The sequence below is a fragment of the Pollutibacter soli genome (genome assembly GCA_029269725.1).
Taxonomy (GTDB): domain Bacteria; phylum Bacteroidota; class Bacteroidia; order Chitinophagales; family Chitinophagaceae; genus Pollutibacter; species Pollutibacter soli.
Map to the genome: position 1 here is coordinate 562,319 of JARJHS010000003.1, position 82,292 is coordinate 644,610.

Sequence of the window (82,292 nt, forward strand, 5' to 3'; positions counted from 1 at the left end):
ACCGAGACAGGTAAGGTAAACGCCGCTTTGTTTTTGTTTTGTGATCAGTGCTTCGAGATCTTTTTCGGAAAACTGGCCGACATTAAAATCGCCATCTGTTGCCAGTATCACGCGGTTGTTTCCTCCCTTAATGAATTTATTTCTGGCGAGCGCATATGCCTGCAATATCCCCGCTTCACCAGGAGTATTTCCTCCCGGCTCCAATTGTTCGATGGCATCATTGATCACTTTCTTGTTGTCGCCACCTGTTGGCTGAAGCATTACACCGGTAACACTTCCATATACAACGATAGAAATAGTATCTATCGCACGGAGATTATCAACCAGTTTACGAAATGCAGTTTTCAATAATGGCAACCGGTTGGGCATATCCATCGAACCAGAAACATCCACAAGAAAAACCAGATTGCTCGGAGGTATCGCGTCGAGGTTTATTTTTTTTGTATTGACAAAAAGATAAAAAAGCTGGTTGTTCGGATTCCAGGGACATGAAGTAAGATTTGAACTCACACGAAAAACGGAATCCTTTCCCGGAGCATTAAAATTCAGCGAGAAATAATTCAGCATCTCTTCTATGCGCACAGCATCAGGAGGTACTTCGCTGTTGAGATTTACAAAACGACGCACATTGCTGTACGATGCTCGATCGACATTCAATACCAGGCCTGTCTGCGGAAACTGCTGTGTGTTAATAAATTCATTTTCCACCAGCATATTATAAGTTTCACCGCCAACAAATCGCGGGAGTAACTCTGTTCTTAATTGCTTGTTGCGCGTAATGGACAAGCGTGTATGTTTATACAGGCTCGCTGTAAAAGGCAACATCTTCAATTCAATCTCCAGGTATTTTGATGCATCAACCGGAACAGTGAAAGGCTCATAGCCATCCAGTTGAAAAGTGAGCGTGTCTTTCTGCACAGAACTCAATATTCCAAAAGCACCGCCAACACCACTGTTATATGGAAGACGTGTGGAATGAACTATTATCCGTGCGTTCTGAAGAGGGTTCTTTTTATTATCCTTCACTTCTCCACGAATATAATATTGCGCATGCACCAGGGTACAGCATAGCAGTAATGCGCATATCATTCCAACAGATTTCAAGCCAGTCTTATATTGAAATGATTGTAAAAAATAAATTCATATGGTTTCGAAATTGATGCACAAGGTTCATTCTCTCACTTCGCTATCCTATCTAAACGTTTTGGCTGGCGAGTACAGACTAATAACGTTCTAATCTGCTTCTAACTGATATATCCCGTTGATATTTCTTCCATATCCATCATAATCAAGGCCGTAGCCTACAACAAACCGATCCGGAATCGTAAATCCAAGGTAATCAATCGGAATGGGGTATACAGTACATTCTTTTTTATGCAGTAGAGCACAGATTTTCAGTGATCGCGGTTGCTGGTGTTCCAACTGGGGCAAAAACTGGCTAAGGGTCCTGCCGGTATCAATTATATCCTCAATTATAACGACATCTCTGTCATACACTTCAGCATCCAGACCTATGGATGTAATTACTTCACCGGTTGACTTTGTGCCCTTGTATGAAACCAGTTTGATAAAGCAGATTTCAGCAGGAATACTCAGTGCCCTGAAAATATCGGCCGCAAAAATGAATGAACCGTTCAGTATGGCTAGAAACAACGGTTTTCTGCCAGCATAATCTTTACTCAATTCATCCGCAAGCTTCCTGACTTCTGCTGTTATCTGTTCAGCCGTTATATATGGTTTGAATTTCTTATCATGAACCTGTATGGTGTCCATTCATCGGCTTTTATATATCAATAATTCCTGCCCCACTCTTAAATCCACCGAATCTAATTTATTCCAATCCCTGATTTGTTCCTGACTTACCTGGTATTTTTTCGACAGGCTGTACAAAGTTTCCTTTGAACTGACCGTATGACGGTAGTAACTCTCTTCGACAGTAATCATTGGTTTGGTATTGTTCGCAGCTACTGATTCCTTTATGTTAGCCTGGCCAGCAGAGGCAAGTCTTGGTCTTGCAGGTGCTTCATATTTGAGATACAACTTTTCACCTGCCGCAGGTATCATCTGAGCTTCGAGGAAATTGTATGAAAGAAGACTCTCGAGCCTGATACCTTCGGACTGACTGATATCAGCCAATGTTTCACCAGCGCGGCAGATATGGAATTCGTTAAATCCATGCTTTCTTTTTCTTTGCAGATATACCAGCTGTGATTTATCAAGCACTTCGGTATTTTGATCGAGTTCGTTGAATTCATACAACCATTTCAATTTTACACGATAATTATCTGCAATTGCCAGTAACGAACTTCCGGCCGATGCAAAAATCACACGTGTATCATTGATCCTGAATTCACCTTCGGGATAATTCTGTGGCTGTAGTTCAGGAACTGTACTCGCAGCGCTGTTAACTGTTTCAATGGCATTACCAGCAGAATTAGTCACCACCTGTCCAGAACCTGTAGTTACCGGAACTATTTTTCTATCAGGATAAACTCCTGCGAGAAATTCTGTTGCGGGTTTCTTTTTTCCAATCGCGATGAGTGTGTAGTCATCCAGATGATAGAGTTCTATGTATTTGATCAGTATTTGCGGATACTTCGGGTTAGTTGCGTATCCTGCTTTTTTCAAACCCTTCGCCCAGCCACTATAATCTTCAGGATCCAGTTGAAAGAGAAAAGCGTAACGTGGTTGTGACTTCAGGTAATCAGAATGATCTTTCCATGACTGGTATGCTTCAGGATATTTTCTGAAACATTCGCCTGCTTCATCATCATCATGATACACTTTTTCGCCGGTCCACCAGCTTTTGCATTTGATACCAAAGTGATTATTTGATCTTCTTACCAGGTCACTCTGACCAGCCTCTGTTTCAAGTATTCCCTGCGCGAGTTTAATAGCAGCAGGTACTCCTGTTCGCTGCATTTCGGCTATGGCAAGATCAGCGTAAGTTTTTACGTATTCAACAACCACCGGATTCAGGTTGTCCTGCGCCTGTGATCTGAATACACCCGAAGAAAGTGCCAGCAAAAAGAGAAATGATTTCAGTTTCAACATCCTTAAAACTTATCTTTTTTATAGATCAGTGTTAACCCATCCCTAACGGTTATCATCACCTGTTCTACCCTGTTATCTGACGCTACATGACGGTTAAAATCGTGTATCGCCTTTGCATTCTTTCCTTTCAGATTTTCCTCAAGTACCGTCCCATGGAAAAGAACATTATCGGCTATAATCCATCCCCCGGGCCTGAGTTTTTGCATTACCAGTTCGTAATACAAGACGTAATTTATTTTATCAGCATCTATAAATGCAAGGTCCCAGGTTTCATTTAACGTTTCAATAATTTTTTCGGCCTCTCCCTCATGCACAATCATTTGATTTCCAAAGCACGAGCGATCAAAAAAAGAACGGGCCAACCGGGCGTCATCAGGTCTTTTTTCTATCGTATGGAGTATTCCACTATGCTTTAACCCTTTGGCCAGGCAAATGGCACTATATCCTGTAAAAGTGCCAATCTCGAGAATACGCTCCGGTTGTATCATCCGGCTTAGCTGAGTCAGTAACTGCCCCTGCAAATGACCGCTGAGCATATGAGGCTCAGCATGTTCTCTCAAAGTATACTCAGCAATTTCGGAAAGCAATGCATCATCTTTGGTGGTATAGTCTGCTGCATATGCTTCGACCCTGGCCGGAATTATTTCCAAGCGATCTAATTTCTGCAAAATTACTTTGAATTCCTGAAAAGATTCGCAGTAAACAACAGATATCCAGTCGTTTAATGAATGAATTTTAAAAGTTCGGCGCCAGCGACCTTGTTCTGTAATACTCAAGCATATGATGTACGACTTCGTCGGGCGTATCTGCTATCTGAAAAAGATCAAGATCTTCCTTTTTGATATTCTCTTCCGTCAGCATCGTATTTTTCATCCACTCCATCAAACCCTGCCAGTAGGATCGACCTACCATAACCATTGGCATCTGTTTAAATTTTTCCGTTTGAATGAGTGTGGCGACTTCGAACAATTCGTCCATGGTACCAAAACCACCGGGCATCATCACAAACCCTTGTGAGTATTTTGTAAACATGACTTTTCTTACGAAAAAGTATTGAAACGACAGAAGCTTATCGCGATCTATAAATTCGTTGTTTGACTGTTCAAAGGGAAGATTGATATTCAGCCCTACGCTTTTGCCTCCTGCGAGCATAGCTCCCTTGTTTGCTGCTTCCATAATACCGGGCCCTCCTCCAGTGATAATGCCAAACCCCTCCATCGCAAGCCTGCGGGATATTTCAACAGTGAGTTCGTAATAAAGAGAGCCGGGTTGTGTACGGGCAGATCCGAAAATTGAAATGCAGGGACCGATCTTGGCAAGGGCATCAAATCCATCTACAAATTCGGCCATAATTTTAAAGATCTGCCAGCTACTGTACGCCATACTTTCCTTCCAGTGGCGTTCCTTGAGGATGTTGATATTTCCATTCATACCGATAGGATTGAAAAATGATAATTCATATGGGCAGGAATACAAAGCCACTGCATCGGCAGTGGCCCTGGCTTCAACTATAAAACGATGGGAACAGGAGTTTTAGTTTGTGTTTTTTGCTGATGGTGAGGATATCAGCCAAAGACCGGCAAAGGTTAACAATCCATTGATGATCAGGAGCTCTATTCCTATGCGATAACCGCCGAACCAGTCGGCGGCATTGCGACTGAGGATATAACAAAGTACAGGTGCCACGAGGCAGATCAGCGTCACCCTGATGGAGTCGTTTAGTCTCCGTTTTGTAAGAATGCCAAAGGTAAAAAGACCCAGTAGCGGCCCGTAGGTATACCCTGCCAAATCAAGCACAATATTGATGATTGATTTGTTATTGATCCATTTAAAGATCAGGATGCAAAGCATGAATATAACGGTAAAGCTCAGGTGTACGATCATGCGTGTACGTTTCCTCTGCTGCTCTGTTATTTGCTGATTTCTTTTCAGGCCAAGTATATCAATACAGAACGACGATGTTAATGCAGTGAGTGCCCCATCAGCGCTGGGAAATAAGGCCGATATCAACCCGATGATAAAAATGATCCCGATCGCCTGCGGCATTTCAAACATTGCTGCAGATGGAAACAGATCGTCGCCGATAATATTTTTTCCATTAGCCAGAAATGTTGTTCCCTCATATTGCGCATTGCGCGATAGCATAAAAAGATACAGGAGTCCGCCAAGTACTAAGAAAAGCAGTGTGACAATAACCATCACCACAGTAAAACTTTTGATGTTTTTCTGTGAGTTCTTTAAAGTGTTTACGCTGATATTTTTCTGCATCATCTCCTGGTCAAGACCGGTCATTGCAATTGCAATAAAAGCGCCACCGATAATACTTTTCAGAAAAAATGTGCGGCTGTTCACATCGGTATCAAAAATGCGTGTGTAACCCTTATCGCTCATGAGCTGCATTGCTTCTCCAAAACCAAGGTTCAGGTTATTGAGGATATAAACGATACAAACAACCAGGCCCAATAACATGAATGTTGTCTGCAGGGTATCAGTATATACAATAGTTTTTACCCCGCCTTCAAAAGTATAAAGAAGGATCATCAGTAATATCACAAATGCAGTAACAGTAAACGGTACTCCCAGTCTGTCCAGGATAAAAATCTGCAGAACATTAATCACGAGGTACAATCTTGCTGTGGCGCCAACTGTTCTCGAGATCAGAAAAAACAATGCACCTGTTTTATAAGAGAAGGTGCCAAAGCGATGTTCAAGATAATTGTAGATAGAGGTCAGGTTCATTTTATAGTACAAAGGAATCAGTACATACGCAATGACTGCATAACCGAACAGATAACCGATTACTACCTGGAAATACGAGAATGCCTTGAATGTGCCACCCGTAAAATCGCCCACAGTTCCCGGCACGGAAACAAATGTTACACCGGATAACGAAGTACCGATCATACCAAAAGAAACCAGTACCCAGTTGGAACTTTTATTACCTATGAAAAAGGAATCATTGGTAGCATTTCGTGAAGTAAACCATGCTACACCAAGTAGCAACAGAAAGTAACCGATTACAAAACTAAAGAGCAGTGTTGCAGACATTGAGGTTATGGATTTGGCCGGAAGATAAGGAAAAACGAAATGCGAGTAAGTAGTGGGTAAGCAGGAGTTTATAGTTCATAGGAACAGCCGGCTGTTCTTTGCAGCCGACAAACTGAAAGTTAACCAGGTACGACTTTTTTTAAAAAAACGGATCCGTTGTCCATATCATGAAACGGACTAAAGATTGTTTATTTCGCTATTTATCAACAAAATCTGAATTTCAAAACTATGAACCATGAACTATAAACTGGCTGTTCCAAACTATGAACTATGAACTATGAACTATGAACTTTCTTTAACACTATATTTGATCAGCCACAACCCAAATGAACGGAACCAACATCGCCAACACCATTGCTGTTTTCTGCGGATCAAAACCAGGAGAAAATCCTGCTTTCGAAACGGATGCAATTGCATTAGGAACAGCGCTCGCTGAAAATGGTTACAGGATCATTTATGGTGGCGGCAACAAAGGATTGATGGGTGCTGTTGCCAATGCCGCACTTGGCAGCGGCGGATATATTACCGGTGTTATTCCTGAAGTGCTGGTAAAGTGGGAAAGACAACACGATACACTGTCAGAACTGATTGTAACGGAAAACATGCATCACAGGAAACAAACGATGTATGAAAGATGTGAAGCCGCTGTTGTTTTACCCGGAGGATTTGGAACACTGGATGAACTTTTTGAAATGCTTACCTGGAATCAGTTGCAGATTCATGATAAGAGAATTTTGTTATTAAATACAGCAGGTTTTTATTTCCACCTGATGGAGCATCTGCGAAATATGCAGGAAATGGGGTTTCTATATGAAGAAACGACCAAGAGTATCAGTCTTTGCAATACTGTCGGGGAAGTGCTGGATCGACTCCAACTCAAAAGGTAAATCCCATGGAGAAAAACGGGTTTCTTCCATACGGTGAAGCTGGATTCTCACTCTGTATCAAATCATATTGAAGCATTAACAGAATCGCACCACGCCCTGCGGGTATAGCAGCACCTACCCCTGCCAGTAACGTTGGCCTGAATTTAGGATCAAGTTTATATTCAAACGCAGGATTGTAAAATTTCTCTTTCCCCCAGATATAATTTATTTCCGGCTGTAGTTGTAAAAAAGCAAATTGGATGGGGTATACCCTTCCGAAAATGTTCAGACCAGTAGAACCATATTCATAGCGATAGTCTTTATTACCGTAAATATCGTAATAGAGAAAGTTGGAATAAATAAAGTTGACTCCGGCACCTGCTGCGAACCAATTATTGAATCTGTAACCCACCTGGGGTGAAACATTGACAAAAGTAGAGTTGCCGAAACTGATACCAAAATATCCACCGAAGAACAATTTCGATTTATCAAATCCCTTGGTTGTTTCACCTTCATCCTGGCCAAATGCCGTGAGATTGAATAGGCTGATCACCAATATTAAAAAAAAGTAAGTCCTGGTTTTCATGTTTTCGTTTGTTGGTTACAGTTTAAAGAAACAAGCTATAACCCGTTGAGCGATTTTTCTACCTTGCAAAAGTAGGACAAAGACTCTGACGAATATCACCATTATAATCGCTGTAGTTACCGCTGTACATCAGTGCAAACTCGGTTGCTCCACGAAGGTTGGTTGCATTTTTCAGGGAAGATGTGTTGGCATCGAAACTGAACATGAACCGTAGGTTCTTCCATTGATAACCGATCATGGGAATAAAGGCATCACCCGAACGATAGTAGACACCTCCAATAAGTTGCTGTTCTCCGTCGCCGGTGAGGTTATAGTTTGCATGCATACCAAGTGTAAGTTCAGAAGCTCTTGCCTGTGTTGTATAATAGGCTGCGGGGCTGATGATCCATTGTTCGTTTAATTTCAAAACAGCATCAGCAAAAAGAATATACCTCGGAGCTATGCGATTGTCAAAGCCTGGCGTTTCATTGAAAAATGTTTCTTTGGGCCTGTTGACATGATGCGCAGAAAATCCCCCATGAACGTAAATATCATCAGTAGGAAACCATGCGTAGTTTAAACCCACCTGCACATCGAGATAGTTAATTGCTGTATTGGCGAATATTTCCCCGCTCGGCGCGCTCACATCAAAGAATTTACCATTCCACTGATTATCGAAAGTAAATTTTGTAAGATCGATTCGTTTGTTTGCCCATCCGATATTAAAACCTGCAGATAACAATCCTGTGTTCTCAATCATCTGGTGATAAGCAGCGGAGCCATATACTTTTGTTGAAATAAGGTTGCCTGAGCCTGCTACATCACGAAGAATAACACCACCAAGTCCGATCCAACCGGTTTCGAAACGATCCCTGAAAACCTGCGCGTCTCCAAAAATGCTGAAAGTTTTAAATGGTACGGGTATACTTGTCCATTGTGTGCGGTATTGTGCTCCTACACGATAGTCAGCATCGGGGATAAACCCTGTATTGGCAGGGTTTGTAGTCAATGGAGAATTAAAAAATTGGGAGAAATGAAGATCCTGTGCTTTTAAACCGTTACCCAGGGTAAGTAAAACCAGTATCAATGCCAGTGGAAATGTAATTCTTCCGGCATTTACCAGTTGATTATATGTTTTGCAAATCGGGATCACTGTTGTCATTTTCATTTAATTTGATAGCAACATCTCAACAGTTGGTTTAAAGCAAGAATATCTAACAAAGATCAGAACTATCTGATCAACGTAATATCACCTTTTTTTGTAGCCCGCGTTCCGTCACTAAATTGAACATCCAGCTGGTAGGCATACGCATCCATCGGTTGCAAAGCTCCTTTGAATCTTCCATCCCATCCAGTAGCCTGGTCTGCAGTCTGGAAAACCAGCTGACCCCAGCGGTTATATATCCTGAACGTCAATTTCGCAATACCAAATCCACGCACAAACACTTTATCATTAACTCCATCTCCATTGGGTGTAAAGGCATTCGGCACATCGAGCAACGGAATTACTTTCGCGTCGACCGGGAGACATACCGTATCCGCACAACCGAAATCATTGATTGCAATCAGACAGGTATTAAACGTTCCGGAAACATTAAACTGATGCACAGGATTTACCAGTTCAGAAGTTCCGCCATCTCCAAAGTTCCAGAAGTATTTAACAGCGCCTGTTGACTGATTGTTGAAAGTCGTCGGTGTATTTTCTACAGGAGGATTTGGTACAAATGTAAAGGCGGCTACCGGGCCCGGTCGAACAGTAATTGTCTGAATGGTCGTATCGGTCAGATTACAGGTCGCCGGATCATTTGCGATCAGCCTTACCGTGTAAGTTCCAGGTGAACTGTACAATACCGGCGGAGGAGTCGCTCCTGTAAAGGTTACCCCATTTCCGAAATCCCAGATAAATTCCTGGCCTGCTTCAGATACATTGGTAAAGGTTGCGTTGTAAGGAACACATCCACCCGGAGGTGTTTCGAATGCGGCTTTTACATTTGCTGCGAGCCTGATCGTTCTTGTTATTGAATCCGGTGCATTACAATAATTAGTATCCACCAGGATCAGCTTCACATTATAAGTTCCCTGTGATGCATACGTATGATTTACATTTCCAGGGCCTGCAACAACACGCGGAGTGTTATCTCCAAAATCCCAAATAAATGAAGCCGACTGGAAGGGCTTACCCGCAGGAGAGGTTGACAAATTTGAAAATTGATAAGCCAGACTCGCACATGGTGGCAATTTCACAGCATTCAGATCAAGTGTGGCTTTATCATCGCGCACTTTGATATTGATGTAAGAAGTATCATGTGTGATACATTTTGTAAGATCGATTGCGATCAGCCTTACACGGTAATTACCTGAAGCAGTGAATATGTGATTAACATCAGGCGTCTGCGAAGTTACTTCCGGTGAGCCATCACCAAAGTTCCAGATATAAGATTTGCCAAGGCCTAAAGTATCCGTAAAATCAACAGAAAGTGGTAAACACCCGCTCGTATCATTCGGCACACCTCCGATGGAAGATCTCGCACCGGCACGAACACCATCATAATCAAACAGGAGCCTGAAAGCAGCAAGGTTACATTCACCACCGCTTCCTGTGTTCAATGCACCATTCACCGGGGCAACTACGCCTGGTGTGATAGGGAATGGAATGGTTATCGGTGATGAAGGACAGGCATTGTTGCCACCGCAGTTCGCGCAGATGGCAGAATAAATTGCGCCGCTGGCATCGAAACGACTGGTACCACCATCAACGTGATCACCTTCTCCACCACTCTGCCCGAAAAACGAACCATACAACTGGCTGGTTGCATTCTTCTCCATCACGAAAAAGTAGAAGTCACGGTTATCCGTAGTTGTTTTAATCGCGTCGGGGGTAACACGCATCCCCGCGGTACCCGAGGTTTTCGTATCGAAACAGCTGGTACCTGAGCATGGATTTAATCTCCCACCCCATCCGGAAACATACACGTTTTCGCACCTGTCCACGAGAAATGCCACCGGTGAAATATTTGGAATCGATCCGGCAGTACCATAAGTTGTTGAGTACACGTATGTGGAAAGATTTGGCTGAAGTTTTGAAATGAATTGTTTCGCGTTTGCATCAACATACGTAGCGTTCAGTACCTGCCAGCTGCCAAGTGTAATTCCCATTACATAAGGAAACCCGAGTCGGTCAAACTGAATTCCATAAATGAAATCCAATGAAGCTGTGCCAAGATATGTGGTCTGCACTATCGAAGAACCATTGTTATTAAATGCAACGATATAACCATCAATATCTCCGCTACCCCCATTGAAATTCGGTTGGATACTTCCTGCCTTGTTACCGGGTAAATTACTACTGGACGTCGCCCCGGCCATGTACACATTATTGTTAACCGGGTTCAGAGCAAGCACAAAGCCCGCATCATTCTCACTTCCTCCGAAATAAGTACTAAACAAAAGATTATTCAGCGTGGGCGATAATTTCAGAAGTACCGCATCCTGCTTTCCTCCGATAGCTGTCTGAGACGCATTTACCAAAGGGAAATTGGTGGACTGGGTACTGGCTGCCACATAAATATTTCCTGCATCATCCAATATTACTTCACTACGGGCATTGTCTCCGTAATTATATAAAAGAGAATTACAGGAAGGGCTGATTGCAGCATCAATATTAGCACCATCGACACCGCTTCCTCCGATTTTAACTGAACCGATCAACGCTGTACCTGTAGCATTGAATTTCGTAACTATGATATCTGTTCCGCCGAGCTGTCCGTAGTTTGAACCAACCGTTGGATAATTAACTGATGTAGTACGACCCAATACCACGAGATTGCCTTGCGCATCTGAGATGAGACTATGCGGAAAATCTTCTCCGTCACCACCAAGATATGTTGAGTACATCCTTGAATTTCCACTCGGAGCAAAGCGCGTGATACCAATATCTACTCCAGCATTTCCACTACCACCACCAAATGTCTGTTGAAAAGCACCGGGTGTTATCGGGTAGCCCTGACCGAATACAATACCACCTGAGAACAGACTTCCATCAGGCCCGGGAGTTGCCGTATATCCCCAATTCCCAACAGTACTGCCCGTAAAAGTAGAGAAGATAAGCGTCGGATCGATTATAAGTCTTGCACGCTTATCGTAACTTTTAATTTTAAATTTAACCTGGTCACCTGTTACCTCAAATTTGCAATCAACTGCAATTTTCTGACCGCCCACGATCTGGTAAGAATATGGCGACATTTCTTTCGCATCCCCGACAGATGTTTTAATAACCAGCTGATCATTTTTTATTGAAAGCTGATCTGCTCCCGTATATTTCATCACCACGCGACTTACATCAGCACCAGGTTCAACAATTAAGTCATATTTCAGCTTCCCGCTTTCGGAATAATACCTGACATCAATACCGGGATAAATATTTTTATAAACAACTGCTTTAAAACTTCTGACATTGTTTTTCCATCTTTTCGGATCGTTGCCGAGAAAATAATTATTGCCCGAGCTTAAAACAGTTTCGGGTTCTGGAGTCAATACCTCCTGCGCGCCCAAAAACTCCACCATATAATGATGAGAGCGCATCGTCAATGGCTCTTTGCCTGGTGGATGAATACTTTTTGTTTGTGAAGACTGATTTGAAGAGCCTGTTCCATCATGATCATGACCTCCATGAATTTTTTCCAGGATGCGTTTATACTCTGCAGGATTGTTCATTAAAACCGAAAACCCTTTTGATTTCAGAAAGAAAGCACCTGAACCAATATCTGTTTTGAACTGAAACTGATCCCCCCACTGCCCTTTGTTTTCTGTGAATTCTAACGCATAAAACGACTGTGCCGACAAACCCGAGTATGTAAGCAGGGTGAATATTATAAGAAGGATTTTCTGGTATCCGGACTTAGGACTCATCGTGTTGTAAATAAAAATACGGTGAAAAACCTATAAAAGTTGTTAATTAAAAGCTAGGCAATCCTGCTCCATGGCGTCTTATTCTTTCCTCTTTGCAGATGATCAAGGAGTTGTCTGAACTCATTATCCGGGTTCTTCACATCCATTGCAATAATTTTTTCTGCAATAGATTTTGCTTTTTCAAGAATAAGTTTATCGGTCATGATATCAGCCAGTTTAAACTGCAGCGCCCCACTCTGCCTTGTTCCTTCTATATCACCAGGACCCCGGATTTCCAGGTCCTTTTCGGCGATTTTAAATCCGTCATTAGTGGCACATAACACTGATAATCTTTCCCTTGCTTCTGCCGACACCTTATTTCCTGTTAATAAAATGCAGTAACTCTTGTCTGACCCCCTACCTACCCTGCCCCGCAACTGGTGCAACTGACTTAATCCGAATTTCTCCGCGCTTTCTATTACCATTACTGTCGCATTTGGAACATTCACTCCAACTTCAATTACAGTTGTCGATACCATAATTTGTGTATCTCCGGAAACAAAACGTTGCATATTGCTTTCCTTAAGATCTGCCGGCATACGTCCATGCACCATGCTGATATAAAATTTTGGCTCCGGAAACCAGGCTTTAATATTCTCATACCCTCTCATGAGATTTTCATAATACATTTTCTCACTTTCCTCGATCAAAGGAAATATCACATAAGCCTGCCGACCCTGTTCAATTTGATTCCTGATAAAATTCATCACCTGCGGCCGGCTATCTTCTAAACGATGCGTGGTAAGAATTGGCTGCCTGCCCGGTGGTAATTCATCAATAACACTGGTATCGAGATCACCAAAAGCAGTCATGGCTAATGTACGTGGAATCGGAGTAGCGGTCATCACCAGAATATGCGGGGCATTCTCACCTTTTTCTCTAAGTTTGGCTCTTTGCTCAACTCCAAAACGATGCTGTTCATCGATGATCGCAAGGCCGAGCTGCTTAAATTGAACAGCCGACTCAATCAAAGCATGTGTGCCAATCAGGATCTGCACCTCTCCTGATTCTACCTGGGCAAGTAATTTTTTTCTCGAAGCAGTTTTTGTTGATCCGGTCAGGATTGCTACTGACACCGGCAGATCTTTCAGCAACCCGCTGATTCCCTCATAGTGCTGCCGTGCAAGTATTTCTGTTGGCGCCATTAAACAACATTGATAGCCGTTATCAATCGCCAGCAACATGCTCATCAATGCTACCATTGTTTTTCCGCTTCCAACATCACCCTGCAAAAGCCTGTTCATCTGGTGCCCGGAACCGGCATCTTTTCTGATCTCTTTTAATACCCGCTTTTGAGCATTGGTCAGCTGGAAAGGAAGATGATCATTATAAAAACGATTGAACAAATCTCCGACTTTTCCGAAAATTATGCCTTTCGAGTAACGGTGCCTGTTAGATCGTAACATACCGAGCCTGATCTGGCTGATCAACAGCTCTTCAAATTTCAAGCGATAAACTGCTCTGTCGCGCAGTATAACTGAAGATGGAAAATGTATATTCCGATATGCGTCAAAACGTGTCAGCAAATTTTCCCTGTGCATCAATGAACCCGGAAGATTCTCAATAAGATCATTTTCAGAAATCATTGAAAAAAGGTTCGCAGTGATATTCCCAAGATTTCTTCCGGTAATTCCCCTGGCCTTTAACTTTTCCGTTACAGGATACACTGGCTCCAGGAAGTTCCTGGTATTTTTTTCTTCAGCCTGCCATCGCTCTATTTCAGGATGTGTGAGCTGAGGCAGGCCCAGGTAAAAACCGACTTTGCCAAAAACCAGATACTCGTTTCCGATAGTGAGATTTTTCTGTATCCAATTGATGCCCTGAAACCAGGTAAGCGTAAGTTCACCACTGGCATCTTTTATTATTCCGGTAATTCTCTTTGACCTCCCATCGCCTGCCAGCACGAGGTTCATTAATTTACCTTTAACCTGGATATAATCTGATTCGGAAGTGATTTCCCGAACCAGATTTATCCTTGTTTTATCTACATACCGGTAAGGAAAATGATTCAACAGATCATGAAAGGAGAAGATGTTGAGTTCCTTCTTCAACAGATCCGCTCGGAACGGGCCCACACCCTTCAGGTATTCAATCGGATTCGAAAGTATGTTTGGCAGAAATGAGATATCAGAAATTTCGTGCAAAAATACTTAAATCCGTTTCGCAGTATCGACCAAAATACTTTGCAAAAAACTGATTTTCCCTGCGATTTTTGACTACAGATTCAGGAAAAATCACTATTGCTTGACAATCTTCCGCACTACCGGCTCTGCCCTTTCCATTTTAATTACCACTGTGTACACCCCGGAAGAAAGCGCCTCTATATCAAAAGTCTGGCTGAGTACTCTTGTATTTTTCAGCAGAATGGCTGACAAAACGGGTTTTCCTTCCAACCCGTAGAATGTGACCTCCATTCGTCCGTCGATATCTGTATCGATGGTCACGGTAACTTTTTCTTCAACAGGATTCGGATACAATCCAACTTTGGGTATTACCCTCCTGGAAGTACTGTTGAGTACAACAACCACTACATTTTTCTGAGAAGTACCGCCACGGTTATCGGTGACCGTGAGTCTGAAATGGTAATTTCCGGGAATGAGATCCGTAACAATAGTTTTTAGTTTATCCGGGCTGAGAATCAGAGGATCTCTTGGTCCGCTGATGTACTGCCAGCTAGCAAGTTTAATGCTTCCGTCAGGATCCTTTGATGCTGATGCATCAAGTTCTGTATTCTGTACCGGTAGCCGGACAAAAAATGAATCTTTTATGGTGATCAACGGTGTTTGATTGGGGCCGCCGTTGTCAATAACAGTCACTGTTACCTGGTCAGTTGATGATGATCCTCGGTTATCTGTTACAGTGAGTTGAAAAACATATGTTCCCTGCTCTAATTTGGTAAGCGAAAGCTGATCACTATTTGCTCCTGCCATCAATCCATCTACCGGTCCGCTTATTTTCACCCAACTCCATACACTGATGGTTCCATCAGGATCTTTAGAATTTTTTCCATTCAGCACCACACTATTTACCGGAAGAATTATTGTTTTATCAGCACCAGCATCAGCAACCGGAGGTTGATTGGATGCGCTTAATGGCGGATCAACCTTTATCTGCACATCGTCTGTAGCAGCACCGCCACTATTATCAGTTGCTGTTAACCGGAAAATGTAAATTCCCTGTTGCAGTCCAGTAACATTCGTTACCGCATTTCCCGGTGTTTGAATCACAACTCCCGTAACCGGACCCGACACTCTTGTCCAATTATAGCCTGTAACAGTTCCGTCTGTGTCAGAAGCATAGCCTCTTAATGTTACTGTGTTCAGCGGCAGCCTGATTGTTTGATTCTGGCCTGCATTCACCACAGGCAATTTGTTTGCAGGCACCGGAGCTGCATCAGATACGGTAACAGAAACCTCGTCGTAGCCTGTATCACCATCATTATCGGTTACGGTCAACCGAAAAACATAAGTACCTTTTTGTAATGCAGTTATGCCAGTTTCTGCCAGGGCAGCATTTGTTATGATTCCACCTGCAGGACCGGATATTTTTGTCCATTTGTAGGAAACGATGTTTCCATCAGAATCAGCGCCGGTACCTTTTAATGTTGCCGTAGTTTGCGGAAGTTTGATCTGTATATTGTTTCCCGCATTTGCAGTTGGCGCAACATTTGTTTGCGCATTGCCGGCAGCATAAGCGATTCCTCCTTCGAGATGAGAAAGAAAAGTTACATCTGAAAATGATTCATCCGTATGACCCAACCCCGTATACCAGGCCCTTCCCCCATCAAAATCATGGTACCATGCAATCGGATGATTTGCGCCCATTGTTCCGCCAGAATAGGATGATTCGTCAACCGTCAGCAAAGGCGTAACCGGACTTTGAAAGCTGCCAAAGTTATACCACTCATCTGTTTTGATCCATGGAGAAGGAATTCCGCCGTTACCCGGCCTTCCTGTACCTGCAATATTTACTCTGGCTTGTTGTATATCAGGATGCCCATTAAACCATGCACCGACAAGCCGCCCATACCATGGCCAGTTATATTCAGTATCAGTTGCTGCATGTATACCAACAAATCCGCCTCCTGACTGTATAAATTTTTCGAATGCAGCCTGCTGCGCATCGTTAAGTATATCTCCCGTAGTACTCATAAAAATCACCAGGGAAAAAGCAGAAAGATTTGCTGTAGTAAAGTCTGCTGCATCTTCTGAGGTTTCTACAGAAAAACCACGACCTGCACCGATCTTTTTAATAGCATCAATTCCATAGTCAATGGAACTATGGCGATAGCCAGCTGTTTTCGAGAAAACGAGGATCTTTTTTTGTGCATAGCCGGTGAATGATCCGGCGAGCAGCAAACAAAACAGTATTGACTTAACAGTAGTTGGGTAGCGTTTTTTCATTCGGATAAGAAATTAATGTTCCATCGGTATTGATTCGTAATCATTTCCGGGAGCATTTTCCTATCCGGAATATGCGGTTAGTTGAATAGCGGATTACATTGATCTGTAAAATCAATGCCTTTTTGTTTCGCATCAGCTAATGCATAAGGGTCGGAGGTTGGTATAACGGAATGGCAAATGTCAAAATTGCGCGGCAGTAATTGGCAAAGCGGCTATTACAGAAAAAGTAATGGGCAGACTCATCATCTGCCCATACTTATCGTCAACTATATGAAATCCTGTATTACTGCTTAACTACTTTACGTACAACCTTTTCCGCCTGGTCAATGGAGATTTCAACTGCATATACCCCATCAGAAAGATTAGAGATATTTATTTTTCTCTGGTAGGTACGGCTGTTCTTGTTGAATGTGTCACGCAATACCGGGCGACCCAGCATATCATAAAATACTACATCACTTCTTCCATCAACTTCTGAATCGATTGACAGGGTAACCTGGGTCTCAGCCGGGTTTGGATAGAGGTTGATCACTGGGATCAGTCTTCTTGCCGAGCTGTTTTTCACAACCACAGTTACTGTACCTACCGTCTCTGCTCCGTCATTATCGGTGATTGTTATGTTGAACTGATATGTACCCAATACCAGGTCAGTGATAATTGTTTTTGAATTGTTCGGTGAAAGAAGTCTTGGTGATCCGGGACCGCTCAGTTTTGTCCAGTAGAATGACTGGATGGTACCATCACTGTCATAAGACTGACTTGCATCGATCTGCGCATTCTGAGCCGGCAGATAAACCGTGATCGTATCGGAAACTACGGCTACAGGTTTAATATTCTTTCCTACAACGGTCACCAGTACTCGATCTACTGACGATGCGCCGTCGTTATCAAACACTGTCAGCTCGAACTCATATACACCTTCCACCAGGTCACTCAGGTTTGCAATCTGCAGGTTACCATTCGCCATTGTACCTGTCACAGGGCCTTTCACCATTACCCAACGGTAGCTTGTAATTGTTCCGTCAGGATCACTTGATTTGGATCCGTTCAGCGCTGCACTGTTGGAAGGGAGATTGAGTATAATATCTGCACCAGCATCAGCAACAGGCATTTTGTTTGGAACAGGAGCAGGAGCTGCTGCTTTCACTGTTACTTTTATTTCGGCCGAGCCTTCTGCGCCTTTATCATCTTTTGCAGTAAAACGATAGACGTATTCACCTTCTTTCAGATCAACAACCGACGTTCCGATGCTTTCCGCACTCTGTATAGTTCCTGCTGCAGGACCGGATTTTTTCTTCCAACTATAGCTCACAACTGTTCCATCAGGATCAACAGCTGTACCCCGAAGATTTACAGTAGAAACCGGCAACTGAATTACCCTGTCACTGCCTGCAGAAGCACTCGGTGCCTGGTTGGCGGGAGCATTGTTCGCTTTTCTCACAGTGACTTTCACCTCATCTGTTGACTTTGCACCATCATCATCTACCACTGTCAGGCGGAAGTTATATACTCCTTCCACAAGACCAGTTACTCCTGTGGATTGAGCCGCAGCATTAACGATTGTTCCAGCCGCAGGGCCACTTACTTTGGTCCAGTTAAAAGAAGCTATAGTTCCATCAACATCCGTACCTACACCATTCAGTGTTACGGAATTTGTTGGTAAAACAATTCTGATATCAGCACCGGCATTTGCATTTGGAGCCTCGTTAGCCGGAGTAGCTGCCGCTGGTCTTACAATCACCTGAACATCATCTGACGTAGTTGCTCCATCATCATCAGTTACAGTCAGGCGCACTACATATGTACCTGCAACCAATGCGTTGAAGCTGGTAGACTGTGCTGCAGGTGAAAGGAATGTTCCACCTGATGGACCACTTACTTTTGTCCATTTGTATCCTGTAACTTTTCCATCGTCATCTGCTCCGCTGCCATTTAAAGTAACCGTATTTACCGGAAGCCTGATATTGATATCAGTACCAGCCGCAGCAGTTGGAGGTACGTTAGGAACAACTACTGGTTCAGGATTCACCAACACTATGATATCATCATTATCGGTAGCACCATCGTTATCTGAAACTGTCAATCTGAAAACATAAGTTCCGGCAGTAAGATTTGTTACACGCGTAGAGGCAGCATCGTTTGTCGCGATATTATTGCTGTTGGGACCGCTCACTTTTGTCCATGCATATTTTGTGATGTTTCCATCCGAATCAGTACCTGATCCATTCAGTGTTACTGAATTTGTTGGTAATGTGATCACCTGGTTTGCACCTGCCACTGCCTGTGGGGCAACATTTGCCGGTGGTGCAGCTGCACCATTCACAGTAATGGTTACATCATCAGAAGAAATGGCACCGTCATTATCGGTTACAGTTAACCGATAGACATAGGTTCCTTCATTTAATCCTGTAATATCGGTAGCAGCTGCATCAAGGGTTGCTATCGCACCACCTGAAGGACCGCTTACTTTCGTCCAGGAATAATCGGAAATAGTTCCATCAGTATCCTGTCCTGATCCTGTAAGATTTACAGTGTTTACAGGCAGAGTGATTGTTTTGTTTGCACCTGCATTAGCTGTTGGAGCTGCATTTGGTGGCGGTGTGGTAGCCTGATTGACTGTCACGGTAATATCATCAGCAGCGGTAGCTCCCTTATCGTCGGTAACAGTCAGGCGGAAGGTATAGGTACCTGCCACAAGACCTGAAACCCGCGTCGAAAGCGCATCATTCGTTGCAATCGTTTCACCACCTGGTCCATTAATTTTCGTCCACAGAACACTGGCGACTCTTCCATCATTATCTGAAGCAGTAGCCGCAAATGTTACCGCGCTTGCAGGAAGCGTAATCGTTATGTTATCACCGGCATACACTGTCGGCGGATTGTTTGGTGCCACAGCAGCGTTTACAGTTATGGTAACATCGTCAGATGCTGTTGCGCCGTCATCATCTGTTACAGTTAACCTGTACACATATGTTCCCTGAGTCAAACCAGTGATCAGTGTTGACGCACTGTTTGCATTCTGAATATTTCCACCAGATGGGCCGCTCACTTTGGACCAGGCATAACGCGCAATAGATCCATCACGATCGCTTCCTGTCCCCGTCAGATTTACTGAGTTGGTTGGGAGTGTGATCGTCTGGTTATCTCCAGCCTGGGCTGTTGGTGCGGCATTGGCTGGCGGAGAAGAGAAACCGCCAGGAGAAATGGTTTCAATAGTTGCACTTTCACCACCGATGCGCAATTCATCATAATAAATAGTAATTGGTCCGTTATATGTACCCTGACCTTCACCCTGTCCATTCTCCGTGATATACTGCCATTTGTAAGGCCCCCATAAAACATAACTCTCTTGCGCAGCCGAATTTGGACCGGTGATAGTTAATACTTTATTTTTATTGATGTATACTTCAATCAACCCGTCAGAACCAGTGGAACGCCTGAAATAAATTGCAAAATCCATCCACTGTCCCAACACTACTTTTCCAATGTCATAATATTTTTCCTGTGCGCCCTGTGGATACTGATGGGTAATATTCAACCTGTCATTAATTAATTTCAGATTGAGGTTAGCAGGCCCCTGCGCATCAGGAAACTTAAAATCGTAACCAAGACCGATAGGTCTTGTGTCAAAACCCCAATCAGTTGGTAAATACATACTTACTGCATACCATCTTGCGCCGGTATTTTCTCCATCGCCATTGCCCCAGTACAATTCTGAACGACAATATTGCGGAGCCAGATCAGGCCTGCGTTCTACGTGGAAACGATAACAACTATTTCCTGCTCTGGGTTTTGGAGCACCATACTGTCCTTCCTTTACGATGGTTCCATTGGTGGGAGAGTTCATGTCACCAAATACCTGTGAACCTCCGGTAAACATCATGTAACCTTTGGTTTTTGGAGTTGGCCATGAAATCGGTGGAACTGCTTCACCACCGTCGTATAAAATCTTTGCTGAATTTGGTCCGTCGCTTTGGATCTGAGCCTGGACCCCAGGAGAAAAGAGAAACAGAAAAATTAGTGCGCACGACAAAGAGCCGTATACGCCAAAGGGTAAACGATTTTTCATAAGAACGGATTTATAGGATATGGTCAGAAATACAAAACCTATGCCAAAGGAACTGTTAAAAAAGTATAGAATTTTTTCTACAACACACAATAAATAAAACAGTGTTGATACTCAAACGCGAGGAAGAATGTTTGCATTAAAAACAATAAGAAGGGCAATAATTGAATCAGCTGACTTGATTAATAACAGGCTTTACCCTGGCTTTTTTCCACCTCGGGTTATCACGTAGTTTAGTCATGGGCACTTCAAAATATTTGTAGAGAAGGATAGAAAGTGCAATGACCATTGCCCAGAATAAAATGTATTTAACTGTGACTATCAATGCAACCGAACTCATAAAACTGCCCCAGGGAATCCGGTCAATAATCCATACCTGGATCAACGAATAATTAAGCAAATACATTGAATATGAAATGAGGCTAATGTAGGTAATGCCTGTATAAAATGATCCGTTCACTGCATTGGGATTACTGAACTTAAAATCACTCAGGTAGGGTAAAAGACATAGCGTGCCGAGTGAAACTACAGAAAAGGAAAATACGCAATTGTATAAACCGTTGACTTCGGTGTATAATGGCAAGAGGTATTTTGCACCCAAAAACAAAATCAGTCCAACAAAAAGCATAGGTCGCTTATACTTTTTCCAGAAAGGATTGAAATAAAAGCTGATATATGCTCCGATTACCCCATACATTAAACTGTCAAGCCTTGTAAAAACCTGTTTGCGAAACATGATGTCCCACTCTTCATAATTTGCCACAGTGATTTCCTGAAATCTGAAATATCGAAAAAGAGTGATGGATACGAGAATAAATAATGCCGTGACAAGTACGGAGTACCTGGATTTAATTTTCAGAAAAATAATCAGCAGACAGATGATCACTGGGATCAGCAGGTAAAACCATTCTTCCACACATAAGCTCCATGCTTCCGGGAAAAACCAGGGATGCGGAGTGACCAGGTTTTGGGAAAAAATAAACCACTTATAGATTATCGCCACAGGTGAATCAAAGTGAGAAGTCCGGTGAAATAAAACCTGTAATACGATAAGGATAAAAAGCACAAGAAAATATGCAGGAATTGTTCTGAACCACCGCCTGATCCAGAAGTCAAGTAAAAATTTTGAATCTACAACCGGATTCTTCTGCAGAAGTTTGATAAGAATGCCGCCGATCAGAAATCCGCTCAGAACAAAAAAGATCGATACACCATCAAAATAAAGGAACTCATTGTAGTGCCTGTACTTTTCAGGAATAAAGTTTCCTCCATGTTCGATGACGACACATAAGATCGCGATGCACCTCAGAATATCTAACCCAAACTTCCGCGATCTATCCAACTCTATTTGAAAAATCTTCTTCATCCAACAGTTAAATTACTGTAAATCAATATTAAAAAACAATTCATTTTTATTACATCTATTTTTCATTCTGCATCTATGAAACGATTCGCCTGAACAATTATTATTGATTTTCATTGGCTAACAGTTTCCACAATTGGCATACCGGCTAAAACACATGAGTTTGAACATTAAGCGCCCCCTTATCTCAATCGTCATTCTCCTGTTTAAAATTTAAAGCCGCCTTATCAGTTAAGGCGGCTTTAAACGTATTATCGCAGTGCAAATATCTATTGTTTTACCACTTTCCTCACTACTTTTTCTGCCTGGTCTATGGATATTTCAACTGCATATACCCCATCAGACAAGTGAGAGATATTTATTTTTCTCTGATACGTGCGGCTATTCTTATTGAATGTATCACGCAGTACCGGGCGACCCATCAGATCATAGAATACTATATCACTTCTTCCATCAACTTCTGAATCGATCGTCAGTGTCACCTGTGTTTCAGCCGGGTTTGGATAAAGGTTGATCACAGGGATCAGTCTTCTTGCCGAACTGTTTTTCACAATCACCGTTACGGTACCCGTTGCTTCCGTACCATCGTTATCAGTAATTGTTACACTGAACTGATAGGTACCCATTACCAGGTCAGTAATGATTGTTTTGGCATTATTTGGTGACAGGAGCCTTGGCGTACCAGGACCACTCACTTTTTTCCAGAAGAATGATTGAATGGTACCATCACTGTCATATGACTTACTTGCATCCAATTGTGTGTTACGCGCTGGCAGATAAACGGTGATCGTATCTGAAAGTACGGGTACCGGATTCACATTCTTTCCTATAACGGTTACCAATACACGATCTGTGGCAGAAGCTCCGTCGTTGTCAAATACTGTCAGCTCAAACTCATACACACCTTCCACCAGGTCACTCAGGTTTGCAATCTGCAGATTATTATTTGTCATCGTGCCAGTTACGGGCCCCTTCACCATTATCCAGCGATAACTTGCAATTGTTCCGTCCGGATCGGTTGATTTGGTAGCATTCAAAGTTGTTGAATTCACCGGCAGATTAAGTGTTATATCTGCACCTGCATCAGCCACAGGCATTTTGTTTGGAACGGGAGCTGGTGCGGCCGCCTTTACAGTAACTTTTATTTCAGAAGAACCCTCTGCACCTTTATCATCCTTTGCAGTAAAGCGATAGATGTATTCACCTTCTTTCAGATCAACAACCGATGTACCGATGCTTTCTGCACTCTGAATAGTTCCTGCTTCAGGACCAGATTTTTTCTTCCAGTTGTAGCTTACAACCGTTCCATCCGGATCAACAGCTGTACCCCGAAGATTTACAGTGGAAACGGGTAACTGTATCACTCTGTCACTTCCTGCTGAAGTGGTCGGTGCCTGGTTCGCGGGAGCATTGTTTGCTTTTCGAACCGTTACTTTTACATCATCTGTTGCCTTAGCACCATCGTCATCGACAACCGTCAGACGGAAAATATACACACCTTCCACAAGACCTGTTACTCCTGTTGATTGTGCTGCTGCATTAACGATTGTACCAGCTGCAGGACCTGAACTTTTTGTCCAGTTGAATGATACAACTTTGCCGTCAACATCCGTACCGTTGCCATTCAGTGTTACAGAATTTGCTGGTAAGATAATCCTGATATCAGCACCAGCATTTGCATTGGGAGCCTGGTTAGCGGGAGTCGTTGCCACGGGTCTCACTATTACCTGGACATCGTCTGATGCAGTTGCACCATCATCATCGGTTACAGTCAGGCGAACAACATATGTACCCGCAACCAGTCCGTTGAAACTGGTAGACTGTGCTGATGGTGAAACGAATGTTCCACCAGATGGGCCACTTATTTTTGTCCAGTTGTAGCTGGTTACTCTACCATCATCATCTGCTCCGCTACCATTTAATGTAACCGTATTTACCGGGAGCCTTATGCTGATATCAGAACCGGCAGATGCAGTTGGTGGCACATTAGGAACAACCACTGGCGCTGGATTAACAAGAACAATAACATCGTCATTAGCAGTCGCACCGTCATTGTCTGTTACCGTAATCCTGAATACATAAGTACCTGCAGTCAGATTTGTGACACTTGTTGATGCAGCATTGCTCGTTGCAATATTACCGCTGTTAGGACCGCTCACCTTTGTCCATGCATACTTTGTGATACTTCCATCAGAATCGTTACCGGATCCATTCAGTGTTACAGAATTTTTGGGTAAAGTAATCACCTGGTTTGAACCTGCTACTGCTTGTGGAGCAACATTTGGCGGTGGTGCCGGAGCGCTATTCACAGTAATCGTTACATCGTCTGATGTAACAGCACCATCATTATCGGTTACAGTTAACCGGTAGACATAGACACCCTGAGTTAAACCACTGATTTCGGTTGAAGCGGCATCTGCTGATGCGATTGTTCCTCCTGTGGGACCACTGACTTTTGACCACGTGTAATCAACGATTGTACCGTCAGTATCCTGACCTGATCCAACCAGGTTGACTGAATTGGCAGGAAGAGTTATCGTTTTATCAGCGCCTGCATTTGCATTAGGCGCCGCATTTGGCGGTGGTGCAGCAGCAGGATTAACTGTTACTACAACATTATCAGTTGCAATAGCTCCTTTATCGTCGGTAACAGTCAATCGGAAAGTATAAGTACCTGCTACAAGACCTGACACTCTTGTTAAAAGTGCATCATTTGCTGCAATCGTTTCACCAGCAGGGCCGTTTACTTTAACCCACTCAATTGTCGCAACTCTTCCGTCATTATCAGTAGCAGTTCCCGTAAGAGTAACTGCATTTACAGGAAGTGTTATCGTGATATTATCACCTGCATATACTGTCGGTGTATTATTTGGTGGAGGTGCTGTTGCTGCATTCACGGTTACGGTAACGTCATCTGACGCGGTTGCCCCATCGTTATCGGTTACCGTTAACCGGTAGACACATGTACCCTGTGTTAATCCGGTAATATTTGTTGAAGCGGCATTCGCTGAAACGATTGTTCCACCTGCTGGTCCGCTTACTTTGGTCCATGCGTATTTCGTTATCGATCCATCACTATCCTGGCCACTGCCAGTGAGGTTGGTAGAATTCACAGGGAGTGTCAAAGTTTTATTTGAACCTGCTATTGCAGTTGGTGCCGCATTTGGCAACGGCGCCGCAGGATTTACTGTAATGGTTACATCATCCGTTGCAGTAGCACCATCATTATCAGTTACAGTCAACCGGAAAACATAAGTGCCTTCAGTCAAACCTGTAATCTGTGTTGAAGCACTTCCCGCAGACATGATAGTTCCACCTGATGGTCCGCTTACTTTGGTCCATGCATAAAGTGAAATAAAACCATCGGTATCGTTTCCAACACCAGCCAGATTTACTGTGCTGGCCGGGAGTGTGATAGTCAGGTTACTGCCAGCCTGTGCCGTCGGTGACACATTCGGCAGAGGAGCTGCAGCATTTACAGTAATAGTCACTTCATCAGAAGCTGTTGCACCGCCATCATCAGTTACCGTTAACCTGAAGACATATGTTCCCTGAATCAAACCGGTGATCTGAGTTGAAGCACTGCCAGCAGCCTGAATAACCCCACCGGTTGGTCCGCTAACTTTACTCCATGCATATCGTGAAATTGATCCGTCAGTATCGTTTCCTGCACCCGCAAGGTTTACAGTACTGGCAGGAAGTGTGATCGTCTGGTTATTGCCAGCCTGTGCCGTGGGTGCCACATTTGGCGGAGGCGCAGCTGCATTTACGGTAATGGTTACCTGGTCCTGCGCTGTAGCCCCGTTATTATCGGTTACGGTTAAACGATAAGTATATGTTCCCTGCAGGAGACCTGTGACCTGTGTCGTTGCCTGTGCCGCATTCTGAATGTCTCCACCAGAAGGTCCGGAAACCTTGGTCCATTGAAATTTAGAAATGCTTCCGTCAGGATCAGTACCTGACCCTCTTAACGTAACTGTATTTGTGGGAAGCGTGATCGTTATATTGTCACCTGCAAATACTGTCGGTACTGTATTCTGGGGAGCACCATTTACTGTTACGGTTACCTCATCATATCCGGTAGCTCCATCATCATCTTTAACGGTCAAACGAAATACATACGTGCCTTCAGCCAGGCCTGTAATCTGTGTCGAAGCACTTCCTGCAGCCTGTATATTTCCTCCGGATGGTCCTGATACTTTCGTCCAGGTATAACCGGAAATCGTTCCGTCAGTATCCGCACCAGAGCCTGTCAGGTTAACTGTATTTGTGGGTAGCGTTATCGTTTGATTATTGCCTGCCTGTGCTGTTGGTGCAGCGTTTGGATTTGGTGCAGGTGCAGCATCCAGTAAAAAATCAGAGAGTTTAGCTGAAGGAGATCCAAACCTGATTTCATCCAGGTAAATTTCCATTGGAGCATTAGCTGCAGCAACGGGAGATCCTTCACCCCAACCCTGTCCGTTAGAAGTTGCCCAAACCCATTTGTACAAACCATGCTGCATACGGGCAATAGGCGCATCTCCGCCACGGGTGAAATAGTTAGCACCATATTTTTCATAAACGAGCTTACCATTTCTGTAAAAACGAAGAAATCCATCAGAACCTCCAGACCAGTTTCTTTCCAGCAACCAGTCTTCCCATTGCCCTTTTACAACGGCTCCGAGATAAACCGGTCCGCCAATGAAATATCCATCAACGTAATACTGGCCATTCATTATCCCCAGCCAGAATGGTGTTTGCAAATCATCAGGACTTGCTTTGGTATCGAAACCAATTTGTGTTGGTCTGTTTTCAAACTGGAATGACTGGGGAATCAAAATAGACACCGACGCGAAGCGCCATTCATTTGCTCTTGTCTGTTGACTAGGTGCCAGCCACATCACTTCTGACCGAACCCAGTTACAGCAGGGAGGATAATCGGTACGTTTCTCCACGTGCATTTTGTATGATCTTGATCCTTTTCTTGCAAAGTCGGTGCTCACAACCATATAGGCCCGGGAATCATTGTTATTCATGTTCTGGTTCCCTCCGGTGATCATGGCATATCCCTTTGTTTGATCCATTCCCCAGCTGTATTGCGGAGCCTGCTCACAGTTATCATACATAATCACTCCATTACCTGGATTCTGAAACTGTGCAAACAAAGTGCTGGAAGAAAAAACTGAGTAGAGAATAAAAATCAGGAAGCTTTTGGGCATACGGGATATGCCCAGACTCTTGTGTAAGTTTGGTTTCATAAGGTGGATTTTCGTGGTACGCTTTCGGGACGACTAAAACCATGCCAGAATAAACCGGCCGATTTTTATGTAAAAAATTCTACATATTCCAAATCGCTGATTTTCTTTTTTTTATAAAATTTCCGGTGGACAACTTTTTAATTAAGCCTTTTACGGGCAAATGCCGGCCTCAAATTCTTAAACAGGTATGCGTACATCAAATAGGATTCAGCCCATCTGCAGCAAACAATATTTATAAATAGTTTTCGTTTCTAAATCTGTCGTAAACAGGAATTTATATGGAAAAAGCAGCTCAAATGTTTGCTTTTTTCAGAGCACCGGAGGCAAAGGGCGTAACAGATAAAATCCTCGTAACCAATAATTAGGATGTATAAGAGGAGAATTATAATTTTATAAATCAATAGTCATTATAACCCTCAAAATCAACAAGGAATATATTTCCTTCGCGTTTCCGATTTTATGAACACTTCCCTGAAGCCCAGTTTTCTGAAACCTCTTCTCCATGTTCTAATTGTTCTGATCGGAGTTATTGGATTGAATTCCTGTGGTAATACTAAAAAACTCATTTACTTCCAGCCACAAATCAAAGGCACAGGCCCTGTAGTTACCCCGGATAAGCAGTTGCCGATGGAATCGGTTATCCAGGTGGATGATATCATCAGTATTGTTGTTGCCAGTAAAAGCCCGGAAGAAGACCGGAGGTTCAACGCATCCAACGAATCGACATCAGCGACCAACTCCGGCGCCACAACCGGTAATACTTTGACCATCGGCTATCTTGTAAATCATGATGGCGATATCCAGTTTCCTGAATTGGGTAAAGTACACGCGGAGGGGATGACCAAAATGCAGCTTTCTCAGCATATTGTAAAAGAACTTGTTGATAAAAAGCTACTTATAGATCCGATTGTAACAGTACGTTTCTTAAATTTCAGGGTCACCGTAATCGGTGAAGTAGCGCGTCCCGGGGTGTATACCGTTCCTAATGAAAAATTAAGTATCATAGAAGCTGTTGCACTTGCCGGAGACTTGAGTATTTTTGGGAATCGGGAGAACGTTACCCTGATCAGGGAAAATGGGAAAGGTGAGAAAACCACTGAGAAGCTAAACTTCAGATCCGCTGATATCCTCTCATCTGAATACTACTATCTTAAATCCAATGATATAATTTATGTCGAGCCTATTCGTGATCGAGTAGCAATGGAGAGATCGCAAGTCTATCTACCGATCATTTTCAGTGTCTCATCCTTCCTGATTATTGTTTTAGACAGATTCTGGCGATAAAAAAGTATTATAATGAAGAAGGAACCACAAAACAATGACTCCAATCCCGGGCAGCTGCAGCAGGTGATTTATAAGTATGTGCCCTATTGGCCGGTATTCGTCATTTTATTTGTATTGACAGGCCTATACACTGCCTGGTATCTGTACTCTACAACTCCGGGCTATGCCGTAACAGCCAGCATCAAGATCAATGATGAAAAGAAAGGACAGGAGTACAGCAAGGCCGAGCAGATGCTCAACTCGTTTACTTCAAAATATGTTGTAGAAAACGAAATTGAAATTATCGGATCTATCCCGGTGCTTACGAGGGTGGTCAAAGAATTGAACCTCTGTGCTCCGGTTTTTCAACAGTCGGGCTGGCGTGGAGCGAAAGTTAGTTCCGGATATCAGAGCAGTCCTATCGAGGTCCAGGTAAAAAATACCAGAAGGGTGTCGGCGCCGAAAATCAACAAAATCTATTTTACCTACGATGAGAAAAATCAAACGGTCGATATCGCAGGTAAATCTTATCCCATTGACCAATGGGTAAAGACGCCCTATGATACTCTGAAGTTTGTAAAAAATCCCAGGTATTATCCAGCTCCGCAAACAAAAGAAAAAACAGAAGAACCCAAATATTTTTTCGCACTCTTCAATGAAGAAGCCATGGCGAAAATCCTGAAGGGAACTTTTTCTGCTTCTGCCATCAACAAACAGGCGACAATCATAACACTCCGCCTCGGTGATACCAATCCTGAAAGAGGTAAGGCGATCATGGATGCTATTGTAAGTGCATACCATAACCTTTCACAGGATAAATCAAATGAGATTGCTCACAATACACTCGCATGGCTGGATAAACGCATTGAGAATGTGAGCCGTGAACTTGATTCATTAGAAACAGGTATAAAAAATTTCAGATCTAAAACCGGAACCATCGATATCGGTGAACAAGGTCGCATGTATCTCTCGGGAGCTCAGCAAACGGATCAGCAGTATAATACTTATCAGCTGCAGCTCTTTGCACTGGAAGAAGTCGACAGCTACATAAAATCGAAAGATGCCAATGGGAATATCGGTGCTTCGATGATCAACAGTTCCGATCCTGTTCTTCGCGATTTGCTCGAAAAATTGTCGCTGGCTGAAACGCGCTACGAACAACTCAGGCCGACAACCGGTGAAAACAGTCCGGCGATGATTTCCATCCGGGAAGAAATTGCAAAATTAAAACCGAGGATAGCTGAAAATATTCAGAATCAGCGGAGGATCATCAACGGCCAGATGAGCCAGTTGAAACAGAAAAACAACGAATATGCATCAAGGCTGAGTACTATTCCTGCTAATGAAAGGGAGTTGATAGAAGTTAGCCGTGCTCAACAAACAAAAAATGATGTTTATTCATACCTGCTCGCCCGTAAAGAAGAAATTTCGTACCAGTTAAATACAGCCAATTATATCAATTTGTTTGTAGACTACCCGACCTCCAGCAATGGCCCGGTTAGCCCCAACATCAACCTGATGATGCTGATGTCCCTGGTACTTCCTATCGGATTGGGTATTGGTTTGATTTCATTGAAAGACCTTGCGAGCAGTAAGGTTCTCTATCGCGCAGATGTTGAGAAACTGACCAGTTATCCGTTTGCCGGTGAGATCATTTATGAAAAAATTGACTATACCCGTTCCAGAAGTTTTGCCCAGGAACAGTTCCGGCATCTTCGTAATTCGCTAAAGTATTACAGCGAACCTGAAGTACCGCTGAAAAGGGTTCTTGTAACATCCTCCATCATGGGTGAAGGAAAAAGCTTTGTATCTGTAAACCTGGCAAAAAGCTATGCGCGCAGCGGCAAAAAAGTGGCACTCCTGGAACTGGATCTTTATCGTCCGAAACTCAGGGAATTTTTCGGAATGGAAGAATTACCTGGTATTTCCGATTATCTCGCTGGCCAGGCAAATGAAAATGAAATTATTTTCCCTATTTCCGATAGTCCAGGATTGTTCCTGGTTCCTTCCGGCACTATCCAGGAAGACGCAAGCGAATACCTGGTAGGGCCAAATTTTGAGATTTTCCTCAATTACCTGGATACAAAGTTTGATGTGCTCATTATTGACTCAGCACCTGTAAAAGCCATCTCAGATGCATATGTCATCGCGCATTTCGTACAGCTTACTTTATTCGTGATCCGCCATAAACATACACCCAAGTCCATAATTGGCAATATGGACCATGAAATTGAATCTCACAACATGAAAAATGTTGCCCTGGTATTCAACGGCATTAAAGGCCGCGGCTTTGGCAAATTCAGTTTTGGTTATGGGCACGGCTATGGTTACGATTATAAAAACACGTACGAAGAATACAACAGAAAAAAGAAATCCAGATAAACGAATTGAATCAGCATTTTAAATCACGATTTGATTAACCTCAACATTTCGTTGTATATACAGCATACTTCGCAGCGATATCCGGAGAGCCTGCTTCATTTATCCGATAAAACCACATTTCCAATCCTTCTGTAATACAGTTCCGGAGCCGGATACAGGGTAATTACAATACGAAAAAATATAATTATTCAGCGTGTTTTTCGTTTGAACTACAATGTATTACCGGGTGAAAAGCCTTAAATAGAGACATATTCAGTCTTTGTTAGAGTTCCGGGGTCAGTTCTGTGACTGAGGTGGCGAAGCCATATCCCGGCACACCACAAGGTTGAAACAAAACTTAGTTTTGCAGCTTTAAATTTTGCTTACATGTTTTCAGTTCTGATACCGGCATTCAAGGAAAAATATCTGAGGAAAGCACTGGAAAGTGTTTTAGCACAATCCTATAAGGATTTTGAAGTGATCATCGTTAATGATAAGTCACCTGAAAATATTGCAAAGGTTGTTTACAACTACGATGATCCAAGAGTAAGGTATTTCGAGAATGAAGTGAATCTTGGAAAGGAAAATGTTGTTTTCTCCTGGAACAAATGTCTTAGTTATGCAACGCGAGAGTTTTGCATTCTTTTTTCTGATGATGATGTATTGCATCCCGAGTTCTTACAGGAGATAAGTAACCTGATAAAAAAATATCCGGAGCCGGATCTTTTTTACACGCGCACAGCGATCATCGGGAAAAACGATGAAATCATCCGGTATTCACCTTCTGCACCCGAACTGGAGACGGTACATGATTTTGTATGGCATCGCGTGTATGGCATGAGAGATTTGTTTGCACAGAACTTTGTGTTCAGGAGATCAGCACTTCTCGCGATGAAAGGTTTTGTTGAATTACCGCTGGCATGGGCAACAGACGATGCCACCTGGTTTTCGCTGGCAAGGAAAAATGGCGTCGTGGCCAGTTCCCGGGTTTTGTGTTTCTGGAGATGGAGTGAACTGAATATTTCGAATATCGGTAACTCAATGTTGAGATTTAAAGCCATAGAAACCTACTATAAATGGCTGCAGGAGTTTGTTCAGAACCTTGACGAATCGAACGATTTTAAGAAGGGATTGAAAAATGAAATTCTTCAAAATATTCCGGTCAAGAAAAAAGAAGCATTTGAATATATCATTGAAAGAAATCTTTCGAATAAAGGCGCCTTCCATACCATGAGTCTTTTTATCAAGGCTCGCAACATGTATGATATACCTGCAAAAACACTGGTGAAACTGAACGTGAAAAAAATGATGGGGCGTCAATGAAGAATAGTTTTCTGATATTATTATTTCTGACAGCACTGAATGTGGGCAGTTTCGAACTACCCTCGCCGCTTATATATGGTGCTGATCTCATGAATTGCTGGCTCGTCTACCTTTGTTTCCGCAGATGGAAGAAAACACCTTTGCCATTCAGGACAATACTCACGTCATGGATTTTGCTCGGAGTATATATCGGCTTCCTTGCAATGAATTCAGAATATGTGAAAGGCATAGGTACGTTTATGTACAGTCTCCGCGCTGTATATCCTTTTGGCCTGATGATTTTCATCTATTTCCTGGTGGATGAAAGCCAAATGAAATTTTACATCAATTATGTACATTTTTTATGTGTACTCGGTGCCGGACTCACCATCGCACAAAGCCTCCATGGAACGGAAGGGCTCTTTGCTGACGGGTATTTCTATAACCGCGGTCACTCCGGTGGTCAGAACTACGAAATCAACGCATTTCTCACACGTGTAACACTTCCCACATATTACATCACGGTGATCATGTTCATGTACCTGGTGTATGAATTTATCTACAAAGGCGCAGATCTTTTAAAGTCAGCATTGCTTGGTTTATACGTGATAGTCATATTGATTGGATTTTCGAGAAGCTCCTGGCTGGCGATCTCCATTTGTATTGTTTTTGCCCTGTTCATCACGATGCTCATACGAAGAGAAAAGTTTCAGAAAGCTGTTTCCTATATTTTACTGACGGTTCTTTGCATTTCCGTTGTCCTTACATTCCTGGATACTCCTGTCGTTAATACCATAAAACAGACATTAGGCGAGCGTATTGAAGAAATGTTTTACGACCTGGAGAAGAAAGACGGAAACCTTGCTTCCCGTCTTTCAACGATTGAATTCGGTATGCGGCTTTTTCAAACCAGTCCATGGATAGGAATAGATCTTAATCTTGTTGCTCTTTACGAAATGTACCAGGCTACTGATGTGGGTTATCTGTACGCACTACTGACAATGGGTGCAATCGGCCTGGTGTTGCTTTGCGTCTGGTACCTGATTACCATTGTGGTTTCTTACAACCAGATATTCCGTTCTGCAAGAAAAAAAGACACCGATGGGATCATATTATCTTTACTCTTACTAACGAATATTTTACTGTTCATAATGATACAACAGGTTAATCAGTTTACATTTTCCACTGCCTGCCTGTCCATCACCTGTGGACTTTTTTTGAAAAAATTCCGTACAACATCTTAACTTATCAATCCAGTTAACACTTGAACCCGTCAAAATATACCGAAACCGGTTTCTCCATGAGTAACACCGTGAGTTATTTCCAGAGTATGCTCAAGAAAGTGACGTCAAACCGGATTGTCAACAATTTCTCGACCATTACACTATCGAATATCCTGGTGCAGGGTATTACGATATTTTCCAGTATCAAGATTGCAAAAGGGCTCGCACCTGAAGATTTTGGAATCTTCAGCTACCTGTTGGTATTATCAAATATCTATCTCGTTTTGAGTGGCCTTGGCATGCGCCAGGTAATTATTCGTACAATAGCAGTAAATCCGAGTCAATCGAATATTCTTTTCAGGAAATCCTTCCTGCTCAGGACATTGATCTTTCTCCCGCTGGTCGTAAGTATCATCATCTACAATAACTATTTCTCAAAAATTCATTTTGACCAATTGTCGGTGATACTGCTCAGCGCAAATATTCTGTTCCTCAGCATCTGGGATACGCTGGAATCCGTGAATTATGGATACCAGAGTATGAAACAACCTTCGATTATCCAGTTGTTTTCGACAGCACTCTGGGTGGTGATCATTTTACTGTTGCCCTCTCAATATATCCAGGTGAATGTGGTGATGGGGATTACTGTCGGACTGCAGATTTTGCGGACTGCTGTACTCTATTTCCGATCTCAGAAAAATGGATTCATCAGTCTTTCTGCAAAGAATGCAACGCCACTAAAGATCAATCTTGTCCGTGAATCATCTTCGTTTTTCCTGCTTTCTGTTTTCACTTTGATTACAACACAAATTCCTGTTGTATACCTGGAACAGAATGCATCAGATACGGAGATCGCATTTTATAATATCGCCTTAAGGATTATCGGCCCGGTGCAGATGTTGCTGCTGACGTTCATGAATGTATTATACCCGGTAGTTTCGCGCATATTCGCGAATGATGGCGAGAAGTTTACGAACAGCATCAAGAATGTTTATATTTTCCTGATGCTGCTGGGTAATACCGGCGCATTCGTCCTGAGTCTTTTCAGCAAGGAAATTATTTTACTGATGTACGGGGAGGCTTATGTGTCTTCTGCAATAGTATTTAACGTACAAATCTGGTACACTATCCTGTATAGTATACTTTGTTATATAGGCATGATCCTGAGTGCCATCAACAAACAGGTGCTGCTTGCGAAGCTTTCGTTTGCATATGCGATCGTTGCCACTCCATGCTTATTTATTGGTTCAAAATACGGAGCAATAGGATTGTCCATGGGTTTCCTTGTCAGTTCAATGATCAATCTGTCGTATCACTATTACTTTCTGCAGAAATCACTGCCAACCGAAATTCCCTGGCGCGTCATATTTGTGACCACAGGAATTTTCTTCCTGTTGATGCTGGTAACTTACCTTACTCATCAAACTCATTTCCTGGTGAGGATCGCAGCCGGGCTGGCCACCATCGGTGTACTGCTGTTTGTACTCAGGAAACAAATCAGGCGATCTATAAAAGAATTAATGGACACCAGATGAGAATCTGCATCGTCTCCAGCTACCACCTCGAAGTAACCGCACCTTATATACACAGATTGCAGCATGTGCATGAGGTGGATTTTTATGTTCCCATGAACAATGGTGATCGTAATGTTTTTCTTTTTGATATCGATGCAAGAAAATATGGAAGAACTGGTTTTCTGAATGAAATTGAAACCAGAGAAGCGTTGGGCAGTCATGCTCAATATTTTTCACAGCTGAATAAGATCTGGTTCTTCCTCTATCCGAATACAGGTTTCGCAAGACCGTCGCTGCATAAAAGTTTCATTGACCTGGCGCTTACCATCAAAAAGCAACGCTATGATGTGATTCATGTGATCGGTCAGTTTCCACTGCTGCTGTATATACATATGCTTAACCCTGGCACTGCACGTGTACACACGTTGCACGAATCCGTGCCGCATACAGGAGTTTTTCAATGGCATGAAAAGGTGATGTTGAAAGCAATTGCAAAGCTCAATGTGCAGCTGATTTTTCCTTCGGAAATCACAAGAAAAAGATTTTTGGAATATACGCATGCCAATCCGGCAAAATGCCATAAAATATATTTTGGCATAGTTGAAAACCTGCAGTCCTTCATCAATCCTGCAATTAAAGAAAATGTAAACCAGGTATTGTTGTTCGGATTTATCAATTCGTATAAAGGCGCTGAATACCTTGTGGAAGCGACAAAAATCGCGCAACAGTCTTACCCTGGCATACAAACGGTGATAGCAGGAAAATGGAGCCTTCCTGAATTAAAAGAATCGATTAAAAACGACTCTGCATTCCGCATCATCGACAAGAGTCTGTCCAATGATGAAATGGCAACATTAATCCAGGAATCGGCCATAGTAGTATGCCCTTATACATCTGCTTCCAACAGCGGTGTAGTTATGACTGCTTTTGTTTTTGACAAGCCGCTCATTGCTTCTAACATTGATGGATTGTCTGAAGTAATTAGTGACCGGCAAACGGGGTTGCTGGTCCCATCGAGAAACCCGGTTGCACTTGCCGAAGCGATCCTGGAACTTCTGACAAATCCTGACCTGAGGGATCAAATGAAAAAAAATATCAGTAAAGGGAAAACAGAAGCTGTTTTCTCCTGGAATCGTATTACAGAACAGACCGTCGACGTTTATAAAAAGCGATTACAGTCAGGGAAAACAAGCCCGGGACTGAATTCTGACAAAAAGATCAATTTAGACTCAACACTCAAGACAAATGCGTAAAAACGCCCAGATATATTATTTCGGCACCTATGGATTCCCTGTTGGTTATGCCCAGATAGAAAGGCAAAAGCTTATTTCCAAAGGATTGATGGCACAGGGATGCGATGTAACTATCATTAGCCGTTACGGTATTCATGCTGATACTTCGGATGCAGAGATACTTTCCACCGGAAACTATGAAGGCATCAAATTCAAATATGCGACAGGTTCACCATACAGACCACAATCGTTCCTGAAAAGAAACTGGCAGAAAATTGTGGGAGGAATAAATGAATTCAGAATGATCCGCGCCAAGAAAAGAAATGGCGGCCTGGACTATATCATTTTGTCAACAAACTATTTTTACAACATTTTCATTTACCGCATATTTTCAAAACTGACAGGAGTTCCGCTTTTGCTGGATACCGTTGAGCATTGGACATCATTTTCGGACAGCAAAGATAAAAACTGGTTTATCCGCTGGGACAATAAAATGTACGATAATCAGTCGTTCAATTATGTTGACAAGGTTTTATGCATCAGTGATTTCCTGATGAGCCACACGGAAAAACTTGCGCCCGAAAAACCTAAGTTGAAAGTGCCGGCCATGGTGGATTTCTCAAAATTCAAAGCAATAAAGTCGATTGATGAAAAATACCTGTTGTATTGCGGACATGCTGCGTACTGGGAAGTATTGTTTTTCATCCTGGAAGCTTTCGAAAAAATAGATAATAAGGATTATTTCCTCTATCTCGTATCGCATGGCAATCCTGAAGACATGAAACGTGTGAAGGATAGAATTGCTGCAAGCCCTAAAAAAGATCGCATAAAAATCTTCAGCAAGCTTCCCTACAGTGACCTGGTTGATCTATACATGTCGTCAAAAGCATTACTGATTCCGCTGCGCAACTCAGCACAGGATATTGCACGCTTTCCTCATAAAACAGGAGAATACACGGCTTCATCAAAAGTGATCGTAAGTACAAATATTGGTGAGCTGAAGAATTATTTCTCCGATAAAGAAAATGCTTTGCTGGCAAAAGACTATGATGTTGATCAATATGCAGAATCACTTGCATATGTTGTAAACAATCCGGACAAAGCAGCAGAGATCGGGATCAGGGGGCATTTGGTTGGAAAAAAAGAATTTGATCACCTGAGTCTCGGAAAAAAAATATTTGATTTCATGAATGCCTGATAGCACGCTGTTTGCTTCCTCGGCCACAAACATCTATGAAAATTTTAAGAGAATCATTGGCGATATTTTTACTGGCCTTTAACCGGCTGTTTCCAAAAGAAGAAAAAGGGATCCTTTCCGTCTACTTTCATAAACCTGAAAAATGGTTGTTCCGGTCAGTAATCGAATCGATCCTGAAAAAAGGTTACACGATCATTACGCTCAAAGAGCTGGAACAAATTATAAGAACGAAGGCTGAAGTAAAGAAAAAAGCTGTTATTACTTTTGATGACGGCAGCGTTGAAACACTTGATCTGATCCGCAGCATCCGTGAATACAATATCCCTGTGGCTATGTTTATTCCAACGGAACCGGTTGAATCAGGTTCTTTCTGGTGGGATTTTGCAGAATTGAAAGGACAGAAAGAAGTAAGCGGATTGAATGCGCCCGCTGATTTTAAAACGTTGCCCGAAGATATTTTTGATCAGAAAATCAAACAGCTGAAAACCAAATTCAAAATTCAACGAACCTGCATAACGCTGGATGAACTGAAACGGCTTGGTGATGTTGACCTCATTACTTTAGGTGCGCATACAGTCACTCATCCGATACTTGAAAATTGTTCATTCGAGCGACAGGAAAAAGAGTTGAAAGAATCGAAGGAACAGTTGGGCAAATGGCTTCGCCGACCAATAGAGTATTTCGCTTATCCGAACGGGGACTATAATAAAAACACATTGGTATTGCTGAAAAAGCTGAATTATAAAATGGCCTTTACTACCAAACCCGGCAGAATTGATCCGGGCAGTGTCGATCCTTTGCAGATTCCCCGTTATTCCATCAATGATGAAGGCGGGAAATATGAGAATCTTGCCAAAGCGAGTGGCGCATGGCAGCGTTTTTTGCCTTCGTGAAATTGTAGCTGATGAAGAGTAGAAAAAAAATTGTAATTATTGGTCCAGTACCTCCACCAACAGGCGGCGTGAGTGTACATATCTGGCGCCTTTGGTATTTACTGAAGAAAGATTTTGATGTAGAACTTATTGATGAATTCCGTGATAAAAAACCGGACTACTTCAATATCCGTTCACTAAATGTATTCAGGTATTTCAAAATAATCGGAAGATCCGATGCGGTATTCATTCATTCAGGAACTAATATTCTCCGCATGGGCCATATCCTCGCTTCCTGGCTGCTGCGTAAAAAAATAGTTGTTACTGTACATGCTTACAACAAAAGAGAAAAAGACTGGAAGCGATTGCTTCATCAGTTCTTTTTCAATCTTGCAGACAAGATCATTGTTGTAAACCCGGTGATGCTGGAAAGGATTTCTCTTCCTGCCGAAAAGACAATTGTAAAACATGCATTCCTTCCACCGGTGTTTGAAGAAGAGAAAGCGCTGAACGGTAATGTCAATAGATGGTTGATCAAAGCCAGGGAAGAAGGAAGAATAATTATTTGTTCAAATGCCTGGCGCCTCGATGTATGGAAGGACCAGGATCTGTATGGGACGGATATGTGTATCGATGCTACCGCAAAACTCAAAAGGAACGGAATCCCCGTGTCTTTCGTTTTCAACATCGCAACCATGGATAATCTCCAGTCAAAATTTGACAACTACCAGGAGAAAATAAAGTCGATGAACCTTGAAAATGAATTTCTGCTTGCAAACGAGAAATTGTCATTTGTAAGGCTGATGGAAAAATCGGATGTGGTGGTAAGGCCGACGAATATTGATGGAGATTCACTGAGCATTCGCGAAGCCATTTTCCTGGGCAAACCGATTATTACCTCTGATGCAGTGGAAAGACCGGCGGGAGTTATACTTCATGAAAATAGAAATACTGACGATTTCGTTGAAAAGATCTCAGAAACAATTCAGAAGCTCAAAAAGTCACAAAATTCTGACCCTAACGATCAGGATTTGTCATATTATGCGTTTTATAAAGATATGTTTGAGGCCCTGTTAGATGGCAAAAAAACAATTCAAAAGAAAAATTAAACTACGATGTGCGGATTAGCAGGTTTTGTTGGATTTGAAGATAACCTTGCGCTGGCAAAAATGGCAAATGAATGTCAGCAGCATCGCGGACCAGACAACCAGTCTACATGGCAGGATGATTATCTCGCATTCGCACATCAGCGTTTGTCAATTATCGACCTGAGTGAAAGGTCGAACCAGCCTTTTATCAAAGGCAACCTCGTCACTGTTTTTAACGGAGAAATCTACAACTATAAAGAGCTCCAGGAAAAGCTGGAGAAAGAAAAAAATGTTCAGTTCAATACAACATCGGATACTGAAGTTGTAGTGGAAATGTATCGTCATTACGGAATAAAAGCACTCGATGAACTCATCGGGATGTTTGCTTTTGCGATCTATAACAAAGACACAAAGGAACTGTTTATCGCCAGGGATCATTTCGGTATCAAACCGATTTTTTATACCAGCACAGGCAAAACCTTTGCGTTCAGTTCAGAGTTAAAAACACTCACAAAAATTCCCGGGTTCGACAAAACGCTGAATCCAAAAGCGCTCGTGAGTTGCTTAAATTATATCTGGATTTCTGGTAATGAATCTATGTTCAGGAATTGTTTTAAACTTCCTGCGGCACACTACCTGATACTCAAGCCAGGAAAAAGTCCGGAGATTCATCGTTACTGGGATCTCAATGATAAAAAACGCTACGAAGGGAAAACGGAAGCCGAGCTGGTGGAACACCTGGATAACGTACTCGACGGAACCATCAAGCGACATATGGTTGCTGACGTGCCTGTAAGCAGCTTTCTCAGTGGCGGACTTGATTCATCTTTGATTGCAGTGTGTGCAAGTGAGCTGAATAAAAATCTCTCTACTTATACCATTGCTTCTTCATCAAGGGATAAAGCCATTGAGAAAATGCCGGAAGATGAAAAGTATGCAAGAAAACTTGCCGATGAATTCAAACTTGATCATCATGAGATTGAGATCAGTCCGGAGATTATCAGGATGCTTCCGCAGATGGTGAAAACGCTGGATGAACCCATCGGGGATCCTGCCGCCATCAATACTTACATCATCTGCCAGGCTGCGAGAGAAAAAGGAGTAAAAGTGTTGCTGTCGGGTATGGGCGCTGATGAATTATTTGGCGGCTATCGTCGTCAGAAGGCAACTTTACTCGCGTTGAAGTTCAATATGCTTCCGGGTTTCATCAGGAGTCTTGCAGTAGCGACGAGCAAAGTAATGCCGGTTAGGATAGGCAGTAAGGGATTCAAGTTTGGCCGGTGGGCAAAACGCTTTCTGAGTTTTGTTTCTATGCCTTTGGATGAAGCTTATATGCGCAGCTACTCTTATTACAGTAAGGATGGTTTAAAAAACCTGGTTACTCAACCGTTTAAAAATGCAGTTGACGATTTACACCAGGAACACAAAAATATCTTCAGTTCCAAATACAGTTACGATAAAGTAAACCAGATCTGCAACACGGATATCAACATGTTCATGTTGGGTCTGAATCTTACTTATTCTGATCGCGCATCGATGGCTGCATCTGTTGAGGTGAGGGTTCCCTTTATTGATAAACTTGTGATTGAAGAAGCTATGCAGATCCCGGGGGAGTATAAGATCCGCAACGGGGAAAGCAAGTACATTCTGAAAAAGGCGGCAGAGAAACACCTGCCTGAATATATTATCTACAGGCCTAAAGCCGCCTTTGGCGCACCTATACGTTCCTGGATTTCGAATGATCTGAAAGGAATGGTAGACGATCTTCTCTCTGAAGAAAATATCAAACGCAGGGGGTTCCTCAACTACCCGGTTGTCAAAAAGATTATTGACAACGACAGAAAAGGAATTGAGGACAATGCCTACCAGATCTACCAGTTCCTGACTCTTGAGCTTTGGTGCCGGGAGTTCCTGGATAAATAATGAAGTTGTAGAGAGATTACCTGGTCCTGAGCTTCATTCCGATTCGTCGCTAACCATAAAAACACCATAAAATGAGCGGAATCGCAGGATTTATCAGTATGCCTGATAAATCAACCTTAGCTAATTTATCCAATCAGATACAAAAACATCGAGGGCCCGATAAGCAAAGCATCTGGGAAGATAATTACATCAGCATTTCTCAACAATATCTTCATCTTTCATCCGGGCCAATTCCCCAGGACATCATTTACAGCAGATATGAATACGTTATAGTTTTCGATGGCGAACTCTATAATATTCCAGAATTAGTTAAACTCTTAGAAGGCCAACAAGTACATCTCAATTCTCAAAATTCCAGCGAAATTATTCTGGAAATGTACATTCTGTTTGGTGAGGATATGCACAAGTATCTGAATGGAATGTTTGCTGTTGGAATATATAATTCTACAACCAACGATTTGTTTCTGACAAGGGATCACGTAGGTATTAAGCCGCTGTTTTATACAAAGGTCCACAACGGTTTTGCGTTTAGCTCGGAATTGAAAACTCTTTTAAGCATTCCAGGATTTGACAAAACTATTGATCCGAAAGCCCTGGTTAGCTGTTTAAACTATATCTGGATTTCAGGTAATGAATCCATGTTCAGAAACGCAAAAAAGCTTCAGCCTGCTCATTCTCTGAATTATCGCAAGGATCAAAAAATCGAGATAAAAAGGTATTGGGACATTAATGATAAGGAGATGAACCAGATTTTCGATGAACCCAAACTGGCAAATCGCTTAGCTGCGGAATTTGAAGCATCCGTATTACGTCACCTTTATGACGATGTAAAAGTCTGCTGTTTCCTGAGTGGTGGCCTGGATTCGTCACTTGTATCATCCATTACCCATAAAAAGCAGAAACAGCTATCGACATATACAATTTCAATTTCTGAAGAGGATAAAAAGGTAGAGCAGATGCCTGATGACGAAAAGTATGCAGCATACCTTGCTAAACACATGGGTTTTGATCACAATGTTATTCAGATAAAACCTGACATCGTTAAGTCACTTCCTGAGATTGTAAAAATTCTTGATGAGCCTGTAGGCGACCCGGCAGCGATCAATACCTATTTGATTTGCAAAGCAGTTAAAGAAAAGGGCATCAATGTAATGCTCGCTGGAATGGGTTCTGATGAAATCTTTCTTGGTCATAGAGGAGGAAAAGCGACACTATGGACTCAGCAATATTTCAATAAATTGCCTGGATTCGCTCAAAAAACAATCATTTCGGTAGGAAATCAGATGCCGGTTATGATCGGGAGAAGAGGATTTCGCTTTGGTCGTTGGGTTAAGCGTTTTTTGAGTTTTGTTTCATTGCCAATTGACCAGGCATATATGCGTAGTTATTCGTACTATAGTCCAAATCAACTTAAAGACCTTGTCACCCTTGATTACAAGGGAGCTGTTGATACATTAGTAGCCGAGCACAAAAGTATTTTTGAGTCTAAATTCAGTGACGACCCAATAAATCAGATTTGCTATACCGATATCAATATGTTTCTCGTTGGTCTTAATCTGACATATACGGACAGAGCGTCAATGGGAGCTTCGGTAAGGGTAAGAATGCCTTTCGTTGATAAAATTTTTATTGAAGAGGTAATGCGCTTGCAGGGTAGATATAAACTACGCGGAAGAGTTGGGAAATATATTATGAAAAAAGCAGCCAGGAAATTTGTTCCTGAAAAAATAATAAACCGCCCTAAAGCCGCTTTTGGCGCACCTATACGTTCCTGGATTTCGAATGATCTGAAAGGAATGGTTGACGATCTTCTCTCTGAAGAAAATATCAAACGCAGGGGTTTCCTCAACTACCCGGTTGTCAAAAAAATTATTGACAACGACAGGAAAGGAATTGAGGACAATGCCTACCAGATCTACCAGTTCCTGACTCTTGAGATTTGGTGCCGGGAGTTCCTGGATAAATAATCCTGTTTGTGGTTGAAACTGCTGTATCCTCTCCGGGATGCAGGTGGGAGAATTTTGATGTAAATTATCACCAGGATTCCCACATCAATCCAGCTAAATCACTGACAGACAGGCATCTCCAGCCCCTACCTGGGGAGATTCCCACCCAACATCCTCACCTTAAAAAAATTTGGTCTGCCTTGCTGTCAGCCTGCAATGAAATTGCGGGTTTCCTTATCATCTATTTCGATATATTGAAAAATTCGTAAAAATATATTCTCAGGAAAATACGTTTATAAACCAAGGCATTCTGCTTCAAGGGCAGATTACAACTGATTTTCAGTTTTTGACAGAACCAACAGGGTAATGGAGCAGGTAACTGTGAGAAAAGAAATGATTAATAATCGTGGCCGGACTTGCAAAGAATAATCAGAATTATATCTTTGCAATCTCCAAAGTATTCTCTGAATCCCTTCTCGTCCGGTAATATGCAAAAACCGAAACCAGTAATCGTCTAACAGCGTATTTCAGATACTGGAATTTTTAAGAACAATAGTGCTTAATACCTCTAACCATGAAACAGGTTATTCAGAATTTTAAGACAGGGGAATTGTATGTAGATGAAGTACCCAAACCCACACTCTCCGAAGGAATGGTTCTGGTGGAAACAAAGTTTTCCCTCATCAGCGCTGGTACAGAAAGAAGTACCGTTAAAGTTGCTCAGTCAAATCTTTTAAACAAAGCCCGTCAGCGTCCGGATCTGGTTGCACAGGTTATTCAGAATATCAAGAAAGAAGGACTTTCTGCGACGATTAATAAAGTAAAAACAAAGCTGGATTCACTCAAAGCATTGGGATATAGCACCAGTGGTGTTGTGCTATCCAGTCTGGATACACGTGGTCAGTTTAAAGTGGGCGACAGGGTGGCCTGTGCAGGAGCAGATTATGCTTCTCATGCAGAGATCACCACCATACCCCAAAACCTGATTGCAAAAATTCCGGATAATGTGAGTTTCGAAGATGCATCCTATACAACACTGGGCGCAATTGCATTGCAGGGTGTAAGGCAGGCAGAACCTCGCCTGGGTGAGCGTGTTGCTGTAATCGGGCTCGGACTGATCGGCCAGATCACCTGCCAGCTTTTACAGGCCAATGGATGCTCTGTGTTTGGCATCGATCTCGATTCAAATTTTGTAAGAATCGCAAATGAATTATCAGCTGATACCGCAGTAAACCGGGGTGATTCCAACCTGATGACTGCCTGTGAAAATTTCACTGACGGAAAAGGGTTTGATGCAGTAATTATCACAGCTGGCACATTATCCAACGACCCGATTGAGCTTGCTGGTTCGATCGCGAGGAAAAAAGGTAAAGTGGTGGTGGTAGGTGTTGTGAAAACGGATATTCCAAGAGATCCTCATTATTATCGTAAAGAACTTGACATCCGCATGTCATGCTCTTATGGCCCCGGAAGATATGATGTAGAGTATGAAGATCGCGGTGTTGACTATCCTTACGCTTATGTAAGATGGACCGAGCAGAGAAATATGGAGGCTTTCCTTCACCTTCTCTCAAAAAAAGCAATCAATCTCCAGGCACTAACAACACATATTTTTGATATTTCCGAAGCTGAAAAAGCTTATGATATCATTCTCGGTAAAGTACAGCAACCGTATATCGGTATTTTGCTGAAGTATGCAGAAAATGAAAAGAAATTTTCATCTGCGATCAAACTTTCGAATAAGCCGCTGGCTGCGATAAATACCGGATTTATCGGTGCGGGAAGTTTTGCTCAAAGCTATCTTCTGCCTAATGTAAAAGCATTCGGCGCAACTTTAGATTTTGTTGTTACTTCCAGGGGAATCACGGCAAAAAATGTTGCTGCAAAATTCGGGTTCAATGCATGTTCATCAGAGGCAGATGATGTACTGAACAACAACCAGATCAATACCGTATTCATCGCAACTCCTCACTCTTCTCATGCTGATCTTGCCATCAGGGCGTTGACTGCAAAGAAGAATGTATACGTGGAAAAGCCACTCGCCATGAATGCCGAGGAACTGAGGGAAGTAATTGAAGCGAAGAAAAAATATTCTCAACCATTGATGGTTGGATTCAACAGAAGATTTGCCCCGATCAGTGAACAGATCAAAAAGGAATTCCTCTCTGCTGATGAGCCGATGGTTGTTAACATCAGGATCAATGCAGGTTTTATTCCGAAAGAACACTGGTTGCAGCAGAAGGAAATTGGTGGCGGAAGAATTGTAGGTGAAATGTGTCACTTCATCGACCTCATGCAGTATTTCACAAATGCTGAACCTGAAAAAGTGTATGCAGAATGCATCACGAGTTCGAATGATAAACTGACACCTGCTGATAACATAGCAATCATTGTGAAATTCAATGATGGTTCAGTGGGTAACCTCACTTATCTCGCCAATGGCGATAAAGGTTTGCCAAAAGAATCAATCGAAGTTTTCTGCGGAGGCAAAACAGCCATCATCAATGATTTCAGAGATGGAATTATTTACAAAGGTGGAAAAGTGGTGAAGCTGAAATCAAATGGCAAGGGGCATAAAGAAGAAGTGGAGCGTTTTATCCAGGCACTGAAAGATGGCCAGGACAGCCCGATCCCCTTCCGTTCTATCTGCCTTACCACAATCACAACATTTAAGATCCTCGATAGCCTTTATACCGGAAACGCACAAACGATAAGCCTGGATGAATAAGAAAATACACAATTCATTTATCAGTCTTAAGGAGTTCTGTGAAGCTGAAAAGTTTCAGGGCTATGACCCATATGATGGTTTGAACAGCCGTCTTTTCCAGTCATTGCCGGTGATTCCAAAGATGCGTTTTACAAGACTGGTATGGATCCAGTTTTTTAAACGCTCACCATTCAACTTCAGGAAATTGGTAGGCGTTAAAAAAGAAGTCAATCCCAAAGCCATGGGATTATTTCTTTCTTCCTATTGTCAGTTATATAAAGCAGATCCAAAACAGGAGTATCTCGATAAAGCAAAGTATTTTATCGAAAAGATTTATTCCACGGTTTCTCCGGGATATAGTGGTGCCTGCTGGGGTTATAATTTTGATTGGGAGGCCCGTGCATTTTTCCAGCCGAAAGGAACACCTACTGTTGTTGCATCTGTGTTTGTAGCGTCTGCTTTGCTTGATGCATATGATATCACAGGCGATAAAACTTTATTGGATACTGCAAGATCCACCTGTGATTTTATACTGAAAGATCTTAATCGCACTTACGATAAAGACGGCAATTTTTCATTTTCCTATTCGAAGATGGACACCAGCGTTGTGTTTAATGCTTCCCTTCTGGGAAGCCGTTTGCTGGCGCGAGTTTATTATCATACAAAAGAACCTTTGCTTCGTGAAGAAGCGAGGAAGTCGGTAGCGTTTTGTTGCGCACATCAGCAACCGAATGGTGCATGGGCCTATGGCACTTATGATTTTCATCAATGGATCGATAACTTTCATACCGGGTACAACCTTGAATGTATTCATGACTATTCCCGTTATACCGGTGATATCAGTTTCCAGCATTGTGTCGATATCGGTTTTGATTATTACATCAAAACTTTTTTCACCGAAGAAGGCGTACCCAGATATTACAGCAGTTCAACATATCCGATCGATGTGCATGCTCCTGCGCAGCTGGTGATTACCTTATGCAAGCTTAACAAAGTGAATCAGCACAAACAATTGCTGGATAAAGTGCTCTACTGGACTATTGATCACATGCAGAACAGCCAGGGTTACTTCTACTACCAGATCAATAAATATTTCTCATCGAAAATTCCATACATGCGCTGGTCGCAGTCCTGGATGTTTTACGCATTGTCCACCTACCTGAACTATAGTAAACATGAAAAGGGTTAAAATCTGCGACATACCAGTGGATGTCCTTACAATGGAGCAGACCGTAGACATTATTGATAATGCTATTACGGAACGCAGAACGATTCATCACGTCGTAATCAATGCAGCCAAGCTGGTTAATGCACAAAAGGACCAGGAGCTGAAAAGATCCATTACGGATTGTGACATCATCAATGCGGACGGGCAAGCCATTGTATGGGCCTCGCGCTTCCTGAATGTTCCGCTCCCGGAACGCGTTGCTGGAATTGATCTGATGGACGAGCTCGTGAAACTTTCTTCACGTAAAAAATACAAAGTATTTCTGCTCGGTGCTAAGGAAGATATCGTTCAGAAAGTATCCCGAATCTACAAAGAGCGCTACGGAGACGATATCATCGCCGGGTACAGGAATGGATATTTCAGGAAAGAAGAAGAACTGCAGGTAGCACAACAGATTGCAGATTCAAAAGCAGACATTCTTTTTGTTGCGATGAGTTCTCCCAAAAAAGAAATATTTCTGAATACTTATAAAAAAGAGATCAACATCCCGTTCATCATGGGTGTTGGTGGCAGTTTCGATGTGGTAGCAGGTTTTGTAAAACGTGCGCCTATGTGGATGCAGAAGACTGGAATGGAGTGGTTTTTCAGGGTTATTCAGGAGCCCAAAAGAATGTGGAAACGATACCTGGTAGGGAACTCCGAGTTCATCTACCTGATCCTGAAAGAAAAATTCAAACCCAAGATTAAAAGCGCCTAGCCATGCTCGTTACAATCGTTGCGGGAGCCCGCCCTAACTTTATGAAAATTTCTCCTATCATTCGTGCTATCAAGGCCGCAAAAGCCGCAGGAAAAGATGTGGAGTACAGGCTCGTTCATACCGGTCAGCATTATGACAAGAAAATGAGTCACGATTTTTTTGAACAACTGGGAATCCCCGAACCTGATGTCAACCTGGAAGCGGGTGGCGGTTCGCAGGCTGAGCAGACCGCCGGAATTATGGTGAAGTTTGAAAAAGAATTGCAGCAACACCGGCCAGACCTGATCCTGGTAGTAGGTGATGTAACTTCTACCATGGCTTGTACAATCACGGCAAAGAAACTATGTATCGATGCAGTACACGTGGAGGCAGGTATCCGTTCCGGCGACATGACGATGCCGGAAGAAATCAACCGCATAGTTACTGATTCAATAACAGATCATTTTTTTACCACCAGCGAGGTAGCCAATGAGAACCTGAGAAAAAATGGCGTTGCCGAATCCGCAATCCATTTTGTGGGCAATACAATGATCGATACACTTTATCAGCACCTGGATCACCTGAAACAGCCCGAATGCTGGGCTTCAGAAAACCTGGAAGTAAAGTCTTACTACCTGGTCACCCTGCACCGTCCGGCAAATGTGGATGATCCTGCGAATCTGAAAAGATTACTCGATTCGATAATATCGGGTACAGGTAACAGTAAGATCCTGTTCCCTGTTCACCCACGTACCAGGAAAATACTCGAAGGTCTGAACTACCAGCACGAAAGGCTGATCCAGATTGATCCCCAGGGATACCTTGAATTTATTTTCCTTGTAAAAAATGCAAAGGCAGTCATTACTGATTCAGGTGGAATCACAGAAGAAGCAACCGTATTGGGTATTCCCTGTATGACATTGAGAGATTCAACCGAAAGACCAGAAACCATCACCATTGGCACCAATGAATTGGTGGGTACGGATCCCCGTAAGCTGGCCCCTTACCTGGAAAAAGTGCGGACGAATCAATGGAAAAAAGGTGGTATTCCTGAACTGTGGGATGGCAAAACATCTGAAAGGATCGTAAATATATTAGTGAAACTTTATTCCAATACAGTTGAAAATACCAAACAGGCAAAAGTAATGGCGACAGTCAGCTAACGTACACGAATACGTGAACTCAGCGACTGCCGGCATGTAAGGCCCAGGCACTGATAATATGAATAAATTATCTTTTTACTTTTATCGTACCATTCTCTGGCTCTGGGATCTCCTTACGCTGAATATTGTACTATTCATCATCAGCTATTTTGTTCAGAGGGCCGACGTGTTTGAAAAGAAAGAATACCTTCTTTACTTTTTTGCTTACAATATTTTCTGGATGGCGTCGGTATTCATTACTGCGCTCTACCTCAGTAAAAACTGGCTGGATATCCAGAACTTTTCAAAACAGACTTTCAAATGTTTTGTATTCTCCGTGATGGGAGTTTTGTTTTTTATTTTCATCACTAAATATGATTATTCAAGGCTGTTTGTAACCCTGAGTTTTATTGGATTCGGACTGGGCCTTTTGGTCAACAGGATCGTATTCTGGGGACTGGTAGAATCGCTAAAAACCAACTTCCAGCTCAAAAAGAATGTCATCGTTATCGGGAATAACAATATTTCAAAAAGGCTGATACAGTATTTTGAAAACGAAACAAAACTGGTAAGCCTGCTGGGTTGTTTTGATGATGACGAACATGCCGCTGCAAACGCTGAATATCCGATCACCGGAAATATTCGTCAGAGTCTTGACTTTGCAAAAGCCAATAACATTACAGAAATCTATTCGACCATTGCTCCTGAGTCCAATCCATACCTTTACGACCTTGCTAAGGAAGCAGAAAACCTATTTATACATTTCAAGTTTGTCCCCGACTACCAGATTTTCGTAAACAGAAATATATTCGTCGACTTTGTAAGTGACATACCGGTTCTCTCCTTGAGAAAAGAACCGCTCGAGGATACCGGAAATAAGATCAAGAAACGCGTCCTCGATATTATGTTCAGCACATTGGTGATCATCTTCATTCTTTCATGGCTGGTTCCTTTGATGGCATTGCTGATCAAACTCAATTCCAAAGGACCTGTATTTTTTATCCAGCTTCGTTCCGGTAAAAACAATCAGCCTTTCCGCTGTCTCAAATTCAGAAGCCTGAAAGTAAACGATGAAGCCAACCTGAAACAGGTTACGAAGAATGACAGCAGGATGACACCGCTGGGCAGGTTTCTTCGTAAGAGTAATATCGATGAGCTGCCACAGTTCTTTAATGTATTTCTTGGCGATATGTCTATTGTAGGACCGAGGCCGCATATGCTGAAACATACCACCGATTTCACCAACATGTACAAACAATACATGATTCGTCATTTTATAAAACCGGGTCTTACGGGCTGGGCGCAGATTCACGGTTTCAGAGGGGAGATCCGGGATCCGGAACTGCTCCGGAAAAGAATTGAACATGATATCTGGTACCTGGAGAACTGGAGTCTCTGGCTTGATGTGAAGATCATTTTGCTGACGGTGTATGTGACGATACGCGGTGATAAAAATGCGTATTAAGAGGGAGGCAGGAGTAAGGAGGCCGGAGGGGAACAGCCGGTAATGTAAAACTGAGATGCTGTTGAAGGTTTTAAGTGCAAAGTTTTAAGTTCAAAATTGCGAGTGCCAAATTCATCTAAAATTGCGACCAGATGAAACGTTCATGCTCCGGAAGGAGCATCCTGTTTGTAGCCGTCCGCCGCGGCGGACGGAATGTAGAAAATGGGCGAAGGACGAAGAAGAAAATAAAAATTTAAAAAAAATAAATGATTGACAACACTGTGAGGTTTGTCAATTCGGAGATTGTAATTCGGCTTTCGTCGTTTTGCCGGCTCTAAAAAAAATAAATGAATCATCATGAAAGTAGGTTTTCTATCCCTGACAGATCCCGCGGATAAGACCGCACGTTCGGGGATTATCTATAAATCCTACGAGTCGCTGACTGCAATGGCCGAAGCGCATTGGGTCAGGATCGCAAAACCGCAAAACCTGCCGGTGAAAATATTCACGAAAGGAGTTTACGAACTCGGCAGGTTAAAAAAGAAAAATTATTCGCTGGAACTGACCAGCTTTATGTCGCACCAATATGCGAAGCATACGGACATGGATACCCTAAAAAAAATGGATATCCTTTTTGCGCCAATGGCTGCTCCGTTTGTTGCCAATCTGCCGACAGACAAAAAGATCGTGTACCTGTCCGATGCCACTTTCCATTCCCTGCATGGATATTATGATGTGTACTCCAATTTTATGGATTTTAATATCCGCCAGGCAAATGAGATAGAAAGAAAAACACTGGGCAAATCAGATCAGATCATCACTACCTCCGAGTGGGCGAAAAAATCCATGGTCAACGATTATGGCGTTCCTCCGGAGAAGATCAGCATCCTCGAATTTGGCGCCAATGTATACCAGAAGGATCTGCAGTTTGAACGTAAACCTTCCGATAAACTCCGTATTCTGTTCCTGGGTGTTGAATGGGATCGGAAAGGCGGCAATTTAGCGATCGACACGATCAATGCGCTGAATGAAAAACTGGGTATTCCCGCAGTTCTGCGAATCGTTGGGGTAGCCACGCCGGAAAGGTTTCATAATAATCCCTATATCGAAATGGTAGGTTTTCTCAATAAAAACAAACCTGAAGACTACCAGAAACTGATGTACAACCTGCAACAGTCAGATATCTTACTTTTGCCGACGCAGGCAGAAACAGCAGGAATTGCTTTTTCAGAGGCTTCTGCCTTTGGTCTTCCGATTTTCACGCACAATACGGGCGGTATCGGAAATTATGTGCTGGATGGAGTGAATGGATACAAACTCGAGCTGGGATCGACCGGAACAGATTTTGCAGAATCGATTGCCGCTCTACTGGCCAGCGGAAAAATCCCGCAGTTCCAGGAACAAGCCCGCGAATTGTACCGTACGCGATTGAACTGGGAAAGATGGTCTGAAGGTTTCAAAAAGATTTTTGCCGCTTATACGTTATAAATATGGTTAAGATAAGATCGTACCCCGAAAACGCTGTTTACCGACAACAAACCGAAAACATGAAGAAGAGATTTTGCATACTGATTGAAGATGACTGGGAAGTTCTGGGCAATGGATTAGGCAATGTGGCGCAGCTGCAATACCTGCCATCATTGTATTTTATGAAACTCGCACGCCGCCTCGGTATTAATCTCACTTTTATGGTGGAAGTGGCGCAACAGCTCGAATACATCAAGGTCCTTGATTCCGATTATAACCTTCGCGTACAGAAAAATCTCTGGGATGATAATATTCGCCTCATGGCGGAGTACGGTTTTGATGTTCAACTCCATCTTCATCCGCAATGGTTTAAAGCTGAAAATAAAGACGGCTATTTTTATCTGCGTGATAACTGGAATATTGGTCGTTATGATCAGTCTGTTCAACATGAGCTGATCACAAAATCAGTAAGCTATCTCGAACAGCTGGTAAAACCAATAAAACCAGATTATAAAGTCGTTGCATATAAAGGCGGATCCTGGGGATTACAGCCTTCGAATACATTACTGCAGGAGCTGGATAAAGCAGGTATCAAGATAGTAATGGGTGTAAGAAAAGGCATGGCACTTCCAGGAAACGGTGTTGACTATATGGAAGTAGAGGAAACCGTGATGCCTTATTCTCCGGATTACGAGGACCTTAGGAAAGTAGATACCAAGAAGAATAATATTTCTGTTATCCCGCTTCAGCCTTACTCTCCGGGCCCCGTGCCGTTGGGCAGTTTTGTTTACCGCTTAATGAAAAGCAAAGTGAATCCGCTGGATCCGATGAGGCATTTTTATGATCAGCCCGTTCCCGAAAAAGTAAAAGCCCTCTCCCCATTCAATAATGAGAGTAAATTGAAATTCGGGTTGAAGCCATATACAACACACCTGAAAATCGGCAATCAGCCTTTCACCTACCTGAAGTCGTCAATCGACAGCGTTCTTGGTAATCTGAAAAAGACGCCTTACGAACGCATTCCGGTGCTGATCGAATGTCATACCAAACAATATCCTCAATACTACAATGATATTGAGAAATTCCTTGGTTATATCCAGGATAAGTATGGTAACGAAGTTGAGTTTAAAACGCTGTCTGCTTTTGCGAAAGAGCTTGACGAGAATCCTTCACTTGTAAAAGTTAAAAAATAAACAGCACTGGTACAGGTGGATATCAACCGACGCAAAGACGAACTTCTGCGATTCAGTGTTCCTGATTCGCCGGCACTTTCATTTTCAGGAAAAGATATCCTGGATAAGGAACCCGATTGGAATGATATCAAGTACAACCTTCACACCAGGCCGGAAATATTTGAAAAAGCATTTTTTTCGATCCATATCAAGAAGAAATCTTCTTTTACTCCAGAGCAAAAACAAAGAGCAATTCAGTTTTTTGTATTGGCTTACCTGATCACTTCTGATGTCAGGTATTTTAATGAATACCTCTGGTTCTCTGACAATGGAAACACCTCTGCGAATGATCATGAATTGTGCCTGGCGCATTTCAATAAGAATTGTGGGAAGAATAAATGTCATTCGATTGGGCCGTCAGAACTTTCAATAACAAAAGATTTATTACAGGGCGATGTGATGAGAAATGGCACTCATCAACCGGACACCAAACTTCGGGTATGCCTGATCGGTAATCCTGTTTTTTTCGGATCGATTCACCGCGAACTGAAAAAAGCAGGCTTTCATGTAGAGCAATTTTTCATCCCCTATCATCCGAATAAATACATTCGTTTTATCGCCGGAAATCCACTGCTGATAAAAGCTGCATCAATTTTAAAAGGGAATCCTTACAAATTTCAGACATTGAATTTTGACCCGAAAGATGAAAGGATCAAAACTATCCTCGATGAAAGAAGGTTTGATATCGGATTTCATAAACTCAATTTTATCATCAGGAAGAATATCATCGATTCATTCCGCATTGCATTGATTAATGATCATTGGGGAATGCTTCCTTTCCTGAGAGGAAAATCGACCATCGCATGGTCGGTGCTTCTTGGTTTTCCCGTGATACCAAGTTTACACTTTACAGAAACAGGTATTGATAGCGGACCAATTATCGGTTATGATCAACCGGATGTTTCAGGAATTAATTCGCTTGAAGGACTTCGCTCTAAAATCCGCCAGACGTTGACTGGCAGGGTTGTACAGGCAATCAAATATCTCGCTTCGCCACAATTCAAAGCAGTTCCCAACCGCGCGGACCAGGGACATACGTACTATGAAATGCATCCATGGCTGGTAGAGTATACGGAAAAGGAAGTGCTTGGGAAGAGTTGAAAGTTCAAAGTTGAAATGGCCGGTGATTCAGAAAAAAATTGTTGATCCCATCAATAAAAAAAGAGATGGAATAAAAATTTTCCGAAAAGTTATCCCGACGTCTCGTAATATTTTCCCTCCAAGGCCAGTTAGTCGCAGCTTTTACTTTTTAATCTCAGAAGTCGCTCACTTTCTCAACACCATTTAATTTCAGATAAGTTGAACCATGGATTAACAAATGGCTGTTCCGACCTGCTTGCCATAAGTCTGAATTGAACTAAAAAAAGTCGCTGCTTTTCAGCAGCGACGTCAGAATTTTAAACGGTAAACTTTTAACGATGAACCTTAAACTTTCAACCCGGTTACATTTTGCTGAATTCGGGTTGCAGTTTAACCGGAGCGTTGAAATTGGTCAGTCCACTTTCAGGAACGGGTATTTCTTTCATAATCACACCAGGGGTATTCAGCATAATGGAAAAATCCATCAGGAAATTATTTTTTCTTGCATACTCAATGTCCATGCTGATCCTTTCTTCTACTGAAACGATGGCATTCTTGCGGTTCATAATCTGCCACAGACCGGTAATTCCGGCGGGAGCCATAAACCTTTCAGCCCACACATCAGTAGTAAGCGTTGAAGCTTCGTATAAAGGCAGTGGACGATTACCGACAACAGACATTTCACCGATCAGCACATTGTACAATTGAGGCAATTCGTCCAGGCCGGTTGACCTGAGGAATGAACCTACTTTAGTAATCCTGGGATCGTTTTGAATTTTAAAGAACACAGGACCCAGGGAAGTATTGTATTTATTCAGGTGAAGCATCGAATTGATCATCCGATCAGCACCTACTTTCATTGTTCTGAACTTGAAAAATTTGAAAACTTTATAACCTCTGCCTGCGCGATATGAGTTATAGAAAACCGGACCCCGGGATTCGATCTTAATCGCAAGGGCAATCAGGATGAAAACAGGCATCAGGATGATCAGCGCGAGGCCAGATAAAACGATATCAACCGCTCTTTTCACCACGTTTTTTCTTCCTGTAAGATCTGATTCCTGGGTTTCAATGCGGATCTGCTGATTTCGTGCATTAAACTCAGACTTCATTTTTTTCAAAAACTCAATCTTACCGGCGATAAGAGCGATTTCAGTTTTCAGATCAACCAGCTCATCCACCATTTTATTTGCAATCACTTTACGTTTATCCGCAGCTGAAAGTCTGCGGATGTTGTAAAAAATCTGTGTTTGTGAAAATGAAAGTTCAGCTCCTAAGAACTGCTTTAATACAACCAGATTTTCATTTGAAAAATCAAGATCTATAAATATAAACTGAGGAACTGCGCTTTTAAAGCTGAGCTGACGTAAAACCTGAAGTGCTTCCGGAATATCTGAACAGCTATGCCCTGTATTGAAATTATTGAAAAGTTCCTGGAAGATTTCTTTTTCACCGCCGATGTACAGGAAAGCATCAGCCTGGGAGCCCGTTTCTTCCTTCCGTATTTTAACGTACTTGTATGTCGAGTTACGTTGGGGTAAATGTTCAATCTGCATAGTGTGTTTCATTAAGGGGTTGTAACGGATTAATATATTTTCTCCGCGATCCTGTTGACCATAATGTTATCCACTGCTTCAAACAAACGAAGTGGATTGAACGGTTTAAGGAAGAAATCAGCAACTCCGTAGTTGACTGATTTTGCACGGGTATCTTCTTCATTTTCTCCTGATATAACCATCAGGGGAATTCCTGAAAACAGGTGGCTGCCTGTTAAATATTTTACAAGTTCCCAGTCATTAAAATCCGGAAGTTCAGGATCCATAATGATCAGATCTGGTTGCTGTGCATTTCTCAGATAATACATTGCACTCAGACCATCAGGAACAGAAATTACTTTGTAATGCTTTTTTAGAATAGTATGCAACATGAATCTCATTGCCTTACTATCATCAATTACCAAAATTTCCTTTCTCATTTTCTTAGGGAAGTAAAAAGTTATGAATCCGGTTGGATCAACCGTGGATCATATGAAATTGGAACTTTCAGTTGCTCGCTAAGAAATCAGAAATCCTGCTTCAATGGAATTGGAAGAAAACGAACAGATGTTTTATGAAGGATAAAGGGCTTGGTGCTTATTTAACACCGGTTTCTCGAAAAGAAAATGGAATAAAAACTGATTGGGTTGAATACGAGGTTAAAGATATAAACAAAATTCATTAAACCAAATACAGAAAGAGAATTTATACGCAAAATCAGGTATTTTTACGATCAATGTATGTAATTTTTCGATCAGCTCTTTCTGATTTTTCCCAAAGCACTGACTGTCTTCCTCTTAAATACCTGAATAACCCAGCCCAGATAGTAAAGTTCATGAATACGAAATAGTAAGGAATAAAGAATAAACTGAGTTTTCGCAGTTTATTTCGTGTCATCAGCCAGCCAAAAAATGCGAAAACATAAAAAGCGATCTGGGACCCTAGTAATACTTTATAAAGAAGAGGCTTATTATTTGTCAGTGATACGATTAATATATTAAGAAAAAATATCAGCGGTAACGCAGGCGGACAAAATGCCCATCGCAATACGCGACGCGAAATGTATTGAAACGAAAGTTTCCCCCATTTAAAAATATTTAGTAATGAGGACATTCTTTTCATTCCCTGGAATGCGCCTGCGCCTATCCTTTTTTTTCGTTTTTTTTCTTCTTCGATATTTTGAGAAGGTAATTCGCTTGCAACAGCACCAGGTTCATAACTGATGACATAACCCTGCCTGCAAACATCGAGCGAAAGGATAAAATCGTCGAGTATGGTATCCCGTTGGAGATCGCGGTATAATTTACTACGTACAGAAAACAACTCTCCTGCAGCACCAACAATCGAGTAAAATTCTGCATCCAGTTTTTTCAAAAATGATTCATATTTCCAATAGGCGCTCTCACCTTCTGCCTGACCGTCGACTGTCAATACTTTTTTTTCTCCGGATACACCTCCAACTTTTTTGTCACTGTAATGCTGAATAATCAACATCAATGCATCAGGATTGATCATGGTATTTGCATCAGTAAAAACAAGAATATCTGAATCATGACAAAAAGCTGCTGCGCGATTCATTGCTGATGCTTTTCCTTTTCGCTCATCCTGGTGCAGGAGAAATATGCTGGGAAATCTTTTCACAATCTCTGGCGTGCTATCATTTGAACCGTCACTGATCACAACAATTCTGAACAAACCGGGTGGATACTTCAGAGACAAACTGTTGTTGATCTTTTGTTCGATAACCTCACTTTCATTATAAGCAGGAATGATCATTGCAACGGACGGGTGAGGGAAAGCGGTGTTATCTTTGTTTTTATATTTCCCCAATATCTTTTGAACTTTCAGCCAAAGCCAAACGAAAATTCCATACCCGGCATAGGTGTAGAACACACCAAGGAGAAGTAACCAGAATATAATTTGAAGAATGTCCATGCGGGCAGTAAAATAATGAAACGAAGTCAGAATTATTGGATTATGAAAGGTGGATTTCCTTCCGGAGTATTGCGATGAGAATATTATTGAGGTTTTGATAAATTGAAGCAGGAATGAAAAACGAGAACAATACGGCACCACTTGCAGAACGCATGCGGCCTGAAAAGCTGGAAGATCTGACAGGCCAGGAGCATCTGACCGGACCGGGAAGTATTCTGCGAAATGCAATAGAGAGAGGTACAGTTCCATCGATGATTCTTTGGGGACCTCCCGGCACCGGAAAAACGACAATTGCGAATATTATCGCGCACGCAACTTCAAAAAAGTTTTATGTTTTAAGTGCGATTAGTGCTGGGGTAAAAGATATCCGCGAAGTAATTGAAGAAGCCAAAAATAATGAAGGATCAATTCTCTTCATCGATGAAATACACAGGTTCAACAAAGGGCAACAAGACGCATTGCTTGGGGCTGTGGAAAAAGGCACTGTTACTTTAATTGGAGCCACAACAGAAAACCCTTCATTTGAAGTGAACAGTGCGCTTCTTTCCCGCTGCCAGGTATTTGTACTTCGCCCGTTGAATACAGATAGTTTAAGAAAGCTGCTGGATAAGGCAATCGCGACAGATCCTGTTTTACAGGAAAAAAACATCACCATCGCGGAATACGAGGCATTGTTCAGGTTTTCGGGAGGTGACGGAAGGAAGTTGTTGAATCTCCTGGAGCTGACCGTAGCCTCTGCTCCGGATGAAAATCCCGTAATCACCGATGACATGGTGATGAATAATCTGCAGCAAAAAATGGCGCTCTATGATAAACAAGGTGAACAGCACTATGATATTATTTCTGCTTTTATCAAATCGATGAAGGGAAGCGACCCGAATGGAGCCGTTTACTGGCTGGCCAGGATGCTGGAGGGCGGCGAAGACATCAAATTTATTGCCCGGCGAATGGTTGTTCTGGCGAGCGAGGATATCGGGAACGCCAATCCAACCGCCCTGGTTTTGGCGAATGCCTGTTTTGAAGCGGTCAACAAGATCGGGAACCCTGAAGCCAGGATCATTCTCAGCCAATGCGCCATTTACCTGGCCACTTCACCAAAAAGCAATGCCAGCTATATGGCCATCGAAAATGCCCTCGCTTCAGTCAGGGCCACTGGCGACCTGGCAGTGCCCATGCATATCCGCAATGCCCCGACCGGACTTATGAAAAAGATTGGCTATGGCAACGATTACGAATACCCTCATAATCACGCCGGTAATTTTGTTTTGCAGGAATATCTTCCTGAAAAACTACGTAATAGCACTTTTTATAGTCCGCAAAAAAATGCAAGAGAAGAAGAAATAAGAAAATTTCTGCGCGAAAGATGGAAAGAGAAGTATGGATACTGATTACAAGTGCTAAAAAATTCGTTTTCTAACGTTTTAGAATAACCGAATTAAATAAAAGATTGATTTCAATTTTAGTATGAGTGAAATAAGATGGAATTGTAAAAGTTTTGATGAATTGACAACTAACGAGTTGTACAACATTTTGCGATTGAGAAGTGAAATTTTTGTTGTTGAACAGCAATGCATTTTTCTTGATATGGATGATAAAGATCAGCAATCATATCATGTTGCAGGATATGTTGATGATCAGTTGATTGCATATGCACGCATTCTTCCCGCGGGATTGTCATTCGCTGAAACCTCGATCGGGCGCGTGATTGCGGCGAAAGCCGCAAGAAATTCAGGTGCAGGAAGAATGCTGATGGAAAAATCAATTTCGCATGCAAAAGAAATATTTGGTAATCAACCGATAAGGATCGGAGCACAATTATATCTGAAAAAATTCTATTCTTCACTTGGCTTTAACACAGTGAGTGATGTATATATGGAAGACGGAATTGAACACATTGAAATGTTGCTTTACTAGTAGTTATACAATTCATCATTAGTTATTTTACGCTCATCTTCAAAGCGTTGAATTTTTATACCGGATAAAATATTTCGGTACTGCGAAGCGTTATTTCACAGTCCAAACTTTTGAAAATCCAAATCCGGTATCATGAAAAAAAGTGTACGTTCCTGGCTCTGGAAATCTGTACTTTTAACCCTAATCGTTTCTTCCTCAATCTTAGGCGTATCTGCACAAATGAAATTTGAAGCAGGTATCAGCATTGGTCCATCCAACTTTCTTGGAGATCTTGGAGGTCGTGTAGGTAAAGGACAGACTTTCATTAAGGATAATAATTTCGGCCTGACCAGGATCATGCCCGGCATATTTGCTTCTGTCGCACCGAATGAAATCATCAATTTCAGATTGATGTTCAACTTCGGAAAGCTGGAAGGTGCTGACAGTATAATCAAAGGAAAAGGTGGCTGGGAAGAAGCCCGCCGCGCCAGAAATCAACATTTTAAATCTTCACTTCTCGAATTATTTGTAGGAGCAGAATTTTACCCTACTGCAATTTTTGAAGAAGATCCTACTGACCTTTATCGCAAACTCCGTCCATACGGTATTATTGGAATTGGTCTTTTCCACTTCAATCCAAAAGCAGAATATATTACTCCTAACGGACGTCACGAATGGGTTGAATTGAAACCGCTTCGTACAGAAGGCCAGGGAATGTCAAATCATCCAGATAGAAAAGAATATAATCTTACCCAGGTGAATGTTCCTATGGGATTGGGTGTTAAATACTTCGTAAACGAAAAATTCAACGTCAGTTTTGAAATTCTGCATAGGGTTACTTTCACTGATTATATCGATGATGTAAGTACAAAATATATCGATTCACAGGATTTCTATGATTACTTCGGTGCAGGTTCTGCAACTGCAGATATCGCGCGTCAGATGGCTAACAAAGCAGCTTATGCAAATGGTGGTAACTACCGCACAAGCTATGAGCCCGGAAAGAAAAGAGGTAATCCTGGTCAGAACGATTCATATTACTCAACTACTTTGAAATTTGGATTCCGCATCGGTGATCCAAACAGAAGCTACCTCAGAGGTACACGCTGCCCTGTTGTCAGATTCTGATCAATCATACTAAAAAAGCATGCTGTTGTCAGCATGCTTTTTCAAAAGTCCTTTCAAATTTTTTCATTAATCCGTTCCTTACCGAAAGCTGAATTGTCTTTACAATCAGGCTATTGACCCACACGTACACACGAACCGAAAACTGGAAAAATATCAGGCTCATCCCGCAACGGATACCCGGTATTTTTCCATTTTTGTTTTTAAGGAGGTTCAGACTTCAACGTTAAACGTTAAACATTGCACAGCCGGTTCATAGAAAGATCTCTGCAGCTTCTTCCCAGTTGCTGATCCTTTTGTAGCCTGTTACATCAACATTATGTGGGGTATTGAAGAGATATTTCTGACCAGGGAAATGGATAAGATTACGCGCGTGGTCGTCGATCATGTGATCACCAACGATCATCCGCTTATCCCCGCAAAGAACGAGTTGACGCCAGTTAAGAAACGGGAAATGCTCCAGTAACCAATCCAGCTTTTCTTTTAATGAATTAGGAAATTCGGTTGCTGCCGATACGATAAATAGTTCGTACTTGTCGTTGATTCCCTCAATCACGGGAACACAACCTTCAATCAACGGAAGATTTCTGAAAAAACCGACACTGTGCAGTCTTTCACTCACAATAGCCTGATGCTCGGAAGGGAAACCTGCAAGCCATGATCCCACTTTCATTTTATCATAGTCTACATCCTTGCCATATTCTTTTCTATACCATTGTATCATATCGCCCATCGGATCTGCGATAACTTCGTCCATATCAATGATCATTCTTTCCATACTATGAAAGTTCGGCTTTTAGATATTTTGCTGTATGACTTTGTTTTATTTTAACCAATTGCTCGGGCGTTCCCTGGAACAGCACTTCTCCTCCGCCATCACCACCTTCCGGACCAAGATCGAGAATATAGTCTGCCACTTTTATCACATCCATATTATGCTCGATCACCAGTACCGTATTACCACGATCAACAAGTTTATTCAGTACTTCCAGCAGGTGACTGATGTCCTGGAAATGAAGACCGGTGGTGGGTTCGTCAAGTATATAAAAAGTTTTTCCGGTATCTCTTTTCGAAAGTTCAGTCGCCAGCTTCACACGCTGCGCCTCGCCCCCACTAAGCGTTACAGCGGATTGACCGATGGTAATATACCCAAGACCAACCTCCTGCAACACTTTAATTTTTCTATATAGATAAGGAACATTTACAAAAAATTCAACGGCTTCATCAACAGTCATATCCAGTACATCACTGATGGATTTTCCTTTGTACCGGATTTCCAGTGTTTCACGATTGTATCTTTTCCCGTTACATTTTTCGCAAGGAACGTAAACATCCGGTAAAAAATTCATTTCAATCACACGCATTCCACCACCTTCACAAATTTCACAACGGCCGGTTTTGACATTGAATGAAAAACGACCTGCGTTATAACCACGGATCTTTGCTTCAGGTACGGATGCATACAATGTTCTTATCTCTGTAAAGAAACCGCAGTAAGTAGCAGGATTGCTCCTCGGTGTACGTCCGATCGGTGACTGATCAATTTCAATTACTTTATCAATATTCTCCAGCCCCTTGATTTTCTTATACGGCATCGGCGTCACTCTTGATCCATAACTGTGATGACTCAGGATCGGATAAAGTGTTTCGTTAATCAGTGTTGATTTTCCGCTGCCGCTTACACCTGTTACAAGGATAAGTGTCCCGAGAGGCATGGATATGCTTACACCTTTCAGGTTATTTCCCGTTGCTCCGGATAACTCAAGTGTTTTGCCGTTTCCTTTTCTTCTTTCCGCAGGTACACTGATTTTTTTCTCCCCGTTCAGGTACATCGCTGTTTCAGAATGCGAACGCAATACATCATCAGGAGTTCCCTGTGAAACGATTTCGCCACCATGCAATCCTGCTCTCGGACCGATATCCACGAGGTGATCTGCAGCCATCATGATGTCTTTATCGTGTTCTACCACAATCACACTATTGCCAACATTACGGAGATTTTTTAGTGCGTCGATCAGGCGTTGATTATCGCGCTGATGCAATCCGATAGAAGGCTCATCAAGTATATAAGTGATGCCCTGTAATTGCGATCCTATCTGCGTTGCGAGGCGTATGCGTTGCGATTCCCCGCCGCTCAGCGTTCTGGTTGCACGGTTCAGTGTAAGGTAGTTAAGCCCTACATTCAGCAGAAACTGTACGCGCTCACGAATTTCTTTCAGAATATCTTTTGCAATGATTTTTTGTTTATCTGATATGTTTTTCTCGATACCGGTAAACCATTGCTGCATTTTATCGAGATTCATTTCTCCCAGCTCAGCAATATTCTTATCATGAAATTTAAACCAGAGACTTTCTTTTTTCAGACGTGTGCCATTACAAAGCGGGCAGGTTTTCAGTTCCATAAATTGTTCCGCCCACTCACGTATAGCGTCACTCGAAGTGCCGGAAAACCAGCGTATGATCATGTTCACAACTCCTTCATATTCTGAAGCGTAGTAAGTTGTTTCGCTAGTGCCTTCAAATGTGGGCGCTTCATTTACATTTCCTTCTTCCGATCCGTACAACAAAACGTTCTTAACCTTCGGCGCAAGTTGCTTGATCGGTGTCTTTAAACTGAATTTGTACTTTTTTGCCACCTGCTCCACCTGTCGATAGGAATGTGCATCGCGGGCTTCACCCAACGGTGCTATTCCTCCGGCTTCCACTGACAATTCCGGATCGGGAATAACCAGGTCAAGATTTACCTGGTAAATCTGTCCGAGTCCCTTGCATTCCGGGCATGCGCCATAAGGAGAATTGAAGGAAAATGTATTGGGTGAAGGTTCTTCATAAGAGAGACCCGTATCCTCGCACATCAGCAGGCGGCTGTATCTTTTCAACTCACCCGTTTCAGGAAGAATAAACAAAAGATCATTGCCCGTCTGCAACGCTTTCTGTACACTTTGGGTAAGACGCAATTTCATTTCTGCAGTGGCCGGTAAACGATCGATCACGATTTCAATATCATGAATCTTGTATCGATCTACCTGCATTTTAGGAACGAGGTCGCGCAGTTCACCATCAACCCTTACTTTCAGAAATCCTTTCTTTCTTATCTCTTCAAATAATTCACGATAATGACCTTTACGCCCCCTTACAACTGGTGCAAGAATCGTGAGCTTCTTGCCTTTGAATTTTTTGAAAATATCAGCCACGATTTCTTCTTCACTGAAACGGGTCATTTTTTTTCCGGTGTTGTATGACCATGCCTCTCCTGCCCTTGCAAAAAGTAAACGAAGAAAATCATACACTTCAGTGATCGTTCCGACGGTAGATCGTGGATTTTTGTTCGTTGTTTTCTGCTCGATGGAAATAACCGGTGAAAGGCCGGAAATCTTATCAACATCAGGTCTCTCCATTTCCCCGATAAACTGCCTCGCATAAGCTCCGAAGGTCTCCATGTACCTCCGTTGTCCTTCTGCATAAATCGTATCAAACGCCAGCGAAGATTTTCCGCTTCCGCTAATACCCGTGATTACAACAAGTTTATTTTTGGGAATAGTGATGTCCAGGTTCTTCAGGTTATGCACACGCGCGCCAACCACTTCTATTACTTCATCCATAAAAAATTCCTATGCTTTAAATTGCCTGAAAAGGAGGGCAAATTTACTACACAAAGGACTGATAAATTGCATCTATTTTCCGGCTCACGTCACCTATATCAAACCTGGATTTAAGCGTCCTTGAAGCGTTTTTGCTCAGTTCATCGCGGAGATTCGCGTCAGCAATCAGTTTTCCCAGAACGTTCTCCAGTTCCTCAATATTTCCGGGTGTAAATGTGAGGATTTCAGTGTTGTTATGCAGCGCGTCTGTTATTCCTCCCACAGGAGTGGTTACTACCGGAATGCCGTAAGCAATCGCATCTACAATTGCCATCGGGAAACCTTCAGCATAACTTGGCAGACAAAAAATTGAGGCCTGGCCAAATAAGGCATCTTTTTTCTCTCCGCTGATCCAGCCAGGGAATTCGACCGCCTCCTGAATTTTCAGCGATTGCGCCAAACGTTGCCCGCGCTGGATGTCGCCGTTGCCGGCAATGACCAGCTTCCAATCCGGATGTTTTTTTACTATCCGGGAAAAGGCCTGGATAAGGTCCGTATAGCCTTTCCGTGGGATCAGTGTGCCGGCAAAAAGTATATAGCGGCCGCGGCTTTCACTCATCTTATCAACGAGTTCAGTATTTTTTGTACTTGGGTTATATACCAGCGATAATGAAACTTCCTGTACACGATCACGGATCATTTTCTCCCATGATTCTGAAATGGCAATAACACGATGTGCACGTTTGAAAACAAAAACATAAAGTGGCGCCAGCCAGCCATGAATAGTTACTTCAGGAGAAGCAGCATGAAAATGAATAATGATAATTTTTCGCGCGAGATATGCAGGAAAGAAAAAAAAGCATTTCCTGATAAAGGACACGGGATGGCTCAGATGAATATGCACGATCTTTGCAGACGGCAGATACCAGAATAGCCTGAACAAGCCTGAAACAAAGTAATACAAACTTAAAAGGCGGCTTTTATCACTATGGGTTGGGATCCAGCGACAATGCCAGTTTTTCCAGAATTCAGATTTCGCATGCGCATTTACTACTGCAGAAATTCCTCCCCTTGTGTTTCTGCTGGTAGCAACTACCAGAACAGTCTTTTTGTTCATGAAGTACAAAATTTTTTATAGGTTACTTACATATAAAAATTTACCCACGACATAAGGATGTCATAGTCCGTATTCAAAGCGTAGTCAGGCATCGCATGATTATTCAACCCACTAACAGCAAAAACACGTCAAGCCGAAATAGTATTTGTAAGGATGGCGGGAAGGTCTGGCCTTTCGGTCAGTGCTTTTACTAAAATTTTTCAGAGGTAATAATGCAAACTAAGAAATGAATATACTTGCCAGAACTTTCAAGGTTCCGGTTAAGTTAGTTAATAATTTCAAATATGTAATCAGCTGTTACAATTTCTTAATGAAAAAATTCATTTGGATGTTTGCGATCTGCTGGATTAACTTTGCGCCAGTTCTTTAACCGAATCTTATCCAGAAAGGCAGAGGGTGATGGCCCGATGAAGCCTTGACAACCTGTCCGCCGCGGCGGATAAGGTGCCAATTCCATCCGCCTGCGGCGGACAGATAAGTCAGATAAAAGCTTATATGACATTCTTCATAGAGCCCTTCTGACTGGAAGGGTTTTTTCATTTATGCCCGCTCATCTTTCCGGATAAATGCTCAATTCCAATGTATCCTTACCAGGTTCATCGGAATAAAAAGTATTAATTAAAAAAATTCATGACCGGTAATCCAGTAATCGGAAATTGTTAAAATCAGAAGGAAAGAAGGGAAAGTCTACTATATTCGTAGGCTTTCTGAGAGAATACTGAAAACAGAATACAGAATACAGGGAACAATACTTCTTCCTGTATCCAGTATTCCGTATCCCGTATCCTCCTCTTTCCTTCCCTTAAAACTGTCATATTTCCCGATCTGTTTTACATCTTATCAACATAAAAAACGATAACAATGAGCAATCTCAGATTTGAAACACTACAGCTCCATGCCGGCCAGGAAATAGATCCTACTACAAAATCAAGAGCAGTACCTATTTATCAAACTACTTCTTACGGTTTCAACAGCGCAGAACATGCTGCAAACCTTTTCGGACTAAGAGAATTTGGTAATATCTACACGCGAATAATGAATCCGACAACGGATGTATTCGAAAAAAGAATGGCAGCATTGGAAGGCGGTGTTGCAGCGCTTGCAACAGGTTCCGGACAGGCGGCGCAGTTCCTTGCTTTAAATAATATACTCCAGGCGGGGGATAATTTCATTAGTACTTCATTCCTGTACGGCGGTACTTATAACCAGTTCAAAGTTGCATTCAAACGTTTGGGTGTAGAGGTACGTTTTGGAAACGGTGATGATGTGGAAAGTTTTGTACCGCTGATCGATAAAAATACTAAGGCGATCTACCTTGAAACCGTTGGCAATCCAAGGTTGAATATTCCCGATTTTAAAAAGTTTGTTGACCTCGCAAAAGAATACGACCTGCCATTGATCGTGGATAACACTTTTGGTTGCGGCGGATACCTGATCAAACCACTGGAACTTGGTGCAAACGTAGTGGTGAACTCTGCTACCAAATGGATCGGAGGACATGGAAACAGTATCGGCGGAGTAATTGTTGACGGCGGAAACTACAACTGGGCCAACGGAAAATTCCCGCAGTTTACAGAACCTTCTGAAGGTTATCACGGTTTGAAATTCTGGGATGTTTTCGGCTATAACAACCCGTTAGGTCTTCCGAATATTGCATTTATTATCCGTGCAAGAGTTGAGGGTCTGCGCGATTTCGGTGCTGCACTCAGTCCGTTCAATTCTTTTTTACTGTTGCAGGGACTGGAAACACTTTCACTTCGTGTTGAACGTCATTGCGAAAATGCACTCGCACTGGCTACATGGCTGGAGTCACACCCGGATGTTGAATTTGTATGGTATCCCGGCCTCAGTAGCAGTCCTTACCATGAACTGGCAAAAAAATACCTGACGAACAGATTCGGTGGTATTCTGCAGTTTGGTATCAAAGGCACAAAAGAAAAGGCAGCCAAATTTATCAACGAATTGAAACTGGCTTCACATCTTGCAAATGTGGGTGATGCAAAAACACTTGTCATTAATCCTGCTACTACTACACACGAGCAACTTTCAGAAAACGAACAGCTGGCATCCGGCGTGTTACCCAACCTGATTCGTGTAAGTGTAGGCATTGAGCATATAGAAGATATTAAAGCTGATTTCGAACAGGCATTTCAAAAAGTATCAGAATCAAAATATGCCCTTAACTGAAGTTGGGTCAGTGTTGACGCATCACATCTTCAAAACGGATGAAATGTTTTTGATGGAGTCGGGAAAAACAATTCCCGGCTTCCATCTTCATTATTCCACCATTGGAAAACTGAATGAAACCCGTGACAATGTAATCTGGATCTTTCATGCATTAACGGCCAACAGCAATCCTGTAGAATGGTGGCCGGGTATGATTGGCAAGGGATTATTGTTTGATCCGGAACATCATTTTATTATTTGTGTAAATATGCCTGGAAGCTGCTATGGCAGTACCGGACCGCTGGATCTTGATCCTGAAACAGGTGAACCCTGGTACAGGCAGTTTCCTTTCTTCACACCGCGCGATATGGCAAGAGCCTATCGCCCTCTAAAGGATGAATTAGGCATCCGAAAAATTTACCTGGGCATCGGTGGATCAATGGGTGGGCAGCAGTTGATCGAATGGGCAATTGAAGAACCGCAGCTTTTTGAATTCATTGTGCCCATTGCTACAAATGCCTTTCATTCTTCATGGGGACGTGCATTCAATGCATCACAACGTCTTTGCATCGAGAATGATCCCACATGGCATAAGAACAATGCCAATGCAGGCCTGGAAGGAATGAAGGTTGCGCGTTCCCTTGCGCTGATCAGCTATCGTCACTACAGCGCCTATGAGGTTACCCAGGAGGACGCGCCTGAACTTCTTGAAAATTTCAGAAGCGAATCCTATCAGCGTTACCAGGGTGAAAAACTCGCGAAAAGATTCAATGCCTTCAGCTATTATTTTCTGAGCAAAGGAATGGATTCGCATCATGTGGGCAGAGGACGGGGTGGTGCAATAGCTGCATTAAAAACGATCATGGCTAAAACCCTGGTGATCGGAATTGAAACTGACATATTATTCCCGGTGAGTGAACAGGCGTTTCTTGCTGAGCACATTCCCGTAGCGCAATTGCATGTCATCAGTTCATTTTATGGGCATGATGGTTTTTTACTTGAATACGATAAGATTACATCGGTGATCCGGGCATATACCGGTATCGCTGAAAAACGATAAATGAAAAATGGATACACATAAAAAACTGACGATCGGGCTTTTTGGATTTGGTGTTGTGGGGGAAGGTTTGTATAAAGTTTTGTTGCAGACTCCTTCACTAAAAGCAACCATTAAGAAAGTATGTATCAAAGATGCAGGCAAAAAAAGAGAAGCGCCCGCCTCTTTGTTTACTACAGACAAATGGGAATTACTGAATGATCCCGAAATTAACGTGATCGTTGAAGTGATCAATGAAACCGATGCTGCACTGGAGATCGTTACAACTGCTTTAAAAAACGGAAAGGATGTTGTAAGCGCAAGCAAAAAAATGCTTGCTGAAAATCTTGAATTGCTTTTGCATTTACAGAAGGAGACAGGTCGGTCGCTCCTGTACGAAGCAGCAGCCTGCGCTTCTATTCCTGTGATCAGGAACCTGGAAGAATACTACGATAACGATCTTTTACATTCCCTTCGTGGTATCGTCAACGGCTCAACGAATTTTATCCTTACCAAAATGTTCGAGGAAAACCTGGGCTTCAAAGAGGCACTGTTACTCGCGCAACAGCTGGGTTTTGCGGAATCAGATCCAAAACTGGATGTGGAGGGTATTGACGCGGTGAATAAAATGTCACTGCTGCTGATGCATGCTTATGGCATTCTGAAACATCCGTCGCAGATCGCGTTTACCGGCATTCAGCAGATCAACGCGTCTGATGCCGCCGTTGCGAAAGAAAAAAGATTTGATATTAAACTGGTGGCACAAGCAAAAAAACTACTGAACGGAAAAGTAGCCGGATTTGTAATGCCGCAGTTTGTTCGCCAGGATGGCCACCTTTCTTTTGTAAAGAATGAATACAATGGCGTTGTTCTTGAAAGCTCTTTTGCAGACAAACAATTCTTCTACGGAAAAGGAGCCGGAAGTTTTCCTACTGCATCAGCGGTACTCAGTGATCTGTCTGCTTTGCGATATCAATATCAGTACGAGTACAAGAAAAGATTTCATCACCAGGCTGCTGAACTCAGCAACGACTTTTATGTACGTGCTTATATCAGTTTTGATGACTGGAGTTATATCCCACGCGATAAATTTATGGCCATTGAAGAATGGCATGCAGAAGCTGAACGAAAGTATCTTGTAGGAATTGTTCATTTCTCGGAACTCCGCGAAAACAGCTGGTGGAAAGAAAATAATACTTCCCTGATTTTATACCCTGAAGCAATTATTGAGGATCTGGAAGTGAGGAAGATTAAAAAGTTGAGTCTGGAACTGGCGGGGCTGATTTAGTTGTCAGCTTGCCTGCCGGAAGGCAGGTTCTCGGGAGCAGCCGGTTCGTTGTTGACCGTTGTTCGTTTTTCGTTGATGAAATTGATAAGTCGTTGCAAATAGCAGCGACTTTTTTTATACAAGAAAAGGGAAAATGGTTTTACTTAATAATGATTGTTCCTATTCATTTCAAACTTCTATTATTGCTTCTCTTTGCCGGTAAGACCGGGGTTCTACGGATGCTCTGAGATAAAACTTTAAGCAACCTTCGCGTCTTCGAGGCTGTGAGTTGATTTCGGGTAAGTTATTAATACGAGCCGCTTTTTACTTCTGCTTAACTAAACATTCACATTTCATTTTGATATTAATCCTGCAGGTTCCTGAGTTCAAACGCATTTTTCAATATTTTTGAAACGATGCTTTATTTCAACCCTTCACACCGCGTTTCGCACAAAGCGATCCTGGTACTTTTTTACCTGCAGTTCTTTGCTGTGCAATGGGCACTGAGATACACTTTTCCGCCAGAACAAAACCGGCATGAAGTATTAGTTTCCGCATCCCAAAAAAAAGCAGGTTTTTCTCTTGCAGATGATAAAGAAGATCAGCTGCCTTCCAATCTCCGGCTAAACAAAAGATATTTTCCGATAAGCTGGATGGCAGTGTCATCACCTGCTGTGCCCGCACCGATCTACTATTTCGCCGACACACACCAGTGCGCGGATCCGCAAATAATTTTCATTTCCGCATTCAGGCCGACCACGAGCCAGCGAGGTCCGCCCATTTCCTGATATCTTTTCCTTTTTCTGAAATATCAAGCATGTTGCCTCCCGGCCAACGTCAGCTTTTCTGTGTTCCGAAAACTTCTTAGCGCATGATTTCGAGGTATTCTATTGTACCGGTCTGCCTGCTTTACTTGTTATGCAGCGGAACCCAATGTTATTCACAGCAACCCTTGCCCATACGTGAGCTGATCGCGCGGGTGAATTCGCACGCACCAAAACTCGCTTCCGATTCTGCAGCCATCGCCATTGTGCAGGCGAGGGAAGCCGCCGCAAAACTGAACCGGCTGCCTTCATTGAAAATGAACCTGCAGATGAACCTGGGCACCAATAATAATATGCCGGGTGGATTTTTCTCCAACGGCATCGTGCCGGGTAACTCACGGGTAAGGGAATCCGGAAATTCGGGTACTGCTCTCGGCGACCTGGGTGTTATTGCCTTCGACTGGCCGGTGTACAATTTCGGCGGCTATCAATCTGAACTGAAAGTGGCACACTCTGACGTTGCGGTTGAGCGTGCCCGTTATGTACAGAACCGCTACGATCTGCAGGCATTTGTCACCGAAGGATATTTACAGTTGATCCGCCTGAATCAATTGCTGAACATTCAATCCCGCAATATTGAAAGAAACAGCCAGATCAGGAGATCGATACAGGCACTCGCTGCCAGTGGAATTATCGCCGGTGTGGACACGAGTATCGCAGAAGCACAACTAAGTAAAGCCAGGCTGGAGTTTCTCGAACTCACCAACCAGGTGAAACAGGTTCAGATCAGCCTTTCTGCCCTCAGTGGTATAGACCCCGATGATATTATTCCTGACAGTCTGTTAGTAGATCAGCTCACGGAGTTTTATAGCCAGTCCGGATTGCAGGCAACCGACAGTATTACCCATCCTGCAGTAGAACTTTACCGGACAATTTATCGCAACAGCATCGACCGTGAAAGCATGGTGAAGAAAAGTTACCTGCCGACGGTTGCATTGCAATCGGCCGTATGGGGCCGCGGATCCAGCATCAGTCCCGCAGATGAATTCAGACCGCTATATACCGGATTTGGTTTTGAACGCGGCAACTACCTCGTTGGCATTGGGATCACTTATAATCTCTTCGATGAAAAAAGAAAACGCTACGAGCTCAATACACAACGTGCATTTACTGCATTTACTGTAAAGCAGATTGCGGAACAGCAAAACCTGGTGGAACTGAATATCCGTCAATCGGATGCGGAACTCACGATTGCCCGCGACCGGCTTGCAGAAATTCCTCATCAGCTGGAAGCTGCAGAAGCTGCTTACCGTCAGAAGTTTTCATTGTACAGGAATGGACTGACGAATATCGTTGAACTGAATGCAGCACTGTATATGTTGTATAACGCCGAAACGGATCAGATCAATGTTGGCTATGGCTACTGGGTGGCGATCCTGAAAAAGATTTTTAATGAGAACAGGCTCGATGAATTTTTTAACCGTACAAACTGATTCAGGAAATGTCATTGATTGCTTCTGCACTAAAAAAACCCATCACGCTTGTCGTGATCATCATCAGCCTGATGGCATTTTCAATAGTGACGGTATTGAGAATCCCGGTGGATATTTTTCCCCGGCTGAACCTGCCCACCATATATGTGATAGAATCTTATGGAGGCATGTCCGCCCAGCAGATGGAAGGATTTTTCTCCACGCGTTTACAGGATCAGTTCCTGTATGTAAATGGTGTGAAGAATATCACGGCAAAGAACATCCAGGGACTGACGATGTTACGATTGGATTTTTATGAGAATACAGATATGGCTGAAGCTTCAGCGCAGGTTGCATTGCAGGTAAATCGTGCCATGAAATTTTTTCCTCCGGGTGCATTGCCACCGCAGGTGGTTCGTTTCGATGCATCTTCTCTGCCGGTAGGTCAGCTGGTGATAACTGGTAAATCAAAAAGCCTGAAAGAAATTTATGACCTGGCGGCTACGCGTGTACGTCCGGCTTTTGCTTCTGTGCCCGGGCTCTCTGCCCCACCACCTTTTGGAGCAAATTCAAGAGCGATAACGGTGAATGTTGATCCCTCCAGGCTTAGAAGTTATAACCTTACGCCGGATGATGTAGTGAGTTCACTCGCTAAGTTCAATGTAATGTCGCCCTCCGGTAACCTGCGCCTCGATAAAACCATGTACACTACTACCATCAACACTTTGATCCGGGATGTCGAATCATTTTCAGACATCCCCATTGAATCACGTAATGGTGTGCCGGTACTGATCCGTGATGTCGCGCGTGTTGCCGACGCAGCAGATATCACCGTGGATTATGCACTGATTAATGGCAAGCGGTCCATTTATATTCCGGTCGTAAAAACAGCAGACGCATCCACATGGGAAGTGGTAAAACAATTGAAAGCAAAACTGCCGGAAATGCAAAGCCTGTTGCCGGATGGTGTGAATCTCTCTTATGAATTCGATCAGTCTGTTTTTGTAATTAATGCTGTCGAAAGTCTGGTTACTGAAGGTTTGCTGGGAGCTCTTCTTACAGGCCTGATGGTATTATTATTCCTGCGAGATCTGCGTAGCAGCCTGATTGTGGTGATTACTATCCCTGTGTCCATTATGATCGGTGTATTGCTGCTGGGCATGTTCGGACAAACGATCAATATTATGACCTTAAGCGGCCTGGCGCTGGCTATCGGGATCTTAGTCGACCAGGCGACGGTTACAATTGAGAATATTCACCAGCACCTGGAAATGGGCAAGGGAAAGCGGGTAGCCATATACGATGCCTGCAAGGAAGTGGCGTTCCCGCTTCTGTTGATCCTCTTGTGCATACTTGCTGTGTTTGCGCCTTCATTCATGATGAATGGCGTTCCGAAGGCCATGTTTCTGCCCCTGTCACTATCTATCGGTCTTACAATGATCGTTTCTTATTTCGCGGCACTTACGCTTGTACCCGTATTGAGCAACTGGATGATCTCAGAAAAAAAATACCGTTACAAACACGGCCAGGTGCATGCGCATGCAGGCCAGGCATTGGATGCTGCTGAACTGCAACAGGTAGAGGATCATTTACAGCATGAAAGAGATGATCCGGCTGAGAATGATTTTTTTGAAAATGTCAAGTTGCGATTCATTCGCATACTTGAACGTTTGCAAAAAGGAAAATACTGGCTGATCCCTTTGTACTTCGTTGTATCCATTGGCATTGCAGCCTTGGCATTTTTGAGTATCGGCAAGGATATGATGCCGAAAATCAACAATGGCCAGTTCCAGCTGAGAATAAAAGAACCCGATGGAACGCGCCTGGAACGTACGGAAGAGCGGGTGCGGCAGGTATTGCAGGTCATTGATACCACAGTGAATCATCATGTAGCCATCAGTTCAGCTTATGTCGGTTTGATTCCGAGCAGTTATGGTACCAGCAATCTTTACATTTTCAATACCGGAACGCATGAAGCGATTCTGCAGGTGAATCTGGACAGGGAGTACCGTGTGAATATGGATGACCTGAAGGAAACATTGAGAAAAAATATCCTGAGCCGTTTCCCGGAACTGCGCATCAGTTTTGAACCGATCGATCTGACTGAAAAGATCATGAGCCAGGGAGCAGCGACACCTATCGAATTGCGCGTTGCAGGAAAAGACATGAACGAGATTTCAGCCTATGCAGGCAAGCTGGTGAGCCGGTTAAAGAAGATTTCTTTTCTCAGGGATGTACAGATTGCACAACCGCTGGAATTCCCGGTGGTGGATATCCGCATTGATCGTATTAAAGCTGCGCAACTCGGGTTGAATGTGCAGGATATCGCGCGTTCGGTTACCGCCAGTACTTCTTCCAGTCGTTTCACCGAAAAAAATCAGTGGCTTGATGAAGAGAAAGCTTATACCTACCAGGTGCAGGTACAGATCCCGGAATATGTAATGAATACGATGGATGAACTCCGCGAGATCCCGTTGGTGAAAGGGCGGCTGAGTCCGGTGCTGGGAGAAATTGCGGAGTTCAGCGTTCGGCATGTTCCCGGCGAATATGATCGTTCCGGTCCGCGGCGCTTCCTCACAGTGAGTGCTAATATTCATCAGAAAGATCTGGAGTCTGCTACAACTGCAGTAAAAAAAGTGATGGAGAAAATGGAAAAGCCACCACGGGGAATGCTAACCGAAGTTAAAGGAATGTCGGGGCTGCTGGTGGAAACATTTTCCAGTTTACAGACAGGTCTTGTGTTCGCCATACTGGTGATGCTTGCATTGCTGGCGGCTAACTATCAGTCGCTGCGGCTGGCATTGACTATTCTTTCCACCATACCTGCCGTAATTGCCGGATCGCTGGTGATGTTACTGATCACGGGTTCCACCCTGAACCTTCAATCGTATATGGGGATGATCATGTCCACAGGTGTATCGGTTGCGAATGCTATTCTGATAGTCACCAATGCAGAGAGTTTACGATTGAGTTACCGGGACGCGGCGAAGGCTTCGGTGATCAGTGCTTCCATTCGCCTGCGGCCGATCCTCATGACGAGTTTTGCGATGATCGCAGGCATGGTACCGATGGCACTGGGAATGGGTGAAGCCGGAGAACAGTCTGCTCCCCTGGGCCGTGCGGTTATTGGCGGGCTGGCAGCATCCACCGTTACCGCGTTGTTCATACTGCCACATGTATTTGCATGGCTGCAGAAAAAAGCAGGTTACACTTCTGTTTCGTTGATGCCTTCACGTTATGATAAAGAGCCTGAAAATATTCAACCTTAATGTTATTGATTATGGCACGCAATATTGTTTATCTGTTTGTTTTGATCTCTGCTTCGGTTGCCTGTCATGAAAGGGCAAAACCTGTTGACATGAATGCAGGCAGCGGTACCGCCCGGAGTATCTACGAAACCGGCCATGTAGAGGAAAAGCCGATGTCAGGGTACATCAAACTTCCAGGTCAGCTGAAGCCGTTTGAAGAGGTGAATATTTATGCGAAGGCCAATGGCTTCATCAATGAAGTGCTGACGGACAGAGGATCGGCAGTAAGAAAAGGACAGGTGCTGGTTACACTGGATGCGCCCGAACTTCGTTCGCAGCTGCAATCCGCCGTATCCAAGTTTGTACAGGCGCAGGAAAATGCGGCTGCGAGCAAAGAAAAATTCCGCAGGTTGCGCGAAGCTGCCAAAGAAGAAGGTGCAGTGGCGCCGCTGGACCTGGATATTGCTTCGTCAAGAATGAAAGCGGATGAGGCGATCGTGATGTCAGAAAAATCGAATGTTGAATCGATGACGAATATTGAAAATTATCTTACGATCAAGGCGCCGTTCAATGGGGTGATCGTTCAGCGGAATGTGTCTGCGGGCGCGCTGGTAGGTCCGGGAAGTAAATCGAATGATCAGCCGATGCTGGTACTGCAATACCTCGACAAGCTTCGCCTGGAAGTTTATATACCGGAAGCCTATGTTGATAAAGTAGATCTCAAAAGTCCGGTTCGATTTGTCTTCAATGCAAACCCAGGCAAAGAATATCAGGCCAGCATCAGTCGCTCTGCAAATACGCTGACACAGATGCGTTCCGAAGCGATTGAAATAGACATTCAGAATAATGATCAGCAGTTGAAACCTGGCATGTATGCAGAAGTGAAAGTGCCTCTGCTATCGGAATCGAAATCATTATCTATTCCCGACAACGCCATTGTACGCTCTACAGAGCGACAGTATGTAATTGCTATCCGCGAAGGGAAAGCCGTGTTTGTAAATATTATTGAGGGATTAAAAGCGAATGATTCCACAGAAGTATTCGGAGATCTCCGTGGAGGCGACGAAATTCTTTTACATGCTACTGACGAAATCAGGGAGGGGACGGTCATCAGGTAGCTATGACCTACACCAGGTTTTATCAGTAAGCCCAGAATAAAAAGCCTGCTTTCTAGAATCCGATACTATTCCCGCCATCAACAGGCAAATTAACGCCCGTTACAAATTTCGCAGCATCGCTTGCGAGATATACTGCCGCATACCCGATATCTTCGGGTTTGCCCATAACGCCCATCGGGGTTCTGTCGATTGCGCGGAATTTTCGCTGAGGATCTGCATCGAGTGCTTTCTTCGTCATTTCAGATTCAATAAAACCAGGCGCGATAGCGTTTACACGAATTCCGAGCGGAGCAAGGTCGCTGGCCAACGTTCGTGTAAGACCAACAACAGCAGTTTTCGAAGAAGCATAGCCCGCTACTAACGGTAACCCGTATATAGCGGCCATAGAAGATATATTGATGATGGAACCTGATCCCTGTTTCTGCATTACTTTTCCTACTTCACGACACATCGCAAACAGACCATTAAGATTGGTTTGAACGATTCGTGCAAACTCCTCGTCAGTAACTTCCAAAGGTTGCTTTTTCATGTTGATACCAGCATTATTCACGAGTACATCAATCTTTCCTCCTTCTGCAACTCCTGCCACCAACCCCGGTAACGAAGGCAGATCAGCGATGTCACCTGTGACATATGTTGCGTTTGAACCCAACTCTTCAACCGCTGATTTTAATACATCTTCTCTCCTCCCGGTAATTATCACTTCAGCTCCTGCTTCCACCATTGCTTTTGCGATGCCTAATCCAAGCCCGGTTCCGCCACCAGTAATCAATGCACGCTTTCCTTTTAATGAGAATATATCTGCCATGTTAAATTTATTGATAGGCTTCATCCAGCTGTTGCTGTAAATATTTAAATGCTACAGGTAACTCGGTTTTCATATCCTTCCAAGGACATTCCATAGACAATACACCCGTAAATCCAATTGACCTTAGTGCTTTCAGATAGGGCCTGAAATCTTCACCAAACTTGCCGGGGTATCCACGCTCTTTGTTTTCTGCAATATGACAATGGATAATGTACTCACGGGCATCAATAATCGAAGAAGCGGGTTCATTCTCCCGGAGCATATGATAAATATCGGCAGTTAATTTGAAATTCGGGTGATTAATCAGCCTGGCAATTTCAAGACCTTCCGCAACAGAATTGATAAAATTACATTCCCCTTTATTCAGATTCTCCATAGCAATCGGAATTCTATATTTCGCGGCTACTTCCGCCATCTTCCTCACGATGATTACGAACTGCTTTTTTGCTGTATCCCGGTCGAATCCTTCCGGAATCTGTCGCGCTGCTCCACTACCCAACACAACTACTTTTAGTCCTGCGGTTGCTGCCCTGCGCATGACCGTATCGACATAACCAAGAACAGCGGCTTCATTGATTACCGGCCCCACCAATTTAAGATGTCCGGGCAGAAATGAATTGGCTGCAATCACTTTACATTTTGCCGCTTTTATTTGTTTCAGCTTTATCGCAAATGCCGAATCCGATACATTAATCGGAGAGAAACTACGTGATACAGCCTCTTCTACAAACCGGAACCCGGTCCTGTACAATATACTATCGTTGGCAATATCAGTATTGATGCTCAGGTGCGCTTTGGGCTGACTGAAACCAATGGTCGTGGTAAGGATACAAACGAAAAATGCAATAAACAGCTTCAACAACAGCGATGGGTTTTTACATGCAGATTAGTACATAAATACTTTTCCTCCGGCAATAACGTCCTGCTTCTGCTCATCAAAATACACTTTCTGCCCTGTTCGTACTGCTGCATTGGTCATTATACTTGCAATGGCATGCGCATATCCGGCTTCGATCGGCGCATTCGGCTGCTGCCTGCTGCGTACGCATTCCATCCAGTTACGCATATGTGCTGAAGTCAGTGAGTCTCCACCAGTGTTTGCTGAAGTCACCACCTTTTCATCTGCCACCTCCAGCGACATTTCGGGAAGCAGGTTCGGTTGCATTTGCATTGCATCAGCGAATCTTTTCGTAAGACCGCCCTTTGGAGTTACTTTGTTGGTGTTGAGATTCATTTCACCACCGTTGGAATAATATATCTCAGCTGGGTTTTCATCACCGTTGTGCATCCGTGAAGCGAACGTAACCTGGAATCCATTAGCAGGATCGTTTTCAGGACCATAATCAAATACAGCGGTCATCGTGTCCCAGTTTCTTCTTCCATCTTTCCACATATAAATTCCGCCATTAGCTACAACACTGCGTGGATGTCTGAGGCCGGTGAACCAGTGTACAGTATCTATCTGGTGACACATCCATTGCCCTGGCATGCCAGAGGAGTATGGCCAGAACAACCGGAACTCCAGGTATTTCCTCGGATCCCATGCCTCGTGCGGCCTGTTCATCAGCCATCTTTTCCAGTCGGTGTCCTTTTCAAGAATTTTTGCAACATCGCCCGGGCGACGCCAGCGGCCCGGCTGATTTACATTCCATGTAAGCTCCACCATAGTGATAGCTCCGAACTTTCCTGCCTTCACATATTCAGCCGCAGCTTTATAATTGGCCCCGCTTCTTCTCTGCGAACCGACCTGAACGATCTTCTTTGTTTCCTTCACTGCTTTTAATGCCGCTCGATTGTCAGCCATAGTTTCTGCAAATGGCTTTTCTACATAAACATCTTTCCCTGCTTTTACCGCTTCGATACAATGCAAAGCATGCTGGAAATCTGCAGTGCTGATGATTACCGCGTCCAGGTTTTTCAGATCGTATAAAGCATCATTATTCACGCATGCTGTAATATCATGATCAAATTTCTGCCTGAGCGCAGCCTGAGCATCTTCCCGACGAAGACGCCATATATCTGAGACAGCGATGATATCAAAATTCTGGTCTTTATAATGATTCAGAAAGCTAGGCAGCAGAGAACTCCTGAACCTGTCAGAATACCCTACAACGCCCACGCCTACACGATCATTTGCACCAAGGATACGAGCATAGGATTTCGGACTGAAGGCCAGTGAACCTAAGTATGTTGCGGCGGTTGCCTTTACAGCCTGACCAATAAATTTCCTGCGGGAAGCCATGTTTTAAAATTAGAAGTGAGAAATAATTGATGCAAGTTCATAGTTCATTGTTCATAGTTTTGAACAGCCAGTTGATCGTTTTTCATTGATCGTTTTTCGTTGGACATCCATTTTCAGATTCAGTTCACAGTAGTTGCCGGCTGTTCCCTACTCACTACTTACTACTCACTACTTACTACATTTTCCTTATCTTAATATTCCTGTACTCCACCTTATCCCCATGGTCCTGCAACAATATTCTTCCTTTAGGTGCCATTCCGAAATCTTTCCATTGGGCATATTTACTTCTTGCCACCAACGCATAATACATTTGAGTTCCACGCTGGTATTCAACTACCTTATATCCATTAAGATAATGCTCGATTCTGTTGTCAGGATACACCCTGATCATTCCACGATTCCACTCGCCGATTTTTCTTAACGCCTGTGAAGGTTTCAGTGATGGAATAAGATCGTAAAGCGATGCAATAGTTCTGTTGGCGGCGCTTCCCATTTTTGCATCCGGATGTCTCTCATCATCCAGTACCTGGTATTCGAGCCCTATAGCAGAACCTTTATTTCCTTCAGATTCGGTAACAAAATATTTTACACCACTGTTTGCACCTTCTGTCAACCGGAAATCAAACTGTAATTCAAAGGCACCGTATTCGTCTTCGGTAACAATATCTCCACCATGTGCAGATTCAGCTCCATCTGTTTTCTGAACAGATAATACACCATCATTGATCTGCCAGCCCTTTTCAGGGAAACCGGTTTTATAGGCGCCTCTCCAGCCTTTGGTTGTTTTTCCGTCCCACAGCAATGTAACGCCGTTTTCTTTTTCTTCCTTCGTCAATTGGTTTGGTAAAAATCCAGCGATAAAAATTCCAGCGGGGGCCGCTGGTGTTAATGATCCTGTGCGAATGCGGATATTACGCCACATAATTTTCTTGCCCGGTTGCTCATCTTTTCCGATAGAATGAACCTGCAAAGCGATAAATCCTTTTGGTGTACGGTCATCAACAATCTCGGCAGTGGGAATATTATTCACCCACGTGCGGATGCGATTGCCAATGCATTCAATACGGTAATTGTTCCAATCGCTTTTTCGAAAAGCGGTTTTCCCTTTGGGATTATATTCCATGGTATATAACCAGCCCCGCCGCGCTTCGTCATAAATTCCGCCGCTCCATGCACGTGCAGAAGGATCTACTTCCATCTGGTAGCCATGTACTCGACCATTATTATAATCGGCTTTGCTTTCACTTCGAAACTGAATACCGGAATTCATTGTCGTATCCACTTTCAGTTCAAGCTCAAGCACAAAATCACCATAGTCTTTCTGTGTCGCCAGGAAGGAATTCGGCTCACCGGACACAGTAGTGCCGATGATCATGCCGTCTTTTACTTCGTAAGAGGCTTTCCCGTTCAGCTGTTTCCAGCCGTCAAGATTTTTTCCATTGAACAAAGGTTCCCAGGCCTGACCAGATTGTGCTGAAACCGAAACAAATGAATAAAGGGGAATGAGGAAGAGTAAAATTTTCATAAAGCAATTCGCTTGTAAATGCCGACCGTATTATGCAGGGCAATATATTAAAAAATCAGGAGAAGGGTGGGACTCAACCACATTTCTAATCGGTATTAAAATGCCATACTCCTGCAATCAGGCTTTAATGGGTCAGGTTTGCAATGTATAACATCATAAGTTGCAAACGCCTGGTAACCGACAGAATTTTAAAAATGCCCGGTATAAACGAAAACTTCAAAGACTGTTAAATAAGCCTTTTTTGCAAGGCACAGCTATTGCAACATAGATTGGGTGGCAGTATCTTTGCGGGGCCGTTTCAGAGCGGTATTTGTAACCAAAAAGGAATTCAAAAGCTATGAAAAAATTAGTATGTGTTATTTGTATGTTGATTTGTCTGGCCATTGCGTCACAGGCCCAGGATGGAGGATCTTATAAGAATGCTATTGGTGGCCGGTTCAGCACCGGTTACTGGGATGCAATTTCTGCTTCCTACAAAACATTTCTCAACGCCCAGGGCGCTATTGAACTGAACCTGGGATTCAGGCCTTATACCGGTAATCGTGATTGGGTGAACGTATCTTTTTCTGCTGCTTACCAGCACCATTTTCCGATCGGTAAAATAGAAGGGTTTCGCTGGTTTATTGGTGGAGGAATCAGCGCTTTTAACAGCTTTTCATCCAACAGCGACTATGCAGGATTCGGATTGGGAATTTTTCCTACCGGGGGCGTCGATTATAAATTTCCGGAAATTCCATTGAACGTAAGTGCTGATCTGAGACCTACCCTGTTGCTTGTAGATCCTTTGGAGGGTGTTTATAAAGATTACTATCAGCAATTCTATTTTGGGAATCTTGGGTTTTCTGTGAGGTATACGTTCTGATTTCAACTTTGATAACTGGCGGGTATACACTAAAACCCAACAAAGTAAATAATTAAAGAGGCTGTCTCAAAAGTAAAATGAGGCAGCTTTTTTTATTTTCAGTTTTGGATATAGGTTTATACACAATTGAGCTGTATAAAAAGGAGGTTAG

General features: G+C 42.9%; 55 protein-coding genes and 1 riboswitch (1 of these 56 cut by a window edge). Of the genes, 31 read left to right on the forward strand and 24 right to left on the reverse strand.

Translation table 11 applies throughout. From position 1 onward, the window contains the following. From P2W82_RS10750 to P2W82_RS10775, 6 genes are all read right to left on the reverse strand, one after another. Positions 1–1,089 carry the 5' portion of a vWA domain-containing protein gene (locus P2W82_RS10750; RefSeq protein WP_336515882.1) on the reverse strand. The gene continues 657 nt to the left of window position 1, outside the view, so only the first 1,089 of its 1,746 coding nucleotides appear in the window; the start codon lies at positions 1,087–1,089; the stop codon falls past the left edge of the window. 144 nt (positions 1,090–1,233) lie between these two features. After that, the gene (hpt, locus tag P2W82_RS10755; protein ID WP_336515883.1) at positions 1,234–1,773 is read right to left on the reverse strand and encodes a hypoxanthine phosphoribosyltransferase; all 540 of its coding nucleotides are present in this window, start codon (positions 1,771–1,773) and stop codon (positions 1,234–1,236) included. Beyond that, positions 1,774–3,054: a glucosaminidase domain-containing protein gene (locus tag P2W82_RS10760; RefSeq protein ID WP_336515884.1), complete on the reverse strand. Its 1,281-nt coding sequence runs from the start codon at positions 3,052–3,054 to the stop codon at positions 1,774–1,776. Between the two features lie 2 nt (positions 3,055–3,056). Further along, positions 3,057–3,704: an O-methyltransferase gene (locus tag P2W82_RS10765; RefSeq protein ID WP_336515885.1), complete on the reverse strand. Its 648-nt coding sequence runs from the start codon at positions 3,702–3,704 to the stop codon at positions 3,057–3,059. An 85-nt stretch (positions 3,705–3,789) separates the two neighbouring features. Continuing rightward, positions 3,790–4,485, reverse strand: coding sequence for an LOG family protein (locus P2W82_RS10770; protein WP_336515886.1), 696 nt, complete (start codon positions 4,483–4,485; stop codon positions 3,790–3,792). Between the two features lie 102 nt (positions 4,486–4,587). Then, positions 4,588–6,102: a sodium:solute symporter gene (locus P2W82_RS10775; RefSeq protein ID WP_336515887.1), complete on the reverse strand. Its 1,515-nt coding sequence runs from the start codon at positions 6,100–6,102 to the stop codon at positions 4,588–4,590. 326 nt (positions 6,103–6,428) lie between these two features. Between P2W82_RS10775 and P2W82_RS10780 the strand changes: the two genes are divergently transcribed. Continuing rightward, positions 6,429–6,989: an LOG family protein gene (locus P2W82_RS10780; protein ID WP_336515888.1), complete on the forward strand. Its 561-nt coding sequence runs from the start codon at positions 6,429–6,431 to the stop codon at positions 6,987–6,989. On the opposite strand, the gene P2W82_RS10785 is transcribed toward P2W82_RS10780, so the two are convergent. The 8 genes from P2W82_RS10785 to P2W82_RS10820 all read right to left on the reverse strand — a co-directional run bounded on the left by P2W82_RS10785 (position 6,979) and on the right by P2W82_RS10820 (position 27,549). Next, positions 6,979–7,554, reverse strand: a complete 576-nt coding sequence (locus P2W82_RS10785) for a hypothetical protein (RefSeq protein WP_336515889.1) — start codon at positions 7,552–7,554, stop codon at positions 6,979–6,981. The genes P2W82_RS10780 and P2W82_RS10785 overlap by 11 nt on opposite strands. Positions 7,555–7,612: 58 nt before the next feature. Next, positions 7,613–8,695 (reverse strand): PorP/SprF family type IX secretion system membrane protein, encoded by a 1,083-nt coding sequence (locus tag P2W82_RS10790; RefSeq protein WP_336515890.1) that lies wholly within the window; start codon positions 8,693–8,695, stop codon positions 7,613–7,615. A gap of 68 nt (positions 8,696–8,763) precedes the next feature. Continuing rightward, entirely contained in the window at positions 8,764–12,441 is a 3,678-nt protein-coding gene (locus P2W82_RS10795; protein WP_336515891.1) for a T9SS type B sorting domain-containing protein, read from the reverse strand. Between the two features lie 53 nt (positions 12,442–12,494). Next, a complete protein-coding gene (gene recG, locus P2W82_RS10800; protein ID WP_336515892.1) occupies positions 12,495–14,624 on the reverse strand; it encodes an ATP-dependent DNA helicase RecG in 2,130 nt (709 codons plus the stop codon). Positions 14,625–14,717: 93 nt separating this feature from the next. Next, the gene (locus P2W82_RS10805; protein WP_336515893.1) at positions 14,718–16,883 is read right to left on the reverse strand and encodes a PKD domain-containing protein; all 2,166 of its coding nucleotides are present in this window, start codon (positions 16,881–16,883) and stop codon (positions 14,718–14,720) included. Between the two features lie 283 nt (positions 16,884–17,166). Beyond that, a complete protein-coding gene (locus tag P2W82_RS10810; protein WP_336515894.1) occupies positions 17,167–20,952 on the reverse strand; it encodes a PKD domain-containing protein in 3,786 nt (1,261 codons plus the stop codon). Positions 20,953–21,118: 166 nt separating this feature from the next. Continuing rightward, positions 21,119–22,315, reverse strand: a complete 1,197-nt coding sequence (locus P2W82_RS10815; protein WP_336515895.1) for an acyltransferase family protein — start codon at positions 22,313–22,315, stop codon at positions 21,119–21,121. Positions 22,316–22,581: 266 nt separating this feature from the next. Continuing rightward, the gene (locus P2W82_RS10820) at positions 22,582–27,549 is read right to left on the reverse strand and encodes a PKD domain-containing protein (protein WP_336515896.1); all 4,968 of its coding nucleotides are present in this window, start codon (positions 27,547–27,549) and stop codon (positions 22,582–22,584) included. 459 nt (positions 27,550–28,008) lie between these two features. Here P2W82_RS10820 and P2W82_RS10825 point away from each other — a divergent pair, with 459 nt between their 5' ends. From P2W82_RS10825 to P2W82_RS10915, 19 genes are all read left to right on the forward strand, one after another. Continuing rightward, positions 28,009–28,833, forward strand: a complete 825-nt coding sequence (locus P2W82_RS10825) for a polysaccharide biosynthesis/export family protein (protein ID WP_336515897.1) — start codon at positions 28,009–28,011, stop codon at positions 28,831–28,833. Positions 28,834–28,845: 12 nt separating this feature from the next. After that, complete coding sequence (locus tag P2W82_RS10830) at positions 28,846–31,194, forward strand: GumC family protein (RefSeq protein ID WP_336515898.1); 2,349 nt, start codon at positions 28,846–28,848, stop codon at positions 31,192–31,194. Between the two features lie 366 nt (positions 31,195–31,560). Continuing rightward, positions 31,561–32,496, forward strand: a complete 936-nt coding sequence (locus P2W82_RS10835) for a glycosyltransferase family 2 protein (protein ID WP_336515899.1) — start codon at positions 31,561–31,563, stop codon at positions 32,494–32,496. Next, positions 32,493–33,719, forward strand: coding sequence for an O-antigen ligase family protein (locus P2W82_RS10840; RefSeq protein WP_336515900.1), 1,227 nt, complete (start codon positions 32,493–32,495; stop codon positions 33,717–33,719). Before P2W82_RS10835 ends, P2W82_RS10840 begins: the two co-directional genes overlap by 4 nt. Positions 33,720–33,775: 56 nt before the next feature. Next, a complete protein-coding gene (locus P2W82_RS10845) occupies positions 33,776–35,233 on the forward strand; it encodes an oligosaccharide flippase family protein (RefSeq protein ID WP_336515901.1) in 1,458 nt (485 codons plus the stop codon). Continuing rightward, complete coding sequence (locus P2W82_RS10850) at positions 35,230–36,465, forward strand: glycosyltransferase family 4 protein (RefSeq protein WP_336515902.1); 1,236 nt, start codon at positions 35,230–35,232, stop codon at positions 36,463–36,465. Before P2W82_RS10845 ends, P2W82_RS10850 begins: the two co-directional genes overlap by 4 nt. Beyond that, on the forward strand, positions 36,458–37,642 hold the full coding sequence (locus P2W82_RS10855; RefSeq protein ID WP_336515903.1) for a glycosyltransferase: 1,185 nt from the start codon (positions 36,458–36,460) through the stop codon (positions 37,640–37,642). The genes P2W82_RS10850 and P2W82_RS10855 overlap by 8 nt, the downstream gene beginning before the upstream one ends. A gap of 35 nt (positions 37,643–37,677) precedes the next feature. After that, positions 37,678–38,535, forward strand: a complete 858-nt coding sequence (locus P2W82_RS10860) for a polysaccharide deacetylase family protein (protein WP_336515904.1) — start codon at positions 37,678–37,680, stop codon at positions 38,533–38,535. Between the two features lie 11 nt (positions 38,536–38,546). Next, positions 38,547–39,623: a glycosyltransferase family 4 protein gene (locus P2W82_RS10865; protein ID WP_336515905.1), complete on the forward strand. Its 1,077-nt coding sequence runs from the start codon at positions 38,547–38,549 to the stop codon at positions 39,621–39,623. A 6-nt stretch (positions 39,624–39,629) separates the two neighbouring features. Further along, entirely contained in the window at positions 39,630–41,525 is a 1,896-nt protein-coding gene (asnB, locus tag P2W82_RS10870) for an asparagine synthase (glutamine-hydrolyzing) (protein ID WP_336515906.1), read from the forward strand. Positions 41,526–41,596: 71 nt separating this feature from the next. Beyond that, positions 41,597–43,492, forward strand: a complete 1,896-nt coding sequence (gene asnB / locus P2W82_RS10875) for an asparagine synthase (glutamine-hydrolyzing) (protein ID WP_336515907.1) — start codon at positions 41,597–41,599, stop codon at positions 43,490–43,492. A gap of 553 nt (positions 43,493–44,045) precedes the next feature. After that, a complete protein-coding gene (locus P2W82_RS10880) occupies positions 44,046–46,199 on the forward strand; it encodes a bi-domain-containing oxidoreductase (protein ID WP_336515908.1) in 2,154 nt (717 codons plus the stop codon). Next, positions 46,192–47,367, forward strand: coding sequence for a glycoside hydrolase family protein (locus P2W82_RS10885; RefSeq protein WP_336515909.1), 1,176 nt, complete (start codon positions 46,192–46,194; stop codon positions 47,365–47,367). Before P2W82_RS10880 ends, P2W82_RS10885 begins: the two co-directional genes overlap by 8 nt. After that, positions 47,354–48,103: a WecB/TagA/CpsF family glycosyltransferase gene (locus tag P2W82_RS10890; protein ID WP_336515910.1), complete on the forward strand. Its 750-nt coding sequence runs from the start codon at positions 47,354–47,356 to the stop codon at positions 48,101–48,103. Before P2W82_RS10885 ends, P2W82_RS10890 begins: the two co-directional genes overlap by 14 nt. A 2-nt stretch (positions 48,104–48,105) precedes the next feature. Continuing rightward, entirely contained in the window at positions 48,106–49,245 is a 1,140-nt protein-coding gene (wecB, locus tag P2W82_RS10895) for a non-hydrolyzing UDP-N-acetylglucosamine 2-epimerase (RefSeq protein WP_336515911.1), read from the forward strand. Between the two features lie 58 nt (positions 49,246–49,303). Continuing rightward, entirely contained in the window at positions 49,304–50,689 is a 1,386-nt protein-coding gene (locus P2W82_RS10900; protein ID WP_336515912.1) for an undecaprenyl-phosphate glucose phosphotransferase, read from the forward strand. Between the two features lie 336 nt (positions 50,690–51,025). Continuing rightward, positions 51,026–52,156, forward strand: a complete 1,131-nt coding sequence (locus P2W82_RS10905; protein WP_336515913.1) for a glycosyltransferase family 4 protein — start codon at positions 51,026–51,028, stop codon at positions 52,154–52,156. Positions 52,157–52,215: 59 nt separating this feature from the next. Continuing rightward, complete coding sequence (locus P2W82_RS10910) at positions 52,216–53,328, forward strand: polysaccharide deacetylase family protein (protein ID WP_336515914.1); 1,113 nt, start codon at positions 52,216–52,218, stop codon at positions 53,326–53,328. Between the two features lie 15 nt (positions 53,329–53,343). Further along, on the forward strand, positions 53,344–54,468 hold the full coding sequence (locus tag P2W82_RS10915) for a formyl transferase (RefSeq protein WP_336515915.1): 1,125 nt from the start codon (positions 53,344–53,346) through the stop codon (positions 54,466–54,468). Between the two features lie 341 nt (positions 54,469–54,809). On the opposite strand, the gene P2W82_RS10920 is transcribed toward P2W82_RS10915, so the two are convergent. The 3 genes from P2W82_RS10920 to P2W82_RS10930 all read right to left on the reverse strand — a co-directional run bounded on the left by P2W82_RS10920 (position 54,810) and on the right by P2W82_RS10930 (position 57,917). Further along, positions 54,810–56,015, reverse strand: a complete 1,206-nt coding sequence (locus tag P2W82_RS10920; protein ID WP_336515916.1) for a sugar transferase — start codon at positions 56,013–56,015, stop codon at positions 54,810–54,812. Positions 56,016–56,032: 17 nt separating this feature from the next. Next, positions 56,033–56,422 (reverse strand): response regulator, encoded by a 390-nt coding sequence (locus P2W82_RS10925; protein ID WP_336515917.1) that lies wholly within the window; start codon positions 56,420–56,422, stop codon positions 56,033–56,035. A 277-nt stretch (positions 56,423–56,699) separates the two neighbouring features. Next, positions 56,700–57,917 carry a glycosyltransferase family 2 protein gene (locus P2W82_RS10930; protein WP_336515918.1) on the reverse strand — a complete coding sequence of 406 codons (1,218 nt, stop codon included), beginning with the start codon at positions 57,915–57,917 and terminating at the stop codon, positions 56,700–56,702. A 113-nt stretch (positions 57,918–58,030) separates the two neighbouring features. Here P2W82_RS10930 and P2W82_RS10935 point away from each other — a divergent pair, with 113 nt between their 5' ends. The 3 genes from P2W82_RS10935 to P2W82_RS10945 all read left to right on the forward strand — a co-directional run bounded on the left by P2W82_RS10935 (position 58,031) and on the right by P2W82_RS10945 (position 60,938). After that, positions 58,031–59,305 (forward strand): replication-associated recombination protein A, encoded by a 1,275-nt coding sequence (locus P2W82_RS10935; protein WP_336515919.1) that lies wholly within the window; start codon positions 58,031–58,033, stop codon positions 59,303–59,305. A 76-nt stretch (positions 59,306–59,381) separates the two neighbouring features. Beyond that, entirely contained in the window at positions 59,382–59,831 is a 450-nt protein-coding gene (locus P2W82_RS10940) for a GNAT family N-acetyltransferase (protein WP_336515920.1), read from the forward strand. Positions 59,832–59,963: 132 nt separating this feature from the next. Continuing rightward, a complete protein-coding gene (locus tag P2W82_RS10945) occupies positions 59,964–60,938 on the forward strand; it encodes a DUF6089 family protein (RefSeq protein WP_336515921.1) in 975 nt (324 codons plus the stop codon). Between the two features lie 250 nt (positions 60,939–61,188). Here P2W82_RS10945 and P2W82_RS10950 read toward each other — a convergent pair whose 3' ends face one another. From P2W82_RS10950 to P2W82_RS10960, 3 genes are read right to left on the reverse strand one after another with little or no spacing between them, the layout of a single operon-like run. After that, on the reverse strand, positions 61,189–61,713 hold the full coding sequence (locus tag P2W82_RS10950) for a 5' nucleotidase, NT5C type (RefSeq protein WP_336515922.1): 525 nt from the start codon (positions 61,711–61,713) through the stop codon (positions 61,189–61,191). Between the two features lies 1 nt (position 61,714). Beyond that, the gene (gene uvrA, locus P2W82_RS10955) at positions 61,715–64,537 is read right to left on the reverse strand and encodes an excinuclease ABC subunit UvrA (RefSeq protein WP_336515923.1); all 2,823 of its coding nucleotides are present in this window, start codon (positions 64,535–64,537) and stop codon (positions 61,715–61,717) included. A gap of 46 nt (positions 64,538–64,583) precedes the next feature. Further along, positions 64,584–65,633 carry a glycosyltransferase family 4 protein gene (locus tag P2W82_RS10960; protein ID WP_336515924.1) on the reverse strand — a complete coding sequence of 350 codons (1,050 nt, stop codon included), beginning with the start codon at positions 65,631–65,633 and terminating at the stop codon, positions 64,584–64,586. 374 nt (positions 65,634–66,007) lie between these two features. After that, positions 66,008–66,114: riboswitch (SAM riboswitch) on the forward strand. A gap of 380 nt (positions 66,115–66,494) precedes the next feature. On the opposite strand from P2W82_RS10960, the gene P2W82_RS10965 reads away from it, so the two are divergent. From P2W82_RS10965 to P2W82_RS10995, 7 genes are all read left to right on the forward strand, one after another. Further along, positions 66,495–67,820 carry an O-acetylhomoserine aminocarboxypropyltransferase/cysteine synthase family protein gene (locus P2W82_RS10965; protein ID WP_336515925.1) on the forward strand — a complete coding sequence of 442 codons (1,326 nt, stop codon included), beginning with the start codon at positions 66,495–66,497 and terminating at the stop codon, positions 67,818–67,820. Further along, a complete protein-coding gene (locus P2W82_RS10970) occupies positions 67,807–68,859 on the forward strand; it encodes a homoserine O-acetyltransferase family protein (protein ID WP_336515926.1) in 1,053 nt (350 codons plus the stop codon). The genes P2W82_RS10965 and P2W82_RS10970 overlap by 14 nt, the downstream gene beginning before the upstream one ends. A 7-nt stretch (positions 68,860–68,866) precedes the next feature. After that, positions 68,867–70,123 carry a homoserine dehydrogenase gene (locus tag P2W82_RS10975; protein ID WP_336515927.1) on the forward strand — a complete coding sequence of 419 codons (1,257 nt, stop codon included), beginning with the start codon at positions 68,867–68,869 and terminating at the stop codon, positions 70,121–70,123. Positions 70,124–70,518: 395 nt separating this feature from the next. After that, complete coding sequence (locus P2W82_RS10980) at positions 70,519–70,890, forward strand: hypothetical protein (RefSeq protein WP_336515928.1); 372 nt, start codon at positions 70,519–70,521, stop codon at positions 70,888–70,890. Positions 70,891–70,973: 83 nt separating this feature from the next. After that, positions 70,974–72,359, forward strand: a complete 1,386-nt coding sequence (locus P2W82_RS10985) for a TolC family protein (protein WP_336515929.1) — start codon at positions 70,974–70,976, stop codon at positions 72,357–72,359. Between the two features lie 8 nt (positions 72,360–72,367). After that, positions 72,368–75,607, forward strand: coding sequence for an efflux RND transporter permease subunit (locus P2W82_RS10990; RefSeq protein ID WP_336515930.1), 3,240 nt, complete (start codon positions 72,368–72,370; stop codon positions 75,605–75,607). A gap of 11 nt (positions 75,608–75,618) precedes the next feature. After that, entirely contained in the window at positions 75,619–76,704 is a 1,086-nt protein-coding gene (locus P2W82_RS10995; RefSeq protein WP_336515931.1) for an efflux RND transporter periplasmic adaptor subunit, read from the forward strand. A 52-nt stretch (positions 76,705–76,756) separates the two neighbouring features. Here P2W82_RS10995 and P2W82_RS11000 read toward each other — a convergent pair whose 3' ends face one another. From P2W82_RS11000 to P2W82_RS11015, 4 genes are all read right to left on the reverse strand, one after another. Then, the gene (locus tag P2W82_RS11000; protein WP_336515932.1) at positions 76,757–77,512 is read right to left on the reverse strand and encodes an SDR family NAD(P)-dependent oxidoreductase; all 756 of its coding nucleotides are present in this window, start codon (positions 77,510–77,512) and stop codon (positions 76,757–76,759) included. A gap of 7 nt (positions 77,513–77,519) precedes the next feature. Further along, positions 77,520–78,374, reverse strand: coding sequence for a sugar phosphate isomerase/epimerase family protein (locus P2W82_RS11005; RefSeq protein ID WP_336515933.1), 855 nt, complete (start codon positions 78,372–78,374; stop codon positions 77,520–77,522). A gap of 24 nt (positions 78,375–78,398) precedes the next feature. Beyond that, on the reverse strand, positions 78,399–79,754 hold the full coding sequence (locus tag P2W82_RS11010) for a Gfo/Idh/MocA family protein (protein WP_336515934.1): 1,356 nt from the start codon (positions 79,752–79,754) through the stop codon (positions 78,399–78,401). Between the two features lie 175 nt (positions 79,755–79,929). Then, on the reverse strand, positions 79,930–81,279 hold the full coding sequence (locus P2W82_RS11015) for a 3-keto-disaccharide hydrolase (protein WP_336515935.1): 1,350 nt from the start codon (positions 81,277–81,279) through the stop codon (positions 79,930–79,932). 337 nt (positions 81,280–81,616) lie between these two features. Between P2W82_RS11015 and P2W82_RS11020 the strand changes: the two genes are divergently transcribed. Next, positions 81,617–82,141: a hypothetical protein gene (locus tag P2W82_RS11020; protein WP_336515936.1), complete on the forward strand. Its 525-nt coding sequence runs from the start codon at positions 81,617–81,619 to the stop codon at positions 82,139–82,141. Positions 82,142–82,292 lie beyond the last annotated feature (151 nt).

Bases quoted from the DNA above. Each gene is read 5' to 3' on its own strand.
- hpt (WP_336515883.1), bottom strand. From the start codon at position 1,773: ATGGACACCATACAGGTTCATGATAAGAAATTCAAACCATATATAACG.
- P2W82_RS10760 (WP_336515884.1), bottom strand. From the start codon at position 3,054: ATGTTGAAACTGAAATCATTTCTCTTTTTGCTGGCACTTTCTTCGGGT.
- P2W82_RS10770 (WP_336515886.1), bottom strand. From the start codon at position 4,485: ATGAATGGAAATATCAACATCCTCAAGGAACGCCACTGGAAGGAAAGT.
- P2W82_RS10775 (WP_336515887.1), bottom strand. From the start codon at position 6,102: ATGTCTGCAACACTGCTCTTTAGTTTTGTAATCGGTTACTTTCTGTTG.
- P2W82_RS10780 (WP_336515888.1), top strand. From the start codon at position 6,429: ATGAACGGAACCAACATCGCCAACACCATTGCTGTTTTCTGCGGATCA.
- P2W82_RS10785 (WP_336515889.1), bottom strand. From the start codon at position 7,554: ATGAAAACCAGGACTTACTTTTTTTTAATATTGGTGATCAGCCTATTC.
- P2W82_RS10790 (WP_336515890.1), bottom strand. From the start codon at position 8,695: ATGACAACAGTGATCCCGATTTGCAAAACATATAATCAACTGGTAAAT.
- P2W82_RS10795 (WP_336515891.1), bottom strand. From the start codon at position 12,441: ATGAGTCCTAAGTCCGGATACCAGAAAATCCTTCTTATAATATTCACC.
- P2W82_RS10805 (WP_336515893.1), bottom strand. From the start codon at position 16,883: ATGAAAAAACGCTACCCAACTACTGTTAAGTCAATACTGTTTTGTTTG.
- P2W82_RS10810 (WP_336515894.1), bottom strand. From the start codon at position 20,952: ATGAAAAATCGTTTACCCTTTGGCGTATACGGCTCTTTGTCGTGCGCA.
- P2W82_RS10815 (WP_336515895.1), bottom strand. From the start codon at position 22,315: ATGAAGAAGATTTTTCAAATAGAGTTGGATAGATCGCGGAAGTTTGGG.
- P2W82_RS10820 (WP_336515896.1), bottom strand. From the start codon at position 27,549: ATGAAACCAAACTTACACAAGAGTCTGGGCATATCCCGTATGCCCAAA.
- P2W82_RS10825 (WP_336515897.1), top strand. From the start codon at position 28,009: ATGAACACTTCCCTGAAGCCCAGTTTTCTGAAACCTCTTCTCCATGTT.
- P2W82_RS10830 (WP_336515898.1), top strand. From the start codon at position 28,846: ATGAAGAAGGAACCACAAAACAATGACTCCAATCCCGGGCAGCTGCAG.
- P2W82_RS10835 (WP_336515899.1), top strand. From the start codon at position 31,561: ATGTTTTCAGTTCTGATACCGGCATTCAAGGAAAAATATCTGAGGAAA.
- P2W82_RS10840 (WP_336515900.1), top strand. From the start codon at position 32,493: ATGAAGAATAGTTTTCTGATATTATTATTTCTGACAGCACTGAATGTG.
- P2W82_RS10845 (WP_336515901.1), top strand. From the start codon at position 33,776: ATGAGTAACACCGTGAGTTATTTCCAGAGTATGCTCAAGAAAGTGACG.
- P2W82_RS10850 (WP_336515902.1), top strand. From the start codon at position 35,230: ATGAGAATCTGCATCGTCTCCAGCTACCACCTCGAAGTAACCGCACCT.
- P2W82_RS10855 (WP_336515903.1), top strand. From the start codon at position 36,458: ATGCGTAAAAACGCCCAGATATATTATTTCGGCACCTATGGATTCCCT.
- P2W82_RS10860 (WP_336515904.1), top strand. From the start codon at position 37,678: ATGAAAATTTTAAGAGAATCATTGGCGATATTTTTACTGGCCTTTAAC.
- P2W82_RS10865 (WP_336515905.1), top strand. From the start codon at position 38,547: ATGAAGAGTAGAAAAAAAATTGTAATTATTGGTCCAGTACCTCCACCA.
- asnB (WP_336515906.1), top strand. From the start codon at position 39,630: ATGTGCGGATTAGCAGGTTTTGTTGGATTTGAAGATAACCTTGCGCTG.
- asnB (WP_336515907.1), top strand. From the start codon at position 41,597: ATGAGCGGAATCGCAGGATTTATCAGTATGCCTGATAAATCAACCTTA.
- P2W82_RS10880 (WP_336515908.1), top strand. From the start codon at position 44,046: ATGAAACAGGTTATTCAGAATTTTAAGACAGGGGAATTGTATGTAGAT.
- P2W82_RS10885 (WP_336515909.1), top strand. From the start codon at position 46,192: ATGAATAAGAAAATACACAATTCATTTATCAGTCTTAAGGAGTTCTGT.
- P2W82_RS10890 (WP_336515910.1), top strand. From the start codon at position 47,354: ATGAAAAGGGTTAAAATCTGCGACATACCAGTGGATGTCCTTACAATG.
- wecB (WP_336515911.1), top strand. From the start codon at position 48,106: ATGCTCGTTACAATCGTTGCGGGAGCCCGCCCTAACTTTATGAAAATT.
- P2W82_RS10900 (WP_336515912.1), top strand. From the start codon at position 49,304: ATGAATAAATTATCTTTTTACTTTTATCGTACCATTCTCTGGCTCTGG.
- P2W82_RS10905 (WP_336515913.1), top strand. From the start codon at position 51,026: ATGAAAGTAGGTTTTCTATCCCTGACAGATCCCGCGGATAAGACCGCA.
- P2W82_RS10910 (WP_336515914.1), top strand. From the start codon at position 52,216: ATGAAGAAGAGATTTTGCATACTGATTGAAGATGACTGGGAAGTTCTG.
- P2W82_RS10920 (WP_336515916.1), bottom strand. From the start codon at position 56,015: ATGAAACACACTATGCAGATTGAACATTTACCCCAACGTAACTCGACA.
- P2W82_RS10925 (WP_336515917.1), bottom strand. From the start codon at position 56,422: ATGAGAAAGGAAATTTTGGTAATTGATGATAGTAAGGCAATGAGATTC.
- P2W82_RS10930 (WP_336515918.1), bottom strand. From the start codon at position 57,917: ATGGACATTCTTCAAATTATATTCTGGTTACTTCTCCTTGGTGTGTTC.
- P2W82_RS10935 (WP_336515919.1), top strand. From the start codon at position 58,031: ATGAAAAACGAGAACAATACGGCACCACTTGCAGAACGCATGCGGCCT.
- P2W82_RS10940 (WP_336515920.1), top strand. From the start codon at position 59,382: ATGAGTGAAATAAGATGGAATTGTAAAAGTTTTGATGAATTGACAACT.
- P2W82_RS10945 (WP_336515921.1), top strand. From the start codon at position 59,964: ATGAAAAAAAGTGTACGTTCCTGGCTCTGGAAATCTGTACTTTTAACC.
- P2W82_RS10950 (WP_336515922.1), bottom strand. From the start codon at position 61,713: ATGGAAAGAATGATCATTGATATGGACGAAGTTATCGCAGATCCGATG.
- uvrA (WP_336515923.1), bottom strand. From the start codon at position 64,537: ATGGATGAAGTAATAGAAGTGGTTGGCGCGCGTGTGCATAACCTGAAG.
- P2W82_RS10960 (WP_336515924.1), bottom strand. From the start codon at position 65,633: ATGAACAAAAAGACTGTTCTGGTAGTTGCTACCAGCAGAAACACAAGG.
- P2W82_RS10965 (WP_336515925.1), top strand. From the start codon at position 66,495: ATGAGCAATCTCAGATTTGAAACACTACAGCTCCATGCCGGCCAGGAA.
- P2W82_RS10970 (WP_336515926.1), top strand. From the start codon at position 67,807: ATGCCCTTAACTGAAGTTGGGTCAGTGTTGACGCATCACATCTTCAAA.
- P2W82_RS10975 (WP_336515927.1), top strand. From the start codon at position 68,867: ATGGATACACATAAAAAACTGACGATCGGGCTTTTTGGATTTGGTGTT.
- P2W82_RS10980 (WP_336515928.1), top strand. From the start codon at position 70,519: ATGCTTTATTTCAACCCTTCACACCGCGTTTCGCACAAAGCGATCCTG.
- P2W82_RS10985 (WP_336515929.1), top strand. From the start codon at position 70,974: ATGATTTCGAGGTATTCTATTGTACCGGTCTGCCTGCTTTACTTGTTA.
- P2W82_RS10990 (WP_336515930.1), top strand. From the start codon at position 72,368: ATGTCATTGATTGCTTCTGCACTAAAAAAACCCATCACGCTTGTCGTG.
- P2W82_RS10995 (WP_336515931.1), top strand. From the start codon at position 75,619: ATGGCACGCAATATTGTTTATCTGTTTGTTTTGATCTCTGCTTCGGTT.
- P2W82_RS11000 (WP_336515932.1), bottom strand. From the start codon at position 77,512: ATGGCAGATATATTCTCATTAAAAGGAAAGCGTGCATTGATTACTGGT.
- P2W82_RS11010 (WP_336515934.1), bottom strand. From the start codon at position 79,754: ATGGCTTCCCGCAGGAAATTTATTGGTCAGGCTGTAAAGGCAACCGCC.
- P2W82_RS11015 (WP_336515935.1), bottom strand. From the start codon at position 81,279: ATGAAAATTTTACTCTTCCTCATTCCCCTTTATTCATTTGTTTCGGTT.
- P2W82_RS11020 (WP_336515936.1), top strand. From the start codon at position 81,617: ATGAAAAAATTAGTATGTGTTATTTGTATGTTGATTTGTCTGGCCATT.